General features: G+C 66.6%; 93 protein-coding genes and 5 pseudogenes (2 of these 98 cut by a window edge). 42 read left to right on the plus strand and 56 right to left on the minus strand.

Features of this window, described 5'->3' with window-relative positions; all coding sequences use genetic code 11:
• Window positions 1-4,838: pseudogene (locus FFI87_RS35410) on the plus strand (ESPR-type extended signal peptide-containing protein); its annotated part reaches 1,951 nt to the left of the window's first position; the annotation flags it as partial.
• Here FFI87_RS35410 and FFI87_RS32420 read toward each other — a convergent pair.
• Window positions 4,787-6,157 (minus strand): hypothetical protein, encoded by a 1,371-nt coding sequence (locus FFI87_RS32420; protein WP_249177328.1) that lies wholly within the window; start codon window positions 6,155-6,157, stop codon window positions 4,787-4,789. The pseudogene FFI87_RS35410 and the gene FFI87_RS32420 sit on opposite strands and share 52 nt — an antisense overlap.
• Between FFI87_RS32420 and FFI87_RS35155 the strand changes: the two genes are divergently transcribed.
• The 10 genes from FFI87_RS35155 (at window position 6,141) to FFI87_RS32475 (ending at window position 17,517) form a co-directional block, all read left to right on the plus strand.
• Window positions 6,141-6,974, plus strand: coding sequence for a YadA family autotransporter adhesin (locus FFI87_RS35155; RefSeq protein ID WP_228892179.1), 834 nt, complete (start codon window positions 6,141-6,143; stop codon window positions 6,972-6,974). The two genes, FFI87_RS32420 and FFI87_RS35155, sit on opposite strands and share 17 nt — an antisense overlap.
• A 109-nt stretch (window positions 6,975-7,083) precedes the next feature.
• Entirely contained in the window at window positions 7,084-7,779 is a 696-nt protein-coding gene (locus FFI87_RS32435; RefSeq protein ID WP_138850521.1) for an OmpA family protein, read from the plus strand.
• A 135-nt stretch (window positions 7,780-7,914) separates the two neighbouring features.
• The gene (locus FFI87_RS32440) at window positions 7,915-9,075 is read left to right on the plus strand and encodes a DUF2827 family protein (protein ID WP_138850522.1); all 1,161 of its coding nucleotides are present in this window, start codon (window positions 7,915-7,917) and stop codon (window positions 9,073-9,075) included.
• The gene (locus FFI87_RS32445) at window positions 9,072-10,175 is read left to right on the plus strand and encodes a DUF2827 domain-containing protein (protein ID WP_138850523.1); all 1,104 of its coding nucleotides are present in this window, start codon (window positions 9,072-9,074) and stop codon (window positions 10,173-10,175) included. The genes FFI87_RS32440 and FFI87_RS32445 overlap by 4 nt, the downstream gene beginning before the upstream one ends.
• A 41-nt stretch (window positions 10,176-10,216) precedes the next feature.
• Window positions 10,217-11,365 carry a DUF2827 domain-containing protein gene (locus tag FFI87_RS32450; RefSeq protein ID WP_138850872.1) on the plus strand — a complete coding sequence of 383 codons (1,149 nt, stop codon included), beginning with the start codon at window positions 10,217-10,219 and terminating at the stop codon, window positions 11,363-11,365.
• A gap of 74 nt (window positions 11,366-11,439) precedes the next feature.
• Window positions 11,440-12,231 (plus strand): peptidylprolyl isomerase, encoded by a 792-nt coding sequence (locus FFI87_RS32455; RefSeq protein ID WP_261378656.1) that lies wholly within the window; start codon window positions 11,440-11,442, stop codon window positions 12,229-12,231.
• Between the two features lie 125 nt (window positions 12,232-12,356).
• Window positions 12,357-14,051 (plus strand): tetratricopeptide repeat protein, encoded by a 1,695-nt coding sequence (locus FFI87_RS32460; RefSeq protein ID WP_229203039.1) that lies wholly within the window; start codon window positions 12,357-12,359, stop codon window positions 14,049-14,051.
• Entirely contained in the window at window positions 13,946-15,049 is a 1,104-nt protein-coding gene (locus FFI87_RS32465; protein WP_249177330.1) for a hypothetical protein, read from the plus strand. The genes FFI87_RS32460 and FFI87_RS32465 overlap by 106 nt, the downstream gene beginning before the upstream one ends.
• Before the next feature lie 326 nt (window positions 15,050-15,375).
• Window positions 15,376-16,671 (plus strand): MFS transporter, encoded by a 1,296-nt coding sequence (locus tag FFI87_RS32470; RefSeq protein WP_138850525.1) that lies wholly within the window; start codon window positions 15,376-15,378, stop codon window positions 16,669-16,671.
• Window positions 16,672-16,734: 63 nt separating this feature from the next.
• On the plus strand, window positions 16,735-17,517 hold the full coding sequence (locus FFI87_RS32475; protein WP_138850526.1) for a substrate-binding domain-containing protein: 783 nt from the start codon (window positions 16,735-16,737) through the stop codon (window positions 17,515-17,517).
• 24 nt (window positions 17,518-17,541) lie between these two features.
• Here the strand turns inward: FFI87_RS32475 and dctA are convergent, their stop codons facing one another.
• The 4 genes from dctA to FFI87_RS32495 all read right to left on the minus strand — a co-directional run bounded on the left by dctA (window position 17,542) and on the right by FFI87_RS32495 (window position 22,111).
• A complete protein-coding gene (gene dctA / locus FFI87_RS32480; protein WP_138850527.1) occupies window positions 17,542-18,864 on the minus strand; it encodes a C4-dicarboxylate transporter DctA in 1,323 nt (440 codons plus the stop codon).
• 52 nt (window positions 18,865-18,916) lie between these two features.
• Window positions 18,917-19,858: a LysR family transcriptional regulator gene (locus tag FFI87_RS32485; RefSeq protein WP_006753975.1), complete on the minus strand. Its 942-nt coding sequence runs from the start codon at window positions 19,856-19,858 to the stop codon at window positions 18,917-18,919.
• A gap of 70 nt (window positions 19,859-19,928) precedes the next feature.
• Window positions 19,929-20,822, minus strand: coding sequence for a LysR family transcriptional regulator (locus tag FFI87_RS32490; protein WP_012372681.1), 894 nt, complete (start codon window positions 20,820-20,822; stop codon window positions 19,929-19,931).
• 236 nt (window positions 20,823-21,058) lie between these two features.
• Window positions 21,059-22,111: an RNA-guided endonuclease InsQ/TnpB family protein gene (locus tag FFI87_RS32495; protein WP_138850528.1), complete on the minus strand. Its 1,053-nt coding sequence runs from the start codon at window positions 22,109-22,111 to the stop codon at window positions 21,059-21,061.
• Between the two features lie 119 nt (window positions 22,112-22,230).
• Between FFI87_RS32495 and FFI87_RS32500 the strand changes: the two genes are divergently transcribed.
• Both FFI87_RS32500 and FFI87_RS32505 read left to right on the plus strand, forming a co-directional pair.
• On the plus strand, window positions 22,231-22,494 hold the full coding sequence (locus FFI87_RS32500; RefSeq protein ID WP_138850874.1) for a DUF4148 domain-containing protein: 264 nt from the start codon (window positions 22,231-22,233) through the stop codon (window positions 22,492-22,494).
• Between the two features lie 47 nt (window positions 22,495-22,541).
• On the plus strand, window positions 22,542-23,756 hold the full coding sequence (locus FFI87_RS32505; RefSeq protein ID WP_138850529.1) for an MFS transporter: 1,215 nt from the start codon (window positions 22,542-22,544) through the stop codon (window positions 23,754-23,756).
• A 27-nt stretch (window positions 23,757-23,783) separates the two neighbouring features.
• Here the strand turns inward: FFI87_RS32505 and FFI87_RS32510 are convergent, their stop codons facing one another.
• Window positions 23,784-24,260 (minus strand): response regulator, encoded by a 477-nt coding sequence (locus tag FFI87_RS32510; RefSeq protein ID WP_012372684.1) that lies wholly within the window; start codon window positions 24,258-24,260, stop codon window positions 23,784-23,786.
• Window positions 24,261-24,495: 235 nt separating this feature from the next.
• Here FFI87_RS32510 and FFI87_RS32515 point away from each other — a divergent pair, with 235 nt between their 5' ends.
• Together FFI87_RS32515 and FFI87_RS32525 are read left to right on the plus strand one after the other, a co-directional pair.
• On the plus strand, window positions 24,496-25,149 hold the full coding sequence (locus tag FFI87_RS32515) for a UdgX family uracil-DNA binding protein (RefSeq protein ID WP_138850530.1): 654 nt from the start codon (window positions 24,496-24,498) through the stop codon (window positions 25,147-25,149).
• Window positions 25,146-26,594 carry an NRAMP family divalent metal transporter gene (locus FFI87_RS32525; RefSeq protein ID WP_261378657.1) on the plus strand — a complete coding sequence of 483 codons (1,449 nt, stop codon included), beginning with the start codon at window positions 25,146-25,148 and terminating at the stop codon, window positions 26,592-26,594. Before FFI87_RS32515 ends, FFI87_RS32525 begins: the two co-directional genes overlap by 4 nt.
• A gap of 141 nt (window positions 26,595-26,735) precedes the next feature.
• Here FFI87_RS32525 and FFI87_RS32530 read toward each other — a convergent pair whose 3' ends face one another.
• From FFI87_RS32530 to FFI87_RS32560, 7 genes are all read right to left on the minus strand, one after another.
• A complete protein-coding gene (locus FFI87_RS32530) occupies window positions 26,736-27,347 on the minus strand; it encodes a DUF892 family protein (RefSeq protein ID WP_006754835.1) in 612 nt (203 codons plus the stop codon).
• 59 nt (window positions 27,348-27,406) lie between these two features.
• Window positions 27,407-28,018 (minus strand): DUF4142 domain-containing protein, encoded by a 612-nt coding sequence (locus FFI87_RS32535; RefSeq protein ID WP_138850531.1) that lies wholly within the window; start codon window positions 28,016-28,018, stop codon window positions 27,407-27,409.
• Between the two features lie 28 nt (window positions 28,019-28,046).
• Window positions 28,047-28,904, minus strand: a complete 858-nt coding sequence (locus tag FFI87_RS32540) for an SDR family oxidoreductase (protein WP_138850532.1) — start codon at window positions 28,902-28,904, stop codon at window positions 28,047-28,049.
• 132 nt (window positions 28,905-29,036) lie between these two features.
• Window positions 29,037-29,603 (minus strand): hypothetical protein, encoded by a 567-nt coding sequence (locus FFI87_RS32545; RefSeq protein ID WP_138850533.1) that lies wholly within the window; start codon window positions 29,601-29,603, stop codon window positions 29,037-29,039.
• Window positions 29,604-29,691: 88 nt separating this feature from the next.
• Entirely contained in the window at window positions 29,692-29,991 is a 300-nt protein-coding gene (locus tag FFI87_RS32550; RefSeq protein ID WP_012372690.1) for a DUF2795 domain-containing protein, read from the minus strand.
• Between the two features lie 39 nt (window positions 29,992-30,030).
• Complete coding sequence (locus FFI87_RS32555) at window positions 30,031-31,059, minus strand: SDR family oxidoreductase (RefSeq protein WP_138850534.1); 1,029 nt, start codon at window positions 31,057-31,059, stop codon at window positions 30,031-30,033.
• A gap of 27 nt (window positions 31,060-31,086) precedes the next feature.
• Entirely contained in the window at window positions 31,087-31,491 is a 405-nt protein-coding gene (locus FFI87_RS32560) for a BON domain-containing protein (protein ID WP_011660541.1), read from the minus strand.
• A 242-nt stretch (window positions 31,492-31,733) separates the two neighbouring features.
• Here FFI87_RS32560 and FFI87_RS32565 point away from each other — a divergent pair, with 242 nt between their 5' ends.
• Together FFI87_RS32565 and FFI87_RS32570 are read left to right on the plus strand one after the other, a co-directional pair.
• Window positions 31,734-33,050, plus strand: coding sequence for a glycosyltransferase family 4 protein (locus FFI87_RS32565; protein WP_138850535.1), 1,317 nt, complete (start codon window positions 31,734-31,736; stop codon window positions 33,048-33,050).
• Window positions 33,050-34,096 (plus strand): UDP-glucuronic acid decarboxylase family protein, encoded by a 1,047-nt coding sequence (locus FFI87_RS32570; protein ID WP_138850876.1) that lies wholly within the window; start codon window positions 33,050-33,052, stop codon window positions 34,094-34,096. The genes FFI87_RS32565 and FFI87_RS32570 overlap by 1 nt, the downstream gene beginning before the upstream one ends.
• A gap of 68 nt (window positions 34,097-34,164) precedes the next feature.
• On the opposite strand, the gene FFI87_RS32575 is transcribed toward FFI87_RS32570, so the two are convergent.
• The gene (locus FFI87_RS32575; RefSeq protein WP_138850536.1) at window positions 34,165-36,471 is read right to left on the minus strand and encodes an ATP-binding protein; all 2,307 of its coding nucleotides are present in this window, start codon (window positions 36,469-36,471) and stop codon (window positions 34,165-34,167) included.
• 140 nt (window positions 36,472-36,611) lie between these two features.
• On the opposite strand from FFI87_RS32575, the gene FFI87_RS32580 reads away from it, so the two are divergent.
• Complete coding sequence (locus FFI87_RS32580) at window positions 36,612-37,319, plus strand: PIG-L deacetylase family protein (RefSeq protein WP_138850537.1); 708 nt, start codon at window positions 36,612-36,614, stop codon at window positions 37,317-37,319.
• A complete protein-coding gene (locus FFI87_RS32585; RefSeq protein ID WP_138850538.1) occupies window positions 37,298-38,221 on the plus strand; it encodes a glycosyltransferase family 2 protein in 924 nt (307 codons plus the stop codon). Before FFI87_RS32580 ends, FFI87_RS32585 begins: the two co-directional genes overlap by 22 nt.
• A gap of 17 nt (window positions 38,222-38,238) precedes the next feature.
• Here the strand turns inward: FFI87_RS32585 and FFI87_RS32590 are convergent, their stop codons facing one another.
• Window positions 38,239-39,606 carry a sigma-54-dependent transcriptional regulator gene (locus FFI87_RS32590; RefSeq protein WP_011660547.1) on the minus strand — a complete coding sequence of 456 codons (1,368 nt, stop codon included), beginning with the start codon at window positions 39,604-39,606 and terminating at the stop codon, window positions 38,239-38,241.
• A 346-nt stretch (window positions 39,607-39,952) separates the two neighbouring features.
• Here FFI87_RS32590 and FFI87_RS32595 point away from each other — a divergent pair, with 346 nt between their 5' ends.
• The gene (locus tag FFI87_RS32595) at window positions 39,953-41,029 is read left to right on the plus strand and encodes a sigma-54 interaction domain-containing protein (RefSeq protein ID WP_138850539.1); all 1,077 of its coding nucleotides are present in this window, start codon (window positions 39,953-39,955) and stop codon (window positions 41,027-41,029) included.
• A 49-nt stretch (window positions 41,030-41,078) separates the two neighbouring features.
• On the opposite strand, the gene FFI87_RS32600 is transcribed toward FFI87_RS32595, so the two are convergent.
• The 11 genes from FFI87_RS32600 to FFI87_RS32650 all read right to left on the minus strand — a co-directional run bounded on the left by FFI87_RS32600 (window position 41,079) and on the right by FFI87_RS32650 (window position 53,402).
• Window positions 41,079-42,029: a glycosyltransferase gene (locus FFI87_RS32600; protein WP_012372698.1), complete on the minus strand. Its 951-nt coding sequence runs from the start codon at window positions 42,027-42,029 to the stop codon at window positions 41,079-41,081.
• Window positions 42,019-43,095 carry a glycosyltransferase family 9 protein gene (locus tag FFI87_RS32605; protein ID WP_138850540.1) on the minus strand — a complete coding sequence of 359 codons (1,077 nt, stop codon included), beginning with the start codon at window positions 43,093-43,095 and terminating at the stop codon, window positions 42,019-42,021. The genes FFI87_RS32600 and FFI87_RS32605 overlap by 11 nt, the downstream gene beginning before the upstream one ends.
• Entirely contained in the window at window positions 43,092-44,093 is a 1,002-nt protein-coding gene (locus FFI87_RS32610; RefSeq protein WP_138850541.1) for a glycosyltransferase family 2 protein, read from the minus strand. The genes FFI87_RS32605 and FFI87_RS32610 overlap by 4 nt, the downstream gene beginning before the upstream one ends.
• Window positions 44,090-45,835 carry a carbamoyltransferase gene (locus tag FFI87_RS32615; RefSeq protein ID WP_138850542.1) on the minus strand — a complete coding sequence of 582 codons (1,746 nt, stop codon included), beginning with the start codon at window positions 45,833-45,835 and terminating at the stop codon, window positions 44,090-44,092. The genes FFI87_RS32610 and FFI87_RS32615 overlap by 4 nt, the downstream gene beginning before the upstream one ends.
• A 3-nt stretch (window positions 45,836-45,838) precedes the next feature.
• On the minus strand, window positions 45,839-47,041 hold the full coding sequence (locus tag FFI87_RS32620) for a glycosyltransferase family 9 protein (protein ID WP_138850543.1): 1,203 nt from the start codon (window positions 47,039-47,041) through the stop codon (window positions 45,839-45,841).
• Window positions 47,038-47,649, minus strand: coding sequence for a D-glycero-alpha-D-manno-heptose-1,7-bisphosphate 7-phosphatase (locus FFI87_RS32625; protein WP_138850544.1), 612 nt, complete (start codon window positions 47,647-47,649; stop codon window positions 47,038-47,040). The genes FFI87_RS32620 and FFI87_RS32625 overlap by 4 nt, the downstream gene beginning before the upstream one ends.
• Window positions 47,640-48,389, minus strand: coding sequence for an SDR family oxidoreductase (locus tag FFI87_RS32630; protein WP_138850545.1), 750 nt, complete (start codon window positions 48,387-48,389; stop codon window positions 47,640-47,642). Before FFI87_RS32630 ends, FFI87_RS32625 begins: the two co-directional genes overlap by 10 nt.
• A 187-nt stretch (window positions 48,390-48,576) precedes the next feature.
• Window positions 48,577-49,104 (minus strand): hypothetical protein, encoded by a 528-nt coding sequence (locus FFI87_RS32635; RefSeq protein ID WP_105787588.1) that lies wholly within the window; start codon window positions 49,102-49,104, stop codon window positions 48,577-48,579.
• A complete protein-coding gene (locus FFI87_RS32640; protein WP_409995125.1) occupies window positions 49,046-51,856 on the minus strand; it encodes an ABC transporter transmembrane domain-containing protein in 2,811 nt (936 codons plus the stop codon). Before FFI87_RS32640 ends, FFI87_RS32635 begins: the two co-directional genes overlap by 59 nt.
• 47 nt (window positions 51,857-51,903) lie before the next feature.
• Window positions 51,904-52,761, minus strand: coding sequence for a BON domain-containing protein (locus FFI87_RS32645; protein ID WP_138850546.1), 858 nt, complete (start codon window positions 52,759-52,761; stop codon window positions 51,904-51,906).
• A 275-nt stretch (window positions 52,762-53,036) separates the two neighbouring features.
• Complete coding sequence (locus FFI87_RS32650; RefSeq protein ID WP_138850547.1) at window positions 53,037-53,402, minus strand: chemotaxis protein; 366 nt, start codon at window positions 53,400-53,402, stop codon at window positions 53,037-53,039.
• Window positions 53,403-53,695: 293 nt separating this feature from the next.
• Between FFI87_RS32650 and FFI87_RS32655 the strand changes: the two genes are divergently transcribed.
• On the plus strand, window positions 53,696-55,282 hold the full coding sequence (locus FFI87_RS32655; protein ID WP_138850548.1) for an ATP-binding protein: 1,587 nt from the start codon (window positions 53,696-53,698) through the stop codon (window positions 55,280-55,282).
• A gap of 76 nt (window positions 55,283-55,358) precedes the next feature.
• On the opposite strand, the gene FFI87_RS32660 is transcribed toward FFI87_RS32655, so the two are convergent.
• The 6 genes and pseudogenes from FFI87_RS32660 to FFI87_RS32685 form a co-directional block, all read right to left on the minus strand.
• On the minus strand, window positions 55,359-55,691 hold the full coding sequence (locus tag FFI87_RS32660; protein ID WP_006755198.1) for a ferredoxin: 333 nt from the start codon (window positions 55,689-55,691) through the stop codon (window positions 55,359-55,361).
• A 28-nt stretch (window positions 55,692-55,719) separates the two neighbouring features.
• Window positions 55,720-56,226: pseudogene (locus FFI87_RS32665) on the minus strand (glutathione-dependent formaldehyde dehydrogenase); the annotation flags it as partial.
• Between the two features lie 7 nt (window positions 56,227-56,233).
• On the minus strand, window positions 56,234-57,772 hold the full coding sequence (locus FFI87_RS32670) for an FAD-dependent oxidoreductase (protein ID WP_138850549.1): 1,539 nt from the start codon (window positions 57,770-57,772) through the stop codon (window positions 56,234-56,236).
• 294 nt (window positions 57,773-58,066) lie between these two features.
• The gene (locus tag FFI87_RS32675) at window positions 58,067-59,491 is read right to left on the minus strand and encodes a PLP-dependent aminotransferase family protein (RefSeq protein ID WP_138850550.1); all 1,425 of its coding nucleotides are present in this window, start codon (window positions 59,489-59,491) and stop codon (window positions 58,067-58,069) included.
• Between the two features lie 528 nt (window positions 59,492-60,019).
• Complete coding sequence (locus FFI87_RS32680; RefSeq protein WP_138850551.1) at window positions 60,020-60,475, minus strand: DUF1269 domain-containing protein; 456 nt, start codon at window positions 60,473-60,475, stop codon at window positions 60,020-60,022.
• A 163-nt stretch (window positions 60,476-60,638) separates the two neighbouring features.
• Complete coding sequence (locus FFI87_RS32685) at window positions 60,639-61,091, minus strand: phosphate-starvation-inducible protein PsiE (RefSeq protein WP_006755571.1); 453 nt, start codon at window positions 61,089-61,091, stop codon at window positions 60,639-60,641.
• A 519-nt stretch (window positions 61,092-61,610) separates the two neighbouring features.
• Between FFI87_RS32685 and FFI87_RS32695 the strand changes: the two genes are divergently transcribed.
• The 6 genes and pseudogenes from FFI87_RS32695 to FFI87_RS32720 all read left to right on the plus strand — a co-directional run bounded on the left by FFI87_RS32695 (window position 61,611) and on the right by FFI87_RS32720 (window position 71,017).
• Window positions 61,611-62,681 carry a Dyp-type peroxidase gene (locus FFI87_RS32695; RefSeq protein WP_138850552.1) on the plus strand — a complete coding sequence of 357 codons (1,071 nt, stop codon included), beginning with the start codon at window positions 61,611-61,613 and terminating at the stop codon, window positions 62,679-62,681.
• Entirely contained in the window at window positions 62,674-63,489 is an 816-nt protein-coding gene (locus FFI87_RS32700) for a family 1 encapsulin nanocompartment shell protein (RefSeq protein ID WP_012372716.1), read from the plus strand. Before FFI87_RS32695 ends, FFI87_RS32700 begins: the two co-directional genes overlap by 8 nt.
• Before the next feature lie 218 nt (window positions 63,490-63,707).
• Window positions 63,708-64,727 carry an IS110 family transposase gene (locus tag FFI87_RS32705; protein ID WP_138847487.1) on the plus strand — a complete coding sequence of 340 codons (1,020 nt, stop codon included), beginning with the start codon at window positions 63,708-63,710 and terminating at the stop codon, window positions 64,725-64,727.
• A 282-nt stretch (window positions 64,728-65,009) separates the two neighbouring features.
• Window positions 65,010-65,277, plus strand: a pseudogene (locus FFI87_RS32710) (hypothetical protein).
• Between the two features lie 508 nt (window positions 65,278-65,785).
• The gene (locus FFI87_RS32715; RefSeq protein WP_138850553.1) at window positions 65,786-68,638 is read left to right on the plus strand and encodes an ATP-dependent Clp protease ATP-binding subunit; all 2,853 of its coding nucleotides are present in this window, start codon (window positions 65,786-65,788) and stop codon (window positions 68,636-68,638) included.
• A 99-nt stretch (window positions 68,639-68,737) separates the two neighbouring features.
• Window positions 68,738-71,017: an FdhF/YdeP family oxidoreductase gene (locus FFI87_RS32720; protein ID WP_012372719.1), complete on the plus strand. Its 2,280-nt coding sequence runs from the start codon at window positions 68,738-68,740 to the stop codon at window positions 71,015-71,017.
• Window positions 71,018-71,160: 143 nt separating this feature from the next.
• Here the strand turns inward: FFI87_RS32720 and FFI87_RS32725 are convergent, their stop codons facing one another.
• Window positions 71,161-72,582, minus strand: a complete 1,422-nt coding sequence (locus FFI87_RS32725) for a purine-cytosine permease family protein (RefSeq protein ID WP_138850554.1) — start codon at window positions 72,580-72,582, stop codon at window positions 71,161-71,163.
• 352 nt (window positions 72,583-72,934) lie between these two features.
• Between FFI87_RS32725 and FFI87_RS32730 the strand changes: the two genes are divergently transcribed.
• Entirely contained in the window at window positions 72,935-73,858 is a 924-nt protein-coding gene (locus FFI87_RS32730; protein ID WP_012372721.1) for a LysR substrate-binding domain-containing protein, read from the plus strand.
• A gap of 61 nt (window positions 73,859-73,919) precedes the next feature.
• Here FFI87_RS32730 and argE read toward each other — a convergent pair whose 3' ends face one another.
• The 10 genes from argE to FFI87_RS32780 all read right to left on the minus strand — a co-directional run bounded on the left by argE (window position 73,920) and on the right by FFI87_RS32780 (window position 86,903).
• The gene (argE, locus tag FFI87_RS32735) at window positions 73,920-75,092 is read right to left on the minus strand and encodes an acetylornithine deacetylase (RefSeq protein ID WP_138850555.1); all 1,173 of its coding nucleotides are present in this window, start codon (window positions 75,090-75,092) and stop codon (window positions 73,920-73,922) included.
• Window positions 75,085-75,762: a DUF1028 domain-containing protein gene (locus FFI87_RS32740; RefSeq protein WP_138850556.1), complete on the minus strand. Its 678-nt coding sequence runs from the start codon at window positions 75,760-75,762 to the stop codon at window positions 75,085-75,087. Before FFI87_RS32740 ends, argE begins: the two co-directional genes overlap by 8 nt.
• A gap of 281 nt (window positions 75,763-76,043) precedes the next feature.
• Window positions 76,044-77,063, minus strand: a complete 1,020-nt coding sequence (locus FFI87_RS32745; RefSeq protein WP_138847487.1) for an IS110 family transposase — start codon at window positions 77,061-77,063, stop codon at window positions 76,044-76,046.
• Between the two features lie 127 nt (window positions 77,064-77,190).
• Window positions 77,191-77,628: a RidA family protein gene (locus tag FFI87_RS32750; RefSeq protein ID WP_012337533.1), complete on the minus strand. Its 438-nt coding sequence runs from the start codon at window positions 77,626-77,628 to the stop codon at window positions 77,191-77,193.
• 125 nt (window positions 77,629-77,753) lie between these two features.
• Complete coding sequence (locus tag FFI87_RS32755) at window positions 77,754-79,100, minus strand: flavin-containing monooxygenase (RefSeq protein WP_138850557.1); 1,347 nt, start codon at window positions 79,098-79,100, stop codon at window positions 77,754-77,756.
• A gap of 340 nt (window positions 79,101-79,440) precedes the next feature.
• The gene (locus FFI87_RS32760; RefSeq protein ID WP_012372725.1) at window positions 79,441-79,944 is read right to left on the minus strand and encodes a pentapeptide repeat-containing protein; all 504 of its coding nucleotides are present in this window, start codon (window positions 79,942-79,944) and stop codon (window positions 79,441-79,443) included.
• Window positions 79,941-80,234: a hypothetical protein gene (locus FFI87_RS32765; protein ID WP_138850558.1), complete on the minus strand. Its 294-nt coding sequence runs from the start codon at window positions 80,232-80,234 to the stop codon at window positions 79,941-79,943. Before FFI87_RS32765 ends, FFI87_RS32760 begins: the two co-directional genes overlap by 4 nt.
• A gap of 11 nt (window positions 80,235-80,245) precedes the next feature.
• Window positions 80,246-81,901 (minus strand): sel1 repeat family protein, encoded by a 1,656-nt coding sequence (locus FFI87_RS32770; RefSeq protein WP_261378658.1) that lies wholly within the window; start codon window positions 81,899-81,901, stop codon window positions 80,246-80,248.
• A gap of 17 nt (window positions 81,902-81,918) precedes the next feature.
• Window positions 81,919-84,000, minus strand: a complete 2,082-nt coding sequence (locus FFI87_RS32775; protein ID WP_012372728.1) for a phospholipase D-like domain-containing protein — start codon at window positions 83,998-84,000, stop codon at window positions 81,919-81,921.
• Window positions 84,001-84,035: 35 nt separating this feature from the next.
• Entirely contained in the window at window positions 84,036-86,903 is a 2,868-nt protein-coding gene (locus FFI87_RS32780) for a type VI secretion system Vgr family protein (RefSeq protein WP_138850878.1), read from the minus strand.
• A gap of 534 nt (window positions 86,904-87,437) precedes the next feature.
• On the opposite strand from FFI87_RS32780, the gene FFI87_RS34675 reads away from it, so the two are divergent.
• The 3 genes from FFI87_RS34675 to FFI87_RS32790 all read left to right on the plus strand — a co-directional run bounded on the left by FFI87_RS34675 (window position 87,438) and on the right by FFI87_RS32790 (window position 89,599).
• Window positions 87,438-87,593: a hypothetical protein gene (locus tag FFI87_RS34675; protein WP_006753127.1), complete on the plus strand. Its 156-nt coding sequence runs from the start codon at window positions 87,438-87,440 to the stop codon at window positions 87,591-87,593.
• Window positions 87,594-87,802: 209 nt separating this feature from the next.
• Entirely contained in the window at window positions 87,803-88,816 is a 1,014-nt protein-coding gene (trpS, locus tag FFI87_RS32785; protein ID WP_138850559.1) for a tryptophan--tRNA ligase, read from the plus strand.
• A gap of 432 nt (window positions 88,817-89,248) precedes the next feature.
• Window positions 89,249-89,599 carry a DUF1493 family protein gene (locus FFI87_RS32790; RefSeq protein WP_138850560.1) on the plus strand — a complete coding sequence of 117 codons (351 nt, stop codon included), beginning with the start codon at window positions 89,249-89,251 and terminating at the stop codon, window positions 89,597-89,599.
• A 63-nt stretch (window positions 89,600-89,662) separates the two neighbouring features.
• Here FFI87_RS32790 and FFI87_RS32795 read toward each other — a convergent pair whose 3' ends face one another.
• The 3 genes from FFI87_RS32795 to FFI87_RS32805 form a co-directional block, all read right to left on the minus strand.
• Window positions 89,663-90,583, minus strand: coding sequence for a bestrophin family protein (locus FFI87_RS32795; RefSeq protein WP_011660581.1), 921 nt, complete (start codon window positions 90,581-90,583; stop codon window positions 89,663-89,665).
• A 100-nt stretch (window positions 90,584-90,683) separates the two neighbouring features.
• Window positions 90,684-91,691, minus strand: coding sequence for a cytochrome d ubiquinol oxidase subunit II (gene cydB / locus FFI87_RS32800; protein WP_138850561.1), 1,008 nt, complete (start codon window positions 91,689-91,691; stop codon window positions 90,684-90,686).
• Between the two features lie 3 nt (window positions 91,692-91,694).
• A complete protein-coding gene (locus FFI87_RS32805) occupies window positions 91,695-93,095 on the minus strand; it encodes a cytochrome ubiquinol oxidase subunit I (protein ID WP_138850562.1) in 1,401 nt (466 codons plus the stop codon).
• Between the two features lie 417 nt (window positions 93,096-93,512).
• Between FFI87_RS32805 and fdhD the strand changes: the two genes are divergently transcribed.
• From fdhD to moaD, 5 genes are all read left to right on the plus strand, one after another.
• Window positions 93,513-94,385: a formate dehydrogenase accessory sulfurtransferase FdhD gene (gene fdhD, locus FFI87_RS32815; protein WP_138850563.1), complete on the plus strand. Its 873-nt coding sequence runs from the start codon at window positions 93,513-93,515 to the stop codon at window positions 94,383-94,385.
• Complete coding sequence (gene glp / locus FFI87_RS32820) at window positions 94,382-95,596, plus strand: gephyrin-like molybdotransferase Glp (RefSeq protein ID WP_138850564.1); 1,215 nt, start codon at window positions 94,382-94,384, stop codon at window positions 95,594-95,596. The genes fdhD and glp overlap by 4 nt, the downstream gene beginning before the upstream one ends.
• 190 nt (window positions 95,597-95,786) lie before the next feature.
• The gene (gene moaA, locus FFI87_RS32830) at window positions 95,787-96,905 is read left to right on the plus strand and encodes a GTP 3',8-cyclase MoaA (protein ID WP_138850565.1); all 1,119 of its coding nucleotides are present in this window, start codon (window positions 95,787-95,789) and stop codon (window positions 96,903-96,905) included.
• 47 nt (window positions 96,906-96,952) lie between these two features.
• Entirely contained in the window at window positions 96,953-97,516 is a 564-nt protein-coding gene (locus FFI87_RS32835) for a molybdenum cofactor biosynthesis protein MoaE (protein ID WP_138850566.1), read from the plus strand.
• Window positions 97,517-97,586: 70 nt separating this feature from the next.
• Complete coding sequence (gene moaD / locus FFI87_RS32840; RefSeq protein ID WP_138850567.1) at window positions 97,587-97,844, plus strand: molybdopterin converting factor subunit 1; 258 nt, start codon at window positions 97,587-97,589, stop codon at window positions 97,842-97,844.
• A gap of 48 nt (window positions 97,845-97,892) precedes the next feature.
• On the opposite strand, the gene FFI87_RS32845 is transcribed toward moaD, so the two are convergent.
• Window positions 97,893-98,555, minus strand: a complete 663-nt coding sequence (locus tag FFI87_RS32845) for a glutathione S-transferase family protein (protein ID WP_138850568.1) — start codon at window positions 98,553-98,555, stop codon at window positions 97,893-97,895.
• Between the two features lie 399 nt (window positions 98,556-98,954).
• Here FFI87_RS32845 and acnB point away from each other — a divergent pair, with 399 nt between their 5' ends.
• Window positions 98,955-101,540, plus strand: a complete 2,586-nt coding sequence (acnB, locus tag FFI87_RS32855) for a bifunctional aconitate hydratase 2/2-methylisocitrate dehydratase (RefSeq protein WP_012372746.1) — start codon at window positions 98,955-98,957, stop codon at window positions 101,538-101,540.
• Between the two features lie 125 nt (window positions 101,541-101,665).
• On the opposite strand, the pseudogene FFI87_RS35160 reads toward acnB, so the two are convergent.
• Window positions 101,666-101,933 (minus strand): annotated as a pseudogene (locus tag FFI87_RS35160) (LysR substrate-binding domain-containing protein); the annotation flags it as partial.
• On the opposite strand from FFI87_RS35160, the pseudogene FFI87_RS35305 reads away from it, so the two are divergent.
• A pseudogene (locus FFI87_RS35305) lies at window positions 101,920-102,081 on the plus strand (LysE family translocator); the annotation flags it as partial. The pseudogenes FFI87_RS35160 and FFI87_RS35305 overlap by 14 nt on opposite strands.
• Window positions 102,082-102,097: 16 nt before the next feature.
• Window positions 102,098-102,937 carry an aminotransferase class I/II-fold pyridoxal phosphate-dependent enzyme gene (locus tag FFI87_RS32870; RefSeq protein ID WP_261378659.1) on the plus strand — a complete coding sequence of 280 codons (840 nt, stop codon included), beginning with the start codon at window positions 102,098-102,100 and terminating at the stop codon, window positions 102,935-102,937.
• A gap of 37 nt (window positions 102,938-102,974) precedes the next feature.
• Here the strand turns inward: FFI87_RS32870 and FFI87_RS32875 are convergent, their stop codons facing one another.
• Window positions 102,975-104,402: a PLP-dependent aminotransferase family protein gene (locus FFI87_RS32875; RefSeq protein WP_012372747.1), complete on the minus strand. Its 1,428-nt coding sequence runs from the start codon at window positions 104,400-104,402 to the stop codon at window positions 102,975-102,977.
• A gap of 567 nt (window positions 104,403-104,969) precedes the next feature.
• Here FFI87_RS32875 and FFI87_RS35165 point away from each other — a divergent pair.
• Window positions 104,970-105,095: a hypothetical protein gene (locus tag FFI87_RS35165; RefSeq protein ID WP_261313821.1), complete on the plus strand. Its 126-nt coding sequence runs from the start codon at window positions 104,970-104,972 to the stop codon at window positions 105,093-105,095.
• A gap of 10 nt (window positions 105,096-105,105) precedes the next feature.
• On the opposite strand, the gene FFI87_RS32880 is transcribed toward FFI87_RS35165, so the two are convergent.
• On the minus strand, window positions 105,106-106,518 hold the full coding sequence (locus FFI87_RS32880) for a PLP-dependent aminotransferase family protein (protein ID WP_138850570.1): 1,413 nt from the start codon (window positions 106,516-106,518) through the stop codon (window positions 105,106-105,108).
• A 230-nt stretch (window positions 106,519-106,748) separates the two neighbouring features.
• Here FFI87_RS32880 and FFI87_RS32885 point away from each other — a divergent pair, with 230 nt between their 5' ends.
• Window positions 106,749-107,978, plus strand: a complete 1,230-nt coding sequence (locus tag FFI87_RS32885) for an NAD(P)/FAD-dependent oxidoreductase (RefSeq protein WP_138850571.1) — start codon at window positions 106,749-106,751, stop codon at window positions 107,976-107,978.
• Between the two features lie 36 nt (window positions 107,979-108,014).
• Window positions 108,015-109,166 carry a branched-chain amino acid ABC transporter substrate-binding protein gene (locus tag FFI87_RS32890; protein WP_012372750.1) on the plus strand — a complete coding sequence of 384 codons (1,152 nt, stop codon included), beginning with the start codon at window positions 108,015-108,017 and terminating at the stop codon, window positions 109,164-109,166.
• A 31-nt stretch (window positions 109,167-109,197) separates the two neighbouring features.
• Here FFI87_RS32890 and FFI87_RS32895 read toward each other — a convergent pair whose 3' ends face one another.
• The 6 genes from FFI87_RS32895 to narJ all read right to left on the minus strand — a co-directional run.
• The gene (locus FFI87_RS32895; protein WP_138850572.1) at window positions 109,198-110,100 is read right to left on the minus strand and encodes a hypothetical protein; all 903 of its coding nucleotides are present in this window, start codon (window positions 110,098-110,100) and stop codon (window positions 109,198-109,200) included.
• A 231-nt stretch (window positions 110,101-110,331) separates the two neighbouring features.
• Complete coding sequence (locus FFI87_RS32905; RefSeq protein ID WP_138850573.1) at window positions 110,332-112,068, minus strand: site-specific integrase; 1,737 nt, start codon at window positions 112,066-112,068, stop codon at window positions 110,332-110,334.
• Window positions 112,069-112,165: 97 nt separating this feature from the next.
• A complete protein-coding gene (locus FFI87_RS32910; RefSeq protein WP_138850574.1) occupies window positions 112,166-113,431 on the minus strand; it encodes an MFS transporter in 1,266 nt (421 codons plus the stop codon).
• 15 nt (window positions 113,432-113,446) lie between these two features.
• Entirely contained in the window at window positions 113,447-114,235 is a 789-nt protein-coding gene (locus FFI87_RS32915) for a peptidylprolyl isomerase (RefSeq protein ID WP_138850575.1), read from the minus strand.
• 9 nt (window positions 114,236-114,244) lie between these two features.
• Window positions 114,245-114,928, minus strand: a complete 684-nt coding sequence (narI, locus tag FFI87_RS32920; RefSeq protein WP_138850576.1) for a respiratory nitrate reductase subunit gamma — start codon at window positions 114,926-114,928, stop codon at window positions 114,245-114,247.
• A 24-nt stretch (window positions 114,929-114,952) separates the two neighbouring features.
• On the minus strand, window positions 114,953-115,343 hold the 3' portion of the coding sequence (gene narJ / locus FFI87_RS32925; protein ID WP_138850577.1) for a nitrate reductase molybdenum cofactor assembly chaperone. It continues 311 nt past the right edge of the window; only the last 391 of its 702 coding nucleotides appear in the window; its start codon lies beyond the right edge, outside the window; it ends in the stop codon at window positions 114,953-114,955.

Below are 115,343 nucleotides of genomic sequence, written 5' to 3' on the forward strand. Positions count from 1 at the left end.
ATGCGATTGCCATCGGCACGAACGCAACCGCAGCCGGTGCGAGTGCTGTCGCGTTGGGCGATGCCGCAACCGGTGCAGCAGCTAATTCGGTTGCGATCGGCCAGAACGCAGCAACGACAAATACCGGTGATGTAGCGCTCGGTTCCGGCTCGGTGACGGCGAAATCGAATCCCACGGCGGGCGCAACGATTGGCGGAACTGCCTATACGTTCGCAGGCGCGAAACCGGCAAGCGTCGTGAGCGTGGGCGCACAAGGCGCTGAGCGCCAGATCACGAACGTGGCGGCCGGCCAGCTCACCCCCGACAGCACTGATGCCGTCAATGGCTCGCAGCTCAATGCGACGAACCTGGCTGTCGATTCGCTGAGCACGTCCACATCGACCGCTGTATCGAGCTTGAGCACTGGCGTGTCGTCGCTTTCGACCGGCGTTTCATCTTTGAGCACTTCCGCTTCGACAGCAGTTTCCAGTCTTAGCACAGGTGTTTCTTCGCTTTCGACTTCCGCTTCCACGGCGGTATCGAGTCTGAGCACCGGTGTGTCCTCGTTGAGCACTTCGACCTCGACGGCAGTTTCCAGCCTGAGCACCGGTGTTTCTTCGCTTTCCACGGTCGCAAGCTCGTTGAGCACGGGTGTCTCCTCGCTCAGCACCGGTCTGTCGTCTTTGTCGACTTCGGCATCCACCGGAATTTCTTCGCTTAGCACAGGTATTTCTGGTGTCACGAGCGCTGTCAATTCGCTCTCGACTTCGGCTTCGACCGGAATCAGCAGCCTGTCCACGGGTCTGTCCACGACGAACAGCAACGTTGCATCGCTCAGCACCGCGGTCGATGCGAACAAAACGCACTACTACAGCGTCAATGACGGCGGAACACAGGGCGCCAATTACGATAACAAGGGGGCAACCGGCGTCAACGCAATTGCCGCAGGCGTAGGGGCGTCGGCGGGCGGCGCGAATGCCGCGGCGGTGGGCTACGACTCGCAGGCACTGGCTGCTTCCAGCGTCGCGATGGGCGACAGTAACAGCGTTGCGGCAACGGCCGGCCCCGGCTCGGTGGCCATCGGTTCGAAGTCGGCCGTGCTGAGCGGCAGCGCCGTCGCGATCGGCAACCAGCAGACCGCAAGCGGTAACGGCGCGGTTGCGATCGGCGATCCGAATTCGGCGATCGGCGACGGGGCCATCGCGGTCGGTATGAACAATACGGCGAACGGCACGGGCGCACTCGCGATGGGCAATTCGAACAGCGCCACGGGCACCGGTTCGATCGCGTTGGGCAACGCTTCCGCCGCAACGGCCAGCGGTGGCATCGCATTCGGTTCGGGCGCCACGGCGACGAACGCGAACGATGTCGCGCTGGGTAGCGGCTCCGTCACCGGCACGCCCAATCCGACGCCGAACGCGACGATTGGCGGCACGCAATACGCGTTTGCCGGCACCAGCCCGCAAAGCGTCGTCAGTGTCGGCGCGAAAGGCTCGGAACGACAAATCACGAACGTAGCGGCCGGTCAGCTGAGCCCGGATAGCACCGACGCGGTCAACGGTTCGCAACTCAATGCAACGAACCTCGCGGTCGACTCGCTGTCCACGAGTGCGAGCACGGGGATTTCCAGCCTGAGCACGGGCGTGTCGTCGCTCAGCACGGGTGTGAGCTCGCTGTCCACCGGTTTGTCGTCGCTGTCCACGTCCGCAAGCACGGTGGTGTCGTCGCTTTCCACTTCCACATCGACGGCCGTTTCCAGCCTGAGCACGGGCGTGTCCTCGCTGTCGACCGGCGTATCGAGCCTGAGCACCGGCCTGTCGTCGTTGTCGACGTCGGCTTCGACCGGCATATCCTCGTTGAGCACGGGCGTCAGCTCGCTCAGCACGTCCGCTTCGACGGGCATTTCCAGCCTGAGTACCGGTCTTTCGTCGCTGTCCACGAGCACCAGTACGACCGCCAGCTCGCTGTCCACCGGCCTGTCCGGCGCGATCAGCAATATTTCGTCGCTGTCCACGAGCGCGAGCACCGGTATCGGCAGCCTCAGCACCGGCGTTTCCTCGTTGAGCACGTCGACTTCCACGATTGCAAGCTCGCTTTCGACGGCCATTTCCGCCAGCAAGACGCACTACTATTCCGTCAACGACAACGGCGTCCAGGGCGGCAATTACAACAACGACGGGGCGTCCGGCATCAATGCCATCGCGGCAGGTGTCGGCGCCACCGCAGCGGGAAGCAATGCGGCGGCCGTTGGTTATGCCGCGAATGCTGCCGGACAAAGCGCAGTGGCCGTGGGTGACGGCGCAGAGGCCACCGCGACGAACGCTGTTGCGATCGGCCAGGGCGCCAGTGCCTCGACCGCGAATTCGGTTGCGCTGGGCAATGGTTCCGTGACCGCCGCGGCTGTTCCGACCGCGAGCGGCACGGTCGGCGGCACGACGTATCAATACGCGGGCGCCGCGCCTGCGGGCGTCGTCAGCGTTGGCGCGCCAGGCAGCGAACGTCAGATCACGAACGTTGCCGCCGGACAGGTCACGCAGGACAGCACGGACGCGATCAACGGCTCGCAACTCTTCGCCACCAATACCGCAATCGACACGCTTTCGACTTCCACGTCGACGGCCGTTTCCAGCCTGAGCACGGGCGTGTCGTCGCTGTCCACGAGCACGAGCACGGCGGTGTCGAGCCTCAGCACCGGTGTTTCGTCGTTGAGCACCGGCGTGTCTTCGCTCAGCACGTCGGCATCGACGGGCATCTCGTCGCTGAGCGCATCGACCAGTACGGGCCTGTCGACCGTCACCAGCGGCATCAATTCGCTGTCGACCGGTCTTTCGACCACCGACAGCAACGTCGCGTCGCTGTCCACATCCGCCAGCACCGGCATTTCGTCGTTGAGCACGTCCGCATCGACCGGAATGTCGAGCTTGAGCACGGGTGTGTCGAGCCTGAGCACGTCCACGTCCACGGCGGTTTCCAGCCTCAGCACGGGCGTGTCGTCGCTTTCGACGGGCGTTTCGTCCCTGAGCACCGGCGTCAGCTCGCTGAGCACCGGTTTGTCGTCGCTGTCGACGTCGGCTTCGACCGGCATTTCGTCGTTGAGCACGTCGACCAGCACCGCCTTGTCCACGGTCACCAGCAATATCGGATCGTTGAGCACGGGCGTGTCGTCACTGTCGACCGGTATGTCGTCGCTCAGCACGGCAACGTCGGCCAGCCTGTCCACGATCGCAAGCGGCATCAGCTCCGTTTCTTCGTCGACGTCGACGGGTCTTTCCACCGTCGTGAGCGGGATTGGTTCTCTGTCGACCGGTTTGTCGAGCGCAACGAGTTCGCTGTCTACCGCGATTTCAGCGAGCAAGACGCACTACTACTCCGTGAACGACAACGGCGTGCAAGGCGCGAACTACGACAACGACGGCGCAACCGGTATCAATGCGCTGGCGGCCGGTGTCGGTGCAACGGCGGGCGGCGCGGCAAGCGTCGCGGTCGGCAACAACGCGAACGCGACCGGCGCAACGTCGGTTGCGATCGGCTCGGGCGCAGCGGCCACGAATGCAGGCGACATAGCACTCGGTTCCGGCTCCGTTACCGGCGCCGCAACGCCGACTGCGGGTGCGACGATCGGGGGAAATGCGTACACGTTCGCAGGTGCAAATCCGCAAAGCGTCGTGAGCGTCGGCGCGAAGGATGCCGAACGCCAGATCACCAACGTGGCCGCGGGCCAGATCACGCAGGACAGCACCGACGCGATCAACGGCTCGCAACTGTACGCGACCAATACGGCGATCGAAACCCTGTCCACGTCCACGAGCACGGGCATTTCGTCGCTGTCGACCGGCATGTCGTCGTTGTCGACGTCGACCAGCACCGGATTGTCGACGGTGACGAGCGGCATTGACTCACTCAGCACGGGCATTTCTTCGCTGAGTACGTCGGCTTCGACGGGTCTGTCCACGGTCACCAGCGGAATCAATTCGCTGTCGACGTCGACCAGCACGGCAGTTTCGAGCCTGAGCACCGGCATTTCGGGCGTCACGAGCAGCATCGGTTCGCTGTCGACGTCGGCAAGCACGGGAATTTCGTCGCTCTCCACCTCTGCTTCGACCGGAATCTCGAGCGTCAGCGCAAGCCTGTCCACGGTGACGAGCGCCGTTGATTCGCTCAGCACGTCCACGAGCAGCGGCATTTCGTCGTTGAGTACCGGCGTGTCGTCGCTCAGCACCGGGATTTCGTCGTTGTCGACCTCGACATCGACGGGCATTTCGTCACTGAGCACGTCGACGTCCACGGTGGCAAGCTCGCTGAGCACCGGTGTTTCTTCGCTCAGCACGAGTGCGTCGACCGGCATTTCCAGCTTGAGCACGTCCACCAGCACCGCCCTTTCGACGGTCACGAGCGGGATCGATTCGCTTTCGACCGGCGTATCGTCACTGTCGACTTCGACCAGCACCGGCATTTCTTCGTTGTCCACCGCTATTTCTGCAAGCAAGACTCACTACTATTCCGTCAACGACAACGGCGTGCAGGAAGGCAACTACAACAACGACGGTGCAACCGGCCTCAATGCGTTGGCGGCGGGTACGAACGCCACCGCCAGCGGCGCGAGCGCGGTCGCGATCGGCGACGGCGCCAATGCGAAGAACGATAATTCCGTCGCATTGGGTGCAGGCTCGATCACGGACGTCGCACACCCGACGCCGAGTGCGGTGATCGGCGGCACGACGTACTCGTTCGCGGGTGCGAATCCGGTCGGCGTGGTGAGCGTCGGCGCACCGGGCCAGGAACGCCAGGTGACGAACGTGGCGGCCGGTCAGATTTCGAAGGACAGCACGGACGCAATCAATGGTTCGCAGCTGGATGCGACGAACCAGTCGATCGAATCGCTCAGCACGTCCACGAGCACGGGAATCTCGTCGCTGTCGACTTCCACCTCGACCGCCGTTTCGAGCCTGAGCACGGGTGTTTCGTCGCTCTCGACCTCGACCTCGACGGGAATTTCTTCGTTGAGCACGGGGCTGTCCACGGTCGTGAGCAACGTGGATTCGTTGAGCACGTCCACGTCCACCGCGATCGGCTCGCTGTCGACCTCGACCAGCACGGGCATTTCCTCGCTGTCCACCGGCCTGTCGTCGTTGAGCACGGGCGTGTCTTCTCTCTCGACGTCGACGTCCACGGCGGTATCGAGCCTCAGTACCGGCGTGTCGTCGCTCTCGACTTCCACGAGTACCGGCATCTCCAGCCTGAGCACGGGCATCAGCTCGCTGTCGACCGGCCTGTCGACCGTGACGAGCAGCGTCGATTCGTTGAGCACGTCGACTTCGACGGCGGTTTCCAGCTTGAGCACGGGCGTTTCGTCGTTGAGCACGTCGACTTCCACGGCGATTTCGTCGTTGAGCACCGGTGTTTCGTCGCTGTCCACGTCCACGTCGACCGCGGTGTCGAGCCTGAGCACCGGCCTGTCGACGGTGACGAGCAGTGTCGATTCGCTTTCCACGTCCACGAGCACGGCGGTTTCTTCTCTGAGCACGGGAGTGTCGTCGCTGTCGACGGGCGTGAGCAGCCTGAGCACCGGCCTTTCGTCGCTGTCGACGTCGACTTCCACCGGCATCTCTTCGCTCAGCACCGGCGTGTCGTCGCTGTCCACGAGCACGAGCACGGCGGTGTCCAGCCTGAGCACCGGTGTTTCGTCGCTCAGTACGGGCCTCTCCACGGTGACGAGTTCGGTCGACTCGCTGTCGACTTCGACCAGCACCGGTATCAGCTCGCTTTCGACCGGCGTCAGCTCGCTCTCGACCGGACTTTCGACGGTGACGAGCGGAATCGATTCGCTCTCGACGTCGACCAGCACCGGCATATCTTCGCTGAGCACGGGCATCTCGAGCTTGAGTACCGGCCTGTCGTCGCTTTCGACGTCGACTTCGACGGGAATTTCCAGCCTGAGCACCGGCATGTCTTCGTTGAGCACGTCGGCCAGCACCGGCATTTCTTCGCTGAGCACGGGCGTGTCTTCGTTGTCGACGGGTCTGTCGACCGTGACGAGTTCGGTCACGTCGCTTTCGACTTCGACGTCGACCTCGGTATCGAGCCTGAGCACGGGCGTCAGCTCGTTGTCGACTTCGACCAGCACCGCCGTGTCGAGCCTGAGCACGTCCACGAGCACCGGTATGTCGTCGCTGTCCACCGGTATGAGTTCGCTTTCGACGGGTCTTTCCACCGTCACGAGCGGGCTTGATTCGCTCAGCACGAGCACGAGCACCGGCATCACGTCGCTGTCGACTGCAATTGGCGCGATCGGTGCTGCCAAGCCGCACTACGTCAGCATCAACGACAACGGCACGCAAGGCGGGAACTACAACAACGATGGCGCAACGGGTACCGATGCTGTCGCGGTTGGCGTGAACGCGACCGCCGGGGGCGTCAATGCCTCCGCGTTCGGCAACAAGGCAAACGCCGCTGGAAATGCTGCAACGGCGATCGGCTACAACGCGAACGCGACCGGCGCGAAATCGAGCGCGATGGGCGTCGACTCGACTGCATCGGGCGACAACGCGACCGCGTTGGGCGCGGGTGCGATCGCGAGCGGACGCAATTCCGTTGCGCTGGGCAAGGATTCCGTCGCGGACCAGGAAAACACCGTGTCCATCGGCTCGGCCGGCAACGAACGTCGTTTGACCAACGTCGGACCGGGTATCAACCCGACCGATGGCGTGAACATGTCGCAACTGCAGAACGTGCGGAACGACCTGAGCAACTCCATCAATTCGGTTGCCCGCAAGGCATACGGCGGTGTCGCTGCCGCGACTGCGTTGACGATGATTCCCGATGTCGACCAGGGCAAGACGATTTCGGTCGGTATCGGCGGTGCGAGCTTCCAGGGTTACGGCGCGACGGCCATCGGCTTCACCGCGCGCATTACCAACAACCTGAAGGTGCGCGGCGGTGTCGGTATCAGCAGCGGCGGTCAGTCCTACGGCGTCGGCGCGTCCTACCAGTGGTAAGGATTCCAACGAAGCCGTAATGCGATGACGTTGTGACTCGCGGAACGCGACGCTCTCTCAGGTCCGTTCCGCGCAACCGATCAGGCAAATCAAACAAGGAAACCAAAAAATGTCAGCGAAATCCCTTCTTGTTATCGGTGTAACCGTGCTGCTGGCGGCTTGCGCTTCACAAGGCCCGACGTGGAATGCGTATCGCGTCAGCATGCCGAATGGGCAACAGGCATACCGCGTCGATTGTCATGGTCTTTTTGAAGGGCAGGAAGCGTGCTATTCCGAAGCGGTGGAAATCTGCGGCAAAAAGCAGGTGCAGCCGCTCGAAGCAGTCGCACCGCTGGGTGACGAGCAGAATCCGCGGGACGTGCGGATCCTGACGTTCCAGTGCGCGACGCCGGCTCAGCCCGCGCCGCCGGCCGCGGTAAAACCCGCGCCGGTCCCGGCGCCTGTCGCGGCTGCCCCTGTTACCGCGAAGCACATCACACTCGACAGTGACGCCAACTTCGACACCGACAAATCGACGCTGAAGGCGGATGCTCGCGACAAGCTCGATGTGCTGATCGAAGCGGCACACGGTACACCATTCAAAACCGTGACGATCAGCGGCTATACCGACTCGACCGGCACCGCCGATCACAATCAGCAGTTGTCGCAGCGGCGCGCTCAATCCGTTGCGCAATATCTGCGTGAACATGGCCTGTCGGCACAGAAATTCGACGTGCGCGGCTACGGCGAGAACAACCCCGTTGCGAGCAATGCAACACCGGCCGGACGCGCGAAGAATCGCCGCGTGGACATCACGCTCGAATGACGCGTGAGCACATGAATAACGCATGAGTATCTGACTTGGCCCGGAAAATTTTCCCGTATTTCACCGTTCCGCCCTGCCGATAACCGAATTTGTTGAGTCGTTACTCAACATAACGAAAACCCTGAGAACCAGAACATGAAGATTGGAATTTCCGTACTCACGCACGCGGGTCAATCCATATGGGAAAACGGGCTAGGTCAGAACATCTTCTATTTTGTGCAGCTACTGCGCGAGTTGCCTTTCGTGGCGGATATCGTGCTTCTGAACTGCGGCGACCAGCAATCCTTGCCGCCGGAAGCCATCGCACTGGCCGGCGACGTTCCACTCGTCGCGCCACGCGATCTTCCGGAGCCGCCCGACGTGATCTTCGAAATGGGCGGCGGGCTCGACGTGGAGTGGCTCGACTATGCGCGAGCGCAAGGCAAAAAGGTCGTGTTCTTCTGCTGTGGTCAACCTTACGTGGGTCTTGTCGAGCCAAGCGTATTCCAACGCAGCGGATATTTCTCGCGCGCGAATCGCTGCGACGAAATCTGGATTTTGGGCAAGGATCGCACGCTGATGCCGATGCTGCGCACCCTGCACCGTTGCCCCGTGCACGAAGTGCCGTTTCTATGGGACAGCACGTTTATCGAACAGCGTATTCAGGCCATCGAACAGGCCGGACTGCGCTTCGGGTACGAATCCCGCTCGACTCGTGGCGAAACCGGCCCGCGTGGGCTGCGCTTCGCCGTCTTCGAGCCCAATATTTCGGTCGTGAAATGCTGCGTGATCCCGATGCTCATCGGTGAGGCGGCATTTCGCGCAGACCAGCACGCGGTTCGAGGGTTGCACGTGCTCAACAGCATCCAAATGCGCGAGCACGCGTCGTTCTCGTTTCTCCTGAATTCGATGGATTTGAGCCGCGCCGAGCGGGTGCGGCTGGATGGCCGCCACGATTTCGCCGGCTTCATGAGCCAGAACGCGGACGCTCTGATAGCGCACCAATGGCAGAACGATCAGAACATCCTGTATCTCGACGCGCTGTACGGGGGTTATCCGCTCATCCATAACTCGCCGTGGCTGTCGAGCCTCGGTTATTTTTACCCGGAATCCGATATCGAAGCGGGCGCGGTGCAACTGCTGCGCGCCGTTCAGCGCCACGACACCGAGCACAAATACTACACACAGCGTGCGCGCAGCTTTCTCGTGTCGCTCGCGCCACGCGCAACCGCGAACTGCTCCGTGTACGCACGCCGCCTGCTCGCGCTGACCGGCAAAAATGCGCGGAGTTGTGTTGCACCAGGAGTCGTCGCATGAACAAGCTGAACGTCGGTGTGACGATTTACCTGCGCAAGGGGCAACAATCGATCTGGGAAAACGGCATCTTCCAGAACTGCTACTTCCTCGCGATGCTGCTCAATCAGGCGCCGAACATCGAATCCGTGTATCTCGTGAACGGCGGCGACGGAGATCCCGCATCCGCCGCGCAATTTCTCGAGTTTGCGCCGGTCCCGGTGATCGATCTCGACACGGCGCGACAGAAGCTCGACGTGATTATCGAACTGAGCGCTCAGCTCAATCCCGACTGGGCACGCGCGTTCCATGAGAAAGGCGGTCGCATCATCGGCATGCGCGTCGCGAACGATTACGTGATCGATATCGAGCGAATGATGTTCGCGCTGCCGCACGGAATGCTCGTGTCGGGCACGCCGTACAGCGCAATCTGGACGCTGCCGGCATTCGAGAAGACGTGCGCCAGCTACTACGAAGCGGCTTTGCGCGCACCCGTCACGGCGATGCAGCACCTGTGGAGCCCGGCCTTCGTGGAGCGCGCGACCGACGGCGGATTCGGATATCAAGCGGGCCGCTCGCGCTGGCGTATCGCCGTGCTCGAACCGAATATATGCATGGTCAAGACGTCGCATATTCCGATGCTGGTGGCCGACCTCGCACACCGTCAACAGCCGGATCTCATCGAATACCTGCGCGTGTTCAACACGATTCAACTGAAAAGCGATGCGCAATTCGTGGGCTTCGCACGCAGTCTCGATCTGGTTTTGCAGGGTCGCGCGACGTTCGAGCCGCGTTTGCCAGTCCACGAAATTCTCACGCGCCAAGCCGATGCGATCGTGTCGCACACGTGGGAGAACACGCAGAACTACATCTATTACGAAGCGCTGCACGGCGGCTACCCGCTGATCCACAACTCCGATTTGTTGCGCGGTTGCGGGTACCGATACGAAGGATTCGATTGCGAAGACGGTGCGTTGGCGCTTCGCGAAGCGTTCGCGGTACACGACGCGAGTCTCAACGACTACAAGACGAAAGCGCGGGGCTTTCTCGCGACGCTCGATCCGCTGGCGCCCGCGAATGTCGAGCAGTACAGCGCCGCGATCGCGGCGGCGGTAAGTGGTTGAGTGACTGGCTGGTTCATCAGAGAAAACGACGGAGGGTAATGATGAAGTTTCCATGCGGATTACGCATCGGCATCACCATCGGGCTTCGCCATGCGAACGAAAGCCTGTGGGTCAACGGCATCAAGCAGAACGCGCTGTATCTCGCGAAGCTCTTTCAGCATTCGCCGCTGGGTCACGATGTCGTGCTCGTGAACACCACGGACGTGCCGATCACTTCCGCCCTGCCCTGGGATCTGGAACAGTTTCCCACGTGCACGTTCGAAGAAGAAAAAGACACGCTCGACGTGCTGATCGAGCTGGGCGGCCAGATCAGCAACGAGCAGACCGCGTACCTGAAATCGCAGCACACGAAGATCGTCAGCTACTGCTGCGGGCCCGAGTACGTACAGATGACCGAAGCGATGATCTTCGGCCGCCGCCTGACCGACCACGTCTTCATCAATCAGAACTATGACCAGGTTTGGGTCATCCCGCAGGTGATGGAGACGACGGCCGGTTTTCTGGGCGTGCTTCGCCGCCAGGAGGTGGTGCCGGTGCCTTTCGTGTGGGATCCGATGTGCCTCGACATGCGCACGCACCAGTTGCCGTCCAAAGGCGAGTATCGACCGGGACGAGCAGCGGCGATGCGCGTCTCCGTCATGGAGCCCAATATCGACGTGCTGAAGTTCTGCCTCAACCCGCTCTTGATCGCGGAGCACGCCTACCGGGCAATCGGCGAGCGGATGGGATTCGTGCACGTGACCAATGCCGAGCATCTGGCGCGCTCGTGCCCGGAATTCATCGGCATCGCCCATTACCTCGACCTCGTGCGCGATGGCAAGGTCAGTTTCGTCGGCCGGCACGATACACCGCAGTTTCTCGCCGATCACACGGATATCGTCGTGTCGCATCAGTGGGGCCTGGCGCTCAACTACTTCTATTTCGACGTGGCATGGAACGGCTATGCGCTCGTGCACAACGCGCATCTTTGCAAGGACGTCGGGTACTACTACCCGGACAGCGATATCGATGCGGGGGCGAAGCAGCTCGTTCACGCGATCAAGCATCACGACGATGATTTCGACGCATACCGCGAGCGTCAGCGTGCCGCCATTGCGCCGTTCCTTGCCACCCACCAACCGCTCATTGCCCGTTACGACGAACTGCTCGGTCAGCTCGTGAAGCCCGGATTCGAATCGATTGCGGCCTGACAAAAAAACACAGGAGGAAAACAACCATGCGAAGCATTCGAACGCCGCGCGTGCCAGGCTGGGCGGCACTCGCAATGATGGCGGCGACATTGCACGCTCCCGCCGCGTCGGCGGCTTCCGATGATGTGGTCGCGACGGTGAACGGCGTCGCGCTGCATCGCGTCGAACTGGACGAAGCGATGACCGGGCGCCCCGAATCGGCTCGCAGCGAAGTGTTGCAGGGGCTCGTCGCGCGCGAGCTGCTTCGTCAGGCAGCGGAGCGCGACGGTTTGGGTAACGCACAACCCGTGCGCGCCGCCATGCAAAAAGCGAAAGTCGATACGGAGAATCGGCTATACGTCGCCAGGCATTTGCCGATGCAGCCGGTTACGGACGACGAAGTTCGCCAGCGCTACAACGAAATCGTCAGCCAGCTCGGACCGACCCAATACAAGGTCAGTCAAATGTCGTTCGCCGACGAACCGACTGCTCGCTTTGCGCTGGCGTTGCTCGAAAAGGGTGAGTCGTTCGCGAATGTCGCGACGCGCAGCCACGCAAGCGACGCGCAAACCGGTTGGATCAGCTTCAAGCAGCCGGTGAAAGACGGCCAGACGCTCGGTTTGCCGTTGCCGCTCGCGCAGGCACTCGCGACGATGCAGCCCGGCCAGTTCACGAACGCGCCATTGCACGTCGGTGACCGATTCATCGTTGCGCGGCTCGACGAGCGGCGCGATACGGTCATCCCGTCGTATGCGCAGGCCAGCGCCGCAATGCGCAAGGCGATGGAAAGCAAACGCAACGGTGACGCCTTCGTCACGTTCATCGGCCAGCTTGCCCGAAAGGCCGAGATCCGGCCGGCTCAAATTCTGCGGAGTGCATCGCAATGAAATGGCTCTCGGACGTCGAAACCCGCATCACGCGCAGCGATTTGATCGGGGCATCGCGCCTGCTCGATATCGATCGTGCAATCGAGTCGGGCAACCTGCGCGCCTTCATTGCGTGCAGCCGGTTGATGCTGCTGCGCGGCCGGCTTCATGACGCGCAAGATATGCTCGATCGGGCGCTGCACATCGAACCGGACAGTGTCGACGCGCTGATCGAACGCGGGCGCCTTTCCATTCGCTTGGGCGACGATGTCGACGCGTGCGAGTGGTTTCATCGCGTGGGGTTAAAGGAAAACCTCGGTGATAGCTGGCTGATCGACTGGTTCGATGCGTCGCTGCGTTGCAGTCGCGTCGAAGACGCCACCCATATCGCGCTCGTGCTGTGTCGGCATTTCGCCGCCGACGCTCACAACTGGTTCCGCCTCGGGCTCGCGAATCACGCGGCGCGCCACTACGCGCAGGCACTCGCCGCCTATGAGAAAGCGGCTGACATGAATCCCCGCTTGCCGATGCTGCGCAACAATTGGGGCGCGGCTTACCTGGAATTGGGCCGGCATGACGAGGCACGCAAGCTGCTCGAAACGACGATCGAGGAAGAACCCAACCATGCGTTGGCATGGACGAACCTCGCCTCCGTGCTGCTGAAAACCGGCAACATCGCCGATAGCCTCGTGGCAGCGGAGCGTGCTTGCGCCCTTGCGCCGAACTACGTCACGGCATTGCAGACGTATTCCTACGTGCTGCGTGAATGTGGCCGGTTCGACGCGGCGCTCGACATCGCGCAGCGTGCGCTGAGCCTCGAACCGAACAACCCGTCGGTCGTGTGGACCGTCGCGATGCTGCAATTGCTGCGCGGCGACTATGAGAACGGCTGGCGCAATCACGAAGCACGGTGGGCCGGCTCGCCCGAACTGCGCGACATTTCACCGAACATCCCGGCTCCGCTTTGGAACGGTGAACCGCTCGCCGGCAAAACGATTTTTGTGTGGGGAGAACAGGGCCACGGCGACGCATTGCAATTCATGCGTTTCGTCCCGGCATTTGCCCAATACGTCAGGCAACAACACGGAAAGCTCGTGTACTGCTGTTTCGAACCGTTGCATGCGCTTTTTGCACGCAGTCTTGGCGATGCGGTCGAAATGGTCATCGCGCACAATCAGCGCCCTCTGCCGCCGTTCGACTTTCATTTGCCGGTCGGCAGCCTGCCTTGCGTGCTCGATGCGCGGCTGGCCGACCTGCCCGGCACGCCGTACCTGAAGGCCGATCGCGCGAACGTGGCCAACTGGCGCTCTGCCCTGTCCGGCGAGCGGAAATTGCGTGTCGGCATTGCGTGGAGCGGCAGCAAGACACATCAGCGCAATCCGCTTCGCTCGGTGGATCCGATGGATTACGTCCATGCGCTCGCGGGCGTGAGCGACGTGACGTTCGTCAATTTGCAGATGGACGCGCATGGCGATGTGCTGCGTCTGCAAAACGCGGGGCTGCCGCTGCTCGATCCGACATCCGGTCTGTCGTCGTTCGACGATACGGCGGCGCTCGTCGCGAGCCTCGATCTGGTCATCACCGTCTGCACGTCGATCGCACATCTGGCAGGCGGGCTCGGCGTTCCAACCTGGGTACTGCTCGACGTGAATCCGCACTGGATCTGGATGACCGAGCGGGCCGACAGTCCGTGGTATCCGAACACCCGCCTTTATCGGCAGCCCGCATACGGGGAATGGGCGCCGGTGTTCGAAGCGTTGGCGCGCGATCTGGCCGTGCTCGCGTCGAAGCGGGACACGCACGAACCCATCACAACGAACCCAACGGGGAGCCTCCATTGAAACGGATCAATCTTTCAGCCGCGCTTCGCGCATGCGCCGACGAAGTCGTTCGTCAGAAACTCGCGCAACAAGTCGGATTGCCGCCGCAAGCCATCGAACAGGTGTTCGCATCGTCCGCGGCGATCCTGATTGCGGCGTTGGCAGCCCGCGCAGCGGAAGGCCGCGATGAAACGATCGCGGTGTTCGGCGCGCTCATGTCGCGCACGATCAATCCGCGTATTCGCGACGAGTGCGCGACGTGGGTCGACTCGACCGGAAAATTGAAAGAGCTTGAACACGCGGGCTTCACGCTCGTCGCACACGCAACCGGCATCGATGCAACGGAATTGAGCGATCACGTGGCCGCGCGGGTTTCGGTGCCGGCCCAGGCGACATGCGCCCTCACTTGCGTGTGCGCGGCCATCGTCGGCGGGCTCATCAAGCATCACATGCTCATCGAACAAGCCGACGTGTCCGACTTGCCGGGACTGTTCGCCGCACAACTCGCGACGATTGCCGAGCACCTGAACGACGATTCGATCGATGTGCTGGGTTATTTGCACGCGGATGTGAATGCGTTCCTCGATCAGGTGTCCATGCGGCTCACGTCAGTCACCGCCGATTTCGAACCGGTGCGACCTCGCATCGGCGAAGGGACGAAATCGATCGATGAACCCGCGCAATCGCAGCCGCAGCCGCCGATTCCGGCGCACAACCGCTACGAAATCGGCAAGGTGTTCGTCAACGACATCCGCTTCACCAGCGCGATGCAGCCGTCACAAATGGGGCCGGTGGGGCCCGCGGCGAAGCGCGGCAAGCCGACATCCCGCCGCACGTGGAAAGTGTTCGCGCTGACGACGGCGACGGTCCTGGTTGCGGTTCTCGCATGGGGCAACGTCTTTCACTGGCCGGACATGCAGTCCGCGCTTGCTCAGGTGACGCGTCCAGCAGTCAAGTCGATCAGCGTGGTATCGGGTGCCATTTCTTCGCCAGACCTGAAGACAGCCAGCGTGAAGTAGTTCCCGGACGTCTTGTCGCCCGTACCCACTCAATTGAGTCGTGCGTTCATGTCCCGGCATCCCCCTCCTGATCCGGGACATTTCAGCCGGTGAGGCTTCCCCTGCCTCGCCGGTTCTTTTTATTGATCGTGCAGGGCGCGTTCGTTGCCCCTGCCTGTGGCGCGGCCGGGCTTTTGTCGGATCAAATCCCCGCCACGCATTGATAACCAAACAACATCAATCCTTCCAAAATTCGCACTTATCGTTTCCCCGTCTCCGGGAGAACATGGCGAAAACGACAATCGACCGCTCCCCGCGCATTTTCCCGATTCACTGGAGACACCCAGATGCACCCCTCGCCCAGCCTTCCGACCGGACGTTCGAAGGCCACCGCGGTATTCCGCGTGACGGCCGGCAACTTCCTCGAGCAATTCGACTTCTTCCTGTTCGGCTTCTACGCCACGCAGATCGCCGCCGTATTCTTTCCCGCCGCGAGCGAGTTCGCTTCCCTGATGATGACGTTCGCCGTGTTCGGCGCCGGCTTCCTGATGCGGCCGCTCGGTGCGATCGTGCTGGGCGCGTACATCGACGACGTCGGCCGCCGCAAGGGCCTCATCGTCACGCTGGCGATCATGGCGAGCGGCACCATCCTGATCGCGTTCGTGCCGGGCTACGCGACGATCGGCCTGCTCGCGCCGGTGCTCGTGCTGCTCGGGCGCCTGCTGCAAGGCTTTTCGGCGGGTGCCGAGCTGGGTGGCGTGTCGGTCTATCTGGCCGAAATGGCCACGCCCGGCCGCAAGGGTTTCTTCACGAGCTGGCAGTCCGCCAGCCAGCAGGTCGCGATCGTCGTCGCGGCAGCCCTCGGCTTCGCGCTCAATCACTGGCTCAGCGCGTCGGCGATCGCCGCGTGGGGCTGGCGCGTGCCGTTCTTCGTCGGCTGCATGATCGTGCCGTTCATCTTCATGCTGCGCCGCAAACTGGAGGAAACGCAGGAGTTCAAGGCACGCCGGCATCGTCCCAGCATGAAGGAAGTCTTCACCACGCTGATGCATAACTGGCGCGTCGTGGTCGCCGGCATGATGCTGGTCGCGATGACCACCACCAGCTTCTATCTGATCACGGTCTACGCGCCCACCTTCGGCAAGACCGTCCTGCACCTGAGCACCGCCGACAGCCTGCTCGTGACGCTGTGCATCGGCCTGTCGAACTTCGTGTGGCTGCCGATCGGCGGCGCGCTGTCCGATCGCATCGGCCGCCGGCCGCTGCTCGTCGGCATGACGGTGCTCGCGATCGCGACCGCCTATCCCGCGCTGTCGCTGCTCGCTCATGCGCCGTCGTTCGTCAACATGCTGCTCGTGCTCCTGTGGCTGTCGTTCATGTACGGGATCTACAACGGCGCGATGGTCGTCGCGCTCACGGAAGTGATGCCGGTGGAGGTGCGCGTAGCCGGCTTCTCGCTCGCCTACAGCCTCGCGACGGCCGTGTTCGGCGGCTTCACGCCCGCCATCTCGACCGCGCTCATCCACATGACCGGCGACAAGGCCGCACCGGGCTACTGGATGAGCCTTGCCGCGGCGTGCGCGCTGCTCGCGACGTTCGCGCTCTATCGCCGCCAGCCGGCGACGCTCACGCCCGCGCACTGACGCGTGATGCCGAACGAACTGCCCCGACTCCGTACGACCCGGACCAAGACAACGACCATGACGATGAAAAACCTGCTTCTGAAACTGTGCGCGACCGCGCTCGTCGCCACCACCGCGATCAGCGCGAACGTGCAGGCCGCCGACCTGCACGTGATGAGCTCGGGCGGCTTCACCGCCGCCTACAAGCTGCTCGGCCCGCAGTTCGCGTCCAGCACGGGCAACACGCTTGCCACCGCGCTCGGCCCGTCGATGGGCAAGTCGCCCGAAGCGATTCCGAACCGGCTCGCGCGCGGCGAGCCTGCCGACGCGGTGATCATGGTCGGCTACGCGCTCGATGATCTGATCAAGCAAGGCAAGGTGATCCCCGGATCGCGCGTCGAGCTGGCCGATTCGCGCATCGGCATGGTCGTGCGCGATGGCGCGGCGAAGCCCGACATCAGCTCGCCCGACGCGCTGAAGCAGGTTCTGCTGCACGCTAAATCGATCGCCTATTCGGACAGCGCGAGCGGCGTGTACATCGAGCGGGAGCTGTTCAAGAAGCTCGGCATCGAGGATCAGGTGAAATCGAAGGCCAAGATGGTTCCGCGGATTCCGGTCGCGTCCGTGGTCGCGAACGGCGACTATGAAATCGGCTTCCAGCAGGTCAGCGAACTGCTGCCCGTCAAGGGCGCGACCTTCGTCGGCAAGATTCCCGAATCGCTGCAGTCGGTCACGCGCTTCGCCGCCGGCATCCCCGTCGGCGCGCAACATCCGAAGGAAGCGAAGGCGCTGCTCGACTATCTCGCGTCGCCTGACGTGCAGGTGGAAGTGAAATCGACCGGGCTGGATTCCGTCTCCGCACACTGAGCCCGCACCGAGGGAAGGCTTGCGTCAGACCGCCTTCCCGTCGCGCGCGGTGTCAGCCTCGGCATCGTCGGCGCCGTTCGGGCCCGCGGGCCCGGTCGCGTTCAGCATCCGGGCAAGACGCGCGCGATCGCACGCCCCTTCCCACGTCGACACGAAGATCACCGCACACGCGTTGCTGATCACGCTCGTCAGCGCGCGCGCCTCCGACATGAAGCGATCGATGCCGACCAGCAGCGCGACGCCGGCCACCGGCAGATCGGGCATCACCGCAAGCGTCGCGACGAGCGCGACGAGTCCGCTGCCGGACACGCCTGCCGCGCCCTTCGACGTCAACAGCATCACCGCCAGCATCGCCGCGATTTGCGGCGCGGACAGCGGCACGTCGCACGCCTGCGCGATGAACAGCGCCGCGAGCGTCAGGTAGATCGCGGTGCCGTCCAGGTTGAACGAGTAGCCGGCCGGCAGCACGAGGCCGACCACGCCCTTGTCGCAACCGAGCGACTCCAGCTTGACGATCAGCCGCGGCAGCACCGGCTCCGTGGACGACGTCGCGAGCACGATCAGCAGCTCCTCGCGCAGATAGCGCAACAGCCGCCACAACGCGAAGCCGTGCAGGCGTGCGAGCGGCGCCAGCACCAGCGCGACGAACAGCACGCAGGCCACGTAGAACGCCACCATCAGCCACGCGAGCGAGCCCACCGAGCCGATGCCGAAGCGTCCCACCGTGAACGCCATCGCGCCGAATGCGCCGAGCGGTGCGAGCCGCATGACCATCGCGAGCACGCGAAACACGATCTGCGCGACACCGTCGATCAGCGCCAGCACGGGCCGACCGGCCTGCGGATACGCATTCAGCGAAAAACCGAACAGCAGCGACAGCAGCAGCACGGGCAGCACCTCGCCCTTCTGAAACGCGCCGAGCATCGTATCGGGGATCACGCTCAACGCGAACTCGACGAGCCCGTGCGGTTGCGCGTGCGGTGCATATTGCGCGAGGATGCTCGCGTCGAGATGGTGGACGTCGACGTGCATGCCGGCGCCGGGCCGCAGCACGAACGCGGTGACGAGCCCGAATGCGAGCGCGACGGCGGTCAGCAGATAGAACAGCACCAGCGCGCGGACGATCGTGCGCCCGATGGCCTTGCCGTTCGCCAGCGACGTGATGCCGGAGACGATCGTGCAGAACACGATCGGCGCGATCATCATCCGCACGAGACCGACGAATGCATCGCTGAGCGGCTTGAGCATCGCGCCCACCGACGGCCAGAAGTGCCCGACGCTCACGCCGAGCACCATCGCGAGCAGAACCTGCACGTAGAGCGAACGAAGCGGCCTTGCCCACCTCACGATGCTGTCTTCCTCGATGTTCCTGTTGTATTCATCGGATCTTTCGTATTCGTCATGTCGATCCGTCGCTGCGTGCGGCACCGGTGCCGGCGCCTGCACCGGCACGTTTGGCGTCGACGATCGCGCGGTGAAACTCCTCCGCGGCCGGCGTCAGCGGGCGCCCGCGCCGTTTCACGATGCCGACCCGGCGTTTGACCACCGGTTCGACGAGCGGCACGCTCGTGAGCAGCGGATGGTCGTGTCCGGGCATCGCCATCGATGGCACCGCGGCGACGCCGAGCCCGGCTTCGATCAAGCCGAGCAGCGTCGTCACGTGGCGCGTCTCGCACACGCTCGGCGCACGCGGCGCGACGGTCGTCAGCGCCTGGTCGAGCAACAGGCGGTTGCCGGAAGTCTTGTCCACCGACACATACTCGTACTCGTAAAGCTCGTTCCAGGTCACGCGCTTCTTGCGCGCGAGCGGATGGTCGCGCCGGCATGCGGCGACGAAACGCTCCTGCAGCAGCAGCTTGAAGTCGATCTCGGGCTCCTGGCTGCCCATGAAGCTCACGCCGAAATCGGCCTCACCGCTGATCACGGCGCTCAGCACCTCGTTCGCACCGGCATCCAGCAGCTTGACGCGGATGCGCGGAAAGCGGCGATGATAGCTCGCGATCACGTTGGGCAAGAAGTAGTAGGCCACCGACGGCACGCACGCGATCGTCACATGACCGAGGCGGCTCGATGAAACGTCGCGGATGCCGAGCAGCGCGACGTCGAGATCGTCCAGCAGCTGCTCGGCGCTCGGCGCGAATACGCGCCCGACGGTGGTCAGCGTGACGCTGCGCGTGGTGCGCTCGAACAGGCGCACGCCGAGCGCTTCCTCCAGTTTGTCGATCCGCCGACTCAACGCGGGTTGCGAAATGCTGATCGCGTCGGCGGCCTTCCGGAAGCTGCCGAGTTCCACCACCGCGCGAAACGCCTGCAAGTCGGTCAGATCGAAGTTGATTCCCACGGGTCGGTCTCCCCATCTCAGTTGCCGCGTATTGTGCATGATCCGGGCAAAACCGACCCACACCATCTCGCTATGCGCGATGCCGCAACGCATCGATCACGATCGAGAACGCGCGCGATGCCTGGCGGCGGCTCGGATAGTACGCGTGATAGCCGGGAAACACCGGGCACCAGTCCGGCATCACGATCCGCAGCTGCCCGCTGCGCACGTGGTCGAGCACGATGTCCTCGGTGACGAACGCAATGCCGAAGCCGTCGAGCGCCGCCTGCACCATATGCGGTTGCGTATTGCAGGTGATCCGGCCGTTCACGCGTGCCTGGATCTCGTTCCTGCCCTTCTTCAACTCCCACGCATAGATGCCCTTCGCGGTCGCGAGCCGCAGCGTCACGCAGTCGTGATCGAGCAGGTCCTGCGGCGTCTTCGGCGGCTTGCGGCCGTCGAGATAGGCCGGCGACGCGACCATCGTCATCCGGATGTCCGGGCTGATGCGCACCGCGATCATGTCCTTCGCGACCTGGTCGCCGTAGCGCACGCCGATGTCGTAGCGCTCCTCGACGATGTTCGACAGCCCGTAGTCGACCGACAGCTCGACGCGGATATCGGGGTAATCGGGCAGCACCCGCCTGAGCTTCGGCCAGATGATCGTGTCGATCGGATGCTCGGTGGCCGTGATCCGCACGACGCCGGCCGGCTTGTCGCGGAAATCGGCCACCGCGGCGAGCTTCATCTCGATCTCGTCGATGCGCGGCGCGACGGCCTGAAACAGTTCCTCGCCCGCTTCGGTCGTCGACACGCTGCGCGTCGTGCGCGTGAGCAGCCGCACGCCGAGGCGCGTCTCGAGATCGCGCACCGTCTGGCTCAGCGCCGATTGCGACACGCCGAGCCGCGCCGCCGCGCGCGTGAAGCTCCGGTCGCGCGCCACGGCCAGAAACACGAGCAGATCGTTGAGGTTTTCGCGCGGCATGTCGGGCGGCTCCTGTCGAAACGGACGCCCATCCTAGCACCGACGCCGCCCCGCGCCGCCCGCGACAGCGTCGGTCGATTCATCGGTGCAGCTTATAAGTCCAAGCGTGCCACACTACTTAATCGATCGGGAGCGGGCCGATAGACTGCGAAGCGTTCAGGCTCCCGTGCGCCTTCCCAGCCTCGGGAACCTTCCACGTATTCTCCACGGAGTCCTTCTCTTGACGTCCTCACCGCCTAAAGGCAGGTGATTCCCACACCTGGCGATGCACGTCCGCATCGGAGAATGTTCAGCGCAGCGTTGATATCACGATCATGCACGACACCACAGCCATCGCAGGCCCACTCTCTTATTCGCAGTCCCGCGATACCTTTCGGCCGCGTCGTGCTGTCTTTCGATCCGCACGCCGAACAGGACTGGGTAGAACCGCTTTCGTCGACTTCCTCGAACGTGGCTCCGTGCGCGATCGCCTTGTAACGGAGCTTGTTTCGGAAGGACGACCAGGATGCGTCGTAGACGCTTTTCGCCATCCTGGTTCTGGCGAGCTTCGCGGCCGACACGTTGCCGACTGCGAGGTAATCGAACCGTCGCACCAGATCGAGGGTGAGCTTGTACTGAAAATCGGCACGGGCATTCGCGACCTTGGCGTGCAACTTCGCGATATGCCGCTTGTGCTTGCGCGCCCGTTGCGCTTTCGCCAGTTTCTCCGCCGCGCGTCGGCCGAATCGGTCATTGGGCAGCTTCTCGCCCGTCGAAAGTGTGGCGAAGTCTTTCAGGCCGAGATCGATGCCGACACCGGAACGGATCGGGCGGGCCTGCACATCGGGCATCTCGATCACGATGTTCAGAAACCAGTTGCCCCTCGCATCCTGCGCAAAGTTGGTTCCGTCCTTGATCTTGCCGTCGGGAAGCGGTCGGCTATTGAATACGCGAAAGGTATTGCCGGCAAAGCGAAACGCATCGCCCTCGCGCTTCAGGTCACGGCCCTTCAGCGACACCCAGCCCAGCGACTTCCTGCCGCGATAGCGCAGGTAGGGCCGACGGTGCTGACTGCGCGACTTCGCGTATTGCTCGCACGTCGCGTTGATCGTGCCGGAGTGGATGCCCAGCGCCTTGCTGCTCCCCGTCGTCAGCACGTTCAGATCGAATCCCGTCGGCCACCTCTTGTTCCACTTGAGCGCGTGCTTCTGCGTGTCGTTGCAGAAGTTCCAGACGTAGTTCACCGCACGGCTCTGCTTGTTGAGCAGTCCGTTGAGCGACTTCACGCGGTAGCGGTAGACAAGAATCATGCAGGTGATCCTAACCCGTGGAAGAAGCTGCCTGTCAACAGCACTCCTTTCCTTCCCGCCATCCGCCCCGAAGAAAGTCCCCTTGGGGGAAATGGCGGGGTTTCTCGGAGCAAATTCTGATGAAATCCCTTGTTCGCCACTTCGTCGCCGCGCTTGCCGTTTCCGCTCCGTTGCTCGTCCATGCGCAGGGCCTGACGCGCGAGCAGGTGCGCGAGGACATGATTCGCTACGAAGCCGCCGGCTTCAATCCGGCGCGCGCCAATCCGCGCACGTGGGTCGACGATGCGCGGGTGGCGTCCACCCGCGTGATGGCGGCGCGCGATACCGACGGCCGCACGTCGTTGGCCGATCGCGGCACGGCTGTGGTCGCGCATTGCGACTGACGAGCCCATCTCCGACGCCACAGATCCGCCCTCATCCCGATTCCACGATGCAAGCCGTTTCCCCTTCCGATCGCGGGCCCGCGCCCGTTCACGCCGCCGCGTGGGGCGCCGTCCTCGCGATGGCGCTCGGCGCGTTCGCGCTCGTCGCATCCGAATTCATGCCGGTCAGCCTGCTGACGCCGATCGCGCACGATCTGCGGATCAGCGAAGGGCAGGCGGGCCAGGCGATCTCCGTGTCGGGCGCGTTCGCGCTGCTGACGAGCTTGTTCATCTCGTCGCTGGCCGGCCGGCGCGACCGCAAGCGTGTCCTGCTGTCGCTGACGCTGCTGATGATCGTGTCCGGCACGGTCGTCGCATTCGCGCCGAACTATCTGGCGTTCATCGCGGGGCGCGCGCTGATCGGCGTCGCCATCGGCGGATTCTGGTCGATGTCGGCGGCCACCGCGATGCGCCTCGTGCCGGACCGGCAGGTGCCGCGCGCGCTGGCGATCGTCAACGGCGGCAACGCGCTGGCTACCGTCGTCGCCGCGCCGCTGGGCAGTTTCCTCGGCGGCATCGTCGGCTGGCGATGGGCGTTCTTCTGCGTCGTGCCGGTCGCCGCGATCGCGTTCGGCTGGAAGCTCGCGAGCCTGCCGCGCATGCAAGCCACGCACGGCAGCGCCGCGCCCGGGCGCGCGTTCGCGCTGCTGGCGAGCGCGCCGGTCGCGCTCGGCATGACGGCGGTCAGCGTCTTTTTCATGGGGCAGTTCACGCTGTTCACGTACCTGCGGCCGTTCCTCGAAGCCGTGACGCATGCGGGCGCGGCCGGGTTGTCGGTGCTGCTGCTCGTAATCGGTGTAGCGGGGTTCGCGGGGACGATCCTGATCGGCACGTTCCTGCAACGCGGGCTGTACCGGACGTTGATCGTCATCCCCGGCCTGATGGCGGCGGTCGCCGTCGCGCTGATCGCGTTCGGCCACTCGATCGGCGCGACCGCCGCGCTGCTCGCCGTGTGGGGGCTGCTCGGCACCGCGGCGCCGGTCGGCTGGTGGACGTGGCTCGCCCGGGCGCTGCCGCGCGACGCGGAAGCCGGCGGCGGCCTGATGGTGGCCGTCGTGCAGCTCGCGATCGCGCTCGGTGCGACGGCCGGCGGCGTGCTGTTCGACCTGCACGGTTATCGCGCGACGTTCGGGCTGAGCGCGGGCCTGCTCGTCGTCGCCGGCGTGTTCGCCGCGCTGGCGGCGCGGGCCGCGCTGCGCGCCGAGGCCGCCGGCCGCGCGTGACGGACCCCGCCCGCCGTCGCGGTTTTTTTACACACGCCGTGTAACGCCCGCGTCCTGCCGCGCGCCGCCGTATGCGGCGTCCAGATAACGCAGCAGCCGGTGCGGCGTCAGCGGCTTCGCGCAATGCGCGTCGAAGCCGGCTTCGCGCGCACGCTCGCGATCGCTCTGCGACGCGAATGCGGTGCATGCGACGAGCAGCATGTCGGCGGTGTGCGGGTCGCCGCGCAGCCGCTTCGCGAGCTGCAGGCCGTCGAGGCCCGGCATCGCGATGTCCAGCACGATCGCGAACGGCTGCCAGTCGCGCGCGAGATCGCAGACGGCGAACGGATCGTCCGCGACGCGGCATTCGAAGCCGCGCGCCTGGAGCAGCAATCGCAGCGCATCGGCCGCGTCGCGATAATCGTCGACGACCAGCACGCGGCGCAGCCGGCGCGGCACGCTATCGGGCGGGCGCCACAGCAGCACGTCGTCGGCGGCCGGATCGTCGCCGGAGAGGATTTGCATTGCGTTCTCCCTGTGATCGGACACGGCCCCGGCGCAAACTGCGCGCCCATATTGGCGCGATTGCCTGCACGGGGCATGCCGGTTGCTGCACATGGTCGATATCGTCGATATGGGAGCCGTCGATGCGCGCACCGCCGCTGTTCCGACCCGGTAGCGACTTGAATCCACCTGCAGTCCGCCGGCAAACGCACCGCGACACTGGAGGGGCGGCGCCGGTCTGCGCGGGAGGCCGCGCATGACGCGCCACTCGCCCGCGAAGCCTGTCGCGCCCGACGACGAAGCGCCGGCCACGCTCGACGCGTGCCGTCGCTGCGGGCTGTGGGAACACGCGACACAGCCGGTGCCCGGCGCGGGGCCCACGGACGCGCGCATCATGCTGGTCGGCGAGCAGCCGGGCGACCAGGAAGACCGCACGGGCATCCCGTTCGTCGGCGCGGCGGGCCGCATGCTCGACCGCGCGCTCGACGAAGCGGGCATCGAGCGCGCGAGCGTCTACGTGACCAACGCGGTCAAGCACTTCAAGTGGGAACCGCGCGGCAAGCGGCGGCTGCACAAGACGCCCGCGCAGCGCGAGGTCGCCGCGTGCCGCTACTGGCTCGAGCGCGAGCTCGCCGCGCTGGGCCCGCGCGTGATCGTCGCGCTCGGCGCGACGGCGCTGCGGGCCGTGCTGCAGGACAACGACGCGACGCTGGAGCGCACGCGCCACCCCGTGCGCTCGCCCGACGGCTGTCTCGTCGTCGCGACCTATCACCCGTCCTACGTGCTGCGCACGCGCGGCGCCGATTCGCGCGAGCAGGCTTACCGGACGCTCGTCGACGCGCTGCGCACCGCGTCGCGCCTCGCGCGCGGCAGCGGCGGCACGCACGGCGCGCGGGGAGACGCCGAATGAACGATCTGCGCGGCGACGACGCGTCGCGCGACGCCGGTGCCAGTGCCAGTGCCAGTGCCAGTGCCAGTGCCAGTGCCAGTGCCAGTGCCAGTGCCAGTGCCGGTGCCGGTGCCGGTGCCAGTGCCAGTGCCGGTGCCGGTGCCGGTGCCGGTGCTGGTGCTGGTGACGCTGCCGCTGCCACCGCCGCCCCCGCCGCGAAGCCGTGGTACCGCCGGCTCGGCCCCGGCCTGCTCGCGGGTGCGTCGGACGCCGACCCGAGCAACATCGCGGTCTATGCGCAGGCCGGCAGCCAGTTCGGCTTCCACATGCTGTGGATGACCATCGTCGCGCTGCCGATGATGGTGGCCGTGCAGCTCGCGTCGGCGTTCATCGGACGCACCAATCGCGAGGGCCTCGTCGCGAGGATCCGCAAGCAGTTCTCCGACCGCCTCGCCAAGGGGCTGATCGTGATGATCGTGATCGTCAACGTGATCAACGTCGGCGCCGACCTCGCCGCGATGGGCGACGCGACCGCGCTCGTCGCCGGCGGGCGCAGCTACTGGTATGCGCCCGTCTACGGCCTCGGGTCGCTGGCGCTGCAGGTGCTGCTGTCCTACGAGCGCTACGCGCGCTGGCTGAAATGGATGACGCTCGGCCTGCTCGCGTACGTGCTGGAACTGGGCTTCGTGCACATCGACTGGCGCAACCTGCTGCACGCGCTCGTGCTGCCGCATGTCGCGTTCACGCACGAATACGCGACGACCGCGGTCGCCGTGCTCGGCACGACGCTGAGCCCGTACCTGTTCGTGTGGCAGGCCGCGCTCGAAGTGGAGGAAACCCAGGCCGAGCGCCGCAACGGCGACACCGCGTGCGCGCCCGGCGCGCGCCGCGAGGCCGAACGACGCATCACGTTCGATACCTGGACCGGCATGGTCGTGACCAACGCGGTGTCGTTCTGCATCATGGTAATCGGCGCGGCGGTGTTCTTCACGCACGGCAAGCACGACATCGGCTCGACCGCGCAGGCCGCCGAGGCGCTGCGCCCGATCGCCGGCGAAGCGGCGTTCCTGGTGTTCGCGTTCGGCATCGTCGGCTGCGGGCTGCTCGCGATCCCCGCATTCGCGGGCAGCGCCGCGTATGGCTGCGCGGAGGCCTGGCGGTTCCGCGAAGGCCTGAACGAGCCGGTACGGCGCGCGCCCGCGTTCTATGCGGTGCTGGCGGCCTGCGTGCTCGTCGGCATCGCGATCTGTTTCAGTCCGGTCAATCCGATCAAGGCGCTGTACTGGAGCGCGGTGCTCAACGGCATCGCGGCGGTGCCGATGCTCGTGCTGGTGATGCTGCTGTCGCAGCGGCGCGACGCTGCCGGTCAGCCGGGCAGCGGGATCGTGTCGAAGCTGTTCGGATGGCTCGCGGTCGCGCTGATGGCGGCATCGGTGGTCCTGATGACCGTTGACATGCTGAGCTGAACTGAGCGTAACGATGCGATTTGATGCGGTTGCGTGCGCAACCATTTAAGCGGAAACGGGAAAAGGGGGGAGCACAAGGGAAAAAGCCGGCCAACCAGGCGGCCGCACGTGCGACACAGCCCGGTTGCCGGCCCGGCGCGGTTACATCATCTTGCCGCGCGAACGTTCGGCACGCGCCGCATCGGCCGCCGATTCCACCTTCTTCACTTCCTCCGGCGGCGGCAGCACGGCCTTGAAGCCCATCGACTCGATCCACATCTCGCGCGCCCAGCCGCGGGTGTGATACAGGTGATGGTCCTCGTCGGCCTCGACCTCGTCGTGCGCGGCCTTCAGCGCCTTCGCCGCGTCGCTGTCGCGCAACTGGTCGGCCGCGTAGCCGATCAGCTCCCAGTTCAGGTGATCCTTGGTTTCGGCGAGCACCACGCATTCGGCCGCGACGACCTGCGCGACCGCCGGATCGGCCTGCTTCTTCGCCTGCTCGATCACCTGGACCAGCGACTTGCCGGTCGCCGCCACCGCGGCACGCCCCGGCGACTGCGTGTCCGGATCGAGACCGAGCGTTTCGAACACCTTGCGCAGCACCTCCTGGTGATGCATCGTCTCGCGGTGGTACTTCTCCCATTCCTTGTGCAGGTCCGCGTCGGTCGCGCACTTGATCGCGGCCTCGTAGATCTTCGCCCCGCCAAGCTCGGTCTCGTATGCCTGACAGAGCAGCTCGAGGATGCCTTCGTGCTTCGATTGCCGTTGGGCCATGACTGCTTCTCCGAAAATGCGGGCCGCCCACGCGGCCCTGGGGTTGAACCGGGCGCGCGTTACTGCGCGCCCACCTTGCGTTGGAGCGCCTCCGCCATGCTCAGGTGATGCTTGAGCGTCGGCAGCGTGGCTTTCGCGAATGCGCGCAGCTGCGGATCCTTGCCGTCGCGCGCCTCGCCTTCGAACAGCGCGACCGCCTTGCGGTGCGCGTCGGGGCCGGCCGCCGCGACATACGCGGTGTCGAAGTCGTGGCCGCTCTTGCCGCGCAGCGCCTCGACGTCCGGATCCGAGATCTGCTCCACCTGCGGCTTCATGCCCTTGCGCGCGGCGATCTGGGTGAGCTTCGCGTTCGCCTTGCCGTGATCGGCCACCATGCGTTTCGCGAACGCGCGCACGTCGGCCGACTGCGCCTGCTTCAACGCGAGCTGGCTCGCCTGCACCTCGGCCTTGCCGGCCATCGCGGCCTTGTCGATGAATTCCGCGTCGCCGCCCTGCGGCGCCTTCGCCATGCCGGCGTCGCCCGTGGCGGCGCCCGACGACGGGTTGATCACGCCGCCCGGCACATGCGAATTCGATGCGGGCGGCTCGCTCGGCATCTGTGCGTGCGCGAGTCCCGACACGGCGAGCACGCCCGCGGCGAGCGCCGCGATCGTCCAGTTGGGTTGCTTCATGCGCTTTCTCCTTGTATGGGGGGAGCCGTCAGCCGCCGACGATCGAGCCGCCGTTCGGATGCAATGTCTGTCCCGTCATGTAGCTCGCGCCTTCCGATGCGAGCAGCACGTAGCAGCCGATCAGCTCGTCGGGCTGCCCCGGCCGCTTCAGCGGCACGTTCGAGCCGAACTTCGCGACTTCGTCGGCGCTGAAGGTCGACGGGATCAGCGGCGTCCAGATCGGCCCCGGCGCGACGGCGTTCACGCGAATGTCGCGCTCGGCCAGCTCGATCGAGAGCGAACGCGTGAACGCGACGATCGCGCCCTTGGTCGCCGAATAGTCGAGCAGCTTCGGGCTGCCGTGATATGCGGTGACCGACGCGGTGTTGACGATGCGTCCACCGGGCTTCATGTGCTGAAGCGCCGCCTGCGTGCAGAAGATCATCCCGTACACGTTCGTGCGGAACGTGCGCTCGAGCTGTTCCTCGGTCACGTCCTCGATGCCGGGTTGCGGATGCTGTTCGCCCGCGTTGTTCACCAGCACGTCGAGCCGGCCGAGCTTTTCGACGGTGCGCGCCACGGCGTCGCGCGCCTGGCGGCGCTCGCCGATGTCGCACGCGATCGCCTCGCAGCGCCGGCCGGCTTGCTCGATCAGGCGCTTCGTCTGCGCGGCATCGTCCGATTCGTTCAGGTAGACGATCGCGACGTCCGCGCCCTCCTTCGCGAAACCGATCGCGACCGCGCGGCCGATGCCGCTGTCGCCGCCGGTCACGAGCGCGACCTTGCCGGCGAGCTTCCCGCTGCCGACGTAATCGGCCGCTTCGTCGCGCGGCTTCGGATGCATGTCCCGCTCGCTGCCCGGCTGCTGCGTCTGCTTCTGGGGCGGCGGGGTCTTTGCCGTGGTCATGGGTTCCTCCTTGAACGGGTGTCGGCGACACGTGTCGCAATCGGCGTGCCACGTCCGGCACGCCGGCCCCCGGGCAGGGTGACGGGGCGCGAGCGCCACACCGCATTGCGAGCACGTGCAGAAACCGCCTGCTCAATGCGGCGCGCCCTGCGTGGTGCCGTCCGGCCGGCGCACCGGATCGAAGTCGCGCCACTGGCCGTCCTGCCAGTCGCCTTCGACGCGCTCGATCGACTGCGCGCCGGTCGCGCGCAGCACGTCTTCCGCGGCGGCGGCGGTCGTAGCCGTCACGCGCGCGGCCAGGATCACGCCGGTTTCGGTGTGCGCGAGCGTGCCCTTGCCTTCGGCCTGCTGGCCGCGCATCCGGCCGAGCGCGCCGCCGAATGCGCCGAGATACGCGCCGGCGAGTGCGCCCGCGGCCGGCACGAACCAGTAGTGCACGCCGATCGCATAGACGATCATCCCGACGACCGCGCCGATCAGCAGCCCGCGCAGCGCACCGACCATCGCGCCGCGCCCGCCCGGCTTCGCGGCCGTATCGGCATACACGTCGCCGCCGATCGGAAAGCGCGCGTGCTGGCCGCCCGGGTTCAGGAAGAAGATCGACACGTCGTCCGGGCCGAACGCGCGCTCGTACAGGTGGCGCGCCCCACCTTCCGCTTCATCGAACGTCGTGAAGCGGCCTGCGACGATCATCGCCATGCTCATGCTCCTCCTCGTGACGGTGACGGTAATGGTGATGGTGACGCGCCGTGCACGCGACGGCGCGCACGGCGTAACGCGGCAGCGCTCACATCAGCCGCCCGAGTTCCTTCGATACCGACGCGGGCGTGCCGTATTCGCGATCGGGGATCTGCCGCAGCATGTCGAGCACGCCCGGATCCGCATTCGAGCGTTCCGCGCATTCGACGATGTCCGACTTGCTGGCCGGATAGTCCATTCCCTTCAGCGCCTTCTGCACATCGACGGGGCTGGGCGCCTTGCCGTGCCCCGTCTGGTGGCCGCCCTTGTCGTGGTCCTGCTGCACCCGCTCGCCTTCGTGCGCGCGCGAGTGGCTGTATTCGTGGCCCGTATGTTGTCGGGATGACATGAAAACCTCCTTCAGATGAGATAACGGAAAGGCGCGCGATCAGGTCGGCGTGCGGCGCGCGCGCGTCAATGCGGCAACCGCCAGCGCCGCCGCGCCCAGCGCGATCGCGCCCGCGACCTTCGGCCGCTGCACCACCGCGTTGTACGCACAGCCGCGCAGCACATGGCCCTCCATCCCTTCGCGCTCGTGCAACACGTGGCGCGACTCGTACAGTGCGTTGTCGTCGCGCGGGCGCGCCGGGCGCACCGTGCGCTGGCCGCGCGAGAACAGCGTGGCCGCGACGCGATCGAACAGCCGCGGCGCGTGGTACGCACTGGCCGACGTAAACTTCGCGGCGCCGCCGACGAACAGCGTGCGGCGCGGATGCGCGGCCGCGTACAGGATCGCGTCGGCGACGAGGTCCGGGTCGTAGATCGGCGGCGGCAGCTTCGCCTCGACGTTCATGTAGTTCTTCGCGTGCATCACGAACATCGTGTCGATCGCGGCCGGCTTGATCAGCGTGACGGATACCGGCAGGTGATCCGACTCCAGCTCGAGCCGCAGCGAATCGGTGAAGCCCTTCACCGCGTGCTTCGATGCGGTGTACGCGCTTTGCAGCGGCAGCGGCGCGTCGGACGCCTCGCTGCCCATGTTGATGATCGCGCCGCCATGGAAATCGCTCTTGCGGCGGAAATGGTCCGATGCGACGAGCGAGCCATGCACGACGCCCCAGTAGTTGGTGTCGAACAGCCGGCGCTGATCCTCGAGCGGCACCGCGGCCGCCGTGCCGAAGATCGACACGCCCGCGTTGTTGACCCACGTGTCGAAGCCGCCATAGGTATCGGCCGCCTTCGCGGCCGCGCGCTGCAGATCCTCGACATTGCCGACGTCGCCGGCGACCGGCACCGCGAGGCCGCCATGCTGGCGAATTTCCTCGCACAGCGTGTTCAGCGCGTCCTCGTTGCGCGCGAACAGCACCAGCTTCGCCCCGCGCCGTGCCGCCTTGCGCGCGGTGACGAGGCCGATGCCGCTCGTGGCGCCCGTGATCACGATCGTCTGCTCGCCGACCGGTTTGAGCATGCACTTCATCAGTGGACTCCTTTCACGGGGCCGCGGTTATTTCGGGCGGATGGTCAACTGGTCGCGCACGTCCTGCACGCCCTCGATCTGCTTGACGACGCTCACCGCCTGCGTGCGCTGCTGTTCGTCCGGCACGCTGCCGGTGAGCATCACGATGCCGTGACGCGTCTTCACGTGAATGTCGCCGGCCGACAGGCCGCTCGTGCCGACCAGTTCGGCCTTGGCCTTGGTCGTGATGGTCGCGTCGCGGATCTTCGCGCCGGTGCTCGTATGCGTCGACGACGACATGGATGACGATGCGCCGTCGTCGCCGGCGGCGAACACGTTCGGCGCGACGGCCGTGCAGGCGACGGCCGCGGCGATCGCGACCGCCATCCCGAGGCGCGTCGCGGGACGACGGCGAAAGCGCGGTGCGCGGGCTTGCAGCGGGAATACCTTCATCGTGACCTCCTATCGTGAGGCCGGCATGGCCGGCGGGTATCGACACGGCGCAAATCGCGTGCCGCGCGCTATCCACCGGATGGGCGCGCGACACGGCGATCAGACGCCCTTTCATCCAACGCGTTGTAAATTTTTCGGCGCATCGATGGGGGGATTCGCCCGCAAAACCCCGGGCATGCCGATTGCCGAACCGGGGCGCAACGGGGCCCGTCGGGCGCGGCCTCGACCACCGGAGCAACACCATGCAGAGAATTGCGTTGATCAGTGAACATGCGTCGCCGCTGGGAGTGATCGGCGGCGTGGATGCGGGCGGACAGAACATCTACGTCGCGAACGTCGCGAAGCAACTGGCCGAGCGCGGCCTCGACGTCGATGTCTACACGCGTTGCGACAATGCGCACCTGCCCGAAGTCGTGGAGATCGGCCCGCGCATGCGCGTGATTCACGTGCCGGCCGGCCCGCCGGTCGACGTGCCGAAGGAGCGGCTGCTGCCGTATATGGGTGCGTTCGCCGACTACATGATCGCGCGCATGCGGCGCGAAGCCGATCCGGTCGACGTGATGCACGCGAACTTCTTCATGTCGGGCGAGGCCGCGCTGCGCGTGAAGAAGCGCCTCGGCATTCCGCTCGTCACGACGTTCCATGCGCTCGGGCGCGTGCGGCGGCTGCATCAGGGCGCGGCCGACGGCTTTCCCGATGAACGCTTCGCGATCGAGGACACGCTCGCGCACCGCTCCGACCGGTTGATCGCCGAATGCCCGCAGGATGCGCTCGACCTGACCACGCACTATCACGCGGACGCCGCGCGCATCGACATCGTGCCGTGCGGGTTCGATGCACGCGAATTCCGGCCGGTACCGCGCGCCGACGCGCGCGCGCAGCTCGGCTGGCCGCAGCACGCGTTCGTCGTGCTGCAGCTCGGGCGGCTCGTGCCGCGCAAGGGGATCGACACCGTGATCGACGCGCTGGCGCGCATGCCGCGCGACCCGCAGCGGCCGACGCGGCTCTATATCGTCGGCGGCAGCCACGCGACGCCCGATCCGGCCCGCGATCCGGAACTCGCGCGGCTCGCCGCGCTCGCGCACGACACCGGCATCGCGGAACGCGTGATCTTCGTCGGCCGGCGCGAGCGCGATGTGCTGCACCTGTACTACAGCGCGGCCGACGTGTTCGTGACGACGCCGTGGTACGAGCCGTTCGGCATCACGCCGGTCGAGGCGATGGCCTGCGCGGCGCCGGTGATCGGCAGCGACGTCGGCGGCATCCGCACCACGGTCGACGACGGCGTGACCGGCTACCTGGTGCCGCCGCGCGATCCGGCCGCGCTCGCCCAGCGGCTCGTGCAGCTGCGCGCGCGCCCTGACCTGTGCGACGCGCTCGGCCGCGCCGGCTACCTGCGCGCGCACCGCTTCTATACGTGGCGCGGCGTGGCCGATCGCCTCGTCGACATCTACCGCGACGTCGCGCATCCGCAGCGCGCCGGCACGGCGGCCAGCAGCCGGCGCACCCCCGTCGCCGCGACGCCGGCCGTACTCGCGAACCGCAAGGAGAATGCATGATGAAGGGCTACGATCGCAAACGCGTACTCGTCACCGGCGGCGCCGGCTTTCTCGGTTCGCATCTATGCGAACGCCTCGTGACGTCCGGGCACGACGTGCTGTGCGTCGACAATTTCTATACGGGGACGAAGGACAACATCGCGCACCTGCTCGACGCACCGAACTTCGAGCTGATGCGCCACGACGTGACGTTTCCGCTGTACGTCGAGGTCGACGAGATCTACAACCTCGCGTGCCCCGCGTCGCCGGTGCATTACCAGCGCGACCCGGTGCAGACGACCAAGACCAGCGTGCACGGCGCGATCAACCTGCTCGGCCTCGCGAAGCGCGTGAAGGCGCGCATCCTGCAGGCGTCGACGAGCGAGGTGTACGGCGACCCCGACGTACACCCGCAGGACGAGCACTACTGCGGCCGCGTCAACCCGATCGGCGTGCGCGCGTGCTACGACGAAGGCAAGCGCTGCGCGGAAACGCTGTTCATGGACTATCACCGGCAGTACGGCGTCGACGTGCGGATCGCACGCATCTTCAATACGTACGGACCGCGCATGCATCCGGCCGACGGGCGCGTCGTGTCGAACTTCATCACGCAGGCGCTGGCCGGCGAGCCGCTGACCGTCTACGGCGACGGCCGGCAGACGCGCTCGTTCTGCTATGTCGACGACATGGTCGACGCGCTGATCCGTCTGATGAACGAGCCCGGCGACGCGTGCGAGCCGGTGAACCTCGGCAGCGACGACGAGATCGCGATGATCGATATCGCGCGCGAGGTCGTGAGGATCGTCGGCGCGACGGTCCCGATCGAGTTCCGCCCGCTGCCGTCCGACGATCCGCGCCAGCGGCGGCCCGATCTCGAGGTCGCGCACCGGCGTCTCGGCTGGCGAGCGACGACGCCGCTCGCGACCGGGCTCGCGCATACCGCGCGGTATTTCATCCATCGGCAGGCGATCCATCACGAGCCGGGCGACCTCGTGCGCAGCACGCAGATCGCGTCGCACATGCTCGCGCAGATCAGCACGCAGAACCGGCCGACGGCGGCAACCTGAGGATCGATACGATGACTTGAACCGCCGTTACCGCGCGCGCCGCCGCGACGGCCGGTGCACATCACGCATCAGCCGTCGCGCTGCGTCACGTCCGCGATCTTGTGCGCCAGCTCGCGCACGTCGACCGGCTTGCACAGAAAGCCGTCGAACCCCGCTTCGAGCGCGCGCCGTTCGTCGGCGGGGCCCGCGTGGGCCGTGACGGCCAGCACGCGCAGGTCGCGCGGCGTCGCGCCGTGCGCATGGCCGTGCCGCAACGCGTCGAGCAGCCAGAAGCCGTCGCCGTCGGGCATCGCGAGATCGGACAGCACGACGGTCGGCTGAAGATTGGCGACCACTGCGAGCGCTTCGCGGCCCGACGACGCGATCGAGATGGCCGCGCCGAGCGTCGTCAGCGCGGCTGTCAGGCTCGCGCGCGTGGTCGCGTCGTCGTCGACGATCAGGATGCGCTGCGCATCGAGCATCAGCCGGTCGCGCCGGCCGTCGGCCTGCACGATGCCCCACGCCATCGCGCCGGACGGCTGCCAGCCGGCCGGCAGCGTCACCGTGAAGGTGGCGCCGCGATTGCGGCCCTCGCTTTCGACCCGCACCTGGCCGCCGTGCAGCCCGGCGATGTGGCGCACGATCGACAGGCCGAGCCCGAGCCCGCGCCGCGGCGACGCGGGCGAATCGTCCGCACGGCGGAACATGTCGAATACATGGGGAATGAACGCGGGCGGAATGCCCTGCCCGGTGTCCGCGACGACCAGCACCGCATGCGCGTCGTCGCGCGACAGCGTGACCGTCACCGCGCCGCCGCCCGGCGTGAATTTCAGCGCGTTCGATACGAGATTCGCGAGCATCTGCCGCAGGCGTTCCGCGTCGCCCGACACCACGCAGGCGCTCGCCGCGCACTCGAACTCGAGCACGATGCCGGCCGACGACGCGGCCGTCTGGAACGCGCCCACCGTATCGGAGAAGAGCCGCACCACGTCGACCGGCATCGGATCGATCCGCAGCTTGCCGGTCGCGAGCGACGACGCGTCGAGGATGTCGCCCACCATGCGCGTCAGCGAACGCGCGCTGCGGTCGATCGCATCGATCGCCTGCTGTTCCAGCGCGTCGTCGCGCGTATTGCGCAGCACCTCGATCCAGCCGTAGATCACGTTCAGCGGCGTGCGCAGTTCGTGCGACACGGTCGCGAGCAATTCGTCCTTCAGACGATTCGACGTATCGGCCCGATCGCGCGCGTCGCGTGCGCCCTGCAGCGAGCGCTGCGTGCGCAGGTCGCGCCGGCGCTGCGCGCCCGTCTCGCGCAGCGTCAGCGACAGCGCCACGCAGCTGCGCGCGCCGCCGCGCACGGGGCCCGCGGACACCGTTGCGCGAAAACGCCGGCCGTCGCGGCGCACGCACAGCAATTCGAGCGGGCCGACCGCTTCGCGCATCGCGTCGAACGAATCGGCGAGCGGATTGCGCCGCAGCCAGCGCATCGCGACCAGCGTTTCGAGCGGACGCCCGCGCGCGTCGGCTTCGTCATACCCGAAGATCCGCTGCGCGGCCGGATTCCAGCTGACGATGCGGCCCTCGCGGTCGATCCCGACGATCGCGTCCGGCGACGCATCGACCACCGCGCGCTGCAGGCGCGACACCTCCGCCAACGCGCGCTCCGTACCCGCATCGCGCAGCAACAGCACTGCGCCGTCGAGGTTGCCGTGCGCGTCGACGATCGGCGACGCGGCCTCGACGATCGGCACCGGCGGGCTGCCGTCGGCGCCGTGCAGCCAGTGCCGGTCGGACAGCGCATGCGCGCCGGCGAGCGCGCGCTCGAGCGGCGTCGGCTGCACGCGCCGGTCGTCGCGATCGAACACGTGCAGCACGTCGCGCACAGGGCGGCCCGCCGCATCCTCAAGCGCGCCGCCGGCCAGCGCAATCGCCGCCGCGTTCACGTAGGTTATGCAGCCTTGCGCATCGGTCGCGATCACGCCCTCCGGCAACGCCTGCAGCACGGCGTCGAGTTGCCGCCGCGCGGCGGCCTCGCGCCGGTATGCCAGATCGTTCGTGCGCCGCGTGTGCCGCAGCCTCGCCGCGATCGCGCACACCAGCACGCCGACCAGCATGAAGATGCCGAGACGCACGAGGCGGTCGGGCAGCGGCCCGGTATACGCGGACGCATCGGACAGGAACAGCGTCCAGACCAGCAGCCCGCTGAGCACGGTCGACAGGATCCCGAACAGGAACGACGTGGCCCACGCGGCGCCGGCGAGCAGCGGGTAATACAGGATCAGCGGCAGGTTCACGCCCCCGAAGCGGATCGCCAGCGTTTGCAGCACGGTCGCGGTCGCGACGAGCATCACGGCGGTTGCGTAATTTCCGGCCTGCGGCCGTGCAATTTCACTCATCGGACTCGCTCCTGCCGGAAGCTCGACGGCACCCGGCAACGGGCGAACACACGGGCATGCCGCATGCTTGCCCGCATGCCCGCCGGCCGGCTCCGTCCGCTCGGCCGCTCGCACTCGATACCAGGGAGACTTTGAAAAACATGACCGCTCCGACACGCTGGCTCGTCATCTCGCCGCATCTCGACGATGCCGCCTTCAGTTGCGGGCAGTTGCTCGCGCAGGCCCCGGGCTCGGTGGTCGTCACGGTCTTCGCCGGGATTCCCGCGCGCGGATCGGACGCGCCGCCGTGGGATCGCCGCGCCGGCTTTCGCACCGCCGACGAAGCGGTGCGCAGCCGCCGCGACGAAGACCGCCGCGCGCTCGCGATACTCGGCGCGCAGCCGGTATGGCTTGACTTCCTCGATGATCAGTACGGCACGCGGGCCGCGTCGACGGCCATCGCCGCGCGTCTCGCCGACACGATCGACGCGCACCCGGGCTTCGGTGTGCTCGCGCCGGCCGGCTTGTTTCACCGCGATCACATCCAGGTGCAGCAGGCGGTGCTGACGCTGCTGCGCGACAACAGCAGCTTGGGCGACGCGACGCGCGTCTGGCGCTTCTACGAGGATGTGCCGTATCGGCGGATCGACGGGTTGATGGCGAAGCGCGTGATCGATTGGCGCGAGCACGGCTGGATCGGTCACCCGGTCGGGCCGCCGGCCGGCAACCGCACCGACGGCGCGGCAGCGAAGGCCTCCGCCGTCGACGCGTATGCGAGCCAGATTGCGCTGTTCGAGCCTCATATGCGCGCCGATCTCCGTGAACCCGAAACGTACTGGCGGCTCGAATGCGACAACGTGTCCGCGTAACGCCGCCGCGTGTCGCGCTGCCGCCGCGCGAAGCGCGCGTAACCGCGGTCGTGCTGACCTACCGGCGCGCGGCGGAACTCGCTCGCACGCTCGCACGGCTCTCGGACATGCCGGACCGGCCCGCGATCGTCGTCGTCGACAACGGCTCGGACGACGATACCGCCGCACTCGTGCGCAACCGCTTCCAGCACGTGGCGCTCGTGCATGCGCCAGCCAATCTCGGCGCGGCCGGCCGCAATCTCGGCGTGGCCGTCGCGCGCACACGCCACGTCGCGTTCTGCGACGACGACACGTGGTGGGCGCCCGGCTCGCTCGCCGAAGCCGCGAACCTGCTCGACGCGTATCCGCACGTCGCGGCCGTCACCGCGCGCGTGCTGGTCGGCCCGGAACAGCGCGAAGACCCGACCTGCCGGCTGATGGCCGACAGCCCGCTGGACGCGAGCGTCGCGCTGCCGGGGCGCCCGATCCTCGGATTGCTGGCCGGCGCGACCGCATTCCGGCGCGACGCGTTCGTGAAGGCGGGCGGCTATCATCCGCGCTACTTCCTCGGCGGCGAGGAAGCGCTGCTCGCGCTCGACCTGTATCGCGCAGGCGCGTGGCTCGTGTATGCACCGCACCTGACGGTTCATCATTACCCTTCGAAGCAGCGCGACGTGCACGCGCGCGCGAGCGTGTCGACCCGCAACGCGGTATGGACCGCATGGCTCCGATGGCCGGCCGGCGCCGCGCTCGCGCATACGCTGCGCATGCTGCCGCGCCTGTGGCGGGAACGCGGCGTCACGCCTGCGCTCGCCGGGCTGCCGTGGATCCTGCGCGAGCGGCATGCGATTCCGCCGGAAGTCGAGCGCATGCGCCGCCGCGTGGACGACGCCGAGCGCCGCCGCACGCGCGCACGCGCATGAGCGCAGCGCTCGGCGCATCAGGAGTCCGGCTTTTCCGTTTCGTCTTCCAATTGCGCGAGCCGGTTGTAAATCGTTTTCAGGCTGACGTCGAGCACTTCGGCCGCCTGCGCCTTCACGCCGCCGCATTGCGCGATCGTGCCGAGGATCAGCTTGCGGTCGACCTCCTCGAGCGGCGTGCCGAACGGCACCGTCACGCGATCTTCGTGCGACTCGACCATGCTCGACAGTTCGTCCATGATCGGCGGCGGCAGCGTGTCGATCACGTCGGCGTCGCTGAAGATGCTCGCGCGCTGCACGAAGTTGCGCAGCTCGCGCACGTTGCCGGGCCATGCGTACGACTTCAATGCTTCGCGCGCGGCCGGCGCGAAGCGCAGGTTGCGGCCGCTTTCCTCGTTGTAGCGTTGCAGGAACGCGTCGGCGAGCATCGGGATGTCGTCGCCGCGCTCCCTGAGCGACGGCAGCGGGATCGGAAACACGTTGATCCGGTGATACAGGTCGGGCCGCAGCTTGCCGTCCGCCATCGCGGCTTCCGGATCGCGGTTGGTCGCGGCGACGATGCGCACGTCGACGTCGATCTCGCGCGTCGAGCCGAGCCGCGTGAGCCGCCCGGTTTCGAGCACGCGCAGCAGCTTGACCTGCGATTCGACCGGCATCTCGGTGATTTCGTCGAGGAACAGCGTGCCGCCGTCCGCGCGCTCGAAGAAGCCCTTGTGCTGCCGTTCCGCGCCGGTGAAGCTGCCGCGGTCGTGGCCGAACATTTCGCTTTCGACGAGGTTCGCGGCGATCGCGCCGCAGTTCACCGCGAGGAACGGGCCACGGCGGCGCAGGCTCAGGTCGTGCACGGTTTGCGCGGCGAGCTCCTTGCCGGTGCCCGATTCGCCGGTGAGCAGCACCGACGCTTCGGTACGCGCGACGCGGCCGATCGCGTCGTAGACGGCCTGCATCGCGGGCGAGCTGCCGAGCATCCGGCCGAAGCGGCCGAGGCGTTGCAGCTCGGAGCGCAGCTCGGCGATTTCCTCATGCAGCGCGGTGGTGCGCGGCACGCGCGCGAAGATGCTGTTCAGCCGCTGCATGTTGAGCGGCTTCACCAGGTAGTCGGACGCGCCGCGCCGCAATGCGTCGATCGCGGTTTCGAGGCTCGCGTGGCCGGTGGTCAGCACCATTTCGCAATGCCCGCGTTTGGGCAAAGCGTCGAACAGATCCATTCCGTTGCCGTCCGGCAGCACGAGGTCGCAAAGCACCAGATCGGGGGTATTCGTCGAGACGAGCGTGCGCGCTTCTTCGAGCGTCGCGGCCGTGTCGCATGCAAGCTGCTGCGACTGCGCAAGTGCCGCAAGCATCGCGCGCGTATCGGCGTCGTCTTCGACAATCAGGACATAAGGCATCGAAGCTCCTTGTGATGCGGCCGGCTCGAACATCGACCGAAACCGCGGCGGGCATGCGATGCGGGGTACGACGCCGGGGCTCCGGCACTACGATCGCACCGCATACGAACAAGCAGACAAGTTGTCCTGCCATGACAAACGACTGCTTAGCAGTATAGAAGAGGCGTGTGATGCGTTCGCCGCTCATCGAATAAATCTATCCGCCCGCGACGATCGCATTGCCAGATTCAATCTGCGGTCTCTCGTATAAGAGGTATGCTTTCTACGTGAAAAACGGCGTATACCACGTCATTTTTTCACCTTGTCTCGGCGGCTTCGGTCAAAATTTCCCAATGCGATAACACCCATGTCGAAATCCGACGATGACGGCACGCGGCTGTTCGGCCGTTCGCGAACCATCCAGGACTTGCTGCTGAAAATTTCGCGCGTCGCCGCGACGCGCGTGAGTGTGCTCGTGGTCGGCGAAAGCGGTGCCGGCAAGGACATCGTCGCGCGGCTGATCCACGACATGAGCCCGCGCCGGCGCGGCCCGTTCGTGCCCGTCAACTGCGGGGCGATTCCGAAAGACATCGCGGAGTCCCATTTGTTCGGACATGAAAAAGGCAGCTTCACCGGCGCCGTCGCGCAACATGTGGGCATGTTCGAAGCCGCGCGCGGCGGCACGCTGTTTCTCGACGAAATCGCGGAAATGCCCGCGGAATTGCAGGTGAAACTACTGCGCACGCTCGAATCGAACACGATCGTGCGGGTCGGCGGCCACGAGGCGATTCCGCTCGACGTGCGGATCGTCGCGGCCACCCATCACGATCCGGTCGAGGCCGTGCGCAGCGGCCGGCTGCGCGAGGACCTGTTCTACCGGATCGCGACGATCGCGCTGCACGTGCCCGCGCTGCGGCAGCGCGAGGACGACGTCGGCGACATCGCGCTGCAGATCGTCGAGCGGCTGAACGCGCGGCACCGCACGCGCAAGCGCCTGTCGATGCAGGCGATGAAGGCGCTGCGCGCGTACACGTGGCCCGGCAACGTGCGCGAGTTGCGCAACGCGCTGGAGCGTGCGTTCATCCTCGCGGACGACCAGATCGAACTGCAGCTGCCGCGCCGGCTGCCGCCGCGCGAGGAAGTGCGTCACAACGCGATGACGCTGCATATCGGCACGACACTCGCGCATACGCAGCAGCGTTTCATCGTCGCGTCGCTGCGTCATTTCAACGGCGACAAGCCGCGCACCGCGAAGGCGCTCGGCATCAGCCTGAAGACGCTGTACAACCGCCTCGCGCTGCTGCCCGAACACGAGCGCAACGCGACGAACGGCACCGCCGCGTCGACGTCGGGCGCGAGTAGCGCCACCGGCACGAGCGGCAGCAGCAGCACCACCACCAGCGCCGCGAGCGCGCCCTCGCCGGCCAGCCCGTCGAACGCCTAAGCGCGCCCGCTTCACGGGCTGCATCGCGTCGATCAGGGCCCCGTTCACTCTACGACGCGACGTCGCGCAATGCGTTGTCCCAGTCGCGCGCGAAGCGCTCGATACCGAACCGCTCGCACGCGTCGCGCTTCGCCGCCGCGCCCCACTCGCGCGCGAGTTCCGGATCGCGGATCAGCATGCGCATCGCATCGATCAGCACGTCGGGCCGCGTATCGGCGACACCATTCGAACCGCTCTTCACGAGCTGCGCCATCTCGGTCGTCGCGAGCGCGACGATCGGCAGCCCGATCATCATCGCCTCGATCACCGCGAGCCCGAGGCTCGTGTAGCGGATCGGATTGAAGAAGAACCGGTAGTGCGACAGGAACTGCGGCAGCGCCGGATTCGGCACTTCCCCGATGCCGCCGAGGTCGGTCGAGCCCATCCCGACCAGATCGAGCGGCACGCTGTGGCGCACGACCTCGAACAGGTCCGCGCCGAGCCGCCGCCCGCGCCGCGCGAGGTTGTTCACGACCGTCACGCCCTTGGGCAGCGTGCCGCGATACTCGATGCCGTCGGGCAGCAGCACGCCATGCTCGATCACGCGCGTCGGCGTGACACCGTTGTCCCACATCAGCGCGTTGAACGGCGTCACGTGCACCAGCAACATGTTCGGATCCTGCACCGGATGCAGCGTGTCGGTCGGATGCTCGCGCGGCGGATCGTGCTCGACGAACAGCGCGGGCAACGCCCGCTGCGCGTCGCTCAGCAATCGCAGCCGGTCTTGCTCGTAGTGCCGGTGATGCTGGTACAGCACGCAGTCGAACTCGGTGTCGCGCACGCATTCGACGCTCACCTCGTGCACATTGTCGCCCCACGGCAGATGCCCGACCCGACCCGCATAGCCGGGCGGATGCTGCGGCTTCGTCACGAGGTAGAAATCGTGCGGCGCCTGCGACAGGTAATACAGATAGTTGCCATGCACGTGCCAGGTGAGCACGCGCAACCGCTTACGTGACATGACGTCTCTCCTCCGCGAGCAGTTCGCCCGCCCGTTCCATCACGTCGTCGACGCCGATCGCATTCGCGCATTCGTGCCCGTACGGGCAGGTGTCGAACATGCACGGCCGGCAAGCCGGGTAGTTCGCGATCACGCGATGACGGTCGGCATCGAGCGGCGCCCAGCGCGCCGTATCGCTGCCGCAGGCGACGACGATGCTCGGCGTGCCGAGCGCCGCCGCGACATGCGACACGCCCGTGTCGTTGCACAGCAGCAGCCGCGCGCGACCGATCAGCGCGGCCAGCGCGCCGAGCGGCGTGCGCCCGCACAGATTCACGCACGGCCGCCCGAGGTGCTCGGCGAATGCGGCGGCCAGCGCGATTTCCGCGCGCGTGCCGGTCAGCACGATCTGCCAGCCGTCGGCCGCGAGCTGCCGCGCGGCGTTCGCGAAACGCTCGACCGGCCAGCGCCGCGACGCCATCCGCGCGCCCGGATGGACGATCACGTAGCGGCCCGGATCGAGCGCGTGTTCTTCGCACAGCACATGCCAGAGCGCGTAGTCGAGCCCGCCGAGCGGGAATTCGAGGTAGTCGCCCCAGTCCGGATAGCCGAGCTTGCGCGTCAGCGACAGGCAGTGCGTGACCTCGGGCTCGCCGTCACGCCAGGGAACCTGGCAGTCGAGCGCGGTCGCGCCGCCGTCGGGCGGCACGAAGCCGGCGGTGCGCGTCGCGCCGAGCGAAGCGACGATCGCGTTGGTCTGCGCGCCGCTGCCGTGCAGCTGGATCGCGAGATCGAAGTCGCGCGCACGGCATTCCGCGACGAACGCCTCGCGCGCGGCTGCGTCGGCTTCCGGCTGCTCGCCGAGGCCCGGCGCGCCCGGAAACGCGATGAAGTTGTCGATGTAGTCGGAGAAGCGCGACGCGAATTCGCGCGCCCACGGCAGCCCGATCAGCGTGATGCGCGCATCCGGCTCGCCGCGCCGCAGCGCGCGCAGCGCCGGCACCGCGCACAGCATGTCGCCGAGCTGCAGCGCGCGAAATACCGCGATGCGGCTCGGGCCGGACGATGAAGCGGAATCGAAACTCATAGGAAGAACACCCGGAAGTGAAACGCGCCGCGCATGCGCCAGTACAGCGACACCGGCGGAATCGCGATCGACGTGACGATCATCTCGGCGACATGCGACGGCGTGAGCCGCGTGCCGCGCAGCCGCTTCGCGCAGAACGCGGCGGTAATCACCCCCCAAGCGAGCGCGCACGCGATGCCCGCCGTGCGCCAGCCGGCCGCGAAACAGCCCATCGCGCCGAGTGCGAACAGCACGGCCGCGTAGTAGTTCCACGGCGGCATCGGCCGGATATGACGCCGGTAGGTCGCGCGATGCTTCTTGTACAGCAGCGCGTCGAAATACACCTTCGACTGCTGGCCGATGCTCGCGCCCCAGCGCGCGGGGCGCACCGGATGCACGATCCGCGCGGCGTCGGCCTCGACGATCGGCCCCGCATGCTCGCGCAGCGCGAACATCAGGTCCGCGTCCTCGCGCCACGCGCGCGTGAAGCGTTCGTCGAAACCGCCGACGCGTTCGAGCGCTGCGCGCCGCACGAAGCAGTTCGCGGTCGCGAATTCCGCGTGCGCGAGGCCGGCCGCGTCGCGTTCGTAGTCGGTCGGGCGCGGCCGCAGCGGCACGTCGATGCGCCCGGCCGCTGCTGCCGCCGACGGCTCGGCCTGCAGCGCGGCCGCGCCGTGGCGCAGCCAGGTCGGATCGGGAATCGTGTCGTCGTCGGTGAACGCGATCAGCGCGCCGCGCGCGCTGCGCCAGCCGACGTTGCGCGCGCCGGCCGGCCCCTGTGTATCGGGCGCGGTCATGTAGCGGATCACCGGCACGTCGGCCACGCGGGTACGGCACGCGTCGACGACGGCCCGCGCGCTGCCGGCCGGGTCGTCGTCGACGACGACGATCTCGTAGGTCGTCGGATCGAACACCTGCACGCACAGCGCGTCGAGGCAGCGCTCGAGCAGGTCGGGCCGCCGGTAGGTCGGTACGACGACCGACACGACCGGCGGCAGTTGCGTGGCGCGCATGTTCATCTCGGCTTCTCCAGCAGGAACGAACCGATCACGAGCGCGTCGAGCGGCGACGTCCAGAAGCATTCGATCGCGTCGCGCGGCGAACAGACGATCGGCTCGCCGCGCGTGTTGAACGACGTGTTGACGAGCACCGGCACGCCGGTGAGCGCGTCGAACTCGGACAACAGCGCGTGCAGCAGCGGATGCTGCGCTTCGTCGACGGTCTGCACGCGCGCGGTGCCGTCGATGTGGCGCACCGCCGGAATCTTCGCTTCCGCACCGGGCGCGACGTCGTACACGAACAGCATGAACGGCGCGCGCATCGGCGTGCGTCGCCCGCCGATGAACCACTGATGCGCACGACTTTCGAGCACGACCGGCGCGACCGGCCGGAAGTCCTCGCGATCCTTGATCCGGTTCAGCTTGCGCTGCATGTCCGGATCGATCGGCGACGCGAGGATGGAACGGGCGCCGAGCGCGCGCGGCCCGAACTCCATGCGGCCCTGGAACCAGCCGATCACGCGGTTCGCCGCGAGCAGCGCGGCCGTCTGCGCGGCGACGTCGGCCAGCCGGCGGTACGGCAACTGCGCCTCCTTCAGGAACGCCTCGATCGCTTCGTCGCTGTACGACGGTCCGAGATACGCATGGTCCATCCGCCATTCGCCGCGCATCCCGCGCATCCGGAAGTCGGTCCACAACGCGGCGCCGAGCGCGGTGCCCGCGTCGCCGGCGGCCGGCTGCACCCACACGTCGTCGAACGGCCCGCGATCGCGGATCTTCGCGTTCATCACGCAGTTCAGCGCGACGCCGCCCGCCATCGCGAGCTGCTTCTCGCCGCTCTCGGCGGCCAGCCAGTCGACCGCCTGCAACACCGTTTCCTCGAGCACCACCTGCAGCGCGTGGGCGATGTCGCAGTGATGCGGCTCGATCGGGCCGCCACGCTCGCGCGGCGCGCCGAATCGCGCGGCCAGATCCGCCTCGACGACCTCGTAGCGGCCTTCGCCGTTGTAGCTCACCAGCTTGCGCATCTCGTCGGCGAGCACCGGCTTGCCGTACGACGCGAGCGCCATCACCTTGTACTCGTCGGACGAATGCAGGAAGCCGAGGTAGCGCGTCACGTGCTCGTACAGCAGGCCGAGCGAGTGCGGCAGGTTGATCTGCCCGAGCCGCCGGTAAGCCTGGCCGTCGAACACGCCGTAGCTCGTCGTCGCGCGTTCGCCGCGCCCGTCGAGCGTCATCACCGCGCAGTGGTCGTACGGCGCCGCGAGAAACGCGCTTGCCTCGTGCGCGAGATGGTGCTCGATGAAGTGCCAGCGGAACGGGCCGTCGTGCGCGACGCCGCGAAAGCGCCGCTGCAGGTGATGCGGCGCGCCGCCCGCGAGCTGGCGCGGCGCGTTCACGATCGACGACAGGAACAGCGGATGCCAGGGCGACGCGCCATCGGCACGCGGCGCGTGCGCGGACGGCGCCAGCGGCAGCGTCAGCTCGGGCGTGTTGCCGTGCCGGTCGAGTTCGAGCCAAGGATCGTACGAATACGCGACATGGTCGACCTCGGCCAGGGTGATATCGGCTTCCGCGAGACAGTAGTCGATCGCGTGATACGGCAGCTCCCACGTCGAAAACGGCACCGGCCGCTTCGCGTGCTTCACGTGCGTGAAGCGTTCCTCCTCGGCGGCGGCGAGCACGACGCCGTCGCGCACGAGGCACGCGGCGCTGTCGTGAAACGCGGCGTTGATGCCGAGCGTGTAAGTGGAGTCGGGCATGCGTCAGCTCCTGGTGATGACGTGCGCGAAGGGAATCACGTTCGATGCGTTCGCGGCGACCGGCTCGACGCCGCGTACGGCGGCGCGCGCGGCCGCGCGTTGTGTATGGCGCTCGCTGCCGCGCAGCAGCGCGTGCGTCGCCGCGACGACGTCGTCGACGCTCACGCCGAGCAGGCACGGATGCCCCGGCTGGTTGCATGCGCTGCGATAGCAGTTGCGACACGGCACATCGACGTTCAACGCGCGATGCGGCACACGCCACGGCGTGTGCTGTGGGTTGGTCAGTGCGTACAGGTCGACGACCGGCGTGCCGAGCGCGGCCGCGAGATGCACGGGGCCGCTGTTGTTCGACAGCAGCAGGTCGGCCGTCTCGATCAGCGCGCCGAGCTCGCCGAGCGGCAGCGCGCCGGCGAGCGGCACCGCGCGCGGCCCCGCGCGTTCGCACACGGCCTCGACGAGCGGCCGCTCGTCGGCGCTGCCCGTCACCGCGATCCCGTCGAACAGCCGCGCGAGCCGCGCGGCCGCGGCGCCGAAACGCTCCGCCGGCCAGCGCCGCGACGCCGCGCTCGCGCCGGGATGCACGACGAGCCAGCGCGCGCGTGCCGAGCCCGGCCGGCGCGGCCCGCCGATGCGCTCCAGCGCGGCACGCAGGCGTGCGTGCAGCGCGTGGCGCGCCGCGTCGCCGGGCTCGAACGCCATCCGCCAGTCGGACGTCTTCGCGCCGATCGAGCGCACCAGCGCGAGCTGGCGCGCGACCTCGTGGCGCACGAACGATTCCGGCTCGGGTTCCGGCACGCGGTCGGTCAATAGTTCATACGGATTCTCGCGACAATGCGCGAGCCGCAGCGGGATGCCCGCGAGCCAGCACATCATCGCGGCCGGCAGCGGGCTCTGGCTGTACACGGTGAAGATCACGGCCGCGTCGAAGTGGCCGGCCAGCAGCCGGTCGATCATGTCGAGATCGACGACCGGATCGCCGCGCGCGTCCGGATGCTTGACCCAGGGCGCGTCATACGTCCACACGTCGTCGACCATCGGCAGATGCTGCGCGAGCGCGGCGCCGGTGCGCGAAGTCAGCAGCGTGAGCCGGCGGCCGTGGCCGCTCTCCTTCAGCGCGCGCAGCGCGGGCGTCGTCATCAGCACGTCGCCGAGGCTGTCGAGCCGCACGCACAGGATCTGGCGTGCACGATCCCACGCCGCGCTCATCGCCGCACCCACGAGCCGTGACGGCGCACGGCCTCGCGCACGACGATGTCGGCGGCGAGGTCGAGACGGGTGACCACGTGGAGCGGCGTGCGCGTGGCATCGATCCGCCATTCGGTCTCGTTGCCGCAGTCGACCAGGATCGTGCCGCAGCGTGCGGCGCGCCCGGCCTCGACGTCATCGAGGATGTCGCCGATCATCCAGCTCCATTCGGCGACCGCGCCGAGCGTCGCGAGCGCGCGGCGCACCATGCCGGGGCGCGGCTTGCGGCAGATGCAGTCGCAGGTGTAGCGCGGCACGCTGCCCGCCGGGTGATGCGGGCAGTAAAAAAAGTCCGCCAGCACCGCGCCGTTCGCTTCGAACAGTTCGGCGAGACGCTGGCGGACCGCGCCAAGCTCACGTTCGGTAAAGCGGCCGAGCGCGACGCCCGGCTGGTTCGACACGACCGCGATCGGCATGCCGGTCTCGCCGAGCGTGCGCAGCGCGCGCGCCGCGCCCGGCGCGAGTTTCATCCGCGCGGGATCGACGTTGTACGGCACGTTCTCGAGCAGCGTGCCGTCCTTGTCGAGCAGCACGGCGCCCGGCAGCCGCCGTTCGCGCTTCAGGGCCATGACGTCTCCTTCATCGGCAGCACCATCAGCTCCGGCACGACGGTGCCGGGCGGCTGCGTCAGCACGAACCGCACGGCGGCCGCGACGTGCTCCGGCGGCTGCAGCGTGTCCTCGTCGATGTCGGGGAAGCGGTCGAGCAGGAACGGCGTGCGCATTCCGCCCGCGACGATCGCCGACACGCTCACGCCGGCCGGCCGCAACTCCGCATGCAGCGCATGCGACAGCCCGAGCAGCCCCCACTTCGTCGCGTGATACGCGGATGCATTCGGCCAGGCGCGCTTCGATGCCGTCGACGCGATGTTGACGATATGGCCGCTGCCGCGCGCCTTCATCATCGGCACGGCCGCGTGGCACATCAGGTACGGGCCGAACAGGTTTGTCATCATCACCTGCTGCCACGCTGCAACGCTGACGTCGTCGATCGGCGCGGTCACGTCGATCGCCGCGTTGTTGACGATCACGTCGAGATCGCCGAGCGCCTCGCGCGCGTCGTGCACCACCTGCAGCACCGACGCTTCGTCGCGCACGTCGAGCGGCCGTCCGATCGCCTGGCCGCCATGCCGCTCGAGTCGTTGCGCGACGGCCGCCGCGCGGTCGCCGTCGAGATCGGCGACGATCACGTGCGCGCCATGTTGCGCCAGCTCCTCGCAGATGGCCTCGCCGAGGCCGCGGCCGCCGCCCGTCACGAGCGCGGTGCGTCCGGCAAGAGATTGGCGGGCGGGATCGTGAGTCGCGTTCACATGCACCTCCTGTATGCGTCCGAAGAATCGTCAGAATCGTGGCCGTGACACTTGTCGCGACAAGCGTCGGTACAGGGGTACAGCGAGAAGCATGCCCATGCGCGCGCGCCCGTGCCGTGTCGCGGGGCGGCGCGCGGTCGCTGGCCTTTTTATAACGGGCTGTAAAAACGTGCCCGCGCGCCCGGGCTCAGATCGCGAGCGCGTCCGGCGTCGCCTGCGCGCGGTGCTTCGCGAGCGCGCGCAGGCAGTGCGCGATGCAGCCCGCGAACGCCTCGTCGAACCACGGTTGCGCGCCCGACACGCCGACCACGATCCCGTGCTGCGCGACACCGCCCCACAGGTTCGTGTCGCCCGCGCGCAGCCGGTACGGCTCCAGCGCCTGCACGACGTGGCCGTCGCGGCCGGTTTCCCACGACAGTCGCGCCTTCGCGCGTGCGTAGGCGCGATAGTCGGCGTCCCAGTCCTTCGGGTCGGGCAGCGAGAACTCGTAGAGGATGGCGTCCTCGAATGCGGCGTCGCGCGGCCCGAGCGCCGGATCCATGATCACGATGTGCAGACAGCCGCTGTCGCCGACGAAGTCGCTCTGCAACGCGGCCGACAACGTCGGCAGCAGCAGCTCGACGGCCGCGACCGCGGCCTGGCGATCGGCGAACGCGCTACCGCCGCGGCGCTGGGTCAGGGTTTCTGGGGGCGTCGGATTCAGAAGGTTCGGCATGGAGTTCTCCGGAGGAAAACGCGAGCGCGCGCAGCGCCGCGATCAGGTCGTCCGCTGCGGCGGGCTTGGTCAGGTATGCATGGAAACCCGCTTCGACCGCGCGGGTGCGGTCGCGTTCGCGCGCATGGCCGGACAACGCGAGCGCCTCGAGCGGCGCGCGGCCGTCGCGCGGGCGTTCGGCATCGAGCTGGCGGACCCGGCGCATCACCGTGTAGCCGTCTTCCTCGTCGTCGCCGAGGTCGATGTCGCAGACGAGCAGCGCCGGCCAGTCCGCGCGGCGCGCGTGCCACAGTTCGTCGAGCAGCGCCTGTCCGGACGCGAACGCGCGCGCGTCCGCACCGGCAAACTTCAGCAGCGCGGTGAGCGCCTCGCGCGCCTCGTCGTGATCGTCGACGCATGCGATGCGCACGCCGTCGAGCGGTTTCGCCGGCACGGTTGCGCCGGCACCGGCCGCCTGTAGCGATGCCGGCGCCACCGCGCACATCGGTAGCGACAGGTGCAACGTCACGCCGTGGTCGTCGCGCTCGCGCACGACGTAGCCGCCGGCATCCTCAATCGTGTCCTGCAGCCGTTCGAGATCGAGCAGCGACAACTCCGGCGCCTCGACGCCCGCGCACGTGATCGTGATGCGCGCTTCCGGGTCGTGGCGCGCGGTGCGCACCTCGACCTGGCCGCCGCCGCTCGCGTCGATCCCGCCGCGGCACAGCTCCCACACGAAGCGGCGCAGCGCGGCCGGATCGGCCTTCACGACGAGATCCTCGTTCGACAGTTCGCGAAATACCGGCACGCCGCGCCGGGCGGCCGCCTCCGCCAGCGAGTCGAGCACGTGCGCGACGAGCGGATTGATCCGCACCGGCTGCCGCGCGAATTTCGCCTCGGTGCGCTCCAGCTCGCGCTGCTTCGCCTGCAGCGACCACATCTGCGCATACACGCCGTCGCTCGCCAGCAGTTCGTCGTGCCTGCCCTGCTCGACGGGCCGGCCGTGCTCCATCACGAGGATCCGGTCGGCGTCGACGATCGTCGACAGCCGGTGCGCGATGATGAGGCTCGTGCGGTGCCGCGCGACCCGCATCAGTTCCTGCTGGATTGCGCGTTCGGAGCGCGTGTCGAGCGCCGACGTCGCCTCGTCGAACACGACGATCGGCGGCGCCTTCAGCAGCGCGCGCGCGATCGCGACGCGCTGCCGCTCGCCGCCCGACAGCCGCACGCCGCGCTCGCCGACCCGCGTGTCGTACGCATCGGGCAGCCGTTCGATGAACGTGTCGAGCTGCGCGCCGCGCGCGGCCGCGATCACGTCGCCGCGCGTCGCGTCGCGCTTGCCGTACGCGATGTTGTAGGCCAGCGTGTCGTTGAACAGGATCGTGTCCTGCGGAACGATGCCGAGCGCATCGCGCAGGCTGCGCTCGGTCACGAGCCGCAGGTCCTGGCCGTCGATCCGGATCGTGCCGGCGTCGGGCTGGTAGAGCCGGAACAGCAGCCGCGCGAGCGTCGACTTCCCCGAGCCGCTGCCGCCGACCACCGCGACCAACTGCCCGGGCTCGATGCGAAACGATACATCCCACAGAATCTGCCGGCTCGGCTCGTAGCTGAAGTCGACATGCTCGAACTCGATCGCGCCGCCGCGCACCGCGAGCGGCTGCGCGCCCGGCGCGTCGCCGTCCTCGCCCGGCTGGCCGCGCGCATCGAGCAGCCCGAACAGGCGTTCGATATTGGTCATCGCATCGTTCGCCTCGCGGAACACGAAGCCGAGCGCGTTCAGCGGCAGGCTGATCTGGATGATGTATGCGTTGATCAGCACGAGGTCGCCGACCGTCATCGTGCCGCGCGCGACATACTGGCCGGCGAGCAGCATCACCGCAGCGATGCCCGCGCCGATGCATGCGCTCTGCCCGATGTGCAGCGTCGACAGCGCGTACTGGTTCTCGACACCGGCCTCGCGCCAATCGTCGAGCACGCGTTCGAGCCGGCTGCGCTCGACATCCTCGCGCGCGAAGTACTTGACGGTATCGACGTTGAGCAGGCTGTCGACCACGCGCGAGTTCGATTCGGCCTCGAGCGCGTTCACGCGGCGCTGGTAGCGCGTCCGCCGGCGGGTGAACACGGTCGTGTACGCCGCGTAGACGGCGAACGTGACGAGGATGATCGCGGTGAAGCCGCCGCCGTACTTGCTGATCACGATCACCAGCACCGAGCCGATCTCGATCGCGGTCGGCACGATCGTGAACACCGCGACGCCGAGCAGGTACGCGATGCCGGCCGTGCCTTTCTCGAGATCGCGCACGACCATGCCCGTCTCGCGCTGCGAATGAAAGCGCGCGCCGAGCCGGTGCAGGTGGCCGAACGTGCGCACGGTAAACGACGCGACCGTGTGCTGCGTGACCTGCACGAAGGTCATGTCGCGCACTTCGTTCAGCGCGTTCGCCGCGAAGCGCACGACCGCATACGCGAACAGCAGCAGCACCGGCAGCGCGATCGGCTGGCCGGTCGCGCGACCGAACCCGTCGACGATATCCTTCAGCAGCAGCGGCACCGATACGGCCGCCGCCTTCGCGAGCACCAGCAGCACGATCGCGGCGAACACGCGCGTGCGGTAATGGCGGATCGCGCGCCACAGCTCGAGCGCGATGCGCATGCGCAACCCGCGTGTGTCGCGCTCGCGACTGTCGCGGGAATCGCCGTGGCGGTCAGGGCGCGCGCCGTTGCCGCGCGGGTCGCGGCCGTCGCGCGTCAGCTCGTCGGTGCCGGCCGTCATGCGCGCGATGCCTGGGTCCGTGGTCGGGTCGTCCCGAGCATCGGCCGTCAATGGTGCGATTCGCGGTCGCGGCCGGTGCCGCTGCCCGGTTCGGGGTCGCGCACGGCGGGCTGCGTCGGCGTGACGGTGCGTTGGGACGGATGCAGCACCGTGCCCGGTTGGTGTTCGTCATCGTCGCGGCGCACCCGCACGCGGTTCTCGACGTCGCGCACGCACATGCAGCCGTCGGCGATGTCCTCGATGTCGTGCTTCATCCAGCGCGACGGCACGGTTCCGTCCAGTTCGACGCGGCCGTCGCGCACTTGCACGGACACGTCGCTCACGTCGATGTCGAGCGCGTGCGCAAGCCGCTCGCACACGTCCTCGCGAATGCGCTCGTCCGAGCGTGTATAGCCTTTCGGGCCACGGCGCTGGCGCATGGCTTCGCGTTGCGCATCGGTACGGCGCGGATCGCGTGGATCGCGCGGATCATGGTCGCGCTCGCCGCCGTACCCGCCCATCCGGTAATGCTCGCGGAACCCCGGCTGATCGCCACCATACCGGCCTTCGCGACCTTCGCGGCCCTCGCCGCCTTCCATGCGACGACCGCGGTTGCCGTAGCCGCGCTCGGCTTCCCACTCCGGATCGCGCGACCCGCCCGGCGCGTCGCGCCAGTCGCCGACATCGCCCGGACGCCGCTCGGCCGACGTGCGCGCCGAGCGTTCGCTCCATTCGCTGCCCCAGTCTTCCGGGCCGACGTTCTCGCTCGCGAAGCGCCGGTATGCGGATTCATAGTCGGCGTCGTGCCGCCGGGTTTCGTCGCCGCGAAAGTCGCGCTCGCCGCCCCGGTACGCACGTTCGCCGCGTTCCTGCCAGTCGGGCGGCCCGCTGCGTTCGGCTTGCCGTCCCGGATATCGTCGTTGCATCGTGTCCTCCTTGCGCGCCCCAGTGCCGCGCACGGCTCCATGCCGCAGCGCGGCGCGCGTGGTTCGATCGCTTGCAAATCGCGTGCCGCGGTCGCCGGCGGCGATCGACACGTCGAGGCCGGTGGGCGACTCGCCGCGGCTCGTCGGTTTACACCGCGCGCGGCTTCTCCGTGTTCTTGGGCGGTCTCCGGTCGAACGCCAGCAACCGGCGCCGGCTGCCGCCCCTATCTGCAACGCGATTGCAGTTTTTGCGCGGAACGGCTCCGTATCGGGCCCTATGCGCCACCGGTGCCCGGGCCTGTCGGCTCGTCCGGGTCCTCAAGGCCACCGGCCTCGTCGAATCGTTCCGTGCGGTCCGGCTCGATATCCGCGGCGTCCTCGAGCCCCGCATCGCCGTCCGCCGACGCGCGCTCGCCGGTGCCCGCCCGGTCCGTATCGCTGTCGAGCGCCGCGTCGCCGCGCTCCAGCGCGTGCTCGTCGAGCGGCGAATCGATGTCGAACGGATGGCGCCGCGCGCCGGCCGTGTCGCTACCGCTGTCGGACGAGTCGCTCGGGCCCAGCGCGCGGCCATCGCGGCCGCGCGACGCGTTCCCGTCGTCCGGGCCGACCGGCTCGTTATCGGGATTCAGTGTACTGTTCATGTCGATGTCCTCGTGTTCCGCCGGGCCGCAGGACCGTCTGCGTGCCCGATGCGCCCGTGTAGCGCCGGTCGGACCACGACGCAATCGGCATGCCGCGTCTGCGGCGATCGGGCGGCCGGCAGCCGTTTCGGCCGCGTCATCCCACACGCGGCATGCACTATGCGCACCCATTGATCAGGTGAATCGGGTTCCCGTATGCTTTCGAGCGACTCAATCCGGTTCGAATTGCCGCTGCCGGCCCCGCCAGGCGCGGCCGGGTTGGCCCGAAGCCGCCCTCATTTGACCTAGGTTCGATGAACAAAGACGACGCCATTTCCGAATTACCTCCGCCGCTCGGCCCCGCCGATGCACGCGATCTGCTGCATCGCTTCGCCGAGTTCCGCTTCGAAACCGTCGTCGGTGCGATCACCGATTACGCGGTGTTCATGCTCGATCCGCAAGGCAACGTCGCGACCTGGAACGCGGGCGCGGAGCGCATCAAGGGCTATCGCACCACCGAGATCATCGGCCACCATTTCTCGCGCTTCTATCCGCCCGACGCGATCGCCGCGGGCCGGCCCGCGCTCGGGCTCCGCGAAGCGAGCGTGCACGGCCGTTTCGAGGACGAAGGCTGGCGCGTGCGCAAGGACGGTTCGCTGTTCTGGGCCAGCGTGACGATCACGGCCGTGCGCGATCGTGGGGGCCAGCTGGCCGGCTTCATCAAGATCACGCGCGACATGACCGAGCGCAAGCGGCTCGCCGAACTGGAAATGTCGACGCACCGGCTCAGCGTGTTCATCGCGATGCTCGCGCACGAACTGCGCAATCATCTCGCGCCGCTGCGCCACTCCGTCAGCGTGCTGCAAACGCTGCCCGATCCGGCGCCGATGCTCGCGCAATGCCGCGATGCGGTGCACCGTCAGGTCGGACAGCTGACGCGGCTAGTCGACGATCTGCTCGACGTCGGGCGCATCACGGCCGGCAAGGTCGAGCTCGACAACGCGCCGGTGACGGTGCGCGACGTCGTGTGCCGCGGCGTGGAGAGCATCCAGCCGAAACTGGCCGCGCGCCAGCAGCATCTTCGCGTCGAACTTCCGCCAGAGCCGGTGGTGGTGCGTGGCGACGCCGCGCGGCTCGTGCAGGTGCTGCACAACCTGCTCGACAACGCGTCCAAGTTCTCGCCGCCCGGCGCGCGCATCGACGTCGCCGCCGCCCGCGAGGGTGCGACCGTCGCGATTCGCGTGACCGATCATGGCGTCGGCATCGCGGCGGGTTCGCTCGAGACGATCTTCGACCTGTTCGACCAGGACGGCGTGCCGGGCCGGCGCCCGTCCGACGGCTTCGGGCTGGGCCTCGCGATCTGCCGGTCGTTCATCGAACTGCATGGCGGCAGGATCTCCGCCGAAAGCGCGGGCCCTGGCCACGGCGCGACGTTCACGGTACGGTTGCCCGTCGAGCACCACGTGGAAACGGCACGGGCGGAAGCGCCGGCGCCGCGCGCCGGGAAGCCGGCCGCCGCGCCGCTGAACATCGTCGTCGTCGACGACAACCGCGATTCGGCCGACACGCTCGCCGTGCTGCTGCAGCTGAAGGGGCACGTGCCGCGCGTCGCGTACAACGCGAGCGACGCGCTGGCGCTCGCGCGCGAAGCCGTTCCGCACCTGATGCTCATCGACCTGTCGATGCCCGACGTCGACGGCTACACGCTGCTGCACGAACTGCGCGCGATCGACACGCCCGGCCGCATGATCTGTGTCGCGCTGTCCGGTCATGCCAGCTCCTCGGATCTCGCGCGCACGGCGCGCGAGGGCTTCGACGATCACCTCGTGAAACCGGTCGAGATGGCGGTGCTCGACGCGCTGCTGCAGCGTGTCGCGCGCACGGTGCATGGCACGCCATGACCGTGTGCGCGATCGCTCACACCAGCGCTCACGCCTTCACTCGAGCCCTTACGCAGGCCCGCGTGTAGGCCCGCACTCAAGCCATCGCGCGGCACATCGCGGCGCACGCGTCGCACGCCAGCGCGCAGCGCCGGCAATGTTCGTGCAGATGCCGCAGGCATTCGACCGCGCACAGCTCGCATACCTGCGCGCACAGCGCACACACGCGCGGCGCGACCACGCTGCCGCGCGCCATCACGCCCGACGCGAAGCGGCACAGCTGCGCGCATTCGATGTCCAGCGCGATGCAGTCGGCCAGCTTGTGTGCGTCGGGCTCCGCCAGGCACGCGGCCATGCACGCGTCACAGGCGTGCGCGCACGCGTCGCACGCGGCCATGCAGTTGTCGTAGCGAGTATTCGTTTCGCTCATCGCAGTGCTCCTCGTTCCAGTTGGATCGTCATGGCGTCAGCTTCACTTTCATCCAGCCGGGCTCGCGTACGTCGAACGCGCGGTACGCGTCGATCGCGTTCGTCAGCGGCTCCCAGCGCGTGAGCACCGACACAGGGTCGAACGCGCCGCTGCGCACCAGTTCGATCAGGTGCGGCGTGATGGTCCGGTGATTGCAATTGCCCATCTTGATCGTGAGGTTCCGGTTCATCGCCTCGCCGATCGGAAACACGCGCGCCTGCGGCGGATACACGCCGATCACCGCGACCGTGCCGGCCTTCGCGACCGCGCGCACCGCCCATTGCAGCACCTGCGACGGCCCGTCGCCCGGCGTCCAGTAGCGGCCGTCCGGCTTGCGGCGCGGCGCGACGGCGTCGACTTCCGCATCGAATGCGCGCGCCGCGTCGCGATCGGCCGCGGCCGGCCCGTGCGTCGCGCGCATCGCGTCGACGCCCACCGCGTCGATCACGCGATCGACGCCGATCCCGCCGGCCAGGCGCAGTACCGTGTCGACCGGGCAACGATCAGCGCGACTTCACAGCGCCCTGCTGCTCGAGCGCCTCTTCCGCCTTCAGACAGTCGAGATCGCGGCCGATCGTCGCGACCGCGAGCCGCTTGTCGCCGCGCCAGTACGTCACCGAGCCGTCGTGCGCGCGCAGGTCGCCGTCGATCTCGACGCGGTCCCATTGCTCCGCATGTCCCACATAGCGGACAGTCAGATCGTAGTGCTGGCTCCAGAAGAACGGCACCGCGTCGAACGGCCGCTGCTGGCCGAGCATGTTGCGCGCCGCGGCGATGCCCTGCCGCTCCGCGACGACCCAGTGCTCGACGCGAATGCGCTCGCCCGTCAACGGATCGGGCCAGCGGGCGATGTCGCCGGCCGCGTAGATGTCCGGTGCGCTCGTCTGCAGGAAACGGTCGACCGTCACGCCGCGATCGACGGCCAGCCCCGCATCCTGCGCGAGCGTCACGTCCGGACGCACGCCGATGCCGACCACCACGACGTCGGCCGGCAGCACGTCGCCGTTCGACAGCGTCACGCCATCCGGCGTGATCTGCGCGGGCGTCACGCCGAGATGGAACGTCACGCCGTGCGACTCGTGCAGCGCGCGAAGCGTGTCGCCGAGCGCGTCGCCGAGCACGCGCGCCATCGGATGCGCATCGGGCGCGACCACCTGCACGACGAGCCCGCGCGTGCGCAGCGCGGCGGCCGCCTCGAGCCCGATGAAGCTCGCGCCGACCACGACGCAGCGTTGCGCATTCTTCAGCGTGCCAATCAGTGCATCGCAATCGGCGCGCGAGCGCAGCACACGCACGTGCGGCAGATCGGCGCCCGGCACGGTCAGCCGGTTCGGCTCGGCGCCCGTCGCGAGCAGCAGCGCGCCGTAGCCGACGCGGCTGCCGTCCGCGAGTTCGACCGCGTGCCCTGCGGGATCGATCCGCGCGACACGCGTGCCGCAGCGCACGTCGATGCGCTGCTCGGTATAGAACGACGCACCGCGCAGCGGCAGCCAGTCGGCTTCGGCCGTGCCGGCCAGATAATCCTTCGACAGGTTCGGCCGGTCGTACGGCGGCTCGCTGTCCGCGCTCAGCAGCGTGATCGCGTGCGGATAGCCTTCCTGCCGCAGCGTCACGGCCGCCGCGATCGCGGCCGCGCCGCCGCCGACGATCACCACAGATTCGGGCAGCCCGGCCGCTTTCAGCGCGGGCGGCGACGCGGCAGGCTGTGCATCGAGCACGACCGCGCGCCCATCGCGACGCTCGACGCGCCAGCACGTCAGGCCGTCGAGCGCCGGCGCGCGCAGCATTGCGCCGGTGCGCAAACAGAACGCCGCGTGATGCCACGGGCAGCGGATCGTGTCGCCGACGAGCAGCCCGTCGGCCAGCGGCGCGCCGTAGTGCGGGCATTGCCCGGCCACGGCAAACAGTTCGTCGGCGCGGCGCACCAGCAGCACCGTTGCGTCGCCGACCCGGCCTTCGATCATCGCGCCGTCGGCGATGTCGTCGAGCGCGATGCCCTGCGCGAGATCGGGACGTGAAGACGAAGCGTCACTTGCGGACATGGCATGACTCCCGGAATGTGGGGTAACGGTCCCATTATCGGCGTCCTTCCTGAAAAGAACAGGGACGGACGACCCCGCAGCGCATGCAAACGCGGAATGTAGCTCGTATGCGATTCACGACCGGCGTACAACGGCATCCACGTTGCGGCGCAACACGTCGGAAGCGCATGCGCGGGTGCAGCGACGCGCGCAATTCGCATGCCACACCCTTCTTTATCCCGTCACGCGGAGGGACGTAATGGCGATGTGGGCCGTGACCCGCGGTGACTTCGCGCGCGCTACGCCGCCGCGCCGTCAATCCATGCAGGCCGCCGCGAGCTTGCCGACCGTGACGATCGCTCGCTCGATCTCCGGCGACCACGGGCTGCTGTAGTTCAGCCGGATGAAATTGCGGTAAGTGTCCGCGATCGAGAACATGTAGCCGGGCCCGATCGTGATGCCCTGCTCCAGCGCGAGCTGGTACAGGCGCATCGCATCGACCTGCGCCGGCAGCTCGACCCACAGCACGTACCCGCCCGCCGGGCTCGAGATGCGCGTGCCTTCCGGGAAGAACCGCGACACCATCGCGCGCATCAGGTTCGCCTGCTGCGCATACGCCTTGCGAAGCCGCCGCAGGTGATGCTCGTAACCGTCGCGCTCGAGAAACTCGGCGATCGCGAGCTGCGGCAGCGACGGTGTCGCCAGCGTGTTCAGGAACTTCAGCTTCTCGACCTGTTCGCGATAGCGGCCCGGCAACGCCCAGCCGATCCGGTAGGCGGCCGTCAGGCTCTTCGAGAACGATGCGCAATGCAGCACGATCCCGGTGCGGTCGAACGCCTTCAGCGCGCTCGGGTGTGCGTTGCCGAAATACAATTCGTTGTACACGCCGTTCTCGATGATCGGCATGTCGGCTTTCGTTGCGTATTCAACCAGTTCACGCTTGCGCTCGTCGGGCATCTGGAAGCCGAGCGGGTTCTGGAAGTTCGGCATCACCATGCACGCGGCGATCGGCTGCGACTTTGCAATGGCCGCCAGCGCCGCGATGTCGATCCCGTATTCCGGGTGCGTCGCAACCTCGATCGCCTTCATCCCCATCCGCTCGATCGCGTGCAGCATCGCGTAGAACGTCGGCGACTCCACCGCGATCGTGTCGCCCGGTTTCGCGACTGCCTGCAGGCACAGATTGATCGCCTCCGTCGCGCCGACCGTCACGATGATCTCGTTCGGATCGACCGACATCCCGTTTTCCAGATAGCGTCGCGCGATTTGCCGGATCAGCCGCGGATGGCCGGGCGGCAGCCCGTCCGTCACGCCCCACAGCGACTTGTCGCGGCCGGCGGCATACGCATAGCGGTTCAGCTTCTCGAACGGAAACAGGCTCGGGTCCGGATACGGCGAACCGAGCGGCACCGCGTCGTCGGTGCCGATCGCGCGCAGTGTCGACAGCACGAGCCGGCTCATGTCGACCGACGACGAGATCGCGATCGGCTTCGACGGCCGCAGCTCGCGCACCGGCGCGTGGTTGTCGTCGCGGCGCAGGTTCACGAAGTAGCCGGATTGCGGCCGGCTTTCCAGCAACCCGCGGCTTTCGAGCAGCAGATATGCATGCAGCACGGTCGTGATGCTGATCCGATGCTGCTGGCTCGCCTGCCGCACCGACGGCACACGATCGCCATGTCGATACACGCGTTGCCGGATGAGCCTCTCTATGTCGTTCGCGAATTTCTCGTAGAGCTTCATCCGCCTCGCCCCGCCAGCGGTGAACCGGCCCGCGACGCGTGTGCGCGCGTGCCGCGCCGATGCGCGAAGCCGGATAGCCGTGCCCGCTGGCGGGCGTCCTGGTGCGAGCGTCGGCCGTTACCGAAATTGAAGGCGGGTAGCAATGCGAAATCCATCATGACGAGGATCGGCATCCTACTGCGTCAATTCGGCGAATGTAAGTGACAGTTTGGCGGCCAAACGTCAAATCGCGCGGGTGTGGTGAACAGATGGGAAGACCGTGGCACGCAGCCGCGTGTCGTGTGATCGATACCGCCGCGCACATGCGGTCGTGACGCGAAACGGCGCGGCACGATTCCAATGGCGATGCGCGCTCGACCGGGACATCGTGCGCACCGACGCTCGGTATTGCTGATCGTCCAGGTCCCGCGCACGCGCCGGTTCGTGCGTCACGATGCGCGGTGTCGCTCGAACGCGCAGGTGCCGTCGACGCGATCCGCGCTGGGCCGAACGCAGGCCTTCATGCGGTTCTAACGCCGCAAGCCGCGCCTAGCCGATAACGTGCCGCACGACCTTCCCGCCGAATCCCGTCACGATGTTGTCGACCGAAAACGGCGTCGCCTCGTCCGCCTCGACGATGACCGCGACGCTGCCCGGTGCGAGCCGCGTCGCGACCGATTCGACGAACTGCCCGTCGAGCAGCGCATTGCCGGCTGCGTCCGCGACGATGCCGGCCCCCGCGCCGGCCGCCATGCCGGCGATCGCGCCGAGCGGCCCGGCGAGCATCCCAAGCAGCCCGCCCGCGATCGCGCCGATCACGCCGCCCTTGAACGGCCGCGACTCGGCGTCGAGCACGGCGAGCTTGCCGTTCGCATCCTTTTCGACGACGACGCCGTTGTCGACGTGAAATCCTTCATGTTTCTCCGACAGCGCCTCGAAATCGTTCGCGGCCTGACGGGCCGTCTCGACGCTGCCGAACACGGCGACGATCAGTTGCTTGGTCATGCGACACCTCCCGGGTTGATGAGCGACGCGAACGCCGTCAGTCGACGGCCATCCGCGGATGGGTCGGACCGGCCGCGCATTGCGTGCCCGGATCCGCGGGTGCGATACGCGCGCCTGCCGCTGCATCGCGAACACGCGCGGCACGAGCGGCGCGGGCCGCACGTTACCGGCGCGTATGCGCGTCCTCCTCGACATCGTCGACTTCCGCCGGAAAGCGATGCTGGCCGAAGCTCAGGATCAGCACGCCCACCGCGAGCAGCACGATCCCGAACGTGGTCATCAGCATCCGCTCCGGGCCGTCGGTCGCGCCGCGCAGGATCAGGTCGCGCGCGAGCGACGTCATCGCGATGAACAACGGAAAGCGCACCGGCAGCCGGCCGAGCCGCAGATAGCGCACGTTCATCGCGAGCACCTCCAGATACAGGAACATCAGCAGCAGGTCGGTGAGCGACACCTCGCCCGCGAGCACGACCTTCCACGCTTCCTGCGTCATCGCGAACGCGGTCGCCAGACCGATCACGATCAGGCCGGCCAGCTCGGCCGCATGGAGGAAGTGGCCGAAGCGGCGGCGGATGCGCTCGGCGGCCGTATCGGCGGAGGCAGTGGACGTGTTCAACGCGATGACCCCTGCAACGAAGCAGGTGCGGTGCCCGACGCTCCATCGACGCCGTGCTCGACCCCCGCGACAAAATTTCGCATCGCTTCCAGCAGGTTCGTCATGGTGATCCTCGTCGGCAGGTGGAGCGAACCAATCTACTGCACGCGTCGCGCCCGCTCAAGAGCACAGCGGCGCGCGCTTCAGGAGTACAGCTGCACGCATGCGTTGCAAAATCGAACGCCGATCAACCGATTCGAATGACAGATCGTCGATACGTGTTCCAAAGACCCGCCGAAGCTGCTAGATTGCAGGCTCGACGACGTTACGCGGTGCGGCGAGGTCACGCGCCGGGCGAACGCGCGGCCATCCTGCCTGCCTTCCCTTTCGCGCCCGGACGGCAGGCCGCCGCCGCTGCGGCCCGTTGCGCGATGCCCGCGCAGCGTCCTTCATCCGCATGTCACAAAGAGAACAGTCGCATGACACAGTCCACCCGCTCGTCTTCGCGCGCCGCGGCAGCCGCGGCCCGTCCGTCCCGACATGACTGACCGGCAGGCCGCGATGCAAACCCGTCCCCCGCTTTCCCAGGCCGTTCACGAGCCGATCACGCGCAGCGCGATCTTCCTCGTCGCAACCGTCAACCCCGGCGCCGAGCACGCCGACACGATCCGCGCGTGGTGCGGCGACATCGCCGCGCTCGTGCGCTCGGTCGGCAAGCGCGTGCCGGGCGGCAACCTGTCCTGCGTATGCGGCTTCGGCTCCGACGCGTGGGACGCGCTGTTCGGCGATCCGCGTCCCGCGTCGCTGCATCCGTTCCGCGAATTCGGCGCCGGCCAGCGCGTCGCGATCGCGACGCCGGGCGACATCCTGCTGCACATTCGCGCCGACGCGATGGACCTGTGCTTCGAGCTCGCGACCCAGTTGCTCGCCGCGCTCGGCGACGCGGTCACGGTCGTCGACGAGGTGCACGGCTTTCGCAACTTCGACCAACGCGCGATGATCGGCTTCGTCGACGGCACCGAGAACCCGGAAGGCCGCGACGCGGTCGACTTCACGGTGATCGGCGACGAGGACGCCGAATTCGCGGGCGGCAGCTACGTGCTCGTGCAGAAGTACCTGCACGACATGGCCGGCTGGAACGCGCTCTCGGTCGAGACGCAGGAGCGCATCATCGGCCGCACCAAGCTGTCCGACATCGAGCTCGCGCCGGACGTGAAGCCGTCGTGCTCGCATAGCTCGCTGACCACGCTCGACGAAAACGGCCAGGAAGTGAAGATCCTGCGCGACAACATGCCGTTCGGGCGCCCCGGTTCCGGCGAATTCGGCACCTATTTCATCGGCTACGCGCGTTCGCCGGCGCCGATCGAGCAGATGCTCGAGAACATGTTCGTCGGCCGCCCGCCCGGCAACTACGACCGGCTGCTCGACTTCAGCCGCGCGGTCACCGGCTCGCTGTTCTTCGTGCCGTCGGCCGACCTGCTCGAAGCGCTCGCCGATCGCGCCGCACCGGCCGACACCGACGCCGCGCAGCCCGCACCCGCATCGCCCGAGCCGCGTCGTGACGGCTCGCTGAACATCGGATCGCTGAAAGGAGCCAAAGCCTATGAATAACCTGCACCGCGAACTCGCGCCGATCGCCTCGTCCGCGTGGGCGCAGATCGAGGAAGAAGTCGCCCGCACCTTCAAGCGCTCGGTGGCCGGGCGCCGCGTGGTCGACGTCGAAGGGCCGGCCGGCCCCGGGCTGTCGGCCGTCGGCACCGGGCATCTGCGCGACGTCACCGCGCCGCGCGAGCAGGTGAGCGCGCGGCTGCGCGAGGTCCGCAACGTCGTCGAGCTGACGGTGCCGTTCGAGCTGAGCCGCGATGCGATCGACAGCGTCGAGCGCGGCGCGCGCGACGCCGACTGGCAGCCGGCGAAGGACGCCGCGCAGCGCCTGGCATTCGCGGAAGACGGCGCGATCTTCGACGGCTATCTGGCCGCGGACATCGTCGGCATCCGCGAAGGCACGTCGAACCGCAAGCTCACGCTGCCGACCGACGTGAGCGCGTACCCGGACGCGATCAGCGACGCGCTGGAAGCGCTGCGGCTCGCGGGTGTCGATGGCCCGTACACGGTCGTGCTCGGCTCGGACGCCTACACGGCGCTCAGCGAAGCGCGCGACCAGGGCTATCCGGTGCTCGGCCACATCAAGCGCATCGTCAGCGGCGAGATCGTGTGGGCGCCGGCGATCAGCGGCGGTTGCGTGCTGTCCACCCGCGGCGGCGACTACGAGCTGCACCTCGGCGAAGATGTGTCGATCGGCTATACGAGCCATACCGACAAGGTCGTCCGCCTGTACCTGCGCGAAACGTTCACGTTCCTGATGCTGACGAGCGAGGCATCGGTGGCCGTGGCGCCGCAGGCCAGCACGGCGGCCTGACGGCCTGCCCGCGCGCGATGCCCGCCGGGCGTCGCGCACCCCGGCCGCGTTGCCCGCCGCACGTTCGTCGCCGGCTGAACCCTCCTGCATGGAGAATGAAATGAACGCGTCCCACCCACGCACGTGAGAGCAAGAGAGGGGTGGATCCTCACGGGCCAACGGCATCGATGTGCCCAGGTGGAAAATGCACGCATTTCCCGGCAACCGGAGGATCCACGATGAACAGTATGGCCGTGGGCGTCGATATCGCCAAGAACGTGTTCCAGGTGCATTACGTTGATCAGGCAAGCGGCGAGATCGTGAACAAGGCGATCAAGCGTGCGAAGTTTCTGGAGCACTTCGCCAATCGTGAGCGGTGCGTAATTGGGATGGAGGCGTGTGGCGGTGCGCACCACTGGGCGCGAGCGCTGAAGCGGATGGGTCACGAGGTTAGGCTGATGCCGGCGGAGTTCGTGAAGGCATTCAATATCCGCAACAAGAACGATGCGGCAGACGCGCGAGCGATCTGGCTGGCGGTACAGCAGCCGGGCAAGCCGATAGCGGTGAAGACGGAAATGCAGCAGGCGATGTTGGCGCTGCACCGGATGCGGGAGCAGTTGGTGAAGTTCCGCACGATGCAGATCAACGGGCTGCGTGGACTGCTGACGGAATACGGCGAGGTGATGAGCCGCGGCCGGGCGGCACTGGACAAGGAGATACCGGCGGCGCTTGGCCGGATCGCGGAGCGTCTGCCAGCGGCACTGATCGATACGTTGCGCGAACAGTGGAATGGGTTGGCGCGACTTGACGAACAGATTGCCGAGATCGAGCGACGCATGCGCGATTGGAAGAAGGAAGACCGAGCAGTGCAAGCAATCAGTGAGATTCCTGGCGTGGGGTTGCTGACGGCGACCGCGGCAGTGGCCATGATGGGCGATCCGAAAGGGTTCAGATCAGGACGGGAATTTGCGGCGTGGGCGGGTTTGGTGCCCAAGCAGACAGGCTCTGGCGGCAAGGTGAACCTGCACGGAATCAGCAAGAGAGGCGACACGTATCTGCGCACGTTGCTGATTCACGGCGCGCGCAGCGTACTCACCCACGCGAAGGAGCCGGGGCCGTGGGTCGAGCAGATCAAGAAGCGACGACCAACGAATGTCGTGATCATCGCGTTGGCCAACAAGATGGCGCGGACGATCTGGGCGGTACTCGCTCATGAGCGAGCGTATCGGAAGGACTACGTCAGCATGAAACCAGCCTGATCGGTTCATGCGAGGTAGAAGATCAACATTTACAGGGTGAACGTCGAAAGGTTGCGCAGCAATCGAGTGTAATGACGAGCCAGGTAGGACCTGGGCCCGCCAAGCCTGAATGTCACCAAGAGCTTTGAGCTCGTTAGGAGAATGAGGCGCGGGCCAGCGGATTTCATAGGGGCCCGCAGCGGCAGTATCGACTGCATCAAGGCCGGATATAGAGCTGCAGCCATCCTGTCTGTCGGAACACACGAGAACTGTTGCAAACGGGACGCGTTCATATAGCGTGACATGAGCGATTCGAATCAAGCATGGCAGTCCCTGCAAGCATCGGTCGACAGCCTGAAGCACCGTCGACGTGAACGCGAGCCGCCAGACCAGCGACACCGCCGTCCTGTTCACCGTGGTGTCGCTGATGCTGGCCGAACTGCCGCCCGACACCCGCAACCTGATCGAGGATTCGTTCTCCGTGTGGGCCAATGGTCTGCAGGATGCGGCACTGTCGACCGACGTGAAGCAGATTGCGCGGCAGCGCCTCGCGATGAAACTCTCCGACTGACGCCGGTTCGCCGCGGTTGCGCCTGATCCGGCCCGCACCGTGCAACCCGCCCGCTTCGCCATCGACCCCGCGCCACGCACCGGTCGGCGGGCGTGCGCGGCCCGGCGTAACCCGCCCGCCTCCCTCACCGCCCCGCGCAATCGCGCCGCCGCGCGTGCGCCGCGTTTCATCGCGCGCACCCCTTCCCGTTTGCCGCCTGCCGGCGCCCTGCGCGCCGATGTCGCACCGCGCTTCGCGCGCGTGGCGCGCCGCGCTGTTTCCGGATTCCGAACGCCGCACCCGCATGCGCGCTCGTCTGTACTCCTTGCAGCGGACGCGCGCGTGCATGTGAGGGTGCAATTCCCGGCCGGGCCGGTGCGGAACTGTGTCTTGGAGGCCTTCGGCCAATTCGCTATTTTGATCACAGTCGAAGTGATGCCGCGGGCTGAGCGACGCACCGGTGTTGCCGTGCCGTCGCGCATCGGGATTTCCCTTTCGATCCACGTTCATTGACAGGAGCCAGACCACCATGCCCGCACTTTGCGATATCTGTCACGCCCGGCCGGCCGTCGCGCGCGCCACCGTGATGCAGGACGGCGAGCGCAAGACGATCTCGATCTGCGACTACCACTTCCGTCAGCTGATGCGGCATCAGAGCATGCTGAACCCGTTCGATTCGCTGCTGGGCGGCGGCGCGTCGTCGCTGTTCGGCGAGGGCGGCGACACGTCGCCGCTGGCCGCCGAGATTCCGCGCGAATCGGTCGACCCGACCGACGCGTTCAGCGAGCAGACGCTCGAACTGCTGCAGCGTGCGGCCGAGAAGGCGCACGAACTGCGCCGTAGCGAACTCGACACCGAACACCTGCTATACGCGCTCGCGGATACCGACGTGTGCGCGGCGCTGCTGAAGGAACTGAAGCTGTCGCCGCAGGACCTGAAGGCGTACATCGACGAGCATGCGCACACCGGCACGGCTGCCGCGGACGCGTCGCTCGACAAGCTGTCGATCTCGCCGCGCGTGAAGAAGGCCGTGCAGTACGCATTCCAGGCGTCGCGCGATCTCGGCCACTCGTACATCGGCCCCGAGCACCTGTTGATCGGTCTCGCGGCGGTGCCGGACAGCATTGCCGGCACGCTGCTGAAGAAATACGGCGTGACGCCGGAAGCGCTGCGCCAGAAGGTCGTGAAGGTCGTCGGCAAGGGCGCGGAAGACGGCCGCGTCGACGCGCCGACCGGCACGCCGAATCTCGACAAGTTCGGCCGCGACCTCACCGCGATCGCGCGCCAGGGCAAGCTCGACCCGGTGCTCGGCCGCGCGCAGGAAATCGAGAGCACGATCGAAGTGCTCGCGCGCCGCAAGAAGAACAACCCGGTGCTGATCGGCGAGCCCGGTGTCGGCAAGACCGCGATCGTCGAAGGCCTTGCGCAGCGGATCGTCAACGGCGACGTGCCCGAAGTGCTGCGCGGCAAGCGGCTCGTCGAAATCAACATCAACTCGATGGTGGCCGGCGCGAAATATCGCGGCGAATTCGAGGAACGCGCGAAGCAGCTGATCGACGAAGTGACGGCCAAGCATGACGAGCTGATCCTCTTCATCGACGAGCTGCATACGATCGTCGGCGCGGGCCAGGGCGGCGGCGAAGGCGGCCTCGACATCGCGAACGTGCTGAAGCCGGCGCTCGCGCGCGGCGAGCTGAGCCTGATCGGCGCGACCACGCTCAACGAATACCAGAAGCACATCGAGAAGGACGCGGCGCTCGAACGGCGCTTCCAGCCGGTGTTCGTGCCGGAGCCGAGCGTCGAGCAGACGATCGTGATCCTGCGCGGGCTGCGCGACAGCCTCGAGGCGCACCACCAGGTCACGTTCGCCGACGACGCGTTCGTCGCGGCCGCCGAGTTCGCCGACCGCTACATCACCGCGCGCTTCCTGCCCGACAAGGCGATCGACCTGATCGACCAGGCCGCCGCGCGCGTGCGGATCGGCGCGACGTCGCGCCCCGCCGACATCCAGGAAGACGAAGCGCAGATCGTGCAGCTCAAGCGCGAGCAGGACTACGCAACGTCGCGCAAGCGCTTCGACCAGGCGAAGCAGTTCGAGGAGCAGATCAACGCGAAGCAAAAGTCGCTCGACGAAAAGATGGAGGCGTGGCAGCGCAAGACCGGTTCGGAGACGCTGGAAGTGACCGTCGAATCGGTCGCCGAGGTCGTGTCGCGGTTGACGGGCATTCCGGTGTCGGAGCTCACGCAGGAAGAGCGCCAGAAGCTGCTGAAGATGGAAGAGCAGCTGCGCGAGCGCGTGATCGGCCAGAACGATGCCGTGGTCGCCGTGAGCGACGCCGTGCGGCTGTCGCGCGCCGGCCTCGGCCAGACGCACCGGCCGATCGCGACGTTCCTGTTCCTCGGGCCGACCGGCGTCGGCAAGACCGAGCTCGCGAAGGCGCTGGCCGAGACCGTGTTCGGCGACGAGCAGTCGATCATCCGCATCGACATGTCCGAGTACATGGAACGGCACGCGGTCGCGCGGCTGATCGGCGCGCCGCCCGGCTACGTCGGCTACGACGAAGGCGGCCAGCTCACCGAGCGCGTGCGGCGCCGCCCGTACAGCGTGATCCTGCTCGACGAGATCGAGAAGGCGCATCCGGACGTCTACAACGTGCTGCTGCAGGTGTTCGACGACGGCCGCCTGACCGACGGCAAGGGCCGCGTGGTCGACTTCAGCAACACGATCATCATCGCGACGAGCAACCTCGGCGCCGCGATCATCATGGACAACCTCACGCAGCCGGAAGCCGCGCGCAAGACCGACAAGGCGATCCGCGAACAGCTGATGCAGGTGCTGAAGGGCCATTTCCGCCCCGAGTTCCTGAACCGGATCGACGAGGTGATCGTGTTCCATGCGCTGTCGAGGGAGAACATCCGTTCGATCGTGCAGATCCAGCTCGACCGCGTGGTGCGCACCGCCGCCGCGCAGGACATCACGCTCGTGATGGGCGACGCGCTCGTCGAACACCTGACCGAAGCCGGCTATCAACCGGAATTCGGCGCGCGCGAGCTGAAGCGGCAGGTGCGCCAGATCATCGAGACGAAGCTCGCGAAGGAAATCCTCGCCGACAAGCTGGAGTCCGGCGATCGCGTCGAAGTCGATTACGACAAGGCGAGCGACGCGGTGACGTTCAACAAGCTCGTTCGGCCCGATGCCAAGGACGCCAAGGACGCGACCAGGACCGCCGACGGCAAGGCCCGGCCCAACGGCAAAGCGGCGAAGGCGGCGTCCGATGAGAAGGATCACGAAGCGAAGGACGAGACGCCTGCACCCGCGCCTGCGCCCACAGCCAAGCCATCCGGCAAGAAGTCGTCCGGTGCGAAGAAGGACGCGCAGTGATACCACGCGGGCCCGCATGCACGGGCCCGCTTGCCCCCAACGCCGCGACGCGGCGCAACCCGAGCCGGCCCGCAGCGGGCCCGGCTAATGGAGATCCACATGACAAATCGACGCGAAGTGCCTGGCATCAGGAAGTACGATGGGCCCGCCGGCGGTTGGGGCGCGCTTCGCGCGACAGCCGAGGCCGTGCGCACGCAAATGGAAACGATCGAGGCGCCGATCGTGCTGATGCGGACCAACCAGCCCGACGGCTTCGACTGCCCCGGCTGCGCGTGGCCCGACAAGGAACACAAGTCGACATTCCAGTTCTGCGAGAACGGCGCGAAGGCCGTCACGTGGGAAGCGACCACCAAGCGCGTGACACCCGAGTTCTTCGCGGCGAACCCGGTGTCGTCGCTGCTGCGGATGTCCGACTACGAGCTGGAGAACATGGGCCGGCTCACGCATCCGCTCGTCTACGATCGCGCAACCGACACGTTTCGCGCGGTCGAATGGGACGATGCGTTCGCGCGCATCGGCGAGGTGCTGCGCGCGCTGCCGCCCGAGCAGGTCGAGTTCTACACGTCGGGCCGCGCGTCGAACGAAGCCGCCTACCTGTATCAACTGTTCGCGCGCGAGCTTGGCACCAACAACTTCCCCGACTGCTCGAACATGTGCCACGAGCCGACCAGCGTCGGCCTGCCGCAGTCGATCGGGATCGGCAAGGGCACCGTGTCGCTCGAGGATTTCGACCACTGCGAGCTGATCATCTCGATCGGCCACAACCCCGGCACCAACCATCCGCGAATGATGGGCACGCTGCACGAGTGTGCGCGCCGCAACGTGCCGATCATCGTGTTCAATCCGCTGCGCGAGCGCGCGCTCGAACGCTTCGCGGATCCCCAGGACATGATCGAGATGGCGTCGTTCGGCTCGACGCGCATCGCGTCGACGTACTATCAGGTCGACGCGGGCGGCGACGCGGCCGCGCTGAAGGGCATCATGAAGGCGCTGCTGCAGCTCGAGGCCGAGCGCGGCGACGTGCTCGACAAGGATTTCATCGCGCAGCACACGAGCGGCTTCGACGCATTCAGCGCCGACCTTGAAGCCACGTCGTGGGACGACATCGAGCGCGCGAGCGGCTTGAGCCAGGCGCAGCTCGAGCAGGTCGCGCTCGCGTATGCGAAGTCGAACGCGACGATCGTCACGTACGGAATGGGCGTCACGCAGCACAACAAGGGCACCGCCACCGTGCGCCTGATCGCCGACCTGCTGCTGATGCGCGGCAACATCGGCAAGCCCGGCGCGGGCGTGTGCCCGCTGCGCGGCCACTCGAACGTGCAGGGCAACCGCACGGTCGGTATCACCGAGAAGCCGTCGGCCGAGTTCCTGCAGAAGATCGAGGACGTGTGCGGCTTCAAGCCGCCCGCACAGCACGGACACGATGCCGTGCAGGCGATGCAGGCCATGATCGACGGCCAGGCCAAGGCGCTGCTGTGCCTCGGCGGCAACTTCGCGGTCGCGCTGCCCGATCCCGAGCAGTCGTTCCCCGCGATGGCGAAGCTCGATCTCAGCGTGCATCTCGGCACGAAGCTGAACCGCTCGCATCTGCTCGTCGCGAAGGAAACCTACATCCTGCCCGTGCTCGGACGCACCGAGCTCGACATGCAGGCGAGCGGCCGGCAGTCGATCACCGTCGAGGATTCGATGTCGATGGTCCACGCGTCGGCCGGCAAGCTGAAGCCCGCGTCCGACCAGCTGCGCTCCGAGCCCGCGATCGTCGCCGGAATCGCTCACGCGACGCTGCCGGCCAGCAAGGTCGCGTGGCTCGACCTGATCGCCGACTACGACCGCATCCGCGACCTGATCGACCGCACGGTGGCCGGCTTCGAGGCGTTCAACGAGCGCATCCGCACGCCGGGCGGCTTCCGCCTGCCGCTGCCGCCGACCGAGCGCGTATGGCCCACGGCCACCGGCAAGGCGATGTTCTCGATCTACAAGGGCGTGAAGGAAGACGCGGACGTGCTCGGCGCCGAGCAGGTGCTGCGGCTGATCACGCTGCGCAGCCACGATCAGTACAACACGACGATCTACGGGCTCGACGACCGCTATCGCGGCGTGTTCGGACGACGCGACGTGCTGTTCATGAACGCGGCGGACCTCGCGAAGTACGGGCTCGAACACGGCGACCTCGTCGACATCGAGACAGTTACGGCGTCGGGCCGCACGCTGCGCCTCGAGAAGATCACCGCGATCGAGTACGACATCGCGCCGGGATCGGTCGGCGCGTATTACCCGGAAGCGAACGTGCTCGTGCCGCTCGACTACATCGACAAGGAAAGCGGCACGCCGTCGTACAAGTCGGTGCCGGTGCGCGTCGCGCGCTCGGCGGTCGTCTGACCCGCGGGTAAGCAGGCTGGCGACGCAACGCACGGCACGCCACGCCACGCCGCGCATTGATCCCTTCTGCCCCCCTCTCGCGGCCGCCGCATCGCTACCGATGCGGCGGCCGACTTCCTTGATCGCGTCGAACGACGCCCCGCTTACCGCGCCGCCGACGACGGCAACTGCGCGCCCGTCTGCCGCCGCCGGTACGCGCTGTCGCGCGTCGCGAGCCAGTAGTACAGCGGCGACGTCAGCACCAGCCCGACGAGCCACGACAGGTCGGCGCCGCCGAGATGCGCGGGAATCGGCCCCGCATACATCGGCGTGTTCATGAACGGAATCTGCACGGCGATCCCGATCGCATACGCGAGCAGCGCCTGCGGATTGAAACGGCCGTACACGCCGCCGTCCGCCATGAAGATCGACTGGATGTCGTACTTGCCCTTGTGGATCACGTAGAAGTCGATCAGGTTGATCGCCGTCCACGGCACCAGCACGACGAGCAGCGCGAGCACGAGATCGACGAGATTGCCGACGAAGTTGGTCGACGCGCCGATCGCCGCATAGCAGCACGCGACGAAGATCACCACCGACACCACCGCGCGCGTCTTCGCGGTCGGAATCCACCGGTATGCGAAGGTCTGCACCGACGTGATGACCGCGAGCACCGCACCGTACAGGTTCAGCGCGTTGTGGCTGATCACGCTCAACAGGAACAGCAGCAGCATCAGCGGGCCGAGCGGGCCCGTCGCCTGCTTGACCGCGTCCATCGTGTCCGCGCCGGCCGGCACCGCGAGCACCGCGACCGCCCCGAAGATGAACGCGAGCGTCGAGCCGATCGTGCAGCCGAGATAGGTCGCCCAGAACGTCGACGCGACGCCGACGTCTTCCGGCAGGTAGCGCGAATAGTCCGACACGTACGGCGCGAACGCGATCTGCCACAACGCGGACAGCGACACCGTCGCGAGCCACCCGGCGAAGTCGAAGCCGCCGCGCGTGAGGAAATCGGCGGTGCTCACGTGCGACAGGATCATCCAGAAGCCGACCAGAATGCCGACGCCGAGCACCCACGTGCCGATCCGGTTCAGGATATGGATGAACCGGTAGCCGACGATCCCGATCAGCCCCGAGCCCACCGCGCCGATCACGATGCCCACCGGCACCGGCACCGACGACGCGATGCCGTGCACCGACTTGCCGGCCAGCACGATGTTCGATGCGAAGAAGCCGACGTACATCACCGCCGCGATCACCGTGACGAGCAGCGCGCCCCACGAACCGAACTGCGCGCGGCTCTGGATCATCTGCGGGATGCCCATCTGCGGCCCCTGCGCGGAATGCAGCGCCATCAGCACGCCGCCGACCGCCTGGCCGACCACGATCGCGACGATCCCCCACATCAGGTTCAGGTGAAAGATCTGCACGCCCAGCGCGCCGGTCACGATCGGCAGCGGCGCGATGTTGCCGCCGAACCAGAGCGTGAACAGGTCGCGCACCTTGCCGTGGCGGTCTGCGGGCGGCACGTAGCCGATCGTGTGTTTCTCTATCATGGGGGACGCGTTGCGATCCGCGGTCGTCATGGCTAAGTCTCCTGTCCTGCGCGGCGATGCGCGCGTGCCGTTTCCGCCGGCGCGCGATGATGCGCGCGCCTGCAATCGGGTCCGGATACGCGGGCAACGGTTTGCCGCATGCGGGCGGAGGCGGATAATCTGCCCCCCGGCGCATGCGTGCTTTTGTCGCGATCCGGATTGCAGACGATGGTGCGCCACGCATGCGGCGACCGGAAAATACTAAAAATATTTTCGGGACATACGAAAAAGCTCTGCAGCGGAAATTCCGGCGCCGGGCGTCTTCGGGTAAGGTGCTACGCAAAACAGCGAACAGAACGCGCCCCGCGGCGGCACGCGCCCGAGGCCGGCATCAGAGGTGCTCGTGGCTCACTACACTTTGCGGCAACTGAAATATTTCGTGACGACGGTGGAATCCGGCAGCGTCGCCGAGGCGTCGCGCCAGCTCTTCATCGCGCAGCCGTCGATCTCCAGCGCGATCAAGGGGCTCGAGGAAAGCTTCGGCGTGAAGCTGTTCATCCGTCATCACGCGCAGGGCGTGTCGCTCACGCCGAGCGGCACGCGTTTCTACCGGAAGGCGCAGGAGCTGCTGCGCATCGCGCACGAGTTCGAGCAGAACGCGCTCGCCGACAACGACGTGATCAGCGGGCAGATCGACATCGGCTGCTTCGAGACCGTCGCGCCGCTCTACCTGCCGCAGCTGATCGCGGGCTTTCGCGAACGCTATCCGGGCGTCAACATCCGGCTGCGCGACGGCGACCAGCAGGAGCTCGTGCAGGGCCTGACGGCCGGCACCTTCGATCTCGCGTTCCTCTACGACCATGACCTCGACGGCACGATCGAGACCGAGCCACTGATGCCGGCACAGCAGCCGTACGTGCTGCTGCCGGAGAACCACCGGTTCGCGGGCCAGTCGCACGTATCGCTGCACGAGCTCAGCGTCGAGCCGATGATCCTGCTCGACGTGCTGCCGAGCCGCACGTATTTCGTCAGCCTGTTTCACGAGCTCGGGCTCACGCCGAACATCGTGTTCGCTTCGCCGTCGATCGAGATGGTGCGCGGGATGGTCGGCCAGGGGTTCGGCTTCTCGCTGCTCGTCACGCGGCCGCATTCCGAATACACGTACGACGGCCGGCGCGTCGTGACGATCGGCCTGAGCGAAACGGTGAGCCCGTCGGGGCTCGTGAGCGCGCGGCTGAAGCGCGGGCAGCTCACGAAACAGGCGCAGTCGTTCGTCGAGTTCTGCCGCGAGCGGCTGGCGCAGATCGTCGCGGAATCGGCGCGGTAACAACGAAAGAACCGCACGCGCCGCCGAACGGCCGCGTGCGGCGTGCTGCTGGACCGCCGGATCAGTCCAAGCAACCGGCCGAACCGAGATACGTCGCGAGACGGCCGAGCATCGCGTCGCAGCCGTGCAGCTGTTCGAGCGTGACGAACTCGTCGGGCTTGTGCCCCTGGTCCATGCTGCCCGGCCCGCACACCACTGTCGGAATGCCGGCCTGTCCGAACAGCCCGCCCTCGGTGCCGAATGCGACGGTGCCGAACGCGTCGGAACCGCTCAGCATCGCGAGCAGCCGCGCGGCTTCGCTGTCCGGCGAAGTCGCGAGCCCCGGATACGCGCCCAGCGGCTGCAGACGGATGTCGGTGTCGGGCTGCACCGCACGCATCGTCGGCAACAGTTCGGATTCCGCATAATCCTGCAGCTTCCTCGGCACGTCATGCGCATCGAACGCGGGCAGCGCCCGCACCTCGAAATCGAACTCGCATTCGGCCGGCACGATGTTCAACGCGCGGCCGCCCTTGATCAATCCTGTCTGCACGGTCGAGAACGGTGGATCGAAGCGGCTGTCGTGATGCTCCGGCCGCGCCAGCGACGCGCCGATCTCGCCGAGGCGGCCGATCAGCTTCGCCGCGTAGTCGATCGCGTTGACGCCGCGCGGCGCGTACGCCGAGTGGCACGCGGCGCCCTTCACGTGGCAGCGCATCGCGAGCTTGCCCTTGTGACCGAGCACCGGCTTCAGTTCGGTCGGCTCGCCGATCAGGCACAGGCGCGGCCGATGCTCGCGCGTCGCCAGTGCGTCGAGCATCGGCCGCACGCCGAGACAGCCGACTTCCTCGTCGTACGAGAACGCGAGGTGCACGGGCAGGATTAACGGCCGTGACACGAATGCCGGCACGGCCGCGAGCACCGACGCGATGAAGCCTTTCATGTCGGCCGTGCCGCGCCCGTACAGCCGGCCGTCGCGCTCGGTCAGCCGGAACGGCTCGAGCGTCCACGCTTGGCCGTCGACCGGCACCACGTCGGTATGGCCCGACAGCGCGACGCCGCCGCGATCGCGCGGTCCGATCGTCGCGTACAGGCTCGCCTTCGTGCGCTCCGCGTTGTAGAACAGCTCGCTCGACACGCCGAAGCCGTCGAGGTAGTCGCGGATGAAGTCGATCATCGCGAGGTTCGAATCGCGGCTGACCGTCGCGAAGCCGATCAGCCGCTCGAGCAACGCACGGCTCGACATGTTACTCATCGCCCGGCACTCCGTAGCTCGGCGCGGCGGTCGGGTTCAGCGCACGCGTCTGGTAATCCTGCATCTGCGGGCGATATGCCTGCCACAACGCGTCCAGTTGCCCGATCGGATCGGCGTCGGCCCAGTCGACGCGCAGGTCGACGATCGGCCAGGTCACGTCGCCGGCCACCTTCAGCGCGGCCGAATGCACGGGCCCCGCCTCGCCGCCCGCCGCCATCGCCGCGTGCATCGCGGCCAGCAGTCGATCGGCCAGCAGCCCGTGCGCCTGCTCGAACGCGCGCGCCATTGCTTCGATCACGGCCGGCGCGGCCAGCAGATTGCCGGCTGCCACGCATTGCTCGCCCCGCACCGCATGGTGCGTGCCGAGCGCCTCCCTGCCGGTGAAGCACGCCGTCTGCCCCTGCCCGTCGATCACCGTGACCTGCCGGTACTGGCTCCAGCCGTTCGCGCTGAGCGCGCGGTCGAGCGCGGCGGCCGGCGCGAGCTGCTGGTGCTCGATCAGGTCGAGGATCTGCGGGCCGAGCGCCGGCAGCGTGATGTTCTGCGTCGCGACCGCGCCGACGCCCGCCCGCACCCACGGGCAGCGCGCGCCCACCGCGATGCTCGACGAGCTGATCGCGATCCCGAGTTGGCCCGTTTCCGGGCAGCGTCCGACGATGGAGAAAGTCATGTCGCCTATATGAACGCGTCCCGTTTGCAACAGTTCTCGTGTGTTCCGACAGACAGGATGGCTGCAGCTCTATATCCGGCCTTGATGCAGTCGATACTGCCGCTGCGGGCCCCTATGAAATCCGCTGGCCCGCGCCTCATTCTCCTAACGAGCTCAAAGCTCTTGGTGACATTCAGGCTTGGCGGGCCCAGGTCCTACCTGGCTCGTCATTACACTCGATTGCTGCGCAACCTTTCGACGTTCACCCTGTAAATGTTGATCTTCTACCTCGCATGAACCGATCAGGCTGGTTTCATGCTGACGTAGTCCTTCCGATACGCTCGCTCATGAGCGAGTACCGCCCAGATCGTCCGCGCCATCTTGTTGGCCAACGCGATGATCACGACATTCGTTGGTCGTCGCTTCTTGATCTGCTCGACCCACGGCCCCGGCTCCTTCGCGTGGGTGAGTACGCTGCGCGCGCCGTGAATCAGCAACGTGCGCAGATACGTGTCGCCTCTCTTGCTGATTCCGTGCAGGTTCACCTTGCCGCCAGAGCCTGTCTGCTTGGGCACCAAACCCGCCCACGCCGCAAATTCCCGTCCTGATCTGAACCCTTTCGGATCGCCCATCATGGCCACTGCCGCGGTCGCCGTCAGCAACCCCACGCCAGGAATCTCACTGATTGCTTGCACTGCTCGGTCTTCCTTCTTCCAATCGCGCATGCGTCGCTCGATCTCGGCAATCTGTTCGTCAAGTCGCGCCAACCCATTCCACTGTTCGCGCAACGTATCGATCAGTGCCGCTGGCAGACGCTCCGCGATCCGGCCAAGCGCCGCCGGTATCTCCTTGTCCAGTGCCGCCCGGCCGCGGCTCATCACCTCGCCGTATTCCGTCAGCAGTCCACGCAGCCCGTTGATCTGCATCGTGCGGAACTTCACCAACTGCTCCCGCATCCGGTGCAGCGCCAACATCGCCTGCTGCATTTCCGTCTTCACCGCTATCGGCTTGCCCGGCTGCTGTACCGCCAGCCAGATCGCTCGCGCGTCTGCCGCATCGTTCTTGTTGCGGATATTGAATGCCTTCACGAACTCCGCCGGCATCAGCCTAACCTCGTGACCCATCCGCTTCAGCGCTCGCGCCCAGTGGTGCGCACCGCCACACGCCTCCATCCCAATTACGCACCGCTCACGATTGGCGAAGTGCTCCAGAAACTTCGCACGCTTGATCGCCTTGTTCACGATCTCGCCGCTTGCCTGATCAACGTAATGCACCTGGAACACGTTCTTGGCGATATCGACGCCCACGGCCATACTGTTCATCGTGGATCCTCCGGTTGCCGGGAAATGCGTGCATTTTCCACCTGGGCACATCGATGCCGTTGGCCCGTGAGGATCCACCCCTCTCTTGCTCTCACGTGCGTGGGTGGGACGCGTTCATTTCATTCTCCTATGCTCGGTTCGGCTGCCAGTTGTCCGGGATCACCGCGATCACGTCGATCTCCATCAGCCACTGCGGCTGGCCCAGCGCCGAGACGACGAGCCCCGTCGAGATCGGATAGACGCCCTTCAGCCACTTGCCGACTTCCTGGTACACCGGCTCGCGATAGCGCGGGTCGATCAGGTAGGTCGTCGTCTTTACGATGTGCGTGATGTCGCTGCCCGCTTCCTCGAGCAACTGCTTCACGTTCTTCATCGCCTGCTCGGCCTGCGCGCGCGGATCGCCGAGGCCGATCAGATTGCCGTCGAAATCGGTGCCGACCTGGCCGCGTACGTAGACGGTGTTGCCGGCGCGCACGGCCTGGCACAGGTCGTTGTCGAGCGTCTGGTTCGGGTAGGTATCCTTCGTGTTGAACATGCGGATACGGGTATGGGTAGGCTGGCTCATCGAGGTCCTTCGAAGGTCTGTGTATGCGCCCGCCGCGGCGGAAACGGTCACGGTCGCGGTGCGACGGGTACTGAAAAGTGTTCGTTGCTGCGGGTAGCGGCGCGAATGCCGAATGCCAATCCGTACTAGCCGATCGCGTCGACCAACGGGCGGGCATCGGCCTGCGCGGGGCATGCCGTGTCGCCGAGCCCGGTGCGTGTTTGCGCGCGGCGTTGCGACGCATCGTGATAGTCGAGGTACTTGCGCTGCGTGACGATGTGGTCGGCGATGTGTTTCGCGTCGTGCCACACGCCCCAGATGAAGCTGGAGCCGCGTCGCGACAGCCACGGCAGGCCGAGGAAATAGATGCCCGGCTCCTTCGACACGCCGCGCTGATGCTGCGGCTTGCCGTTCGCGGCGAACGCGTCGACGTTCAGCCAGCTGTAGTCGAGCGCGTAGCCCGTCGCCCAGATAATCGACGTGACGCCCGCGCCGGCCAGGTCGAGCGCGAGGATCGGCTGCGTGACGCAGTCCGGATTCGGCAGGATGCGGCGGGCTTCCGGTTCTTCGGGCAGGTCGAGGCCGTTGCGCGCCGCATAGGCGTCGGCCGCGTCGAGCAGCGACAGGTAGTTCTCGTCGCCGCGAGCGAGATTGCTTGCGAGATCGTTTTCGAACACCGCGATGCCGCCGTCGAATGCCTTCGTCAGCCCCACGAGCGTCACGCCCTGGTGCGCGAGGGCGCGAAAATCGACCGTATGGCCGCCGCGCGCGCCGCTCACCGCGATCGTCACGTGTTCGCGGCCGGGCGTCGCGACTTCCTTGTCCCATTCGCCGAGCACGCCGAGCCACCAGCAGAAGTCGCGGCCGCGATAGGCGCGCGGCGGACGATCGTGCGGGCCGACCGACAGGTAGACCTGCCGGCCCGCGCGCTGCAGTTCGTCGGCGATCTGCACGCCCGACGAACCCGCGCCGACCACCAGCACCGCGCCGTCCGGCAATTGCCCCGGGTTGCGATAGTCGGCGGAATGGAGCTGCACGAGGCTGGCGTCGTCCGGCGCGATCGGCGGAATGACAGGACGCTGGAACGGCCCCGTCGCGACGACCACGCGGTTCGCCTCGATCGTGCCGTCCGACGTTTCGACGATGAAGCCCGGTTTGCCTGCGTTGCGTACAACCTGTTTCACTTCGACGCCGGTGCGGATCGGCGCGCCGAACTTGCGCGCGTAGGCTTCGAAGTAGTCGGCGACCTGGTCTTTCGTTGCGAACGCATCGGGATCGAGGTCGTCGAATTCGAGCCCGGGAAAGCGGTCGTGCCACGCGGGGCCGTTCGCGACCAGCGAATCCCAGCGCCCGGTGCGCCAGCGCTCGGCGATGTGGTCGCGCTCCAGCACGAGATGCGGCACGCCGAGCTTGCCCAGGTGCTCGCTCATGGCCACGCCGGCCTGGCCGGCACCGACGACCAGCGTATCGATTGAGGTTGTTTCCACTGCCACGGCTGTCTCCTTGAAGTGCGGCTCGCTGCGATGCTCGGGTCGTCGCGCGAGGGGGAATGGAGACATTCTGCTGACAGGCAGGCTAGGGCGAAACGATCATTTTTGTCGTTGTTGACGAGAAAAAAGCTGGGGGTGGTGAGGCGGGGTTGGAATGACGAGCGAACAGCCTCCGGGGGCGCGGGTGTCCGAAGCGGCCGCGCGCCTTTATGATCTTGTGCAGTTGAATGATTACTTGATCAACTGCATCCCTGCGCCTTCGACGCTGTCACAGCGACGCTTTGGATGGCGCGCACCCGTGGGAGGGGCGCCGGGACGCACCGATACTGGACAGGCTCTCGGCTCAATGCCCGCCGTTGATTTCCGTATCCTCGAATGCCAGATGCTCGAAATAGCTGCCCGTGAAATCCACATCCAGCCCCTTGAGTCCATGGGCTTCGACCGTGCTTCCCGTACAGTCCAGCACTTGCACCGAATGCCAGGTGTTGCCGTCGAACCGGACGCCGTTCCACTTGCATCCGAGAAATTTCACGCCATTGAAAGTGCTGCCCTGAAAGGCGGCTTCGTCGAAGCTGCAATCCACAAACGTGCATTCGGAAATTGCAATCCCCGAAAAATCGCAACTGGCAAACGTGCAGGCAGAGAACCGACAACCGGTCCAGCCGGCTTGCCGGAATGACGTGCCGGTGAAACTGGTGCCGCTGAAGTGACTGCCGGCAAATTGAGCGAGACCGAGATCCAGGCCGGCATAGGCCGAACTGTCCGTCTGACCAGACAGTCCTGCCGGCATCCCGCCCGCACCCTTGCGCCACAAATCGTGCTTGTAGATGATTTCAGAACTGCTCATGAGTCTGCATCTCGATGCACGGAAGCAGACGATTCGCCTTTGCCTTTCGTCTGCTCGTCATCGTCGTCGGACGCCGTGGTGTCGCGGCTGGCGTACCAGGCGACCAGACCGCCCAATGCAATCAGCGAACCGAGGAACAGGAAATTCTCGATCGCAAAATCGCTGACATCATGCGAACCATAGCTGCCTCCGCTGACCTGAGACACCGCCCCCAAGGACGCGATGACACCCCAGGCAACCAGTATGAAGCCCCCCGCCACTACGATCATGGCCATTGTCGACTTGCGCATCCTTTTCTCCGTCAGGCGTCGCCGGACGCGTTGCCGACACTGACTTCCGGCAGTTTCGCGAATCCGAGGCGATTGGCTTGGTTCCACCACGTCCAGGTCACATCCGTCGGCGAAATATCCAGATGCATGTCCCGCGGATCAGGAAACGCATCACCCTGTGCGACATAGGCTTGGCGGTACCACTGATTGAACGTCGCGGCCCGAGGATGGTTCTCGGTCACACTGGCCTGCCAGATGCCCGTTACAGGGCACGCGCGTGTGCCCCGACACTGGACTGCGGGCTCGGGATATTCCGCGGCGCGTGCGATGCCCTGCGTCACGCGGGGTTCCGATCCCGCTTGTGGTACTGCCATCGGCATCGCGTCTCCGATGTAATGAAAGAAGATACGGCCATCCTCCAGCACAAGACCGGGGCGACTCCGATCGAATAGTTCGTCCTTGCTGTAGTGCATCGGCACCTGCGCCAGATTCCAGGCGAAATGACGTTCGGCAGTCGGATACTTGAGTTGCGCAAGCCAGTATCCGCCGACCGGAGCAGCGGTGGTTTCCGCTTGCGGAGGCACGGTGATGGGCGGCTTCTCCGGCAACATGTAGCCATCGGGCACATGCGCACGACCGGTACGCAGCGCGACCGGATGCATGGCGGGTGTGGAAGGCGGCACGGGCACCGACATCACGGCCTTAGCCGCATTGATCAGCGTTTCCTTGTTGCCGTCCCACTTGGGCAATTTGGACGGTGGCAACGGTAACACTTTGTCCAGGTTGGGCAGACGAAGGTCCGGATCGCGCTCGAGGCGGTCGGCGAGAATTCCGTAGCGTTCGGCACGTGCTTCATCCTTCACATGACCGACCAGTGCATCACCCTTGCCAAACGAGGCACTCAACCATCCGGCACTCTGGGCGCTGCCAAACTTCACACCGGCGTGTAGGGTTTTGAGTGCGCGGTCGTTGTTCTCGCTCAATTCGGCGCGATCACCTACGATCGTCGTCCCCAGTTCATATGCTGCAAGCCCGCTCCCCTGCGCGACGGCGCATTCGAGCATTTGGAGGGCAATCTTGCGGTTACCCCAAAAGCCTGCCTTTGGGTCATCATAGAGCGCGTCCATCTTGCCCCCCAAATATGCCATCGCGCTCGGGCTGCCCATATCCGCGGCAAGTTGCCAGAATGCATAGGCTCTACTCGCATCCTGCTTCACCCCCATCCCGTTCATGTAATACGTACCCATTAGATCGTACGCGGCCGGAATGCCAAGTTTCATTGCCTGTTCCGTGATCTGCACTGCGCGTTCCGCATCACGATCCACGCCCTGCCCCTCAGCATAGGCACTTGCCAGATTCAACATCGCTTTCCAGTGCTTTCGCTCAGCGGCCTTCGCCCACAAATCGACAGCACCCGTGTAATCGCGCTGGTTCGGCCACAGCAGCGAGCTGGTGCGCGCCACCGCTTCCTGGTTCCATCGATCGGCCTCCGGATCGATTGGGGGAACGACGTCAGCCTCATGCTTGCACTCAAATGCCTCACGGTGAGGGTTGAAGGCCGTCAGCGACATGTTGCGAGGAAGAGAGTCGTTCATTGAGCAGGCGGTACAAGCAAAGAACAAGAAAAGAGAGACTAAACGGACGAGGCCGAAACGGTCGGCGACGGTTGAACTCAATTGATTGGACACGATTGTCGGATACCTGCTCAGGAAAGGCGAACACCTGTCGCGCGCTCATCATGGAACGGATGCAGAAAGCCCGTGGGAGCATCCCCCTTCTTCCGTGCGATTTCATTCGCCCTCAACAATTGCACCCAGTTAATGAATGTCTTGGCCATGGCCTTCGGAGTGAGCGATGCCGGATTGCAATCCGCTGCGTTTCCAGTGTGAAGTTTCCATACCCGCTTGCGCAAATCTTCACTCTTCGCTGGATCATCAGTTCCTATATTGATCTCTGCGTCCACCGCCATGCTCCGCAAATTCAGGTTGGCACTCCCCAACGTGAAAAAACTATCATCGATCAGCAGGAGTTTACTGTGAATATAGATCTCTCTATACCGGGCAGCTATCGACTGCGTTGGCAACGGCAGCATCGGCGCCAGATCCGGGTCCGGCAACTCGCCTTTGGCTTGTTGCTTCTTCACATATTCATCCCAGCGAGCTTGCTGCTTCGCCGTCTCCGTGCTCAACGTTGAGCTACGCCAGTTACTATCGAATGTCCAGAGGCTACCGATCAGTGCGCGGATTCCCATTTGATCCAGCGACTTGGAAAGGGAAGCCTTGTCGCCGAGATCCTTTGCGCTTTGTGCAACAGGAGAGAGCGGTGCAGGGTAAAGATCGGGATCAATCCTCGCCCCACTCGCCTTCTGTCGTTTGACATAAGCGTCCCAGGTCGCCTGCTGCTGCCGGTTGCGTGCCAGTTCGTCTTCGATTGCCTTGTCCTGATTGGGCATTGACGTACCGTGGCCCAGCACCTTAACGGTGTCATGGGTTCGCGGCACCATCTGTGCACGCTCCGGTGTAGGGATGACAACCAACACGTGCAAATTGGGTATATCGACAGGACTCTTGCCAGCAGCCTGACTGCACGACAGAAACTGCGTTCGCAATTCCTTCAGTTTCTTCGGCCACTCGGTATATTGGAAATACTGGTTCTCGACGTAGATATAGCTGCGTGCAAAGGACGTGGCCTGCTCATACAAGGCCTTGATGGATTTGTCCTTTTCTTCGGGCTGAGTGCGCACGACTTGCGCCCGCTGGCACGGTGTGCCGAGATTCTGCGTCAATCCCGGCGGCACCTTTTTGAAATCGTGCGTTCGCGATACGTTCGCACCTTTGCCCTTGGCGCGGTTCCACGCATCAATGAAGTTCTTGCTGACTGCCACCAGTGCTTCGCCTCGAATACGGCTCGCGTAATCCTGATACGGCTTCAGGCCAGGCTGCACGTCATTGGCACCCTCCCATGACTCTCCGCGGCGTGGATCGTTGAAGAGATGCTGCTGCGTATCCCAGTAGTCAGTCACGCTGTTCAGCCCCATCACATAACCGACTGCGTGTGCCCCCCCTTCGTATTCGTAGTCGATCAGGATGGTCTTCTGATGGTCGGTGGCCACTTTCTCCAGACCCAGCACTTCGGTGAAGTCACGCTTCCCCGGCTCGCCTGCGAGACTGTCATGAACAGCCTTGCTACTGCCATCCCGAGTCCGAATCGACAGATTGGCCAGCCGCCCCGCAAACGCGTCGTCGTACCAGCGCGCATTGAAATCCTCGCGCCGCTCCTGCGGTGTCTGCGGTTGAGGTGGCTTGCCGGTCGGCAAATAGATGCCGCCGCCCGCACCGACCATCATGGCCATCTTTTCTTCGTAGTTCAAACGACCACTGCTGTGTCCCGGCATGTTGTTCGAACCAAGACTTCCGATAAACCCGTACCACGACAGCAAACGAACCTGAACCGGTTTGCCATTGTTGAATTTTCCCGCGGCCACATCGCGCAGCAACCCGCCCCAGGTATCTCCTCGCGGCCACACCGAACCATTCCGGATCAGTTCCATGCCCGGATCGAAACCCCAACAGATGATTTCCACGCTGTGCTTGGCTGCCTTCAAATCGGCTGCGATCTGTTTGAACGCATCCTCGCCGCAAATGAACACGTCGAGATTGTTCTTCGCATACGGCGGTGCATAGTAGGTCTCATTCTTCTCCAGAAACCACTGCGCACTGGCGACCGATTGACGTGTGGAAACGTCGACCGGCGCCTTCGATTTGTTTTGGGTATTGGTATCGGACATCAAATTTCCCGTCGAAAACCGCGGAGAATCGCGCGTCAGCCCTGTGCGTGGCGCTGGCGCGACTCAGGATCATCATCAATGGCCCGCCATCCCTCGGCAGCCAATTGATCATCGTCGGTCAAAGCCCCCTCCATCACCGGCACATCGATTTCGTGGCCGTTGTGAAGCTTGACCATATACGAAGACGTGCCCTTCTGGTGATTGGCAATAATCAACTGACCGTGCTCGTCCGTTACACCGTCCGCAATCTTGGCTGCGCCCTTGTAAAGGGTATACGGCTCATAGGCAAGCGGCCGACCGCCATCTGGATGCGAACGAAGGACCACTGCAAGACTTTCCTTTTGCTCCAGTTCCTTGAACGAAACGGGATCGGGCGCCTTCACCGGCTTGTTGTCGGGCCCCACGAGGCTATGCGACGCCGCGTGCTCGCGCCAAACACCGCTCGTTCCATGGACCACGCCGCTTCCGCTCCACTGGCTGTAGCTGGATCCGCCATTGATCGACGCTTCGTCGCTCGCCTGCGTACTGACTTTCGGCGAACGGAACACGATCTCCTCACCGGCCTCGAGAATGATGCGCTTGGCAGCTTTGACGATGACGTCTTCCTTGTGCGCCTCAATCCGAAGCTTGCCATCCGCCGTGACCAGTTTCATCCCCTTGGCCGCGAAGGCGCTCATCCAGTCCCCGACCCGTATCAGCAACCGCCGTCCCGCACTGATCTGCGTATTGCCGGAGCTCACGGCATCGATGGTCGTCTGCGCACCGAGCACCATCGCGTCCTGACTGACCACGGTCACGCCGGCCGGCCCCTCGATGGCAACCATTGGTGCGCCACCAGTGCCACCGCCCTGGTTGACGTTGCTACCTGCATCCCAACTCTTGATCTGCGACGCGATCTTCTCGATACGCGCGAGGTCGGTATTGTCTGCATCATGAGCAGCAGATGCGTCGCCAAGGTTTTGAACCAGCTCCTGCAATTGCTCGATCAACGTCTGCAACGCCGTCCGCTCGAGCATCTTGCCTTCGGCACGCCCCTGCTGTTGAGCCGTCACGTACACGCCTTTCCCGGCACGAACGACGGCCTGCGCATCGGTTCTTGCCTCCAGGCCGTCACCGCGAGGTGCGCCCTGACCACCATCGCGAGGCTCCGTGAGGTAGCCGAGGTTCAACTGCGTATAGGTGTGCTCGCTGGCAAGCTGGCTGCTGATCTGGCCGGGCGTATCGTCGAAGCGCAACTGGTTATATCGATCCGCCTTGACTTCCTTGGTCTTGATGCCGGACAGATATCGATTGCCCGGAAGCGAGCCCGTGTGGCTGAACGTGGTCGGCATGTTGGGACCGCTGTGCAGCACCCCTGTCACGATCATCTTGTCCGGATCGCCGTGCAAATGGTCGACCAGCACTTCCATGCCGGCGCGCGGCAACATGTCCATCCCGTAGTTCGGGCCTGCCCATGGACTGACCCATCTTACCCACGCGCTGTCCCGCTCGGTTCCGCTAGCGCCGGCACCGTGCGCATGTGCATGGTCATCGGCTCGCAAACCAAGAATCTGCACCTTGATGCGGCCGAGTTCATCGCAATGGACTTCTTCACCGTCCCGGCCGACCACCTTGGCGGTAAATGGATGCACGGGCGGCAGATCGACATGCGGATCGTAGGCTGGCGTCAGCGGCACGCCACGGCGCACGCATATGAACGTGTTCTCGTAGCGGACGCCGTCCCCTTCCTGAGCCGGCAACGCATCGAAGCTCCAGCGGCTCGCGGCAAACAATGCCTGAGCCCGTTCGTCCAGCTCCTTGGCAAAATTGTTGGTGGCTCGATGGTGAAGGCTGGTAACGACGAATTGGCGCTGTTCCTCCGGCCGTGTGTCGACTTCTGGATGCCCCTGCAGCGTGAACCAGCAACCTGGCGACACATCGCGGACATCACTGGACGCATATACGCATTCGGCGCGATGTTCGTGCGCAAGAATGCGTGCCTTCGCCAAGCGCTCCTGATCGGCATCGGAATCGCCCACATGCGGGACGTCGATGACTGAATCGGCCAGCAACTTCGCGAGATCGTTTCCGGCCTCTCCCTGATCGATGATCGTCTCTTGCTCGGACTGAAGCATCCTGCCGGTCTTGTAATCCCAACTGGCGCGTCGGACGCTTCCAGGCGTCAGCACACGAGCAGTGGACCATAGCGTGACCGAATCACGCTCCCTCGACTGCGCACCTCGATGGTAGGAAACGCGGCCCGCGAGCGCCTGCGGCAATTTCGTCGGGTCGTCACAGAACACGATTGTATGGACCGGCGTATCGGTTGCCGCGCCATCATGTTTGCCGGCCCGGGCGTACCAGAAAATGCCGTCGCGCCGACATAGTCGACGGATAAAGGCCGCATCCGACTCATCCGCCTGGCGCGACTGCTCGCGCTTCGGATATTGCTTGCGATCGAGGATGAGCTCGAAATCGAACGCCTGCGCCAAAGCTGAACTGCGTTGTTGCCATTCCTGCAGCAGCGTTTCCAGAATGTCCGGGACACTCATCGAACGGAACGTTCTGCTGTTGACACGCTGCTCAAGGATGCTGAGCGCATCTCGCAACGTTAGCTGGACACATGTGAGGGAGCCGTCTGATTGGCCGGCGCGTACGTCGGTGATGATCCCGTTGATCGGATACGGTTTGCCTCTATCCGTTATCAGTTGAACTGAAAGCGGTAGCCCCAAAAAAGTGGCGAGTGGAAGATCCGGACGTGAAGACAGACAGGTTAAGTGCCCTTCGATGCCGGTGCACAGGCCCTCCGCCAAATCGATGTTCTGTGGCACGAGGACATGCGCGAGCGCGTCTTGATGACGGCCCCAGCGAAACCTGATCGCACGATTGTTCTGATCGAGCGCGCTAACGAAGGCGCGCAGCATTTCGGTCACGTTCACTTGTCGAGGGGCATTCGGCAACGGCGCTCTCAGATCGCCATGTCACCTGCATGCTTATCTTAATTGTTTAGCCGTTGATTCTAAATGCAAAGTTCACACAAAAACAATCTCGTTATGATAATCGCGATGCAATGACGTGATGGCGCGCCGAATATTCCCGAATCGACGCATCGCCCTACGAGTGATTTCGGTACAAATCAATCTCAAGCCATTGATTTTATTAAATTTTCGAATTTCACAACACACGATTTCCCTCGGCCCGCGCCGTGCCAGCACTTTTCTCGGGACCATCACGCGACAATTGTTGACTGTCCTCCCGCGCCCGAACTGGTACGATGCGCGTCGCGTCTGCGATGCACCCAGGGACGCCTGATCGTTCCCTTTTTCGATCCCCGCGCGCGCATCTTGCCGCGCCGAATCGCCGGCCCGGCCTCTCGTTGAACCCCGTAGCATCTCGGCGCCGCCCCATCCGGCGCCGTTGCAGCAACCGTTGGAGTGGCGCACGTCGCGCCTGCAAGCATGAAGAAACTGAAGCAGCACATCATGACCCTGAGCGGGAAAGACCGAACGCCGATGGTACGCGCAGGCGCGCTGCTGTTGATGGCCGGCCTGCTGTACCTGCTGTGGCCATCCGCCGAAACCGCCTACCTCGCGATGGAGTCGGTGATCCGCTGACGCACACGGCGGGCCGCGCCCTGCGCTATACTCGCGCCATGGAAATCAAACCTGCCTCGCCGACCGTGCATTGCTGGTGGCGCGCCTGACCCAGGCGGCCCGTTTCCTTTTGCATGTCCCGAACGTGATGCCGCCAGCCATGGCGGCATTGTCGTTTCTGCGCCTACGTCATGGCTGGTGGCTTCGATAACCCGGAGCCAACCCGTACCATGACGCACCCGACCCGTCCGACCATCCTCACCGGCGACCGCACGACCGGCCCGCTGCATCTCGGCCACTACATCGGCTCGCTGCGCGCGCGCGTGCAGATGCAGCATGAGGCGACGCAGTTCCTGCTGCTCGCCGACACGCAGGCGCTGACCGACAACATGGGCCGCCGCCAGCGCGTCACCGAGAACGTGATCGAGGTCGCGCTCGACTACCTGGCCGTCGGCATCGACCCGGCGATCTCGACGATCGTCGTCCAGTCGCAGGTGCCCGAGCTCGCCGAGCTGTCGCAATACCTGCTCAACCTCGTCACGGTCGCGCGCCTCGAGCGCAACCCGACCATCAAGGAAGAGATCCGCCTGCGCGGCTTCGAGCGCGACATCCCGGCCGGCTTCCTGACCTACCCCGTGAGCCAGGCCGCCGACATCACCGCGTTCAAGGCGACGCACGTGCCCGTCGGCGACGACCAGTTGCCGATGATCGAGCAAACCAACGAACTCGTGCGCCGCTTCAACGCGACGGTCGACAAGCCGGTGCTGGTCGAATGCGAGGCCGTGTTATCGGCCGTCACGCGGCTGCCCGGCATCGACGGCAAGGCGAAGATGAGCAAGTCGCTCGGCAACGCGATCACGCTCGGCTCGACGCCCGACGAGATCACGCAGGCCGTGAAGGACATGTACACGGACCCGAACCACCTGCGCGTCAGCGATCCCGGCCAGGTCGAGGGCAACGTCGTGTTCACGTTCCTCGACGCCTTCGAACCCGACGTGCCGAAGGTCGACGAACTGAAGGCGCACTATCGCCGCGGCGGCCTCGGCGACAGCGTCGTGAAGCGCGTGCTGAACGAGCGGCTGCAGGCGCTGATCGAGCCGATCCGTGCGCGCCGCCGCGAATTCGAGGCGGACAAGGCCGAGGTGATGGCGATCCTGAAGCGCGGCACGCTGCATGCGCGCGAGGTGGCCGGCGCGACGCTGGCGGAGGTGAAAGGCGCGATGGGGCTCACGTATTTCGATTGAGCGGTGACGGCGGCGGGCATCGCCGTCGTGCGACATGCGCTTCCAAAACGAGCGCCGGCACGGGACGCGACCGGCGACAATTTGAAACATTTTGCGCCGGCCGTCCTTTCAACGAGAATGGCCGATTTCGCTGGCACCACAGTGCCGTTCGCCCGCCACCATGCAGCACGCGTCAGCGATCCTGTCGCTCTTGGGCGGCTCGTGTCCCGGCGCCCACGCCACCGGGAGCGTTCTTGCGAAATTGACCCGCAAAGAGGACTTCATTAACTTGAGCCGCCATCCATAACTACGGCGAACGGGGGCGTACAGCACGTGCGCTGCGCCGGCATTCCGAGGGCGCCAAATGAATACCTATCGCTACCAGGGCCAGCACAACCTGAGTCCGATCGAACTGTTCTTCCAGATCGCGAAACCGGAGGACAGGATTCTGTAATGGACGACCGCCACATTTGGGAAGCGCTGGAAGCATTCGTGCGCCAGGAAGCTGCGGTATCGAGCAAACGCCAGATTACCGCGGACACGTCGCTCACCGACGATCTCGGACAAACCGGAGACGATGCCGACATCTTCATGGAGCGATTCTTCGCCCGTTTCGAGGTCGAACGTGGCGACTACGATTTCGGGCGTTACTTCCTGATGGAAGGCGAGGGGTTCCTGTATCACGTGGTCCGCAAGTTCATCCTCAGGAAACCCCATACGTTCAAACGTGACGCATTGACCGTCGGCATGCTGTGCAAGGCGGTATCGCTCGGCGTGTGGGACTCGGCGGCGATCAAAAGCTGATCCGCCCGCACCGTCATTGACACATGCACGAGCGATCTCGATTCGTTCGCGCGCGCGCGCCCCTCACGTAATCTGATACGTCGACGCCGGCACGAATTCCTCCGGCATCGCGCGATCCCCAAGCTCCAGCACCGACCGTTCGATCGTGCGCGCCATCGCGTCGAGCGCCAGCGCGTTCGGCGCGAGGCCGAACGGCTCGGCCACCTCGTTCGCGATCGCTTCGAGCGCGATCAGCGTATACGAGATGAATACGCAGATCAGCGGCGTGAAGAACTCCGTCGAATCGACGAGACCGAACGGCAGCAGCACACAATAAGCATAGACGGTGCGGTGCAGCAGCACGCTGTACGAAAACGGAATCGGCGTGGTGAGGATCCGCTCGCAGCCGCCCACCGCCCGGCCCAGCTCGACCAGTTGCGCATCGAACATCCAGCACGTCGTGTCGCCGCCGGGCGCGCGGCCCAGCGCACGGACGATCCCGCCGCGCAGTTCATCGAGAATCGCGACAGGCTGGTAGCACTTGTGCGCGAACGCGGCGGCACGCTCGGCGCCGAGGATGCGTTGCAGGTCTTGCGTCGCATCGGTATGACGCAGCTGATGTTTCAGCGCATACGTGAACGCGATCAGCAGATCGGCGAGCCGGTTGCGCTCGGCGTCGCCGACGCTGTCGGGCAGGTAGCGGTGCAATTGCGACGTGACGGTGCGCGCCGCGATCAGCAGGTTGCCCCACAGAAGCCGCGCCTCCTTGAAGCGCTCGAAGCTCGCGTTGTTGCGAAAGGCGAGGAAGATCGCGAGCGCGAGCCCGAACAGCGTGAACGGTGCGGTGTTCAGCGGAATCTTCTCGCCGAAGATGCGCCCGTTCGTGAAGACCGCCAGCGTGCTGACGATCGCCATGAACACGAGTTGCGGAATGATCGACTGCAGCACGGAGCCGTTCCATACGAACAGCATCCTGAGCCAGTTTTGTCGTGGTCTGACGATCATGGTGTTGTCTCGACTGCCAAGGAAATACGCAATGCCTGCGCCCGATGTGCGACGGCCCGCGCGTGGCGGGCCGCTATCGGAGCGATATCGGGTGCATCGCTCAGTGATAGCCGATGTCGCCCTCGCGCACCTTGCCGCGGAACACGCGGTACTGCAGCGCGTTGTACACGAGAATGACCGGCAGCACGATCACCGTGCCGACGAGCGCGAACAGCTGGCTGGAATGGCTCGACGACGCCTCCCAGATCGTCAGCGACGGCGGCACGATGTTCGGCCAGATGCTGATCACGAGCCCGGTGTAGCCGAGGAACACGAGCGCGAGCGTCAGCAGGAACGGCGTCGCCTCGTGCTGGCGCTTCACCGTATGGAAGATGCCCCACACGCACGCGGCGACGAGGATCGGCACGGGCAGGAACCAGCCGAGGTAGCCGCTGCCGAACCAGCGGTGCGCGACCGCCGGCAGCCCGATCACGGTCCACAGGCTGACCACGCCCATCACGGCGAGCAGCACGCCCGCGAGCGGCTTCATCAGCACGCGCATCTTGCGCTGCAGTTCGCCGTCGACTTTCAGGATCAGCCAGCCGCAGCCGAGCGTCGCATAGGTGACGAGCACGCCGATCCCGCAGAACAGGCTGAACGGCGACAGCCAGTCGAACGGCCCGCCCGCGAACTGGTGGTCCACGATCCGGATGCCCTGCAGCAGCGAACCGAGCACGATCCCCTGACAGAACGCGGCAAGCGCGGAACCGCCGATGAACGCGAGATCCCACAGGTGCTGCGTGCGGTTCGCCTTCGCGCGCAACTCGAACGCGGCGCCGCGGAAGATCAGCCCGACCACCATCAGGATCAGCGGCAGGTAGTTCGCCGGCAGCAGCGTCGAGTAGACGACCGGGAACGCTCCGTACAGGCCTGCGCCGCCGAGCACGAGAAAGGTCTCGTTGCCGTCCCACACCGGCGCGACGGTGTCGAGCATCACCTGCCGCTCGGCCTTCGCGTCGAAGAACGGAAACAGCAAACCGATGCCGAGGTCGAAGCCGTCCAGCATCACGTAGATGAACACGCCGAGGCCGATGATCGCGGCCCACACGACAGGAAGATCGATCTGCATGGCTTACTCCGCTTCGGTGACGTTCAGCGGCGTGGACAGCGCGCTCTTGCGCAGCCCTGGATGCCGGTGCAGCTCGATATACCCGGCGTGTGCGGCCGGCCCGCGCTTCATCAGGTTCAACATGTAATAGATCCCCGTTCCAAACACCAGGAAATACACGACCACGAAAATCAGCAGCGACACGCCGACCTGCTGCGCGCTGAGCGGCGCGACCGAATCGATGGTGCGCAGCACGCCGTATACGGTCCACGGCTGCCGCCCGACCTCGGTCGTGACCCAGCCGGCCAGCAGCGCGACGATGCCCGACGGCCCCATGCACACGACGAACCACTGGAACCAGCGCGTTTCATACAGGCGCCCGCCCTTGCGCAACAGCAAGCCGAGCACCGCCGTGAGCAGCATCAGCATCCCGAGGCCGGCCATGATCCGGAAGGTCCAGAATACGATCGGCGAATACGGACGGTCCTGCGGCGGGAATTCCTTCAGCCCGCGAATCTCGCCGTCCCAGCTGTGCGTGAGGATCAGGCTGCCGAGGTGCGGCACCTGGATCGCATAGCGCGTCGTTTCGGCCTGCATGTCGGGCAGGCCGACGAGGTTCAGCGCGGTGCCGCCCTTCTCCGTTTCCCACAGCCCCTCGATCGCCGCGATCTTCGCCGGCTGGTATTCGCGCGTGTTCAGCCCGTGCGCATCGCCGACGACGATCTGGATCGGCGCGAGCACCAGCAGCATCCACAGCGCCATCGAGAAGCTGCGCTTCACCGGCTCGTCGCGGCGCCCCTTGAGCAGATGCCACGCGCCGCACGCGGCGACGATGAAGCCCGCGACGATGAACGCCGCGATCGTCATGTGCACGAGGCGATACGGAAACGACGGGTTGAAGATGACCTTGAACCAGTCGACCGGCACGACGAGGCCGTTCTCGATCTTGTAGCCCTGCGGCGTCTGCATGAAGCTGTTCGACGCGAGAATCCAGAACGTCGAGATCAGCGTGCCGACCGCGACCATCAGCGTCGCGAAGAAGTGCGCCCGCGGGCTGACGCGTTGCCAGCCGAACAGCATCACGCCGAGGAAGCCTGCTTCGAGGAAGAAAGCAGTCAGGACTTCGTAAGTGAGCAGCGGACCGGTGATGTTGCCCGCGACGCGCGAGAAGCCCGCCCAGTTCGTGCCGAACTCGTAGGCCATCACGACGCCGGAGACGACGCCCATCCCGAAGCCGATCGCGAAGATCTTCGACCAGAACTGGAACATCGATTTATAGGCGGCGTCGCCGGTGACGAGATAGCGCCATTCCAGCACCGCCAGAAAGCTCGCCATGCCGATGCTGATCGCCGGAAACACGATGTGGAACGACACCGTGAACGCGAATTGCAATCGTGCGAGATGGAACGCATCGAAGATTTCCATGACCGTAATTTGCTCGTGGTTGTGAGGACGTCAGCTCGAAGCAGGAAATCGCGCGACGACTTCGCGACGGCACGCGCCAACCTGGACGGATCGCGGTGCACGGCAACGAAGCGTGAATGACGATATCGCGTTTTGGACGATACTCGCAATCGCGCGAACGTGCGCTGAAACTGTGCTTTCCCCCGGTCGGAAGATGTGTGCACGGAAAACCCGTTTCAGGGGCGGGCGGCCGTCAGCTGTACTGCTTTCCGCATCGCGACGCTGTGCATCCGCGCCCGGGCCGAACGCCCGTACCATCGGCTCGAAGCCTGCCCGTGGCGAGCCGGCTCGACGCCGCGCACCGCCCTTTGCAGCATCCGTTTCCGTCGCCCGGCGCCCGCGCCGGCCGCTTCCCGATTCCCCCCTGGAGAAAACCGTATGGAGCCCAGCGACCGCCCCGACGATCCAGCCGGCAGCCGCGCGTGTCATGTGACGCGTCATCGTGCCGGCGACGCACTGGGCGCCGTCGATCGCGTCGTCGACGAGACGCCGGTTGCACTCGTATTCAACGGCATCGCGCACACGGTGATGATGGCGACGCCGATCGACCTCGACGCGTTCGGCCTCGGCTTCGCGCTGAGCGAAGGGATCGTCGAGCGCGCGTCCGACGTCTTCGACATCGAAACCGAATACCGGCCCGATAGCGCCGAAGTGCGGCTCACCGTGTCGCAGCAGGCGTTCATGGCGCTGAAGGCGCACCGGCGCGCGCTCGCCGGCCGCACCGGCTGCGGCGTCTGCGGGATCGAAAGCATCGCGCAGCTCGATCTGCATCCGCCCCGCATCGCGGCCGCGGGCGCGGCGGCCGGCATCGGCGCCGACGCCGTCGCGCGCGCCGCCCGCGCATTGCCGGCGCGGCAGCCGCTGATGCGCGCAACCGGCGGCATCCATGCGGCCGCCTGGTGCGACCGCGACGGCGCCGTGCTGGAAGTCTTCGAGGACGTCGGCCGCCACAATGCGCTCGACAAGCTGATCGGCCGGCTCGCGCGGCGCCGCGCCGACCTGCGCGCGGGCTTCGTGTTCCTGTCGAGCCGCGCGAGCTACGAGCTCGTGCGCAAGGCGGCACGCGTCGGCATCCCGATGATCGCGACGATCTCCGCGCCGACGTCGCTCGCGATCGACGTCGCCCGCGAAGCCGGCGTGCGGCTGCTCGGCTTCTGCCGCAACGACGGCTTCGTCGAATACGTGTCGCCCGACGCGCTCCCGTTACCCGAACCCACGCATGCGCAACCGCATGCGCTCACCGCTCGATGACACCCCTGACCGATTTCGATACCGCCCAACGGCATTTCGCCGGCGCGTTCGCACCGCCGCCTGCGGCCGTCTCCATTCCGGTCGCGCAAGCGGCCGGCCACGTGCTCGCCACGCCGCTCGCCGCCGTGCTCGACCAGCCGCCCGCCGACCAGAGCGCGATGGACGGCTATGCGGTCCGGCACGCGGACCTCGCGCACGGCGAGCCGTTGCGCGTCGCGCAGCGCTGCTATGCGGGCGACGCGCCGTCGCCGCTGGCCCCGAGCACGGCCGCGCGGATCTTCACCGGCAGCCTGATTCCGCCCGGCGCCGACACCGTCGTGATGCAGGAGCACGCGCACGAGCAGGACGGCTGGGTCGCGTTCGACGCGCCGCAGCGCGCCGGATCGCATATCCGCCGCCGCGGCGAGGAAGTGCGCGCGGGCGACCTGCTGATGCCGGCCGGCGTGCGGCTCGGCGCGATGCACGTCGGCGTCGCGGCCGCGCAGGGTTGCGCGCACATCGATGTGCGGCCGCCGCTGCGGGTCGGCATCCTCACGACCGGCGACGAGCTCGTCCCGTGCGGCCAGCCGCGTGCGCCGCAGCAGATCTACAACAGCAACGCGCCGATGCTCGCCGCGCTGGTGGCGGGAACCGGTGCCATCGTCGCGGCGAGCGAGCATGCCGCCGACACCGCGGCTGCCGTCGATCAGGCGCTGCGCACGCTGGCCGTGCGCTGCGATGTGGTCGTGTGCGTCGGCGGCGCATCGGTCGGCGACAAGGACCTGCTGCGCCCCGCGCTGACCGCGCTCGGCGCGTCGTTCCTGGTCTCCGGCGTGCGGATGAAGCCCGGCAAGCCCGTCGCGCTCGCGCGCCTTGACGAACGGCCCGTCGTGCTGCTGCCCGGCAATCCGGGCGCCGCGATGACCGCGTTCGCGCTGTTCGTCGCGCCGCTGATCCGCCGCCTGCAGGGGCGCGACGACTGCGTGCCGGCCGTGCCGTCGCTGCCGATCGATATCGACGTCGAGCCGGATGCGCAGCGCGAACGCTTCGTGCGCGTGCGCCGCACCATCGACGCCCACGGCGCACCCGTGCTCGACACGCTGCGGCAGCAAGGCGCCGGCACGCTGCAATCGCTCGTGCAGGCGAGCGGGCTCGCGCGGCTGCCGGCCGGTCGACGCATCGCACGCGGCGACGCGGTGCCGTATTACGATTTCGCGCACTGGCTCGCGTGAGCATGAGCATGCATGCGATGCCCGCCTTGCGTGCATGCAGGATCGCGAACTGTATTCCTGCATTTCGGGCGGGATTGTGCCTCTGCCGGAAAAGTCCGGCGGACTATCCTCACGATGACGCTCGTCACGACCTGTGCGCCGATACGTCGGCGCATACGCGGCCGCTCGGCGACGCCGTTCCGCTCACTTCATGCAGGCCGACGAACCGATCGTGAATGCCATCGTTTCCGCGCCGGCCGCCGCCGCATCCGGCGGCGCATCGCCCGGCGCCTTCTCCCGCCCGCTCGACACGCTCGCGCGGCCGCTGCGCGACCTGCGGCTGTCCGTCATCGACCAGTGCAATTTCCGCTGCGGCTACTGCATGCCGCGCGACAGCTTCGGGCCCGACTATGCGTTCATGCCGTCGTCCGAGCGGTTGTCGTTCGCGCAACTCGAGAAGATCGCCCGCGCGTTCATCTCGCTCGGCGTCGAAAAGATCCGACTCACCGGCGGCGAACCGCTGCTGCGCCGCAACCTCGAAGCGCTGGTCGAACGGCTCGCGACGCTGACGACCGTCGACGGCAAGCCCGTCGAAATCGCACTGACGACCAACGGTTCGCTGCTCGCCGCCAAGGCACGCTCGCTGCGCGATGCCGGCCTGTCGCGCGTGACGGTGAGCCTCGACGCGCTCGACGATGCCGTGTTCCGTCGCATGAGCGATGTCGAGGTGCCCGTCGCGCGTGTGCTGGCCGGCATCGAGGCCGCGCAGGCGGCCGGGCTCGCGCCGGTGAAGGTCAACGCGGTGATCGAGCGCGGCGCGAACGACGACCAGATCCTGCCGCTCGTGCGTCACTTCCGGCATAGCGGCGTGGCCGTGCGCTTCATCGAATACATGGACGTCGGCGGCGCGAGCGCGTGGTCCGGCGACAAGGTCGTGCCGGCCACGCGGATGCGCGAGTTGATCGAGGCAAGCTATCCGCTCGTGCTCGTCGGCGAACCGGGGCACGACGCCACCGCAATCCGCTGCCGGCACATCGATGGGGCGGGTGAAGTCGGCTTCATCGCGAGCGTGTCGCATCCGTTCTGCGGCACGTGCTCGCGCGCCCGCGTGTCGGCCGACGGCCGGCTCTATACGTGCCTGTTCGCGACGCAGGGCACCGACCTGCGGCCGTGGCTCGACGACAACGCCTCGACCGGCCAGCTCGCCGATGCCGTGCGAGCACGCTGGATGCAGCGCGACGACCGCTATTCCGAGCGGCGCGCGACGCGTGCGGCGCGGCCGTCGGGCAAGACCTATCCGACCGTGCGCATGTCGCTCGTCGGCGGCTGACGGCTGCCGCGCGAAGCGCCGCGCACCGCTTACAGGAGAATCCCGTCATGACGAGTTTCACCGAATCCCGTGGCGCGCCACCCGACGATCCGTCGCGTGACGGCAGCCATCCCGAGCCATCCGCGCTGCACACCGAACCGCCGCCGGCGATTGCCGCCGGCTTCGAGGTGCGCGTGCAATACGCGGCGATCGACGCCGGCGCCGAAATCGCGCCGATCATTCGCAATCCGAATGTCGGCGCGGTCGTGAATTTCCTCGGTGTCGTGCGCAACGAAGGCGACGTCGACGACGTGATCGCGCTCGAAGTCGAGCACTATCCGACGATGACCGAGCAGGCGCTTTGGAGCATCGTCGAGGAAGCCGGCGCGCGCTGGCAGCTCGAAGCGGTCAGGATCGTGCATCGCGTCGGGCGGATTCCGCTGGGCCAGCCGGTCGTGATCGTCGTGGTCGCCGCCGCGCATCGCGCATCGGCGTTCGATGCGTGCGAGTTCATCATGGACTTCGTGAAGACGCACGCGCCGTTCTGGAAGAAGGAGATCCGGCACGACGGCGTGTCCGGCTGGGTCGAGCCGAAGGCGCATGACGACCAGGCGATGCGGCGATGGGGATGAGCGCACCGGCCATGCCCTTTCCTCTTTCGCCGATTTCGCCGCTTCCTCCGATTTCGCCCGGGACATCGCAATGAAACTGACGATCAAATATTTTGCGAGCATTCGCGAACACCTGCATACCGACGAGGAAGTCATCGAGATCGATGCGGACGAGGTCACCGTCGACGCGCTGCGCGGCACACTCGCCGCACGCGACGCGCGTAGTGGAGAAGCGCTGCGAATGGATCGGCCGGTGCGGGCGGCCGTGAATCTCGAGATGGTGACGGGCGGGTTCGTCGTGCGCGAGGATAGCGAGGTGGCGTTCTTTCCGCCGGTGACGGGCGGGTGATCCGTTCGCATCGAGCGGTGATCGCCCCGCCCGATGCGAAACCGATTGCTAGTCGAGGCCGCGAAGAAAGTCGGGAACCGGATGATCGATCGATGCGAGATAACCCGCCATCGCGCCGGCCACTCTCCGCACGGCCGGACGCGCGGTCATTCGTTCGCGCCACGCGAGCAGGTTCGGCGTCTCCGCCGTCATCGGCGCGCCCTTGCGCGCGCCGAACAACTGCGCCATGTAGAACGCGATGTCCGCATAGGAATAGGTTTCAGCCAAATATTCCCGGTCCGCCAGCACGCGTTCCATGCGTCGATAGTATTGCCGCGCTGCGTCGCGCGCCGCCTGCGCGTCGGGATGCTCCGGCGTCGCTTCGAGGCCCATCAGCCGGATGACGTGCGGAAAATAGATCTCGTCGCTGCAGTGCTCAAGCTGACGCGCGACGGCGCGCGCTTTCGGCTGCGCCGGCCATAGCGCGGGATCGGGCTGCACGTCCTCGAGATATTCGAAGATCTGCGTGGAATCGAAAATCTCCAGTTCGCCGTCGATCAGCACCGGCACCTGGCGTTTCGGGTTGATCCGCAGGACGTCCGGATGTTTCGGGTCGTAGCCGCGCTGCTGGCTGAACGGCGCCAGCACGCGCTCGAAGGCGATGCCCTTCTCGTGCGCCGCGATCTCGACCTTCGCGCCGAACATGCTCAGCGGGCCAGTGATGATTTTCATCTGTCGCTCCTCCATGGGTTTTCACGTCGTGACGGTCACGGTGACGCTTCGTGCGGATCGGCGCCGTTCGTTCGGCGAGATGCCGCGCATCTTCGGTGGGACTCATGCCGAAGCGTTGCGTAAAAGCCTTCCTCAACACGTCCGCGCTGCTGTGACCATGCCGGCGGCTGATATCGTGCATCGATTTTTCGCCCAGCGCGAGCGATCGGCAAACCGCCGATGCCGCGGCCTGAGGGGGAAGCCCCAAACCCCAACTCTTATATAAGACATAAGACATTTGACGCCTTGACCGGATTGGGATTAGAATCCCGTCGAAAGCAGTGAAGCAGTGTCCGGAACAGCAGCCTCGGCGTGCCTGGAAAGCCCTTCCCCTGAAACGCAATCTCAGCAGGTCCCCCCATGCTTGAAAACTTTCGTGCTCACGTGGCCGCCCGCGCCGCGCTCGGTATCCCCCCTCTGCCGCTGACGGCCCAGCAAACCGCCGAGCTGGTGGAACTGCTGGCGAACCCGCCCGCAGGCGAAGAGCAGACGCTGCTCGACCTGATCACCTACCGCGTCCCCGCCGGCGTCGACGAAGCCGCCCGCGTGAAGGCCGGCTTCCTGGCCGCCGTCGCGAAGGGCGAGACGGCCTGCCCGCTGATCTCGCGCGAGCGCGCGACCGAACTGCTCGGCACGATGCTCGGCGGCTACAACATCCAGCCGCTGATCGAGCTGCTGTCCGACGACGCCGTCGCGGCCGTCGCGGCCGACGCGCTGAAGAAAACCCTGCTGATGTTCGACCAGTTCCATGACGTGAAGGAACTCGCCGACAAGGGCAACGCCCACGCGAAGGCCGTGCTGCAGAGCTGGGCCGACGCCGAATGGTTCACGAGCCGTCCGGAAGTGCCGGAAAGCCTGACCATCACCGTGTTCAAGGTCACGGGCGAAACCAACACCGACGACCTGTCGCCGGCGCCGGACGCCACCACCCGCCCGGACATCCCGATGCACGCGCTCGCGATGCTGAAGAACGCCCGCCCCGGCATCACGCCGGAAGAAGACGGCAAGCGCGGCCCGGTCAAGTTCATCGAATCGCTGAAGGAAAAGGGTCACCTGGTCGCCTACGTCGGCGACGTGGTCGGCACCGGCTCCTCGCGCAAGTCGGCCACCAACTCGGTGCTCTGGTTCACCGGCGAAGACATCCCGTTCGTCCCGAACAAGCGCTTCGGCGGCGTGTGCCTCGGCGGCAAGATCGCCCCGATCTTCTACAACACGATGGAAGACGCCGGCGCGCTGCCGATCGAACTCGACGTGTCGCAGATGGAAATGGGCGACGTGGTCGAACTGCGCCCGTACGAAGGCAAGGCGCTGAAGGACGGCAACGTGATCGCCGAATTCCAGGTCAAGTCCGACGTGCTGTTCGACGAAGTGCGTGCCGGCGGCCGCATTCCGCTGATCATCGGCCGCGGCCTGACCGCGAAGGCGCGTGAAGCGCTGGGCCTCGCACCGTCGACGCTGTTCCGCCTGCCGCACCAGCCGGCCGACAGCGGCAAGGGCTTCTCGCTCGCGCAGAAGATGGTCGGCCGCGCATGCGGTCTGCCGGAAGGCCAGGGCGTGCGTCCGGGCACGTACTGCGAACCGAAGATGACCTCGGTCGGCTCGCAGGACACAACGGGCCCGATGACCCGCGACGAACTGAAGGATCTGGCGTGCCTCGGCTTCTCGGCCGACCTCGTGATGCAGTCGTTCTGCCACACCGCCGCCTATCCGAAGCCGGTGGACGTGAAGACGCACCAGACGCTGCCGAACTTCATCAGCACGCGCGGCGGCATCGCGCTGCGGCCGGGAGACGGCGTGATCCACTCGTGGCTGAACCGCATGCTGCTGCCCGACACCGTCGGCACCGGCGGCGACTCGCACACGCGCTTCCCGATCGGCATCAGCTTCCCGGCAGGCTCGGGCCTGGTCGCGTTCGCGGCCGCCACCGGCACGATGCCGCTGGACATGCCGGAATCGGTGCTGGTCCGCTTCAAGGGCAAGATGCAGCCGGGCGTCACGCTGCGTGACCTGGTCAACGCGATTCCGCTGTACGCGATCAAGCAAGGCATGCTGACGGTCGCCAAGCAAGGCAAGAAGAACATCTTCTCGGGCCGCATTCTCGAGATCGAAGGCCTGCCCGACCTGAAGGTCGAACAAGCGTTCGAGCTGTCGGATGCATCCGCCGAGCGTTCGGCGGCCGGTTGCACGGTGCACCTGAACAAGGAACCGATCATCGAGTACCTGAACAGCAACATCACGCTGCTCAAGTGGATGATCGCGCAGGGCTATCAGGATCCGCGCAGCCTGCAGCGCCGTATCGCGGCGATGGAACAGTGGCTGGCCGACCCGCAACTGCTGTCGCCGGATGCCGACGCCGAATACGCGGCCGTCATCGAGATCGACCTGGCCGACATCCACGAGCCGATCGTCGCGTGCCCGAACGATCCGGACGACGTGAAGACGCTGTCCGACGTCGCGGGCGCCAAGATCGACGAAGTGTTCATCGGCTCGTGCATGACCAACATCGGTCACTTCCGTGCCGCGTCGAAGCTGCTGGAAGGCAAGCGCGACATCCCGGTCAAGCTGTGGGTCGCCCCGCCGACCAAGATGGACCAGAAGCAGTTGACGGAAGAAGGTCACTACGGCGTGTTCGGCACGGCCGGTGCCCGCACCGAAATGCCGGGCTGCTCGCTGTGCATGGGTAACCAGGCACAGGTGCGCGAAGGCGCGACGGTGATGTCGACGTCGACCCGCAACTTCCCGAACCGCCTGGGCAAGAACACGAACGTGTACCTCGGCTCGGCGGAACTGGCGGCGATCTGCTCGCGTCTGGGCCGGATCCCGAACAAGGAAGAGTACATGGCCGACATGGGCGTGCTCACCGCGGACGGCGACAAGATCTACAAGTACATGAACTTCGACCAGATCGAAGACTTCAAGGAAGTCGCCGACACCGTGCAGATCTAAGCATGCGGTCGAGCTGCGGCGGGTCGTGCCCGCCGTAGCGACACGCAATGGCGCCACGGGCTGAATGCCTGCGGCGCCATTTTTTTTGAGGGTCGCCTGCGTCGCGCAGCGACCCGGCTCACGGGTCAGGTCATCGTCCTCAGCCAGTCGAGCAGCGCCGACTGCGCGCTCGTCCTTCACCGGCTCCGGCGTCAGCAGGCAATAGTGCGAGCCGTCTTCGACGAAGCCCATCGGCGCGACCAGCACCCCGCTTTCGAGGTCGTCGCGAACGAGGCGCCACGGGCCGATCGCGACGCCCAGCCCCGCGACCGCCGCCTGAAGGCTGAAATAGAAATGGTCGAACACCTGCCCGCGCCCGCTGCCCGCCGGTTGATGCGCGGCCGCCGCCCACGCGGGCTGGTTCAGCGTGGTCGCGGTCTGTTTCTCCGCCGATGCCGTCCGCGATCGATTGTTGTCGTTCCGTCACTGGATCGACCGCACCTTCGGTGTTCTGCTCGTCGGCTTCGGGATCATGCTGGCCGTTGCGCGCGGCGGACGCTGACCGGCACGCGATCGACTTGATCGTCACGCACGGCGCGATCGGCGGCAACGCGCTCATCTATGAAACGCCGGCCGAAGCGGGCGATACGGTCGTGTCGGTGTTGCCGACCTACCAGCAGCACTACTCGATTCCGGAAAGCTACGGCGCGAACGTCAAGGTACTGAAGCTGCGCGAGGAACACGGATTCCTGGCCCTGATCGCGATCAACAACCCGCACAACCCGACCGGCTCGCTGATGGACGAAGCGCTGCTCGGCAAGATCGTCGAGATCGCGCAACGCTGCGGCGCGTACGTGCTGTGCGACGAGGTCTATCGCGGCACCGATCAGGCCGGCAGCGGCTACGGCGCCTCGATCGCCGACCTGTACGAACGCGGGATCAGCACGGCGAGCATGTCGAAGACGTACTCGCTCGCCGGGCTCCGTCTCGGCTGGATCGCGGGGCCTGCCGAGCTGATCCACGCAGTGAGCGTCCATCGCGACTACAACACGATCAGCGTCGGGATGATCGACGACTACCTCGCGACGCTCGCACTCGAGCACCGCGACGTGATCCTGAAGCGCAGTCACGACATCGTGCGCACCAATCTCGCGATTCTCGATGCATGGGTCGAACGCGAGCCGTCGATTTCCTGGGTCAAGCCGAAGTCGGGCACGACGGCGCTGCTCAAGTATGCGTTCGACATGCCGTCGCGCGCGTTCTGCACGAAGCTGATCGAGGCAACCGGCGTGATGTTCACACCGGGCAGCGCGCTCGACATGGAGAGCTATGTGCGGATCGGTTACGCCGACAGCCGGACGGTGCTCGAGCAAGGGCTCGCGCGCGTGTCGGAGTATTTACGCGCGAAGGCCGGCTGAGCGAAGGCGGTGCGTGCGACGCGCACCGCCCTTCGCTTCACGACTGCATGCACGATGCCGCGAGCTTGCCGACTGCGATCACCGCCTGCTCGATCTCCGGCGACCACGGGCTGCTGTAGTTCAGCCGGATGAAGTTCCGGTAGTTTTCGGTGATCGAGAACATGTAGCCGGGCCCGATCGTGATGCCCTGCTCCAGCGCGAGCTGGTACAGGCGCATCGCGTCGACCTGTGCCGGCAGCTCGACCCACAACACGTAACCGCCCGCCGGGCTCGAGATGCGCGTACCTTCCGGGAAGAACCGCGACACCATCGCGCGCATCAGGTTCGCCTGCTGCGCATACGCCTTGCGCAGGCGCCGCAGGTGATGCTCGTAGCCGTCGCGTTCGAGAAACTCGGCGATCGCGAGCTGCGGCAGCGACGGCGTCGCCAGCGTGTTCAGGAACTTCAGCTTCTCGACCTGATCCCGATAGCGCCCCGGCAACGCCCAGCCGATCCGGTAGGCGGCCGTCAGGCTCTTCGAGAACGATGAGCAGTGCAGTACGATCCCGGTGCGGTCGTAGGACTTCAGCGCGCTCGGATGCGACTCGCCGAAATACAGTTCGTTGTACACGCCATTCTCGATGATCGGCATGTCGGCTTTCGTTGCAAACTCAACCAGTTCGCGCTTGCGCTCGTCGGGCATCTGGAAGCCGAGCGGGTTCTGGAAATTCGGCATCACCATGCACGCGGCGATCGGCTGCGACTTTGCAATGGCCGCGAGCGCCGCGATGTCGATCCCGTATTCCGGGTGCGTCGCAACCTCGATCGCCTTCATCCCCATCCGCTCGATCGCGTGCAGCATCGCGTAGAACGTCGGCGACTCCACCGCGATCGTGTCGCCCGGTTTCGCAACCGCCTGCAGGCACAGATTGATCGCCTCCGTCGCGCCGACCGTCACGATGATCTCGTTCGGATCGACCGACATCCCGTTTTCCAGATAGCGTCGCGCGATTTGCCGGATCAGCCGCGGATGGCCGGGCGGCAGCCCGTCCGTCACGCCCCACAGCGACTTGTCGCGGCCGGCGGCATACGCATAGCGGTTCAGCTTCTCGAACGGAAACAGGCTCGGGTCCGGATACGGCGAACCGAGCGGCACGGCGTCATCGGTGCCGATCGAGCGCAGCGTCGACAGCACGAGCCGGCTCATGTCGACCGACGACGAGATCGCGATCGGCTTCGACGGCCGCAGCTCGCGCACCGGCGCGTGGTTGTCGTCGCGGCGCAGGTTCACGAAGTAGCCGGACTGCGGGCGGCTTTCCAGCAGCCCGCGGCTTTCGAGCAGCAGATATGCATGCAGCACGGTCGTGATGCTGATCCGGTGCTGCTGGCTCGCCTGCCGCACCGACGGAATCCGGTCGCCGTGCCGGTACACGCCCTGGCGAATCAGGCGCTCGATGTCATCCGCGAGTTTTTCGTAGAGCTTCATCGCGCGCTCCCCGCCGGCCTGCACATGCGCGCCGCCGTCCCGTGCGCGTCCGATACGCGCGTGTGCTGCCCGCCGACCGGGCTGTCGTTCTGCCTGATTGCTCCCTCCGGTTTTGCCTTTTCCATCGCAGTGGCTCGCTTTTGAAAATGCGCCGGGAGGTTCCGTTACAACGGGATCCGCGGCACTGTGCACTTGATGGATGAATCTTAAGAGCAGAACAGTTGGTGGCGGGTACACACATTGAACGCGGGAACAAGAGTACAGTTCGGCTCGACTCGCGTAGGGCGGGACAACTGTACGTCTTAGGAATCAGTGCGGTGGATGGCAAGTCAGGCAATGCCGTGTGATCGCGCAGCTTGGTGGCGCCGTACGGCCATGCCGTTCCGGTCCGGCCGGGATGCCGCGGCCCGCGCTGCGCTCCATGAAAATGGCGCCAGAACGCAGCGGCGCGGCTTGCGCGGGCGCCAACGGGGACTTGCGGGAGAAAGTCGGGCCTGACGAGGGGCGGCCAGCGTCCCGTGAGGACGAAGCGCTCGGGCAGGCCCCCAGCGCCTGGTGCGAGGATCGATGTTTGGCCGGCCCGATACGGGCAGCGAACCGGTAGCCGGCGCCGCTGCGCGCGCTGCCGTGGCTCCTTACGACGAAGCGCTGCTGCAGCGGATCGTCGACGTCGTGCCGGGGTTGCTCGACTGAACGGGTGCCGTCAGATTGAGCCGAACAGCGCGCGCGGCCGGTCCTTCAGCGTGCCGGCCAGGATCCGCAGCCCGTTGACGAGTTCATCGCGAGTGGCCGGGCACGCGAGGTTGATGCGCACGCCGTGCTCGAGTTCCGCGCGATCGACCGCGAACGTCGACGACGGCATCACGATCACACCGCGCGCCTTCGCGTTCGCGGCGAAGTCGTCGGCGCGCCATGGCGGCGGCAGCCGCAGCCACACGAACATGCATGCGGAATCGGACTTCAGTTGCCCGATCGGCAGCAGCTCCCGCGCGAGATCGACGCGCGCGCGGATCTCCGCGAGTTGCGCGGCCATGATCCGCTCGGCGGTGCCGTCCTCGATCCACACCGTGGCGATCAGCATCGACGTGGGCGCCGGCATCCATGCGGTGGTGCGCACTGCTTCCGCGCACAGCGCGACGCTGTCGCGCGGGCAGCTCAGGTAGCCGAGCCGCAGCCCCGGCGCGAGAATCTTCGACGTCGCGCCGATATGAAACGTCAGCTCGGGACACAGCCCCGCGATCGCCGGCAGCCGGTCGCGCACGAGCGGCCCGTATACGTCGTCTTCGATGATCGTCACGTGATGGCGCCGCGCGATATCGACGAGCGCCATCCGGCGCGCAAGGCTCATCGTCGTCACGGTCGGGTTCTGCAGGTTCGGCACGACGAAGATCGCCTTGACGGGCATGCGCTGGCAGATCCGTTCGATCTCGTCGGGCAGCAGGCCGTCGTCATCGGCCGGCGCGCTGACGATCTCGAACTGGAACACCGGCGCGAGCGCCTTCAGGCCGTAATACGTGAGGCGGTCGGCGACGATCACGCCCTCGGTACCGATCAGGCTGTTCAGTACCGCATAGAGCCCGTGCTGCGCGCCGCTCGTGACGACCACCTGGTCGCGCGACGGCGTGAAGCCCGGTGCGGCGAGCCACTGCGCGCCGGCCGCGCGTGCCCAGTCGGGACCCTGCGGTGGCTGGTATTCCTGCAGCGACGCGAAACGCGGATCGTCCGGCAGCTCACCGAACGTCCGCGCGAGATTCGCCAGGAACTCGCCCGTCGCCGGACGGTTCACCGTCAGATCGATCACGCCGTTGCCCGCCGCGAGCGACGCCCGGGCCGGCTCGATGGTCGGCATCGCGCCGCCGGTGACGAGCGAGCCGCGCCGCTTGCTGCCGATCACGAGGCCACGCAGCTGCAACTCCTTGTATGCACGCGACACGGTCGACACGTTGATGCCGAGCTCGGTCGCGAGCTGGCGCTGCGGCGGCAGGCGGCTACCCGGCGGGTACATGCCGTTGCGGATTTCCGCCTCGATCGAGCTCGATACCTCGACATAGGTCGGCCGCTTCGCCGGCGCCGGCGCGCGGTCGTCTCGCTCTCCGGAAATTTTGTCTGCTGCCATGTATTGCCCGTGCCCACACAAAAAGCGTTTGTCTGCCGTTTAAACCTGCCGGCGATTGTATCCGACATCCCTTTCCGATCAAACATATGCCGAAAATGCCGTCGAATCAGCATGTAGGAATCGGGTAAACGCCAGCACCACACAATCGATTTTTGATTGCACACAAAAAATTACTGTGTGATTCTTAATCCCATCTTTGTGTGAACCAGGTGTGCCGGGGGAGAGGCGTCATGGCGAACATCGCCATCGTGGGTGCAGGTTTCATTGGGCTCGGCGCGGCGGCATGGCTGCAGCGCGACGGGCATCGCGTCACGCTGTTCGATCCGGCCGGGGTCGGCCACGGCGCATCGTTCGGCAACGCGGCGACGTTCGCGCCGTATGGCTGCGTGCCCGTCAACGGCCCATCCGTGTTCCGCGACATGCCGCACTTCCTGTTCGCCGCCGACAGCCCGCTGCGCATCCGCTGGCCGTACCTGCTGCGCGGCGCGCCGTGGCTCGCGCGATTCCTCGCCGCGTCGACACCCGCGCGTCACGCGCGCAGCGCTGGCGCACTGGCCGCGCTGCTGTCGCGCGCCGCCGACGGCTATGCGCCGCTGCTCGCTTCCTCGCGACTCGCGGCATTCGTGCGGGCGCGCGAATGCCTGTATCTGTACGAACGGCAGGCGTCGTTCGACGCCGCGCAGCCATCGCTGGCGCTGCGGCGCCGGCTCGGCGTGCCGTTCGACACGCTCGACGCGGACGCGATCCGTCGGATCGAGCCCGCACTCGCGCCGATCTTCACGCGCGGCGTGCTGTTCCATGGAAGCTGGCATTTCTCCGATCCAAGCGCATTTCTCGACGCCCTGTTCGCGCACCTCGCAACCGGCGGCGCGACGCTCGAACGCGCGCAGGTCGAACGTATCGAGCCTGTCGGCGACGGCGTGAACGTGCATGCGGGCAGTGCGGCCGGCCTCTTCGATCATGTGGTGATCGCCGCCGGCGCCCGCTCGCGCGCCCTCGCCGCCGCGTGCGGCGACACCGTGCCGCTCGATACCGAGCGCGGCTACCACGTGCAGTTCGCCGCGCATGAGCGGAGCGTCACGCGGCCGGTCGGCTGGGCCGAGCGCGGGTTCTACATGACGCCGCTCGACGAAGGGTTGCGCGCGGCCGGCACGGTTGAACTGGGCGGCTTCGATGCCGGCATGAACCGCTCGCTGGTCGCGCTGCTCACACGTTCCGCGCGCGAGGCGCTGCCGTCGCTCGGCATGCCGACGCGCAGCTGGCTCGGCTTTCGGCCGACGCTGCCGGACGGCGTACCCGTGATAGGCCGCGCGCGGCGCAGCGAGCGCGTGATCCACGCATTCGGCCACCAGCATCTCGGCGTCACGCTCGCCGGCATCACCGGGCGGATCGTCGCCGATCTCGTCGCACAACGCGCGCCGCCGCTGGACCTCGCACCTTACCGGGCCGCGCGATTCTGACGCGCGCCGCAACCTTCACCCCTGCAAGGAGGCATCATGAATCGTCGTAACTGGCTGGCATGGCTGGCCGTCTGCTCGATCGGCACGGCCGCTGCGTCCGCGCAGGCCGCGGACCCGGAACCCATCAAGATCGGCTTCGCCGGCCCGCTAACGGGTCCGGTCGCGCGCGTCGGCAAGGATCTGCAATACGGCGCGCAACTCGCGCTCGACGAGGAGAACGCGAAACATCCGACCGTGGGCGGCAAGCCCGCGCGCTTCGTGCTCGACGTGCAGGACGACCAGGCCGACCCGCGCATCGCGATCCAGGTCGCGCAGAAGCTCGTCGACGACGGTGTGGTCGGCGTGATCGGCCACTACAACTCGGGTTGCAGCATCCCCGCGTCGGCCGTCTACAAGCAGGCGAACATCGCGATGATCACACCCGGCTCGACCAATCCTCAACTGACGATGCAAGGCTTCAAGAACGTGTTCCGCACGATGGGGCACGACGGTGTAGGCGGCGTGGTGGCCGGCCGCTTCGCGGTCGAACAGCTGAAGGCGAAGCGGATCGGCATCATCGACGACCGCACCGCGTTCGGCCAGGGGCTCGCCGACGCATTCGAGAAAGGCGTGAAGGACGCGCACGGCAGCGTCGTCGGTCGCGAATACACGAACGACAAGGCCGTCGATTTCCGCGGCATCCTGACGACGATGAAGAGCAACAACGTCGACCTGCTGTTCTTCGGCGGACTCGACGAACAGGGTGCAATGCTCGTCAAGCAGATGCGCTCTCTCGGCATCCGCGCGCAGCTGTTCGGCGCCGGCGCGCTCAAAAGCAATGCGTTCCTGAAGATCGCCGGCAACGCGGGCGAAGGCACGCAGGATCTCGAGCCGGGGCCGGCGCTTGACAAGCTGCCGTCCGCGATCGCGTTCGCGCAGCGCTACAAGGCGCGCTTCAACCAGGACGTCGAGCTCTATGCGCCGTTCGCGTACGACGCGGCGCTCGCGATGATCGCGGCGGTCCACAAGGCCGGTTCGGTCGACCGCGCCAAGATCGTCGCGAGCCTGCCGGGGGTGTCAGTCACCGGCGTCACCGGGAAGATCTCGTTCGACGAGCGCGGCGACCTCATCAAGCCGCCCTACACGCTGTTCCGCGTCGAACAGGGACAGTGGCACAGCATTCGCACGGTCGGCGGCGCGTCGAACTGATCGACGCCGCGCAGCCCGGCGGCAGCCGGCGTCATCGCGCCGCCTGCTGCCGCTGCACCTCCTGCGCTTTCATCCGCAGATACGCGGCCCGCTCGACTTCGTGCAACTGCTGCGGATACTGCTCGGTGGCGTCGAACCAGCGCGCGAGGCGCTGCTCGAGCGGTTTGTCGAGCGTGGCCAGATACGTGTCGATCGCGAGGTAGTAGCGCATCGTGTTGCGCTCCAGCAATCCGCGCACGCCGCCGATGTATTGCGGCTGCGCGGCCGACGCGCCGCTCGCGAGCGTGAACCCGACCTTGTCGCTGCCGGCCGTCGCCAGGTAGGTCTTCATCGCCATGCGGCCGACCGTGCCGAAGCCGTACGAATACGTGAGGTGCAGGAACGTGCGCGACGCGCCGATCGGCACGGCCTCCAGCGCGATCCGATAATCCTTCGTGCCCATCGGGCCGCTGTCGGCGGTCAGGTCGACCTGGAAGTAGTCGGGCGTCGCGGCGGCCACGCCGTAGCGGAACTGCACGCGATAGGTATCCGACAGCTTCTGCTCGATCTTGCGGCCGAGGTTCACGTCGAGCACCGGGCCGTTGCTGCCGGTCGATGCATGGCAATACTTCGTGTTCAGGTGCAGGATCAGCACCGCGCACCAGTTGGCGGGGCCCTGCGCGGGATCGTTGAGCTTGCCGTTCACGACGGAGAACGGATAGTCGACGACCGCATAGATATCACCCTTCAGCGTCGAGGATGCCTCGGACGATTCGAGGTACAGCGGGCGGTGGAACGGGTTGTTCTTCAGTTGCTCGCCGAGGCTGTGATAGCGCTCGAGCAGCGCCGCCGCGCCGTCCGCGCCGAACGACAGCGCACTCCAGCCCACGCATAGCGCCGCGACGAGCGCGTGCCACGCGCGGCGGGTGTATCGCGGGGATCGGGTTGTCTCCATTGTTGTGCTCCAGTGCGGCGTGCGGGTTGGCGCGCCGGTTTCACGGAAGATGCCGACCGCTATCGGCCTCGCTTCACCGGGACCGGTAATTGCGCGGCGGTGATCCGGATCAGCGTCTACAGCCATTCGCGGTCGTCCCAGCGGTCGCCTCCGATGACGAGATGCAGCTTTGCTGCCCGTTCTGACCGTCGTCGATGCCGTGTCGTTCCGTTCGATCCGCTCGCGCCCCGCTTATTTGTCCGCCGAAAACGCACTCGACATCTGCTGCGCCCGCTTCACGTCATCCCCGTGCAGATAGATCGACGTCGTCGAGATCGACGCATGCCGCAGGTTGTCGCGCACCGTCGTCAACTCGGCGCCCCGCGCGAGCGCGTGCGTCGCATGGGTATGCCGCATCCAGTGCGGGCTCGCCTGCCGCAGCTTCTGCGCAAGCGCCGGGTTGTCGGCATCGACGAGCGCGGCCGTCTGCGCGAAGAACCGCTGCATCACCTTCCACAGCCGCACGCTCGTGATCGCGGCCGCGCCGTCTTCCGCGAGGCTCGGAATCAGCGGCGTATCGGGCCGCCAGCGCACCGGCGTGACCGGCAGCCGGCGCGCGACCAGATAGCGATCGAGCGCCGTGCGCGCGAGCGGCGGCAGCGCGACGCGCGCGGCCTTGCTGCCTTTGCCGATCACCTTCAGCCACGCGTCGCCGTGCGCGTCCGTGTCGATGTCGCCGAGCGTCGCGCCGACCAGCTCGCTCGCGCGCAGCCCGGTCGCATAGCCGAAATCGAGGATGAAGCGCAGCCGTTGCGCGGCGGCCGGCGTCCAGCCCGATCCGGGCGCGCCGGACGGCTTGTCCTTGCGAAACTCGAGCCCGTCCGCGATCGTGCGCACGAGCAGCCACTCGCCTTCGGTGAACGCATGCGACGTGTCGAGCGCATTCGCGCCGCGCGTGTCGCGCACCTTCACGCCCGCGAACGGATTCGCGAGCAGGTAGCGCTGCTCGATCAGCCAGCGGAACAGCGCGCCGAGCACCGACAGCGTGTACGCGGCCGAGCGCGCGGACAGTCCGCCCGAAAACGGCCGCCAGTCCGGCGCGCCGCGCGGCCGCACGGGGCCGACCCAGCGCTCGTGCGGCGTCGGACGCCGGATGAACGCGCGATACGCGACCGCATCCTCGGTCGTCAGCGACGACAGCGCACGGCCGCGCTCGACGATCGCCCACAGGATCAGCCGCTCGGCTTCCTTCCGGTACGCGCGCCGCGTCGCGGCCGATTCGTGCAGCGACAGCCACGCGTGCACGGCCGCGTAGTCGTTGTCCGCATCGAGCGTGCTGGTGGCGCGCGGCGCGCGGAACGTGCCGGCCGATCCGTCGACCTCGTGCGGCAGCTTCAGGTGCTCCCACGGCACGATGCTGCCGCGCGGCGTCGCCGCAATCAGCGCGCGCGCCCGCTCGGTCAGCTCGGGATGCGCGGAAAAGAACGCCTCGATATGCCGCGCGCTCGCCACGCCGAGCCCCGCGATCGCGCGCCACCACTGACGCCGCCGCGGAATCCGCACGGTCAGGTCGGCGAGCGTCGCGATCCCGTGCGCACGCAGCGCGGCGACCGCACGCGCCGGCAGCCACAGGCCGACGTCGTCGCTGATCTGCGGCACCGGCGCGCGCGCATGGCGCAGCACGCCGATCGCATCGGTCGCGGCCTTCGCCATCTGCATGCGCTCGCTGTCGGCATGACCGAGCTGCTCGGCGAGATCGGGCCGTCCGGCCTGTCGCGCGACACGCACGAGGCGACGCCGAACCGCGCCGATCACGCCGCGCGCCGAGCGCCCTTCGCCGAGCCGCCCGGGCAGGTAGCGCTCGACGGCCTGGCGCACGGTCATGCCCGCGTACCACGCACGCAGCGCGGCGAGTTCGTCAGCGTCGGGAAAGCCCGCTAGCGCGGGCGCGGAATCGGAGGAAGGCGGCAGGGCGAGGCGCGGTGTCATAGGCGCAAGTTTGACAGAACTGCCCACGGTCGCAAACGGCCGACGCGCGGTACGACACCGTGCGATGCCGGACTCCACCGGCATCGCACAACCGCGCTCAGCCCGCCACGGGCGTGCGCCGCACTTCCGACAGATAGATGAGAATCAGCGACACCCACACGATCCCGTACAGGAACATGAAGCAGGTCGTGCGCACGCGCAGCAAGTCGAGCAGCATGCCGAACAGGATCGGCAGCAGGAAGCCGCCGAGCCCGCCCGCAAGGCCGACGATGCCCGTGACGACGCCCATGTTGTCCGCGAAATCATCGGCGACGTACTTGAAGGTCGACGCCATCCCGAACGCGAACACCGCGCCCAGCACGAAGGTCAGCGCGACGAAGCCGGCCACCGGCATCGCCAGGTTCAGCGACGCGGTCCCGTCGATCGTGTGGATCACGAAGTCGGTCGCCGGATACGACAGCAGGAACAGCGCGATCCATGCGACCCAAAGCCCCCACCACGTGACCGCATGCGCGCCGAAGCGGTCGGACAGCGCGCCGCCGAGCGCGCGCAGCACGGAGCCCGGCAGCGAGAAGCCGGCCGCGAACGCGGACGCCATCACGAGAGACATCCCGTATTCGCTCTTCAGGTATTGCGGGATCCACAGCGACAGCGCGGTGAAGCCGCCGAACGTGATCGAGTAGTACTGGCACAGCCGCCACACGCGCGGGTCGCGCAGCACCTTGAACGAGTCGAGCATCGAGCCGCCGCGCTTGCCGGCACCGGGATCGGGCGCCGACGCGAACCAGAAGATCACGGCCGTGACGAGCAGCGCGATCGCATACACGCGCGGCACGAAGCGCCAGCCGTACGCGGCGAGCAGCAGCGGCGTGACGAACAGATTGACCGCCGCGCCGCACGTGCCCGCGCCGAACACGCCCATCGCGAGCCCGCGCCGCTTCGGCGGGAAAAAGCGCGCGACATACGGCGTGCCGACCGCGAACGACGCACCGACGCAGCCGAGGAACAGCCCGATCACGAGGAACTGCCAGAGCTGCGTCGCGTAGCTGACGATGTAGACCGGCACCGCGCATACGACGAGCAGCACCGTCATCACGATACGGCCGCCGAAGCGGTCGGTCCACGTGCCAAGCGGCAAGCGCATCAGCGCGCCGGTCAGCACGGGCGTCGCCGTGAGCAGCCCGAACTCGGTGCTGTTCAGGCCGAGATCGGCGCGCAACTGCACGCCGAGCACGCCGAACATCATCCACACGACGAAACACACCATGAACGCGAGCGTGCTCGCGGCCAGCACCGACCACGCGCGCAGCGGAATGGCGTGCGGATCCGCAGCCACGCCGACGTTACCTTGTTGAGTTGCCATATCCAAAACCCCGTTTCATTGGACGAGCGGCCCGTTCGCGCCGTCGAAGGTCACGCCTTCGACGCGCGCGGCCGCCGCGAGTATCGCCACGTACTGCCGCATCGCCCGTTGCCGCACGCGTTCCGACAGGTACGCGGCGATCTGGCCGGCGGCTTCGTCGAACGGCACGATGTCGCCCGGCACGCGGCGCTCGATGCGCACGATGTGAAAGCCGAAGCGCGTGTTGACGAGTTTCGGCAGCACGCCGAGCCCGTCGGTGTCGAACAGCGCGGCCTCGAATTCCGGCACGGTGTCGCCGCGCAGCAGTTGCCCGAGGCTGCCGCCGACTTGCGCCGACGGACAGTTCGACGATTCGCGCGCCACTGCTTCGAACGTATCGGGCGCGGCGACCACGTCGGCGAGCGCGCGTTCCGCGCGCTGCCGCAGCGGCGCGAGCGGCACGCGGTCGGTCACCGCGAACAGCACGTGGCTCGCATAGACGATGTCGTTGCGGCGAAAGCGCGCCGGATGCTGCGCGTAGTAGCGCTCGCAATCCGCGCGATCGGGTTCAGGGACGTGCGTCAGCTCGCGTTCGAGCAGCGCGTCGACCGCCGCGTCGTCGAGCGGCGCGGCTTCGTCGATCAGCGCGAGCGCCACCGCGCGCTGCCGCAACAGCTCGCGCACCGCGAGCGCATGCCGCGCCGCATCGAGCGGATCGCGCGCATCGCCGTGATGCGCGGCTTCCGCCGCGATGGCCGCGTCATCGATGGCAATGCCGTTGATCGTGAGCGGCATCGTCGCGACTTCGGAGAGAACGTTACTCATGCGACCTCCTCAGCGCTTGCGCACGAGCTGGTACGGCCGGATCAGGTACGCGACCGACGCGATGCCGCTCCAGATATGCACCATCCGCGTGAACGGCGACACGAGGAAGATCGTGAAGCCGAGCAGGATGTGCAGCCGGTACGTCAGCGGCACGCCGACGAGCAGGCTCGCGATGTCCGGCCGGAACGTGACGACGCCCTTCACGTAGTCGGTGAGCTGCTCGAACATCACGCCGTCCATGTGGCGCGTCGACAGCACGACGGTGCCGAGCCCGAGCGCGAGCTGCACCCACAGCATCAGCACGATCACGATGTCCGACGTGCGGCTGTTCTTGCGGATGCGTGCGTCGCCCAGGCGCCGCCAGATCAGGATCGTCAATCCGATGATCGCCGCGACGCCGGCCGCGCCGCCCGCCACCATCGCGACCAGCTGGTGCCCGGATGCGGACAGGAACGGCGACACGAGCCAGTGCGGCGCCAGAAAACCGCCGAAGTGCCCGAGCACGACGACCAGCACGCCCCAATGGAACAGGTTGCTGCCAAGCCGCAGCATGCCGTGGCGCAACAGCTGCGACGAATCGCTTTTCCACGTGTATTGCTCGCGGTCGAAGCGGATCAGGCTGCCGACCAGCAGCACTGCGAGACAGATGTACGGGTAGATCCCGAACAGGAACTGATGCAAGTAAGCGTTCATGTCTTTCCCCAGTTGGGCCCGCGCTCACGCGCCGCGGGCCGGCCGCTTGTCGTGGAATCGCACCGTCTGTTCGGACGACGCCGGCGTTGCCGCGCCGACGAAGCGCACGGCTTCGTCCGCATACGACGCGTCGAGCGCGCGGTAGTCGTCCGCAGTCGGCCGCGTGGCGGCGACGTCGTCGTCTGCGGCGCCAGGTGCATCGGCCGGCGCGAGGCCGGCCATCGGCAGCAGCGCGCCGACGACGAAGCTGTAATGGCTGCCGCGCTGCGCGAGCTGGCCGGCCAGCGCGCGCAGGATCTCGCCGGTTTCGGCGAGCAGGTTGCGCGCATCGGGCGCCGGCAGCCGCGACAGGTATTCGAGGAACACGGGCAGGTAGTCGGGCAGCTCGCCCGGGTTTAGCGCGAGCCCGTGCCGC

The organism is Burkholderia sp. KBS0801 (assembly GCF_005937855.2).
Classification (GTDB): Bacteria; Pseudomonadota; Gammaproteobacteria; order Burkholderiales; family Burkholderiaceae; genus Burkholderia; species Burkholderia ambifaria.

What these genes read in the sequence shown, in the direction of transcription:
- FFI87_RS32640 (WP_409995125.1), bottom strand. Translation starts at nt 51,856, where the DNA reads ATGACGGCCGGCACCGACGAGCTGACGCGCGACGGCCGCGACCCGCGC.
- FFI87_RS32880 (WP_138850570.1), bottom strand. Translation starts at nt 106,518, where the DNA reads ATGGCAGCAGACAAAATTTCCGGAGAGCGAGACGACCGCGCGCCGGCG.
- FFI87_RS32525 (WP_261378657.1), top strand. Translation starts at nt 25,146, where the DNA reads ATGAACGATCTGCGCGGCGACGACGCGTCGCGCGACGCCGGTGCCAGT.
- FFI87_RS32455 (WP_261378656.1), top strand. Translation starts at nt 11,440, where the DNA reads ATGATGGCGGCGACATTGCACGCTCCCGCCGCGTCGGCGGCTTCCGAT.
- acnB (WP_012372746.1), top strand. Translation starts at nt 98,955, where the DNA reads ATGCTTGAAAACTTTCGTGCTCACGTGGCCGCCCGCGCCGCGCTCGGT.
- FFI87_RS32615 (WP_138850542.1), bottom strand. Translation starts at nt 45,835, where the DNA reads ATGCCCGACTCCACTTACACGCTCGGCATCAACGCCGCGTTTCACGAC.
- FFI87_RS32435 (WP_138850521.1), top strand. Translation starts at nt 7,084, where the DNA reads ATGTCAGCGAAATCCCTTCTTGTTATCGGTGTAACCGTGCTGCTGGCG.
- FFI87_RS32600 (WP_012372698.1), bottom strand. Translation starts at nt 42,029, where the DNA reads ATGTCACGTAAGCGGTTGCGCGTGCTCACCTGGCACGTGCATGGCAAC.
- FFI87_RS32805 (WP_138850562.1), bottom strand. Translation starts at nt 93,095, where the DNA reads ATGGAAATCTTCGATGCGTTCCATCTCGCACGATTGCAATTCGCGTTC.
- FFI87_RS32515 (WP_138850530.1), top strand. Translation starts at nt 24,496, where the DNA reads ATGACGCGCCACTCGCCCGCGAAGCCTGTCGCGCCCGACGACGAAGCG.
- FFI87_RS32505 (WP_138850529.1), top strand. Translation starts at nt 22,542, where the DNA reads ATGCAAGCCGTTTCCCCTTCCGATCGCGGGCCCGCGCCCGTTCACGCC.
- FFI87_RS32555 (WP_138850534.1), bottom strand. Translation starts at nt 31,059, where the DNA reads ATGAAGTGCATGCTCAAACCGGTCGGCGAGCAGACGATCGTGATCACG.
- trpS (WP_138850559.1), top strand. Translation starts at nt 87,803, where the DNA reads ATGACGCACCCGACCCGTCCGACCATCCTCACCGGCGACCGCACGACC.
- moaA (WP_138850565.1), top strand. Translation starts at nt 95,787, where the DNA reads ATGCAGGCCGACGAACCGATCGTGAATGCCATCGTTTCCGCGCCGGCC.
- FFI87_RS32585 (WP_138850538.1), top strand. Translation starts at nt 37,298, where the DNA reads ATGCGACAACGTGTCCGCGTAACGCCGCCGCGTGTCGCGCTGCCGCCG.
- FFI87_RS32715 (WP_138850553.1), top strand. Translation starts at nt 65,786, where the DNA reads ATGCCCGCACTTTGCGATATCTGTCACGCCCGGCCGGCCGTCGCGCGC.
- FFI87_RS35155 (WP_228892179.1), top strand. Translation starts at nt 6,141, where the DNA reads ATGTCGTCGCTGTCCACCGGTATGAGTTCGCTTTCGACGGGTCTTTCC.
- FFI87_RS32655 (WP_138850548.1), top strand. Translation starts at nt 53,696, where the DNA reads ATGAACAAAGACGACGCCATTTCCGAATTACCTCCGCCGCTCGGCCCC.
- FFI87_RS32875 (WP_012372747.1), bottom strand. Translation starts at nt 104,402, where the DNA reads ATGAAGCTCTACGAAAAACTCGCGGATGACATCGAGCGCCTGATTCGC.
- FFI87_RS32670 (WP_138850549.1), bottom strand. Translation starts at nt 57,772, where the DNA reads ATGTCCGCAAGTGACGCTTCGTCTTCACGTCCCGATCTCGCGCAGGGC.
- FFI87_RS32460 (WP_229203039.1), top strand. Translation starts at nt 12,357, where the DNA reads ATGCTGCTGCGCGGCCGGCTTCATGACGCGCAAGATATGCTCGATCGG.
- FFI87_RS32845 (WP_138850568.1), bottom strand. Translation starts at nt 98,555, where the DNA reads ATGAAAATCATCACTGGCCCGCTGAGCATGTTCGGCGCGAAGGTCGAG.
- FFI87_RS32885 (WP_138850571.1), top strand. Translation starts at nt 106,749, where the DNA reads ATGGCGAACATCGCCATCGTGGGTGCAGGTTTCATTGGGCTCGGCGCG.
- FFI87_RS32495 (WP_138850528.1), bottom strand. Translation starts at nt 22,111, where the DNA reads ATGATTCTTGTCTACCGCTACCGCGTGAAGTCGCTCAACGGACTGCTC.
- FFI87_RS32450 (WP_138850872.1), top strand. Translation starts at nt 10,217, where the DNA reads ATGAAGTTTCCATGCGGATTACGCATCGGCATCACCATCGGGCTTCGC.
- FFI87_RS32535 (WP_138850531.1), bottom strand. Translation starts at nt 28,018, where the DNA reads ATGAAGCAACCCAACTGGACGATCGCGGCGCTCGCCGCGGGCGTGCTC.
- FFI87_RS32795 (WP_011660581.1), bottom strand. Translation starts at nt 90,583, where the DNA reads ATGATCGTCAGACCACGACAAAACTGGCTCAGGATGCTGTTCGTATGG.
- FFI87_RS32440 (WP_138850522.1), top strand. Translation starts at nt 7,915, where the DNA reads ATGAAGATTGGAATTTCCGTACTCACGCACGCGGGTCAATCCATATGG.
- FFI87_RS32700 (WP_012372716.1), top strand. Translation starts at nt 62,674, where the DNA reads ATGAATAACCTGCACCGCGAACTCGCGCCGATCGCCTCGTCCGCGTGG.
- FFI87_RS32740 (WP_138850556.1), bottom strand. Translation starts at nt 75,762, where the DNA reads ATGACTTTCTCCATCGTCGGACGCTGCCCGGAAACGGGCCAACTCGGG.
- FFI87_RS32580 (WP_138850537.1), top strand. Translation starts at nt 36,612, where the DNA reads ATGACCGCTCCGACACGCTGGCTCGTCATCTCGCCGCATCTCGACGAT.
- FFI87_RS32760 (WP_012372725.1), bottom strand. Translation starts at nt 79,944, where the DNA reads ATGAGCAGTTCTGAAATCATCTACAAGCACGATTTGTGGCGCAAGGGT.
- FFI87_RS32490 (WP_012372681.1), bottom strand. Translation starts at nt 20,822, where the DNA reads ATGCCGCGCGAAAACCTCAACGATCTGCTCGTGTTTCTGGCCGTGGCG.
- FFI87_RS32660 (WP_006755198.1), bottom strand. Translation starts at nt 55,691, where the DNA reads ATGAGCGAAACGAATACTCGCTACGACAACTGCATGGCCGCGTGCGAC.
- FFI87_RS32470 (WP_138850525.1), top strand. Translation starts at nt 15,376, where the DNA reads ATGCACCCCTCGCCCAGCCTTCCGACCGGACGTTCGAAGGCCACCGCG.
- FFI87_RS32500 (WP_138850874.1), top strand. Translation starts at nt 22,231, where the DNA reads ATGAAATCCCTTGTTCGCCACTTCGTCGCCGCGCTTGCCGTTTCCGCT.
- FFI87_RS32645 (WP_138850546.1), bottom strand. Translation starts at nt 52,761, where the DNA reads ATGCAACGACGATATCCGGGACGGCAAGCCGAACGCAGCGGGCCGCCC.
- FFI87_RS32695 (WP_138850552.1), top strand. Translation starts at nt 61,611, where the DNA reads ATGACTGACCGGCAGGCCGCGATGCAAACCCGTCCCCCGCTTTCCCAG.
- cydB (WP_138850561.1), bottom strand. Translation starts at nt 91,691, where the DNA reads ATGCAGATCGATCTTCCTGTCGTGTGGGCCGCGATCATCGGCCTCGGC.
- FFI87_RS32565 (WP_138850535.1), top strand. Translation starts at nt 31,734, where the DNA reads ATGCAGAGAATTGCGTTGATCAGTGAACATGCGTCGCCGCTGGGAGTG.
- FFI87_RS32635 (WP_105787588.1), bottom strand. Translation starts at nt 49,104, where the DNA reads ATGCCGAACCTTCTGAATCCGACGCCCCCAGAAACCCTGACCCAGCGC.
- FFI87_RS32575 (WP_138850536.1), bottom strand. Translation starts at nt 36,471, where the DNA reads ATGAGTGAAATTGCACGGCCGCAGGCCGGAAATTACGCAACCGCCGTG.
- FFI87_RS32540 (WP_138850532.1), bottom strand. Translation starts at nt 28,904, where the DNA reads ATGACCACGGCAAAGACCCCGCCGCCCCAGAAGCAGACGCAGCAGCCG.
- FFI87_RS32625 (WP_138850544.1), bottom strand. Translation starts at nt 47,649, where the DNA reads ATGGCCCTGAAGCGCGAACGGCGGCTGCCGGGCGCCGTGCTGCTCGAC.
- FFI87_RS32745 (WP_138847487.1), bottom strand. Translation starts at nt 77,063, where the DNA reads ATGAACAGTATGGCCGTGGGCGTCGATATCGCCAAGAACGTGTTCCAG.
- FFI87_RS32445 (WP_138850523.1), top strand. Translation starts at nt 9,072, where the DNA reads ATGAACAAGCTGAACGTCGGTGTGACGATTTACCTGCGCAAGGGGCAA.
- FFI87_RS32650 (WP_138850547.1), bottom strand. Translation starts at nt 53,402, where the DNA reads ATGAACAGTACACTGAATCCCGATAACGAGCCGGTCGGCCCGGACGAC.
- FFI87_RS32610 (WP_138850541.1), bottom strand. Translation starts at nt 44,093, where the DNA reads ATGAACATGCGCGCCACGCAACTGCCGCCGGTCGTGTCGGTCGTCGTA.
- FFI87_RS32570 (WP_138850876.1), top strand. Translation starts at nt 33,050, where the DNA reads ATGAAGGGCTACGATCGCAAACGCGTACTCGTCACCGGCGGCGCCGGC.
- argE (WP_138850555.1), bottom strand. Translation starts at nt 75,092, where the DNA reads ATGAGTAACATGTCGAGCCGTGCGTTGCTCGAGCGGCTGATCGGCTTC.
- FFI87_RS32765 (WP_138850558.1), bottom strand. Translation starts at nt 80,234, where the DNA reads ATGCGCAAGTCGACAATGGCCATGATCGTAGTGGCGGGGGGCTTCATA.
- FFI87_RS32720 (WP_012372719.1), top strand. Translation starts at nt 68,738, where the DNA reads ATGACAAATCGACGCGAAGTGCCTGGCATCAGGAAGTACGATGGGCCC.
- FFI87_RS32910 (WP_138850574.1), bottom strand. Translation starts at nt 113,431, where the DNA reads ATGGCAACTCAACAAGGTAACGTCGGCGTGGCTGCGGATCCGCACGCC.
- fdhD (WP_138850563.1), top strand. Translation starts at nt 93,513, where the DNA reads ATGGAGCCCAGCGACCGCCCCGACGATCCAGCCGGCAGCCGCGCGTGT.
- FFI87_RS32530 (WP_006754835.1), bottom strand. Translation starts at nt 27,347, where the DNA reads ATGGCCCAACGGCAATCGAAGCACGAAGGCATCCTCGAGCTGCTCTGT.
- FFI87_RS32545 (WP_138850533.1), bottom strand. Translation starts at nt 29,603, where the DNA reads ATGGCGATGATCGTCGCAGGCCGCTTCACGACGTTCGATGAAGCGGAA.
- FFI87_RS32605 (WP_138850540.1), bottom strand. Translation starts at nt 43,095, where the DNA reads ATGAGTTTCGATTCCGCTTCATCGTCCGGCCCGAGCCGCATCGCGGTA.
- FFI87_RS32895 (WP_138850572.1), bottom strand. Translation starts at nt 110,100, where the DNA reads ATGGAGACAACCCGATCCCCGCGATACACCCGCCGCGCGTGGCACGCG.
- FFI87_RS32475 (WP_138850526.1), top strand. Translation starts at nt 16,735, where the DNA reads ATGAAAAACCTGCTTCTGAAACTGTGCGCGACCGCGCTCGTCGCCACC.
- moaD (WP_138850567.1), top strand. Translation starts at nt 97,587, where the DNA reads ATGAAACTGACGATCAAATATTTTGCGAGCATTCGCGAACACCTGCAT.
- FFI87_RS32595 (WP_138850539.1), top strand. Translation starts at nt 39,953, where the DNA reads ATGTCGAAATCCGACGATGACGGCACGCGGCTGTTCGGCCGTTCGCGA.
- FFI87_RS32790 (WP_138850560.1), top strand. Translation starts at nt 89,249, where the DNA reads ATGGACGACCGCCACATTTGGGAAGCGCTGGAAGCATTCGTGCGCCAG.
- FFI87_RS32780 (WP_138850878.1), bottom strand. Translation starts at nt 86,903, where the DNA reads ATGCTGCGCGCCTTCGTTAGCGCGCTCGATCAGAACAATCGTGCGATC.
- FFI87_RS32835 (WP_138850566.1), top strand. Translation starts at nt 96,953, where the DNA reads ATGACGAGTTTCACCGAATCCCGTGGCGCGCCACCCGACGATCCGTCG.
- FFI87_RS32905 (WP_138850573.1), bottom strand. Translation starts at nt 112,068, where the DNA reads ATGACACCGCGCCTCGCCCTGCCGCCTTCCTCCGATTCCGCGCCCGCG.
- FFI87_RS32680 (WP_138850551.1), bottom strand. Translation starts at nt 60,475, where the DNA reads ATGACCAAGCAACTGATCGTCGCCGTGTTCGGCAGCGTCGAGACGGCC.
- FFI87_RS32590 (WP_011660547.1), bottom strand. Translation starts at nt 39,606, where the DNA reads ATGCCTTATGTCCTGATTGTCGAAGACGACGCCGATACGCGCGCGATG.
- FFI87_RS32620 (WP_138850543.1), bottom strand. Translation starts at nt 47,041, where the DNA reads ATGAGCGCGGCGTGGGATCGTGCACGCCAGATCCTGTGCGTGCGGCTC.
- FFI87_RS32725 (WP_138850554.1), bottom strand. Translation starts at nt 72,582, where the DNA reads ATGACGACCGCGGATCGCAACGCGTCCCCCATGATAGAGAAACACACG.
- FFI87_RS32915 (WP_138850575.1), bottom strand. Translation starts at nt 114,235, where the DNA reads ATGAGTAACGTTCTCTCCGAAGTCGCGACGATGCCGCTCACGATCAAC.
- FFI87_RS32510 (WP_012372684.1), bottom strand. Translation starts at nt 24,260, where the DNA reads ATGCAAATCCTCTCCGGCGACGATCCGGCCGCCGACGACGTGCTGCTG.
- FFI87_RS35165 (WP_261313821.1), top strand. Translation starts at nt 104,970, where the DNA reads ATGTTTGGCCGGCCCGATACGGGCAGCGAACCGGTAGCCGGCGCCGCT.
- FFI87_RS34675 (WP_006753127.1), top strand. Translation starts at nt 87,438, where the DNA reads ATGAAGAAACTGAAGCAGCACATCATGACCCTGAGCGGGAAAGACCGA.
- narI (WP_138850576.1), bottom strand. Translation starts at nt 114,928, where the DNA reads ATGAACGCTTACTTGCATCAGTTCCTGTTCGGGATCTACCCGTACATC.
- FFI87_RS32890 (WP_012372750.1), top strand. Translation starts at nt 108,015, where the DNA reads ATGAATCGTCGTAACTGGCTGGCATGGCTGGCCGTCTGCTCGATCGGC.
- FFI87_RS32675 (WP_138850550.1), bottom strand. Translation starts at nt 59,491, where the DNA reads ATGAAGCTCTACGAGAAATTCGCGAACGACATAGAGAGGCTCATCCGG.
- glp (WP_138850564.1), top strand. Translation starts at nt 94,382, where the DNA reads ATGACACCCCTGACCGATTTCGATACCGCCCAACGGCATTTCGCCGGC.
- FFI87_RS32550 (WP_012372690.1), bottom strand. Translation starts at nt 29,991, where the DNA reads ATGTCATCCCGACAACATACGGGCCACGAATACAGCCACTCGCGCGCG.
- FFI87_RS32560 (WP_011660541.1), bottom strand. Translation starts at nt 31,491, where the DNA reads ATGAAGGTATTCCCGCTGCAAGCCCGCGCACCGCGCTTTCGCCGTCGT.
- FFI87_RS32705 (WP_138847487.1), top strand. Translation starts at nt 63,708, where the DNA reads ATGAACAGTATGGCCGTGGGCGTCGATATCGCCAAGAACGTGTTCCAG.
- FFI87_RS32775 (WP_012372728.1), bottom strand. Translation starts at nt 84,000, where the DNA reads ATGTCCGATACCAATACCCAAAACAAATCGAAGGCGCCGGTCGACGTT.
- FFI87_RS32750 (WP_012337533.1), bottom strand. Translation starts at nt 77,628, where the DNA reads ATGAGCCAGCCTACCCATACCCGTATCCGCATGTTCAACACGAAGGAT.
- FFI87_RS32465 (WP_249177330.1), top strand. Translation starts at nt 13,946, where the DNA reads ATGGGCGCCGGTGTTCGAAGCGTTGGCGCGCGATCTGGCCGTGCTCGC.